Annotated in this window: 73 protein-coding genes, 4 tRNA genes and 1 riboswitch; of the genes, 37 read left to right on the plus strand and 40 right to left on the minus strand. The window is 72.2% G+C overall.

The genetic code is table 11. The features are described 5' to 3' along the window. Both HII36_RS07615 and HII36_RS07620 read left to right on the plus strand, forming a co-directional pair. Positions 1-552 (plus strand): DsbA family protein (locus HII36_RS07615; protein WP_173522362.1); only part of this gene is annotated, 552 nt, incomplete at its 5' end. Then, a complete protein-coding gene (locus HII36_RS07620; RefSeq protein WP_173522363.1) occupies positions 549-1361 on the plus strand; it encodes a cytochrome c biogenesis CcdA family protein in 813 nt (270 codons plus the stop codon). The genes HII36_RS07615 and HII36_RS07620, both read left to right, overlap by 4 nt. On the opposite strand, the gene HII36_RS58575 is transcribed toward HII36_RS07620, so the two are convergent. After that, positions 1348-1908: a CGNR zinc finger domain-containing protein gene (locus tag HII36_RS58575; RefSeq protein ID WP_173522364.1), complete on the minus strand. Its 561-nt coding sequence runs from the start codon at positions 1906-1908 to the stop codon at positions 1348-1350. The genes HII36_RS07620 and HII36_RS58575 overlap by 14 nt on opposite strands. A gap of 87 nt (positions 1909-1995) precedes the next feature. On the opposite strand from HII36_RS58575, the gene HII36_RS07630 reads away from it, so the two are divergent. Next, a complete protein-coding gene (locus HII36_RS07630; RefSeq protein ID WP_217369282.1) occupies positions 1996-2763 on the plus strand; it encodes a DMT family transporter in 768 nt (255 codons plus the stop codon). A gap of 178 nt (positions 2764-2941) precedes the next feature. On the opposite strand, the gene HII36_RS07635 is transcribed toward HII36_RS07630, so the two are convergent. The 7 genes from HII36_RS07635 to HII36_RS56380 all read right to left on the minus strand — a co-directional run bounded on the left by HII36_RS07635 (position 2942) and on the right by HII36_RS56380 (position 11897). Continuing rightward, positions 2942-4090 carry a mechanosensitive ion channel family protein gene (locus HII36_RS07635; RefSeq protein ID WP_173522365.1) on the minus strand — a complete coding sequence of 383 codons (1149 nt, stop codon included), beginning with the start codon at positions 4088-4090 and terminating at the stop codon, positions 2942-2944. Positions 4091-4110: 20 nt separating this feature from the next. Continuing rightward, a complete protein-coding gene (locus tag HII36_RS07640; RefSeq protein WP_173522366.1) occupies positions 4111-5106 on the minus strand; it encodes a ribonucleotide-diphosphate reductase subunit beta in 996 nt (331 codons plus the stop codon). A gap of 29 nt (positions 5107-5135) precedes the next feature. Beyond that, positions 5136-7328 carry a ribonucleoside-diphosphate reductase subunit alpha gene (locus HII36_RS07645; protein ID WP_407940759.1) on the minus strand — a complete coding sequence of 731 codons (2193 nt, stop codon included), beginning with the start codon at positions 7326-7328 and terminating at the stop codon, positions 5136-5138. A 109-nt stretch (positions 7329-7437) separates the two neighbouring features. Continuing rightward, positions 7438-7633, minus strand: a riboswitch (cobalamin riboswitch). A gap of 45 nt (positions 7634-7678) precedes the next feature. After that, complete coding sequence (locus tag HII36_RS07650; protein WP_173522368.1) at positions 7679-8773, minus strand: Bug family tripartite tricarboxylate transporter substrate binding protein; 1095 nt, start codon at positions 8771-8773, stop codon at positions 7679-7681. Between the two features lie 117 nt (positions 8774-8890). After that, complete coding sequence (locus HII36_RS07655; RefSeq protein WP_328807628.1) at positions 8891-9658, minus strand: SAM-dependent methyltransferase; 768 nt, start codon at positions 9656-9658, stop codon at positions 8891-8893. A gap of 131 nt (positions 9659-9789) precedes the next feature. Next, a complete protein-coding gene (gene glmS, locus HII36_RS07660) occupies positions 9790-11610 on the minus strand; it encodes a glutamine--fructose-6-phosphate transaminase (isomerizing) (RefSeq protein ID WP_173522370.1) in 1821 nt (606 codons plus the stop codon). An 11-nt stretch (positions 11611-11621) separates the two neighbouring features. Continuing rightward, positions 11622-11897, minus strand: coding sequence for a hypothetical protein (locus tag HII36_RS56380; RefSeq protein ID WP_173522371.1), 276 nt, complete (start codon positions 11895-11897; stop codon positions 11622-11624). A 305-nt stretch (positions 11898-12202) separates the two neighbouring features. On the opposite strand from HII36_RS56380, the gene HII36_RS07670 reads away from it, so the two are divergent. From HII36_RS07670 to HII36_RS07690, 5 genes are all read left to right on the plus strand, one after another. After that, positions 12203-14224, plus strand: a complete 2022-nt coding sequence (locus HII36_RS07670) for an N-acetylmuramoyl-L-alanine amidase (RefSeq protein WP_173522372.1) — start codon at positions 12203-12205, stop codon at positions 14222-14224. 88 nt (positions 14225-14312) lie between these two features. Continuing rightward, a tRNA-Gly gene (locus HII36_RS07675) sits at positions 14313-14384 on the plus strand. A 16-nt stretch (positions 14385-14400) separates the two neighbouring features. Further along, a tRNA-Cys gene (locus tag HII36_RS07680) sits at positions 14401-14471 on the plus strand. A gap of 51 nt (positions 14472-14522) precedes the next feature. Beyond that, a tRNA-Gly gene (locus HII36_RS07685) sits at positions 14523-14594 on the plus strand. 31 nt (positions 14595-14625) lie between these two features. Continuing rightward, positions 14626-14697, plus strand: a tRNA-Val gene (locus HII36_RS07690). A gap of 711 nt (positions 14698-15408) precedes the next feature. Here the strand turns inward: HII36_RS07690 and HII36_RS07695 are convergent. Then, a complete protein-coding gene (locus HII36_RS07695) occupies positions 15409-16743 on the minus strand; it encodes an FAD-dependent oxidoreductase (protein ID WP_173522373.1) in 1335 nt (444 codons plus the stop codon). A 62-nt stretch (positions 16744-16805) separates the two neighbouring features. On the opposite strand from HII36_RS07695, the gene HII36_RS07700 reads away from it, so the two are divergent. Together HII36_RS07700 and HII36_RS07705 are read left to right on the plus strand one after the other, a co-directional pair. Next, positions 16806-17594: an SAM-dependent methyltransferase gene (locus HII36_RS07700; protein WP_173522374.1), complete on the plus strand. Its 789-nt coding sequence runs from the start codon at positions 16806-16808 to the stop codon at positions 17592-17594. Then, positions 17591-17941: a hypothetical protein gene (locus HII36_RS07705; protein ID WP_236003273.1), complete on the plus strand. Its 351-nt coding sequence runs from the start codon at positions 17591-17593 to the stop codon at positions 17939-17941. The genes HII36_RS07700 and HII36_RS07705 overlap by 4 nt, the downstream gene beginning before the upstream one ends. Before the next feature lie 185 nt (positions 17942-18126). Here the strand turns inward: HII36_RS07705 and HII36_RS07710 are convergent, their stop codons facing one another. The 3 genes from HII36_RS07710 to HII36_RS07720 all read right to left on the minus strand — a co-directional run bounded on the left by HII36_RS07710 (position 18127) and on the right by HII36_RS07720 (position 22361). Beyond that, complete coding sequence (locus HII36_RS07710; protein WP_173522375.1) at positions 18127-19125, minus strand: FAD binding domain-containing protein; 999 nt, start codon at positions 19123-19125, stop codon at positions 18127-18129. Next, positions 19122-21698, minus strand: a complete 2577-nt coding sequence (locus tag HII36_RS07715; protein ID WP_173522376.1) for a molybdopterin-dependent oxidoreductase — start codon at positions 21696-21698, stop codon at positions 19122-19124. Before HII36_RS07715 ends, HII36_RS07710 begins: the two co-directional genes overlap by 4 nt. A gap of 75 nt (positions 21699-21773) precedes the next feature. Further along, a complete protein-coding gene (locus HII36_RS07720; protein WP_173522377.1) occupies positions 21774-22361 on the minus strand; it encodes a TetR/AcrR family transcriptional regulator in 588 nt (195 codons plus the stop codon). Positions 22362-22523: 162 nt separating this feature from the next. Between HII36_RS07720 and HII36_RS07725 the strand changes: the two genes are divergently transcribed. Then, positions 22524-23321, plus strand: coding sequence for a mechanosensitive ion channel family protein (locus HII36_RS07725; protein ID WP_328807629.1), 798 nt, complete (start codon positions 22524-22526; stop codon positions 23319-23321). A gap of 99 nt (positions 23322-23420) precedes the next feature. On the opposite strand, the gene HII36_RS07730 is transcribed toward HII36_RS07725, so the two are convergent. Then, positions 23421-23714 (minus strand): DUF6401 family natural product biosynthesis protein, encoded by a 294-nt coding sequence (locus tag HII36_RS07730; RefSeq protein ID WP_217369283.1) that lies wholly within the window; start codon positions 23712-23714, stop codon positions 23421-23423. Between the two features lie 57 nt (positions 23715-23771). Beyond that, the gene (pobA, locus tag HII36_RS07735) at positions 23772-24932 is read right to left on the minus strand and encodes a 4-hydroxybenzoate 3-monooxygenase (RefSeq protein WP_173522378.1); all 1161 of its coding nucleotides are present in this window, start codon (positions 24930-24932) and stop codon (positions 23772-23774) included. Between the two features lie 80 nt (positions 24933-25012). Between pobA and HII36_RS07740 the strand changes: the two genes are divergently transcribed. Then, positions 25013-25789 (plus strand): IclR family transcriptional regulator, encoded by a 777-nt coding sequence (locus tag HII36_RS07740; protein ID WP_173522379.1) that lies wholly within the window; start codon positions 25013-25015, stop codon positions 25787-25789. A 2-nt stretch (positions 25790-25791) separates the two neighbouring features. On the opposite strand, the gene HII36_RS07745 is transcribed toward HII36_RS07740, so the two are convergent. Next, complete coding sequence (locus HII36_RS07745) at positions 25792-27549, minus strand: thiamine pyrophosphate-dependent enzyme (protein WP_173522380.1); 1758 nt, start codon at positions 27547-27549, stop codon at positions 25792-25794. Positions 27550-27637: 88 nt separating this feature from the next. Between HII36_RS07745 and HII36_RS07750 the strand changes: the two genes are divergently transcribed. Then, entirely contained in the window at positions 27638-28537 is a 900-nt protein-coding gene (locus tag HII36_RS07750; protein WP_173522381.1) for an SDR family oxidoreductase, read from the plus strand. On the opposite strand, the gene ligD is transcribed toward HII36_RS07750, so the two are convergent. Next, a complete protein-coding gene (gene ligD, locus HII36_RS07755) occupies positions 28534-29778 on the minus strand; it encodes a non-homologous end-joining DNA ligase (RefSeq protein ID WP_173522382.1) in 1245 nt (414 codons plus the stop codon). The two genes, HII36_RS07750 and ligD, sit on opposite strands and share 4 nt — an antisense overlap. A 91-nt stretch (positions 29779-29869) precedes the next feature. Here ligD and HII36_RS07760 point away from each other — a divergent pair, with 91 nt between their 5' ends. Together HII36_RS07760 and HII36_RS07765 are read left to right on the plus strand one after the other, a co-directional pair. Beyond that, the gene (locus HII36_RS07760) at positions 29870-31306 is read left to right on the plus strand and encodes a hypothetical protein (RefSeq protein ID WP_173522383.1); all 1437 of its coding nucleotides are present in this window, start codon (positions 29870-29872) and stop codon (positions 31304-31306) included. A 42-nt stretch (positions 31307-31348) separates the two neighbouring features. Further along, entirely contained in the window at positions 31349-32626 is a 1278-nt protein-coding gene (locus tag HII36_RS07765) for an FAD-binding oxidoreductase (protein ID WP_328807630.1), read from the plus strand. 38 nt (positions 32627-32664) lie between these two features. Here HII36_RS07765 and HII36_RS07770 read toward each other — a convergent pair whose 3' ends face one another. Together HII36_RS07770 and HII36_RS07775 are read right to left on the minus strand one after the other, a co-directional pair. Beyond that, positions 32665-33414, minus strand: a complete 750-nt coding sequence (locus HII36_RS07770) for a crotonase/enoyl-CoA hydratase family protein (RefSeq protein ID WP_173522384.1) — start codon at positions 33412-33414, stop codon at positions 32665-32667. A gap of 66 nt (positions 33415-33480) precedes the next feature. Beyond that, the gene (locus HII36_RS07775; protein ID WP_173522385.1) at positions 33481-35193 is read right to left on the minus strand and encodes an acyl-CoA dehydrogenase family protein; all 1713 of its coding nucleotides are present in this window, start codon (positions 35191-35193) and stop codon (positions 33481-33483) included. A gap of 26 nt (positions 35194-35219) precedes the next feature. Here HII36_RS07775 and HII36_RS58580 point away from each other — a divergent pair, with 26 nt between their 5' ends. Then, positions 35220-35939 carry a PaaX family transcriptional regulator C-terminal domain-containing protein gene (locus HII36_RS58580; protein ID WP_328807631.1) on the plus strand — a complete coding sequence of 240 codons (720 nt, stop codon included), beginning with the start codon at positions 35220-35222 and terminating at the stop codon, positions 35937-35939. A gap of 28 nt (positions 35940-35967) precedes the next feature. Here the strand turns inward: HII36_RS58580 and HII36_RS07785 are convergent, their stop codons facing one another. The 3 genes from HII36_RS07785 to HII36_RS07795 form a co-directional block, all read right to left on the minus strand. Beyond that, complete coding sequence (locus tag HII36_RS07785; protein ID WP_173522386.1) at positions 35968-36999, minus strand: hypothetical protein; 1032 nt, start codon at positions 36997-36999, stop codon at positions 35968-35970. A gap of 65 nt (positions 37000-37064) precedes the next feature. Further along, positions 37065-38462: a glutamate--cysteine ligase gene (locus HII36_RS07790; RefSeq protein ID WP_173522387.1), complete on the minus strand. Its 1398-nt coding sequence runs from the start codon at positions 38460-38462 to the stop codon at positions 37065-37067. Positions 38463-38497: 35 nt separating this feature from the next. Next, positions 38498-39208, minus strand: coding sequence for an SDR family oxidoreductase (locus HII36_RS07795; RefSeq protein ID WP_328807632.1), 711 nt, complete (start codon positions 39206-39208; stop codon positions 38498-38500). 181 nt (positions 39209-39389) lie between these two features. Between HII36_RS07795 and HII36_RS07800 the strand changes: the two genes are divergently transcribed. After that, complete coding sequence (locus HII36_RS07800) at positions 39390-40427, plus strand: zinc-dependent alcohol dehydrogenase family protein (RefSeq protein ID WP_173522388.1); 1038 nt, start codon at positions 39390-39392, stop codon at positions 40425-40427. Here the strand turns inward: HII36_RS07800 and HII36_RS07805 are convergent. After that, a complete protein-coding gene (locus tag HII36_RS07805) occupies positions 40405-40893 on the minus strand; it encodes a carboxymuconolactone decarboxylase family protein (protein WP_173522389.1) in 489 nt (162 codons plus the stop codon). The two genes, HII36_RS07800 and HII36_RS07805, sit on opposite strands and share 23 nt — an antisense overlap. A 155-nt stretch (positions 40894-41048) precedes the next feature. Here HII36_RS07805 and HII36_RS07810 point away from each other — a divergent pair, with 155 nt between their 5' ends. Beyond that, positions 41049-41654 (plus strand): response regulator transcription factor, encoded by a 606-nt coding sequence (locus HII36_RS07810; protein ID WP_173522390.1) that lies wholly within the window; start codon positions 41049-41051, stop codon positions 41652-41654. Positions 41655-41685: 31 nt separating this feature from the next. Here HII36_RS07810 and HII36_RS07815 read toward each other — a convergent pair whose 3' ends face one another. The 6 genes from HII36_RS07815 to HII36_RS07840 form a co-directional block, all read right to left on the minus strand. Next, positions 41686-43698: a prolyl oligopeptidase family serine peptidase gene (locus tag HII36_RS07815; protein ID WP_173522391.1), complete on the minus strand. Its 2013-nt coding sequence runs from the start codon at positions 43696-43698 to the stop codon at positions 41686-41688. After that, a complete protein-coding gene (locus HII36_RS07820) occupies positions 43695-45470 on the minus strand; it encodes an ABC transporter ATP-binding protein (RefSeq protein ID WP_328807633.1) in 1776 nt (591 codons plus the stop codon). The genes HII36_RS07815 and HII36_RS07820 overlap by 4 nt, the downstream gene beginning before the upstream one ends. Next, on the minus strand, positions 45467-47164 hold the full coding sequence (locus HII36_RS07825) for an ABC transporter ATP-binding protein (protein ID WP_173522392.1): 1698 nt from the start codon (positions 47162-47164) through the stop codon (positions 45467-45469). Before HII36_RS07825 ends, HII36_RS07820 begins: the two co-directional genes overlap by 4 nt. A gap of 109 nt (positions 47165-47273) precedes the next feature. Continuing rightward, a complete protein-coding gene (locus HII36_RS07830) occupies positions 47274-47405 on the minus strand; it encodes a SapB/AmfS family lanthipeptide (protein WP_173522393.1) in 132 nt (43 codons plus the stop codon). 5 nt (positions 47406-47410) lie between these two features. Continuing rightward, entirely contained in the window at positions 47411-49969 is a 2559-nt protein-coding gene (gene lanKC / locus HII36_RS07835) for a class III lanthionine synthetase LanKC (protein ID WP_173522394.1), read from the minus strand. A gap of 87 nt (positions 49970-50056) precedes the next feature. Next, on the minus strand, positions 50057-51241 hold the full coding sequence (locus HII36_RS07840; protein ID WP_173522395.1) for a sensor histidine kinase: 1185 nt from the start codon (positions 51239-51241) through the stop codon (positions 50057-50059). 185 nt (positions 51242-51426) lie between these two features. Here HII36_RS07840 and HII36_RS07845 point away from each other — a divergent pair, with 185 nt between their 5' ends. Then, positions 51427-52398: an aldo/keto reductase gene (locus HII36_RS07845; protein ID WP_173522396.1), complete on the plus strand. Its 972-nt coding sequence runs from the start codon at positions 51427-51429 to the stop codon at positions 52396-52398. Between the two features lie 308 nt (positions 52399-52706). Here the strand turns inward: HII36_RS07845 and HII36_RS07850 are convergent, their stop codons facing one another. The 4 genes from HII36_RS07850 to HII36_RS07865 form a co-directional block, all read right to left on the minus strand. Next, the gene (locus tag HII36_RS07850) at positions 52707-53393 is read right to left on the minus strand and encodes a cytidylate kinase family protein (protein WP_173522397.1); all 687 of its coding nucleotides are present in this window, start codon (positions 53391-53393) and stop codon (positions 52707-52709) included. 177 nt (positions 53394-53570) lie between these two features. Continuing rightward, complete coding sequence (locus tag HII36_RS07855; RefSeq protein WP_173522398.1) at positions 53571-54197, minus strand: hypothetical protein; 627 nt, start codon at positions 54195-54197, stop codon at positions 53571-53573. A 123-nt stretch (positions 54198-54320) separates the two neighbouring features. Then, entirely contained in the window at positions 54321-54803 is a 483-nt protein-coding gene (locus HII36_RS07860) for a GNAT family N-acetyltransferase (RefSeq protein WP_173522399.1), read from the minus strand. A 68-nt stretch (positions 54804-54871) separates the two neighbouring features. After that, entirely contained in the window at positions 54872-55243 is a 372-nt protein-coding gene (locus tag HII36_RS07865) for a helix-turn-helix domain-containing protein (RefSeq protein ID WP_173522400.1), read from the minus strand. 349 nt (positions 55244-55592) lie between these two features. Between HII36_RS07865 and HII36_RS07870 the strand changes: the two genes are divergently transcribed. Then, a complete protein-coding gene (locus HII36_RS07870) occupies positions 55593-56498 on the plus strand; it encodes a serine hydrolase (protein ID WP_173522401.1) in 906 nt (301 codons plus the stop codon). Between the two features lie 13 nt (positions 56499-56511). Here the strand turns inward: HII36_RS07870 and HII36_RS07875 are convergent, their stop codons facing one another. Continuing rightward, the gene (locus tag HII36_RS07875; RefSeq protein WP_173522402.1) at positions 56512-56910 is read right to left on the minus strand and encodes a RidA family protein; all 399 of its coding nucleotides are present in this window, start codon (positions 56908-56910) and stop codon (positions 56512-56514) included. A 209-nt stretch (positions 56911-57119) separates the two neighbouring features. Here HII36_RS07875 and polX point away from each other — a divergent pair, with 209 nt between their 5' ends. Next, positions 57120-58799 carry a DNA polymerase/3'-5' exonuclease PolX gene (gene polX, locus HII36_RS07880; protein WP_173522403.1) on the plus strand — a complete coding sequence of 560 codons (1680 nt, stop codon included), beginning with the start codon at positions 57120-57122 and terminating at the stop codon, positions 58797-58799. Between the two features lie 196 nt (positions 58800-58995). Here the strand turns inward: polX and HII36_RS07885 are convergent, their stop codons facing one another. The 3 genes from HII36_RS07885 to HII36_RS07895 form a co-directional block, all read right to left on the minus strand. Next, positions 58996-61797, minus strand: a complete 2802-nt coding sequence (locus HII36_RS07885) for a non-ribosomal peptide synthetase (protein WP_173522404.1) — start codon at positions 61795-61797, stop codon at positions 58996-58998. A gap of 69 nt (positions 61798-61866) precedes the next feature. Beyond that, positions 61867-63228, minus strand: a complete 1362-nt coding sequence (locus tag HII36_RS57780; RefSeq protein WP_217369284.1) for an SMI1/KNR4 family protein — start codon at positions 63226-63228, stop codon at positions 61867-61869. A gap of 70 nt (positions 63229-63298) precedes the next feature. Next, positions 63299-63703 (minus strand): YkvA family protein, encoded by a 405-nt coding sequence (locus HII36_RS07895; protein WP_217369295.1) that lies wholly within the window; start codon positions 63701-63703, stop codon positions 63299-63301. A gap of 228 nt (positions 63704-63931) precedes the next feature. Here HII36_RS07895 and HII36_RS07900 point away from each other — a divergent pair, with 228 nt between their 5' ends. After that, positions 63932-64978 carry a sulfite oxidase gene (locus tag HII36_RS07900; protein WP_236003275.1) on the plus strand — a complete coding sequence of 349 codons (1047 nt, stop codon included), beginning with the start codon at positions 63932-63934 and terminating at the stop codon, positions 64976-64978. A gap of 162 nt (positions 64979-65140) precedes the next feature. Continuing rightward, positions 65141-66673 carry a WS/DGAT/MGAT family O-acyltransferase gene (locus tag HII36_RS07905; RefSeq protein WP_173522407.1) on the plus strand — a complete coding sequence of 511 codons (1533 nt, stop codon included), beginning with the start codon at positions 65141-65143 and terminating at the stop codon, positions 66671-66673. Here the strand turns inward: HII36_RS07905 and HII36_RS07910 are convergent. Further along, complete coding sequence (locus HII36_RS07910) at positions 66611-67156, minus strand: TetR/AcrR family transcriptional regulator (RefSeq protein ID WP_328807634.1); 546 nt, start codon at positions 67154-67156, stop codon at positions 66611-66613. The genes HII36_RS07905 and HII36_RS07910 overlap by 63 nt on opposite strands. Before the next feature lie 130 nt (positions 67157-67286). Between HII36_RS07910 and HII36_RS07915 the strand changes: the two genes are divergently transcribed. After that, positions 67287-67859 carry a TetR/AcrR family transcriptional regulator gene (locus HII36_RS07915; protein WP_173522409.1) on the plus strand — a complete coding sequence of 191 codons (573 nt, stop codon included), beginning with the start codon at positions 67287-67289 and terminating at the stop codon, positions 67857-67859. Beyond that, positions 67856-69367, plus strand: a complete 1512-nt coding sequence (locus HII36_RS07920; protein WP_173522410.1) for an MFS transporter — start codon at positions 67856-67858, stop codon at positions 69365-69367. The genes HII36_RS07915 and HII36_RS07920 overlap by 4 nt, the downstream gene beginning before the upstream one ends. On the opposite strand, the gene HII36_RS07925 is transcribed toward HII36_RS07920, so the two are convergent. Further along, on the minus strand, positions 69361-70323 hold the full coding sequence (locus HII36_RS07925; protein ID WP_173522411.1) for an alpha/beta hydrolase: 963 nt from the start codon (positions 70321-70323) through the stop codon (positions 69361-69363). The two genes, HII36_RS07920 and HII36_RS07925, sit on opposite strands and share 7 nt — an antisense overlap. Before the next feature lie 36 nt (positions 70324-70359). Here HII36_RS07925 and HII36_RS07930 point away from each other — a divergent pair, with 36 nt between their 5' ends. After that, positions 70360-71307 carry an aldo/keto reductase gene (locus HII36_RS07930; protein WP_173522412.1) on the plus strand — a complete coding sequence of 316 codons (948 nt, stop codon included), beginning with the start codon at positions 70360-70362 and terminating at the stop codon, positions 71305-71307. 49 nt (positions 71308-71356) lie between these two features. Here the strand turns inward: HII36_RS07930 and HII36_RS07935 are convergent, their stop codons facing one another. Next, positions 71357-72391, minus strand: a complete 1035-nt coding sequence (locus HII36_RS07935; RefSeq protein ID WP_173522413.1) for a polyprenyl synthetase family protein — start codon at positions 72389-72391, stop codon at positions 71357-71359. A 118-nt stretch (positions 72392-72509) separates the two neighbouring features. On the opposite strand from HII36_RS07935, the gene HII36_RS07940 reads away from it, so the two are divergent. The 7 genes from HII36_RS07940 (at position 72510) to HII36_RS07970 (ending at position 80170) form a co-directional block, all read left to right on the plus strand. Then, positions 72510-73859, plus strand: a complete 1350-nt coding sequence (locus tag HII36_RS07940; protein ID WP_173522414.1) for a cytochrome P450 — start codon at positions 72510-72512, stop codon at positions 73857-73859. Continuing rightward, positions 73856-74782 (plus strand): terpene synthase family protein, encoded by a 927-nt coding sequence (locus HII36_RS07945; protein WP_173522415.1) that lies wholly within the window; start codon positions 73856-73858, stop codon positions 74780-74782. The genes HII36_RS07940 and HII36_RS07945 overlap by 4 nt, the downstream gene beginning before the upstream one ends. Further along, complete coding sequence (locus HII36_RS07950; protein ID WP_328807635.1) at positions 74779-76302, plus strand: prenyltransferase/squalene oxidase repeat-containing protein; 1524 nt, start codon at positions 74779-74781, stop codon at positions 76300-76302. The genes HII36_RS07945 and HII36_RS07950 overlap by 4 nt, the downstream gene beginning before the upstream one ends. Before the next feature lie 167 nt (positions 76303-76469). Further along, positions 76470-78803: a sensor histidine kinase gene (locus tag HII36_RS07955; RefSeq protein ID WP_328807636.1), complete on the plus strand. Its 2334-nt coding sequence runs from the start codon at positions 76470-76472 to the stop codon at positions 78801-78803. Next, a complete protein-coding gene (locus HII36_RS07960) occupies positions 78800-79216 on the plus strand; it encodes a roadblock/LC7 domain-containing protein (protein WP_173522417.1) in 417 nt (138 codons plus the stop codon). Before HII36_RS07955 ends, HII36_RS07960 begins: the two co-directional genes overlap by 4 nt. Next, positions 79213-79602 (plus strand): DUF742 domain-containing protein, encoded by a 390-nt coding sequence (locus tag HII36_RS07965; RefSeq protein ID WP_173522418.1) that lies wholly within the window; start codon positions 79213-79215, stop codon positions 79600-79602. Before HII36_RS07960 ends, HII36_RS07965 begins: the two co-directional genes overlap by 4 nt. Continuing rightward, the gene (locus tag HII36_RS07970) at positions 79583-80170 is read left to right on the plus strand and encodes a GTP-binding protein (RefSeq protein WP_173522419.1); all 588 of its coding nucleotides are present in this window, start codon (positions 79583-79585) and stop codon (positions 80168-80170) included. Before HII36_RS07965 ends, HII36_RS07970 begins: the two co-directional genes overlap by 20 nt. Here the strand turns inward: HII36_RS07970 and HII36_RS07975 are convergent. After that, positions 80167-81513 carry an MFS transporter gene (locus HII36_RS07975; protein WP_173522420.1) on the minus strand — a complete coding sequence of 449 codons (1347 nt, stop codon included), beginning with the start codon at positions 81511-81513 and terminating at the stop codon, positions 80167-80169. The two genes, HII36_RS07970 and HII36_RS07975, sit on opposite strands and share 4 nt — an antisense overlap. A 293-nt stretch (positions 81514-81806) precedes the next feature. Here HII36_RS07975 and HII36_RS07980 point away from each other — a divergent pair, with 293 nt between their 5' ends. The 4 genes from HII36_RS07980 (at position 81807) to HII36_RS07995 (ending at position 85391) form a co-directional block, all read left to right on the plus strand. Next, complete coding sequence (locus tag HII36_RS07980; RefSeq protein WP_173522421.1) at positions 81807-82136, plus strand: DUF485 domain-containing protein; 330 nt, start codon at positions 81807-81809, stop codon at positions 82134-82136. 17 nt (positions 82137-82153) lie between these two features. Beyond that, a complete protein-coding gene (locus tag HII36_RS07985) occupies positions 82154-83752 on the plus strand; it encodes a solute symporter family protein (protein ID WP_173522431.1) in 1599 nt (532 codons plus the stop codon). Between the two features lie 117 nt (positions 83753-83869). After that, positions 83870-84910: a helix-turn-helix transcriptional regulator gene (locus tag HII36_RS58585; protein WP_217369286.1), complete on the plus strand. Its 1041-nt coding sequence runs from the start codon at positions 83870-83872 to the stop codon at positions 84908-84910. 94 nt (positions 84911-85004) lie between these two features. Next, positions 85005-85391 carry a hypothetical protein gene (locus tag HII36_RS07995; protein WP_173522422.1) on the plus strand — a complete coding sequence of 129 codons (387 nt, stop codon included), beginning with the start codon at positions 85005-85007 and terminating at the stop codon, positions 85389-85391. Positions 85392-85493: the final 102 nt, after the last annotated feature.

Below are 85493 nucleotides of genomic sequence, written 5' to 3' on the forward strand. Positions count from 1 at the left end.
TCCTCCGGCCCGCCGGTGTGGACCGGGCCCACCCCGCCCCCGATCGACATGAAGCTGTCGATGGGGTCGCCGCAGGCGCAGGTGACGATCGTCGAGTTCGGCGACTTCAACTGCCCCAACTGCCGCCATTTCGCCCGTGACATCTGGCCGGAGCTGAAGCGCAAATACCTCGACACCGGCGTCATCCGGATGTTCTGGCGCGACTACCCGATCCGTGGCCGCTCCTCCGACCTGGCCGCCGTCGCCGCCAGGGCCGCCTCGCGGCAGGGCAAGTTCTGGGAGTTCCACGACGCCCTCTACACCGGCCGGGCGCGGCTCACCGACGACGGCCTGCGTGCCGCCGCCGGGCAGGCGGGCCTGGACCTGGCCAGGTTCGAGGCCGACCGGCGCGACAAGTCGGTGCGCCAGGCCGTCGAGGACGACAGGAACTTCGCGCTGCAACTCGGCCTGCCCGGTACGCCGGCGTTCCTGATCAACGGCGAGCTGCTGTTCGGCGCTCAGCCGCTGGCGACGTTCGAGCGGGCCATCGAGAAGGCCCGCCGCGAGCGATGACGGACGTCGGCTACGCGGCAGCGTTCCTCGGCGGCCTGTTCTCGCTGGTCAGCCCGTGTGGCGCGTTGTTGCTTCCGGCGTTCTTCGGCTACGCCTTCCCCGGCCGGCGTGAGCTGGTCGGCCGCACGCTGCTGTTCTACGCGGGCCTGTGCGCGGTGCTGGTGCCGCTGGGCCTGGGGTCGGCGCAGGTGAGCCGGTTGTTCTACGGCAGACAAGACCTGCTGGTGACCGTCGCGGGCTGGGCGCTGATCGGGCTCGGGCTGGTGCAGGCGCTCGGGCACGGATGGAGTCTCGGGCCGCTGGAGCGGCTGAAGGCGCACGTCCACGGCGATTCCGCGGGGGCGGTGCTGGCGCTGGGCGCGGTGTCGGGGCTGGCCGGGTTCTGCGCGGGGCCGGTGCTCGGCGCGGTGCTGACGGTCGCCGCGGCCTCCGGCGACGGCCTGCGCGGCGGGCTGCTGCTCGCGGTCTACGCGGCCGGCATGTCGGCGCCGCTGCTGCTGCTGGCCGGCCTGTGGGAGCGCTACGACCTGGGCCGCAGGCGGTGGCTGCGCGGGCGCGGGCTGCGGCTGGGCCCGCTGCGGCTGCACACCACGTCGTTGCTGTCCGGGCTGGTGTTCGCCGGGCTCGGGGTGCTCTTCCTGCTGTCCGACGGCACCCGCGCGCTGGCCCTGCCCATCCCGGACGACTGGGAGACGCGCCTGCAGGAACTGGCCGCAGGGGCGCAGCAGGCGCTGCCCGACCTGGCGCTGATCGGCGTGGCGGCGGTGGCGCTGGCCGCGTTCACGTTCTGGCGGCTCAACCGCCGCTGAGCCCGCCGCCATCGGCCGGGGCCCGGTGACGGGCGCGGAAGCCGGCCGCCTTGGCCCGGTTGCCGCATTCGAGCATGTCGCACCAGCGCCGCGACGAGGCCCGCGAGGTGTCCACGTACAGCCGGGTGCACGCTTCGGCGCCGCATTCCTTGACCCGCGCCGCCCCCGGCCCGCCCAGCAGCTCGATCGCCTGCCTGGCCACGGTGGACAGCGCGGCGCGCACGTCCCCGTGGCGTTCGACGCCGCCGTTCGCGGCCAGCCCGACCAGGACGGGAGGCACGGCGGCGGCCCGGTTGACGGTCTCGCGGTCGGCGCCGGACGGCCGCTCCCCGATGGCGAGCCGGTAGACGGCCTCGCGCAGTTCCTTGGCCGCGGCCAGGTCGTCGGCATCGGCGGCCGGCGGGGCGCCGAGCAGCCCGGCGGCGACCGTCCATGCGGCCAGGTCGCCGGGGGTGGCCAGCAGGTCGCGCCGGTCGGACCTGCGGTGCTGGACGGTGCCCGCCAGGTCGAGCCCGAGATCGCCGCTGACGAAGGTGAAGCGCGTCACACCCCCATGCTAACCGCCTTGACAGGTTAGACAAATCGGCGACACAGTTGAATAACCGGCTCAGGTGGTTATTCAAGGGAGATCGGCATGGCGGTCGAGACGGCCGAGGTACGGAGCGCGGCGTCGGCCCTCGTGCCCGCGGTGTTCGTGGTGACGTGGAGCAGCGCCTTCGTGGCCGGGGTGATCGGCGTGGCCGCCGCGCCGCCGCTGCTGCTCACGTTCGTCAGGTTCGCGCTGGCCGGCCTGCTGCTGGCCGGGTTCGCGCTGGCGGTGCGCGCGCCGTGGCCGCGCGGCCGGCGGCTGCTGCACGTGGTGGTGTCGGGCGCGCTGGTGATGGCGGTGCAGTTCGGCGCGCTGTACTCGGCCATGGCGCTGCGGATGCCCGCCGCCGTGGTGGCGCTGGTGCAGGGGCTCAACCCGGTGGTGATCGCGTTGCTGGCCGGGCGGTTCCTGGGCGAGCGGGTGAGCCGCGCCCAGTGGCTCGGGTTCGGCCTCGGCGCGGCCGGGGTGGGGCTGGCGGTGGCAGACCGGGTGAGCCTCACCCTGTCCGGGCTGGCGTTATGCGTGCTGGGGCTGCTCGGGATGAGCCTGGGCACGCTCTACCAGAAGCGCTTCGCCGGCGACCTGGACGTCCGCACCGTGACCGCGACGCAGACGCTGACCGCCGCGCCGCTGGTGGGAGTGGTCTCGCTGGCCACGGAGCCGATGCGCGTGGACGACTGGGGCTCGTTCTCCGCCGCGCTGGCCTGGCTCGTGCTGGTGAACTCGATCGGCGCGTACCTGCTGCTCAACACGATGCTGAAGCGGGGTTCCGCGAGCCGGGTGAGCACGGTGTTCTTCCTCACCCCGCGGTGACGGCGCTGCTGGCCTGGCTGCTGATCGGGCAGAGCCCGCACCCGCTCTCGCTGGCCGGGCTCGCGGTGGGCGGCGCCGGCGTGCTGCTGGCCAACCGGCCCTGACCCGCCACGGCTGATACCGGAAAGCCCGGCCCTGACCCGCCACGGCTGACGCCGAAGAGCCCGGCCCTGGCCCGCTACGGCTGGTGGCCGGAGAAGCCCGGCTTGCGCGGCGGCTGGCCGGCGGGCGGCGGCTCGGCGGGGCCCTCGACCTCGCCGCCCTGCGGCCAGGTCACCCCGGCGCGGGTCTCCGGGCTCTCGACCCGGAAGCGGGGCAGCGCCTCGGGGTAGTTCTCGCGGACGTAGTTGACCAGGTGCTCGCGGACGTCGCACTTGAGGTCCCAGGAGGACGGCGAGTCCGCGGCGCTCATCAGCGCCCGCAGCTCGATCAGCCCGTTCGGGCACACGTCGGTGACCTGCAACGTCCAGTCCTTCTGGTCCCACAGCGGGTTCTCCTGCAAGAACGCGTACAGCTCGTCGCGCAGCTTGTCCACCGGGACCGACCAGTCCACCCGCAGGAACACCACGGCGAGCACCCGGCTGCCGTGCCTGGTCCAGTTCTCGAACGGGGTCTGCGTGAAGTACGACACGGGCAGCACCAGCCGCCGCTCGTCCCACAGCCGCAGCACCACGTAGGTGAGCGTCAGCTCCTCGATCCTGCCCCACTCGTTCTCGACCACGACGACGTCGTCGAGCCGCAACGCGTCGCTGAAGGCGAGCTGCAGCCCGGCCAGCACGTTGCCGATCGTGGGCTGGGCGGCGATGCCGACGACGGCGCCGGCGATGCCCGCCGAGGCGAGCAGACCGGCGCCGAGCGCGCGCACCTGCGGGAAGGAGAAGAGCATCGCGCCGATGGCGATCACGATGATGACCGCGGCGGCGATGCGGCGCACCAGCGCGATCTGCGTCATGATCCGCCGCGCCCGCCGGTTGCGCTCGCCCTCGACCATCACCAGCCGGTCCAGGACGACGTCCGTCAGCGCGTACGTGGACTCCACGATCAGCCAGGTCACCGACCCGATGGTGAGCAGGCCGAGAATCCGCTCGATCGTCCCGGCGACGCTCTTCTCCGCCTCGGAATCACCCAGGATGCCCGGCCCGAACACCACGTTGAACGCGACGATGGCCGCCACCGAGAACGCCGGCCACGTGCAGTGCTCCACCAGATGCCGGGCCAGCGCCCATTTGCGTCCGATCCTGGACAGGACCCGGCGGGTCACCTCCACCACGATGACCGCGCTGATCACCGCGATCACCAGGATGGGCCAGTTCGCCGGTGACTGCACGCGCTCATACCCCCCGATAACTAGAACGTCTCGTCAAAAGTCACATTGCCCTCAACCGCCACCTGGTAAGCAGAGACACGCCGCTCGAAGAAGTTGGCCAGCTCCTGCACGTCCTGCAACTCCATGAACGCGAACGGGTTGGCGGTGCCGTACCGGCCGGGCAGGCCGAGCCTGGCCAGGCGCTGGTCGGCGACGTACTCCAGGTACTGGCGCATCTGCTCGACGCTCATGCCCGGCATGCCGTCGCCGCACAGGTCGCGGGCGAAGGCCAGCTCGGCCGCGACGGCCTCCTCGATCATGCGGGTGACCTGCTCGCCCAGCGCGGCGTCGAACAGCTCGGGCTCCTCGGCCCGGACCGTGTCGACCACGCTGAACGCGAACTCCATATGCATGGACTCGTCGCGGAACACCCAGTTCGTCCCGGTGGCCAGGCCGCTGAGCAGGCCGCGGGAGCGGAACCAGTACACGTAGGCGAACGCGCCGTAGAAGAACAGGCCCTCGATGCAGGCGGCGAAGCAGATGAGGTTGAGCAGGAACTGACGGCGTTCGTCGGCGTTCTCCAGGCGGCGCAGCCCGTTGATCGAGTCGATCCACTTGAAGCAGAACTCCGCCTTGTCGCGGATCGACGGGATGTGCTCGATCGCGGCGAACGCCTTGACCCGCTCGTCCGGGTCGGGCAGGTACGTGTCGAGCAGCGTCAGGTAGAACTGCACGTGCACCGCCTCCTCGAACAGCTGCCTGCTCAGGTACAGGCGCGCCTCGGGGGCGTTGACGTGCTGGTAGAGGTTGAGCACCAGGTTGTTGGCGACGATCGAGTCGCCGGTGGCGAAGAAGGCCACCAGCCGGTTGATCAGGTGGCGCTCCTGCGGCGTCATCCTGGCCAGGTCGGCCAGGTCGGTGTGCAGGTCCACCTCCTCGACCGTCCAGGTGTTGCGGATGGCGGCCCGGTAGCGCTCGTAGAAGTCCGGGTAGCGCATCGGGCGCAGCGTGAGGTCCATGCCGGGGTCGAGCAGCATCGCGTTCTCCAAGGGGAAGAAGAGGGGTCTTACTGGCAGGCTTCGCAGATCTCGGGGTTCTCCAGCGAGCAGGCGATCACCTCGGCGAGCGGCTGGGGCGCCGGTTCCGCGAGAGTGGGAGCCAGGGCGGCGACCGTGGTCTGCGCGATCCTGGTGGCCGGGCGCGAGCGCAGGTAGTAGGTGGTCTTCAGGCCCTGCTTCCAGGCGTAGGCGTACATCGACGATAGCTTGCCGATCGTCGGGCTGGCCATGAACAGGTTGAGCGACTGCGACTGGTCGATGTACGGCTGCCTGGCCGCCGCCAGGTCGATCAGCGCCTTCTGCGGCAGCTCCCAGGCGGTGCGGTAGAGCAGTTTGAGGTCGTCGGGGATGCCGGGGACGTCCTGCACCGAGCCGTCGGCGCGCTTGACGGCGTCGCGCAGCTCCTGGGTCCACAGCCCACGAGCCTGCAGATCGGCCACCAGGTACCGGTTGACCTGCAGGAACTCGCCCGACAGCGTTTCGCGCTTGAACACGTTGGACACCTGCGGCTCGATGCACTCGTAGCAGCCGGCGATCGAGGCGATGGTCGCGGTGGGCGCGATGGCGATCATGAGCGAGTTCCGCAGCCCGGTGTCCGCGACCTTCTCGCGCAGCGCGGCCCAGCGGGCGGAGGTCCCGGCCGCGTAGTGGTCGGGGTGCAGCACGCCGCCGGCCGCCCGCGTGTCGTCGTACGACGGGTGCCTGCCCCGCTCGACGGCCAGGTCGGCGGAGGTGTCGTAGGCGGCCAGCGCGATCTCCTCGGCGATGCGCGTCGACAGCTCCAGCGCCCGCGGCGAGTCGAACGGCAGCCGCAGCGTGAAGAACACGTCGGCCAGGCCCATGACGCCCAGCCCGATCGGCCGCCAGCGCCGGTTGGCCGCCTCGGCCTCGGGCGTCGGGTAGAAGCCCAGGTCGATGGTCCGGTCCAGGAACCGCACCGCGGTGCGCACGGTGGCGCGCAGCTTGTCCCAGTCGACCCCGCCGTCAATCAGGTGGGCGGCCAGGTTGACCGAGCCGAGGTTGCACACGGCCGTCTCGCCGTCGCTGGTGACCTCCAGGATCTCGGTGCACAGGTTCGACAGGTGGATGACGTTCTCGGGCCTGGCGGTCTGGTTGGAGGTGCGGTTGGCGGCGTCCTTGAACGTCATCCAGCCGTTGCCGGTCTGGGCCAGGGTGCGCATCATCCGGCCGTAGAGCGTCCTGGCCGGGAGCTGACGGGTGAAGCGGCCGGCCGCCTCGTAGGCCCGGTAGGCGGCGGTGAACGCCTCGCCGTACAGGTCGGTGAGGTCGGGCACCTCCTTCGGGTCGAACAGCGACCACGTCTCGTCCGCCTCGACCCGGCGCATGAACTCGTCGGGCACCCAGTTGGCCAGGTTGAGGTTGTGCGTGCGGCGGGCGTCCTCGCCGGTGTTGTCGCGCAGCTCCAGGAACTCCTCGATGTCGGCGTGCCAGGTCTCCAGGTAGACGCAGGCCGCGCCCTTGCGCCTGCCGCCCTGGTTGACCGCGGCCACCGACGAGTCGAGCGTGCGCAGCCACGGCACGATGCCGTTGGAGTGCCCGTTGGTGCCCCTGATCAGCGAGCCGCGCGAACGGATCCTGGTCCAGGAGATGCCGATGCCGCCGGCGTACTTCGACAGCCGCGCCACCTGGCCGTACCGCTGGTAGATGGCCTCCAGCTCGTCGCGCGGCGAGTCGAGCAGGAAGCACGAGGACAGCTGCGGCCGGCGCGCGCCCGAGTTGAACAGCGTGGGCGAGCTGGGCAGGTACGACAGCGTGGACATCAGCGCGTACAGCTCGGCGGCCTCGGCGACCGACTCCGACAGCCCGCAGGCCACGCGCAGCAGGAAGTGCTGCGGTCGTTCGAGCACCCGGCGGTTCTCGGGGTGACGCAGCAGGTAGCGGTCGTAGACGGTACGCAGGCCGAAGTACTCGAACCGGTCGTCGGCGGCGTCGTCGGCCAGCGCGTCCAGCTCGGCGGCGTGCGCCGCGACGAACTCGGCCAGGCCGTCCTGGATCAGCCCGGCGGCGTGGGTGGCGGCGATGGACTGCGAGAACGTCCGCACCCCCTGCCCGGCCGCCTCGTCGGCGATCTCCTCGGCCAGCAGGCCGGCCGCGACCCGGGAGTTGGCCGGGTCGGCGATCACCCGGGCGGCCGCCTCCTCGATGGCCAGGCGCCGGTCAACCTCAACGATCTGCGTCACTGCGTCTCCTCGCGAGCTCATCCCCCGTGAGGGCACGCGGAAGCACGCCGAAGGCACAGCACGGCGCTTCCGAGAGCCCTCCCTCGAGGCCCTGGACAGATGGCCGGGCACGGCCCGGCCGTCACCGGCAGGTCTTCGGGCTCGCGGGCACGCCGAAGAAGGCTCCTACTGGCCGTCGCTTCCCGGATCTCTCCAGTGCTCGTGACGGCGGTCGTTCCCGCTCACCGCTGCGGGGCAGCCCCGGATTCGCACCGGGTTCCCTTTTGCTCCGCCCCGAGGGGCGAACCAGCGACAGTGCAGGATCCTACATCTAGTGGCAGCGGCCGCAACCACTACAGGATGTTGTGCCTTCAGCCGTGTCGGAGCAGTCCGAGGTCGCGCAGCACCTCGCGGGTGCGCTCGACCTCGCCGGTCAGCCACAGCGTGAAATCCTCGCCGCTGAGCGGCATCGAGGCCCACCCGTTGGCCCGGCAGGCCGCCTGCCAGGTGTCCGAGCCCGTCACCTCGTCACACAGCCGGACGGCGGTGTCGCGGCGGTCGTCCGGCAGGTGGTCGGGGCCGACGGCGGCGCACCAGTTGGCGAAGTCGACGCGGACCCCGGACTCCAGCAGGGTCGGCACGTCGAGCCCGGGGACCCGGTTGGCCGACGACACCGCCAGCGCCCGCACCCGTCCGCTGCGGATGTGGGCGAGCCAGTCCGACAGGCTGCCCACCCCGGCGGCGGCCTTGCCGGCCAGCAGCGCGGGCACGGCCTCGTGGCTGCTGGGGTAGCCGGTGTAGTCGACCTGCCGGGTGTCGGCGCCCAGCCCCTTGGCGATCAGACCGAACAGCAGGTGGTCGGGGTCGCCGTGCGGGCCGCCGGCCAGCAGCGTGCGCTCGGGCTGGGCGATGAGGTGCGCGCCGAAGTCGTCGAAACCCCTGAAGCGGGACGTCGCGGGCACCACCACGACGGCGATCTCGCCGACGAGCCTGGCCAGCGGCGTGGCGAGGTCGAGCAGGGTGCGGCCGTTGTTCAGTTCGGCGGCGGCCAGCGCGGGCAGGCCGGTGATCGAGATCCTGGTGCCCGCGCTCCTGTCCCCCGCCTGCGGGTCCTCCTCCAGGCGGTCCTCGCCGCCGTCGGCCGCCCGGCCGTCCCCTGATGCCCCGCCGGGTGGACGGCCGCCGGGTCCTCCCGCGATGGAGCCGCCGCCCGGGGCGCTGCCCGGAGTGCCGCCTGGGGTGCCGCGGTCGGCGGCGGTGACGTCGAAGCCGTTCTCGCGGGCCGCCGCGACGAAGGCCTGGCCGACCCGGGCCCAGCGGCGTCCGGGCGGGCGCAGGGTGAAGGCGGCGCCCAGCCCGGCGGGGCTTCCCGGCGCGCGTTCGGTGCCGCAGCCGGCCACGCCGCCGGCCCCGGCCGCGCAGACGGCCAGGCCGAACCCCAGCGTCAGGAACCGCCGACGGCGCATGCGCCCCTCCCCCGAGTTACGCGAGTCCCCCATTACCTGAAGTTATTGACACTTCACTCGCAGTTACACATCGGGGTTGCGACCACCCTTGGCCTGGAAAATCGCGAAATTTGGGCTTTAGTCCTTTATGCCGACGCCGCCCATGAGATAGCCGGGCAACGGCCGCGTGCTCACCAGCTTCGGCCGATCGGGACGCCAGTCCACGGCCTGCACCAGGCCCGGCGGCACCAGCGAGAAATCACCGAAGAATGTCCGGATCTCCGCCGGAGATCGGGTTCCGCCGCGGCGCGACGAGCCCCGGTGAATGACCTTGCCGCCGCCCCCGGAACGGCTCTGCGCGACCGACGCGGCGTGCGTGAGAACCAGGTGACTGCCCGGCGCGAGCGCCTCGCGCCAGCGCGCCACCATCGCCTGCGGATTCGCGTCGTCGGGCAGAAAATGCAGGATCGACACCAGCAGGACGGCGACCGGCTCGTCCAGGTCCAGGAATCTGGCCGCCCGGGCCAGCACCTCGTCGGCGTCGAGCAGGTCGGCCTGCACGAACACGGCCTCGCCCGCGTCGTCGAGCAGCCGCCTGGCGTGCGCGGCGACCACCGGATCGCGGTCGACGTAGACGACCCTGGCCTGCGGCGCCACCTCGTGCACGTTGCCCTGGGTCGGTAGCCCGCTGCCCAGATCGACGAACTGGCGCACCCCGGCGGCGGCCGCGTAACGCACGGCACGCTGCAGGAAGGCCCGGTTCACCCGGGCCTGCGGGACCGCCTCGGGAACCAGCTCCGACAGCCGATCAATGGCCTGGCGATCGACCGCGAAGTTGTCCGTGCCTCCCAGCATGTAGTCATACATGCGTGCGAGGTTGGGCGTTTCGGGGTCAAGCTGCCGCACAATTGCGATCTTATGACTATTCGCCCGGAAATAACACTAGGCGCGTTTCAATCGTTGCCGAATTGGATACATACCACTTTCCACCCGGGAACCCGGGCGCGCGGAACGCACGCCCGGGCCTTTGTGGTGACTTATTCGACCGTCACGCTCTTGGCCAGGTTACGCGGCTTGTCGACGTCGCGGCCCAGCGCCACGGCCGCGTGGTAGGCCAGGAGCTGCAGCGGGATCGTCAGCAGGATCGGGTCGAGCTCGATCTCGTTCTTCGGGATGACGATCACGTCGTCGGCCAGCTTGGCGTCGGGCTCGCGATGGCCGACCATGAGCACCCGGCCGCCGCGGGCGCGGATCTCGCCGAGCGTGGTGAGGTTCTTGTCGAGCAGTTCGTCGTCGGGCACGATCGCCACCGTCGGCATGTCCGGCCCGATCAGCGCCAGCGGCCCGTGCTTCAGCTCGCTGGCCGGGTAGGCCTCGGCGTGCACGTAGGAGATCTCCTTGAGCTTCTGCGCGCCCTCGCGGGCCACCGGGTAGCCGCGCACCCGGCCGACGAACATCATGCTCGGGTGGTCGGCGTACTTCTGCGCCAGCTCGGCGATCTTGTCGCCCTGGGCCAGGATCTCCTCGATCTGGCCGGGCAGCCGGCGCAGCCCCTCCACGATGCGGCGGCCGTCTGCGGGCGACAGGTCGCGCACCCGGCCCAGGTGCAGCGCGAGCAGCGCGAACGCCATCGACGTCGAGGTGAACGCCTTGGTCGAGGCCACCGAGACCTCGGGCCCCGCGTGCAGGTAGATGCCGCCGTCGACCTCGCGGGCGATGGCGCTGCCGACCGCGTTGACGATGCCGATGACGCGCCCGCCCTTGCGCTTGAGCTCCTGCACGGCGGCGAGCGTGTCGTACGTCTCGCCCGACTGGCTGATCGCGACGTAGAGCGTGTCGGGGTCGACGACCGGGTTGCGGTAGCGGAACTCGCTGGCCGGCTCGGCGTCGGACGGGATGCGCGCCAGTTCCTCGATGAGCTGGGCGCCGATCTGCCCCGAGTAGTAGGCCGAGCCACAGCCGATGATCTTGACGCGGCGGAAGGAGCGGGTCTCGCGCGCGTCCATGTTCAGCCCGCCCAGGTGGGCGACGGCGAAGCGCTCGTCGAGCCGGCCGCTCATGGTGCGGGTGATCGTCTCGGGCTGCTCGGAGATCTCCTTGAGCAGGTAGTGCTCGTAGCCGCCGGTGTCGTAGTGTCCGGCGTCCCAGTCGACGGTCAGCGGCTCCTTGGCGGTCTCGCGGCCCTCGCCGGCGAAGGTGTGGAAGCCGTCGGGCGTGAGCACGGCCAGCTCGCCGTCCTCCAGGTGCACGACCTGACGGGTGTAGCGCACCAGCGCGGCCACGTCGGAGGCGGCGAACATCTCGCGCTCGCCGATGCCCAGCACGATCGGGCTGCCCATGCGCGCCACGACCACCTCGCCCGGCCTGTCGCGGTCGATGACGGCGATGCCGTAGGTGCCGACCAGGCTCTTCAGCGTCTTCCTGACCGCCTCCTCCAGCGAGTCGTTCTCGTCGACCGCGCGGGCGATCAGGTGCGCGATCACCTCGGTGTCGGTCTCCGAGGCGAACTCCACCCCGTCGGCCACCAGCTTGGCGCGCAACTCGTCGGCGTTCTCGATGATGCCGTTGTGCACCACCGCCACCCGCTCGTCGTGCGACAGGTGCGGATGGGCGTTGAGGTCGCTCGGCACGCCGTGGGTGGCCCAGCGGGTGTGGCCGATGCCCAGACCGCCCTTGAACCTGGCCGGCACGATCTTGGCCAGGTCGGCGACCCTGCCCTTGCACTTGCGGACCTTCAGCCCCTTGTTGGACACCACGACCCCGGCCGAGTCATAGCCCCGGTACTCCAGCCGCTGCAGGCCCTCCAGCAGGATGGGCGCGGCGTCCTTGGGGCCGACGTAGGCCACGATTCCGCACATCGAGGTCTCCTCTATCCGTAAACAATCCTGCGCAGCTGCCGCAGGGACAGCTCCGGTGCCGCCACCCGGCGGCCGCGTAGTTCGGCGGCGACCCGGGGGAAGATCTCGTCGTTGGTCAGGCCGCGCAGTTTGAGCTCGCCGTGGCGCCGCCGTACGAACTCCTCGACGGTCTCGGAGAAGTACGACAACACGTCGGCCACCACGCGGGCCGCCTCTCCTGGGCCCAGCGGGCTGGTCCTGGTGAGGTGGGCGATGAGGTCTTCGTAGGGATGCCGTGCCGTGGACACAGACGAGGACACTACGCATGTGGAATGAGACACGCCAACATCCTGCCCGATATCGGGCAGGAAATGACCCAACGGCTTCACGTGCTCGCCCCACCCCCCGTGTCGAGCCGTCCGCGGCGCTTCGAATTCCCCCTGGCCGCGATCACTTCCGCCACTGCCGTACCCACTGAGAGCGGGGCGAAAGCACCAGGTCAGCGGGCGAGATGCGGCTCACTCACCTGTATCACCAGACCCGGGTGACTCATCCCTTTCAAGGGCATGGTTACGTTATGTAGTCACATCGTGCCGATCCGTGGGGAGTTGTCATGCTGCTCTGGCTCGCCGCCGCCGCCCTGACCGCCGGCTCTGTCGTGGTCTCGTCCGCCGCCGCCGTGCAGCCCGCGCCGGGGCAGGCCGCGCTGGGGTCGCCCGCGCCTGTGCAGTTCGCGCCTGTGCATTCCGCGCCTGGGCGGGGGCGGCAGGCCGACTTCGCGGCCGCGGCGCGCGAGTTCGGGGTGCCGGAGAACGTGCTGCTGGCCGTGTCGTACCTGGAGTCGCGCTGGGACGCCAACGGCGGCCGGCCGAGCACGTCCGGCGGGTTCGGGCCGATGCACCTGGTGGACGTGGCGGCCGCCGAGGCCGCGGCCGAGCGGGCGCCCGGACTGGGCGGCGCGCACGGGCCGCACCCGCACGGGATCGGCGACGCGGCCGGCGACGCCAGGGGCGACGATTCGCGTCCGCTGCCGCCGGCGCCCGAGGAGCCCCCGCCCGCCGGTCCGCCCGCGGCGGCGCTGCGGTCCGGCGCCCCCACCGGCCTCGGGACCCTGGTCAGGGCGGCCGAGCTGACCGGCGAGCGGCCCGGCCTGGTCAGGCGCGACCCGGCGGCGAACATCCGCGCGGGCGCCGCGCTGCTCGCCTCCTACCAGCGGCGGCCGAGCACCGACCCGGCCGACTGGTACGACGCCGTCGCCGACTACTCCGGCTCCGGCGACCCGCTGGCCGGGCGCACGTTCGCCGACGAGGTGTACTCGGTCATGCGCACTGGCGCGGTGCGGCGCACCGACGACGGTCACCTCGTCCGCCTCAGCCCGACGCCAACGCTGACCGAACCGAAGCTCGCGCCCGCTCCCGCCGCCGCACCCGCCCCTGGGCAGACCGCCGCGGAGTGCCCCCGCACGCTGGCCTGCGAGTGGATGCCCGCCGCGCACAAGCGCCACGGCAAGAAGAAGAGCGGCGAGTACGGCAACCACGACCGCGTGAACGGCGCCAGAACCGTGAACTACATCGTGATCCACGACACCGAGGGCACCTACCAGGGCATCCCCTCCATGATCAACGATCCCAAGTACGTGAGCTGGCACTACACGATCCGCTCCCGCGACGGACATGTCGCCCAGCACGTGGCGACCAAGGACATCGGCTGGCACGCGGGCAACTGGGACGTCAACGTACGTTCGATCGGCATCGAGCACGAGGGCTACCTGGCCAAGGGCGGCACCTGGTACACCGAGGCGATGTACCGCTCGTCGGCCAAGCTGGTGCGTTACCTGGCCGGCAAGTACCGCGTCCCGATCGACCGCGCCCACATCCTCGGCCACGACAACGTCCCGGGCACCACGCCGCAGACGCTGGCCAGCATGCACGAGGACCCGGGGCCGTACTGGGACTGGGCGCACTATTTCGAGCTCATGGGCCACCTGATCAAGGGCGCGAAGAACGGCACGTCCTCGGTGCTCATCCGCCCCGACTACGACGCGCACCGGCCGCGCTTCACCGGCTGCACCAGCACCAAGCCCGGCCGGGCGTGCCCCACGCACGGCGCCGCCTCCGTCTGGCTGCACACCCAGCCGAGCCCCACCGCGCCGCTGGTCAATGACGAGGGCAAGCACCCCGGCAAGCCGGCCACCTACAGCGTCTACGACCACAGCGCCCGCGCCTCCACCGGCCAGCGCTACGCGGTGGCCGGCCGCCAGGGCGACTGGACCGCCATCTGGTACCTGGGGCAGAAGGCGTGGTTCCACAACCCGGACAGCCGGCCCACCGCCGTCTCCGCCAAGGGCCCCCTGGTCACCCCGCTCAAACCGGGCACCAAAGTGTACGGCCGGGCTTACCCGGAGAAGGGCGCCTATCAGGGCGTCACCTTCCAGCGGCACGTCCCGCTGAAGTACACGATCGGGCCGGGGCAGTCGTACACGCTGGGCGGCACGTACACCGGCGCCTACTACGCGGCCGGGTCGCTCAACCCGGCCAAGCACGTCATGGTCAGGGGCGGGCTGCGCTACCACCAGATCCAGCTCGGCCACCGCGTCATGTTCGTCAAGGCGAACGACGTGCGGGTGATCCGCTGAATTTCGCCCCGGCGGCCGCTCAGTGCGCACAGGCACTCTCCGGAGACGATATGGTTTTCCCGTGGCCCGGTGAACCGCCGGGAAACACGCGGAAGTGGCTCAGTGGTAGAGCATCACCTTGCCAAGGTGAGGGTCGCGGGTTCGAATCCCGTCTTCCGCTCGGAGTTCCAACTCCTGGTGGAGTGGCCGAGAGGCGAGGCAGCGGCCTGCAAAGCCGTCTACACGGGTTCAAATCCCGTCTCCACCTCGGTGATTACGGCTGGTCTCGCGAGATCGGCTAAAGTAAGTGCAGCACCATGCGGAAGTGGCTCAGTGGTAGAGCATCACCTTGCCAAGGTGAGGGTCGCGGGTTCGAATCCCGTCTTCCGCTCTGGGTTTCGGGGGTAACTCCGGGACAATATGGACGATTAGCTCAGCGGGAGAGCGCTTCCCTGACACGGAAGAGGTCACTGGTTCAATCCCAGTATCGTCCACACATACAGAAACCCCAGGTCGTCGGCCTGGGGTTCACTGTTTTCCGGGGCCATGGGTTCCTCCTGGCCGCCGCTTTCCAGAGCACCCGCTCCCGGAACCGTCCGTCCTCGGAGGGACTGGCACTCGGGGTGCCCACACATCGACCGCACGACCACCGGCGGCACGCACACCGGTCGCACGCGCGCCGGGACCGCTCACACACCAGGGGGCGGCTCCACGCCGAGGGCCGGCGCGCAACAGCGCTCGCGTTCCGGGCCTTGCAGCATGTTCCCGGGACATGACCCACCCCGGCGAGGGACCGCCCTCCGCCGAGGGCGCGCATTCCGGGAGCCCGCCGCCACCTGGGGAACCTGCGGTTGCACTCCACGGCCGCCTGCACATCGGGGCGTCCATGCTCCTGGGCCCGCGCATCCGGCCCCCACGGAGGGCGCGGTTGCCCGGAAGACGCCCCCTTGTAAGGCGGGCACCCCGAAAGACGCGGCGCTCCCAGAAGACCGGCACCCCTGGAAGGTGGCACCCCTGGAAGGTGGCACCCCTGGAAGGTGGCACCCCGGAACACGGCATCTCGGAAGGCAGGCATCCCCCGAAGGGCGGGCGTCCCTCGAAGGCGGTACCCCTGAAAGACCGGCGCCCCGAAAGACCGGCACCCCCGGCGTGTGGCTTGTCAGGGTGAGCGTTTCACTCCGAGCACCGAGGTGACATCGGGTGGGTCAGCCGTGGCGGAGGGTTTGGCGGAGTATGGCGGGGCGCATCAGGGTCTCGGGTGGGTCGAGGAGGCCGAGGACTCGGGCGAAGGCGATCGCGCACGACGGGTCCTTGGTGGCCGCGCGCTGGACGCGGTCCACGTACCGGGAGATCATCCGTGACGTCAGCGGCAGCCGCCCCGGCACCCCGGGGAAGGCCAGGTCGGCGGTGAGTGCGAACCGCCAGACCGTTTCCGCGGCCCGCCCGGCGGCGCGGTAGAAGCGGCGTTCCAGGTCGTGGCCGCCGTCCGCGAGCGTGTCGCGCAGGGCCAGCGCCTGGAGCGCGGCGGCGCTCATGCCCTGCCCGTACAGCGGGTCCACGCTGCACACGGCGTCGCCGGTGGCGATCAGGCCGCGCGGCACGCGGCGCAGGCGCTCGAAGCGGCGGCGTACGGCGTCCGGGAAGCGGGCCGGGACGATCTCCGCGGGCAGCGGCGCGGCACGTAACGCGGGCATCACGTCGGGCATGGAGCCGGGGATGACACTGGCCACGTAGTCCAGGAACCCGCACAGGTCGGTGGGCGGGTGGTCGCCGCACATGCCGCCCGTGCTCAGGATCCACCGTCCGCCCTCGACCTTGAACAGCGCCAGGCCGCGCGGACGTTCGGGCGTGGAGCCGACCAGGATCAGCAGGTCCTCGCCGAAGACGCCGTCGGGCAGGGTGAAGGTGCAGGTGGCGTAGCCGACGTCGACGGCGACCCGGTCGGTGTGCGGCCGTTCGAAGCCCGCCTCGCCCAGCCAGAGCGACGAGCGTCCGGCCCGGCCCATCGCGTCCACGACCAGGTCAGCGGGGAGCACCCGCTCCTCAGCGCCCCCGCCGCCGGCGGCACGCGTGCCCGGCGCGGTGTCGGTGCGTGCGATGCGCAGGGCCGTGACGGCGTCGCCGGTCAGGGTGGGCGCGACGGCGTCCCAGCCGTCGAGCAGGTCCACGTTCGGCAGCGCGAGCAGCCGCGCGCGCAGGTGGTCCTCCAGGAAGGGCCTGGTCAGGGCGAGTCCGTGGTTGTCCATCGCGGCGCGGCACATCCGGTTGCCGCCGAGCACCATGCGTGCCTGCTCCAGCGGCCGGTACGGCACCGCGCCCGCGACGACCAGTTCTGCCACCGCGCCGGGGAACAACTCGTCGATGATCTGCTGGCCGCGTGGCAGCAGCGCGTGCGCGTGCCGGCCCTGGGGCACGCCGCGGCGCGGCCCCCGCGTGAGCCTGTCCCGCTCGACGACGGTGACACGGGCGAACCGGTCGGCGAGCACCCGTGCGGACAGCAGTCCCGCCAGCCCGGCCCCGCACACGACCGCATGATCCATTAGGCCAAGATGGCGTAAGAAGCGCCCGTCTGCCAAGACCTGAATGATCTAACCTGAGCCCTATGTCGGAGAACGAGGCGGGAACGCTGAAGGTCGACCCGCATCTCCCGAACCCTGCCAGGATCTACAACTATTTCCTCGGCGGCAAGGACAACTTCGCCGCCGACCGGGCGGCGGCCGAGCAGGTGCTGGCGATGGCGCCGGAGGTGCGCGCGGCCGTCAGGGAGAACCGGGAGTTCCTGGTCAGGGCGGTGCGGTATCTCGTCGGCGAGGCGGGCATCAAGCAGTTCGTGGACATCGGCGCCGGGATCCCGGCCGAGCGTCCGGTGCACGAGGTCGCGCAGGGCGTCGACCCGGCCGCCAGGGTCGCCTACGTGGACAACGACACGGTGGTGCTGGTGCACGCCCGGGCGCTGCTCGACCGGGGCCGGGGCACGGCGGTCGTCGACGGCGACCTGCGCCGGCCCGAGGACATCCTCGACTCCCCCGACCTGCGACGGGTCATCGACCTGGGCGAGCCGGTCGCCGTGATCCTCATCGCGGTCCTGCACTTCGTCCCGGACGGCGACGACCCGACGGGGATCGTCCGGCGGCTGATGGACCGGCTCCCCTCGGGCAGCCATCTGGTGATCAGCCACATCTCGGACGGCGGCATGCCCGACGACCCGCGCATCGTCCGCACCAGGGAGTTGTACCAGGGTGCGCTGATCTTCCGCCCGCGCGAGCGGATCGAGTCGTTCTTCGCCGGTCTCGAACGGGTCGGCCCCGGCCTGGTCGGCGTGGCGTCCTGGGGCGGCGACGGCGCGGACGAGACCTCGTGGTGGCTCGGCGGAATCGCCCGCAAGCCATGAACGCGCGGCAGAACCTGCTGGTCGTCTACACCGGCCGGCTGGCGGAGTGCCGCGCGTTCTACACCGGGCTCGGCCTGGACCTGCGGCCCGAGCAGCACGGCGCCGGCCCGCGACACTACGCCGCCGTGCTGGCGGACGGCACGGTCTTCGAGCTGTACCCGGCCCGCCCGGGCCGCGAGACCGGCGCGCTGCGGCTCGGCTTCACGCTGCCGGGACCGGCGAACGAGCGGCGGCTGCTGGAGGACCCGGACGGCCGCACGGTGGAGCTGCACGTCGTCGTCCAGGAGCCCGAGGCCGAAGGCGATGCGGGTGCGACGAGCCCGGAGGCGCCGCCGCCCGCCGGCTGACTGACGGAGGGGGCGCGGGCCATGGCCGGCCGATCGAGCCGGGATCACCGGCCGGGCGGCGACCTGCTGTTCGCGCGACGGGTGGCGGTCCGGTGGACCAAGGGTGAGCGGCCTGCGGTTCGTCCCGGCGCGGCCGTCGCCGGTGTGGGCGGCCCACGAACGCCGCTCCCTGTACGACGGCGGCGTCAGCTCGCGGCGGCCGCCAGCACGTCCATGAGCAGGGTGCGCAGGATGGCCGGCTTGTGCCTGGTCTCGGCGAAGGGTGAGACCCACTCGGCGACGGGCCGCGTGGCCTGCTCGAACGTGCCGGGTTCCGGCGGCCGGCCGATCAGGGCGCGTTCGACGTCGGGCAGCCGCAGCGGGATCGCCGCCACCCCGCCCGCGCCCACCCCGGCGGACGTGATCACGCCGTCCTCGACGGTGAGCCTGGCGACGGCCTCGGCCAGCGGCCATTCCGCCGCGGCCCGGCTGGTGGCGCGCCGGTAGGCGGCGCGCTCACCGGCGGACGGCGGCCCGAGCCGTATCGCGGTGAGCAGTTCGCCGGGCGCGAGCAGGTGATCGCGCGACGGGTCGGAGCCGTCGCCGTACAGCTCGGCCACGCCGCGACTCCGGCCGTCCGCGTCCCCTGCTCCGTCCGTGGTCTCGGCTTCCGTCTCGTACGTCAGCAGCGCCATCCCCACCGACGACGGGTGCGGGGCCACGCACGGCCCGAGGTCCACGCAGACGGACAGTTCGTACGGCCGTTCGCGGGCCGGGCAGCCGGTGCCGCCGGACTTGAAGCAGGAGAAGTGCTCGTTGCGGTAGAAGCGGCAGCGGGTGCGTTGCAGCAGCGCGCCGCCGAGCGTGGCCACGCGGCGGATCTGCGGCGTGGCCAGGGCGGCGGCGGTGGCCGACAGCGCCGGGTAGGCGGCGGCCAGCGCGGGGTCGGTGGCCAGGGTGTCCACGGTGACCAGGGCGCCAAGGCGGACGCCGCCGTCGGGCAGCCAGGTGATCTCCCGCAGGCCGGGCAGGTGCGGGACGTCGGTCAGCGGCCCGGCGGACCGGCCGGAACGACGACGCTCCATCAGGTCGGTGCCGCCGGCACGAAACTCGCCGCCAGCCCCCTCGGTGCCGCCCGCGCGGTACCCGCCCGTCGTGTCGCCGGTGCTCGCGCGGTACTCGCCCGCCGCGTCATCGATGGTCATCGGGACATCACCTCGAGCAGTCTGTCGGGACGGATCGGCAGGTCGAGCAGGCGCCGGCCGATCGCGTCGCGTACGGCGTTGCCCACCGAGGCGGCCACCCCGATGGTGCACACCTCGCCCAGGCCGACGCCTCCGCCGGGCACGTGGTCCCAGCCGTCCTCGTGGAAGTGGAGCGTGATCTCCGGGGTGTCCTTGATGCCGGGGATGCGGTAGTCCTCCAGGTTCTGCGTGACGACGACGCCGGTCACCGGGTCGGTGACGCGTTCCTCGTACAGGGCGTAGCCGATGCCCTGGACGATGCCGCCCTCGCACTGGTTGCGCGCCGCGTCGGGCGACCAGATGCGCCCGGCCGCGATGCCGCCCCACACGCGCAGCACGCGCGTGGCCCCGAGCAGCGTGTCGACCTCCACCTCGGTGACGTGCACGGCCCCGGCCAGGCCGCGTCCGACCCGCATGTGCTCCACCGTGAGCGGCACCGCGTAACCGCGCCGGTCGCGCGGGCGTTCGCCGACGACGCTCTCGCCGTCGGCGGCGGCGAACACCTCCGGCCACGGACGTGTCCCGGAGTCGAGCACGACGCCCGCCTTCGAGGCCAGCCCGCCGAGCCGCGCGGCGAGCCTGGCGCCCAGCCTGCGGGCGGCCGCGCGCGCCGCGGGGGCGACGGAGGCGGTGCTGCGGCTGCCGCCCGCGGCCGGGCCGTGCGGCGCGTCCGAGTGGCCGAGCGAGACCTCGACCTCGGCGTCCATGACGTCGCGGACGGCCGCGGCGATCACCGTGCGCACGCCGGTGCCGATGTCCTGGGTGGCGGTGCGGGCCAGCAGGCGTCCGTCGCGGACGGACAGCTCCACCCGGGTGTCGGTGTCGGCCAGGTACACCCAGTTGGCCGCGGCGACGCCGACGCCCCTGCGGTAGCGGCCGCGCTGCGACCCGGTGGGCGGCCGGTCACGCCACAGGTCCAGCCTGGACGCCTCGGTGTAGAGCGCGCGGCGCCTGGCGTTGCCGTCCCACCTGCGGCGCAGCTCGATCGGGTCGGCGCCGAGCCGGTGCGCGATCTCGTCCACGCCCTGCTCGACGGCCCAGGCGAACGGCGCGCCGCCCGGGCCGCGGAAGGCGGCTCCCGGCGGCGCGTTGCTGACGACGTCGTGGTCGCGCAGGTGGCGTGGGGCGCGGCCGTACATGAGCAGGCCGAAGAGCGCCACGGTGGAGCCGACGGACACGCCGCCGTAGCCGCGGGCGTCGATGGACAGCGCGGCGAGCTCGCCCCTGCCGTCGGCCAGCAGGCGCAGGTCGACGCGGGTTCCCGGCCGGTAGCCGGTGTCGGTGAGCTCTTCGGCCCTGCTCAGCTCGACCCGGACCGGGCGTCCTGTGGCGCGTGACAGCTCGGCGGCGGCGATCGCGTCCATGCCGAGGAGCTGCTTGGCGCCGAATCCGCCGCCGACGTGCTCGGCGATCACGGTGACCTGCTCGGGGCGCAGGCCCCAGCGCTTGGCCGCCTGGTCGCGTACGTGGCCGATCGCCTGGGTGGAGGTGTACAGGACGAGCGTGCCGTCGGGCCGCCAGTCCGCGACCGTCGCGTGCGGTTCGAGCGCGGTGTGCGACTGGGCGGCGGTGGTGAAGGTGGCCGCGTAGTAGCCGGGGTCGTGCGCGCGGGCGGCGTCGGCCAGCCGGCGCAGCGCGGTGCGCCCGCGCCACGACGACGCCGGTCCGGTGCGCCGGTTGCCGGTCCACCTGGCCATCAGCGCGGGGCCTTCGCCGTTGGACGGGGCACGGCGGCGCTCGTCCTTGCCGGGGTAGACGATCGCGGGGTCGGACTCGGTCAGCGCGGCGGGCAGGTCCTCGTAGACCACGGTGATCTCGGCGGCGGCGCGCCTGGCCGCGGCCTCGGTCCCGGCGGCCACCGCGGCGATGGGCTGCCCGGTGTAGCGGACCGTCCGGTCCGGGCCGAGCAGGTCCACGGCCCCGGCCACCTGTCCGACGCGGGCGTGCGGACGGTCGCTGCGGATCAGGACGCCGTGCAGCATGCCGTCGAGCCGCACGTCCACGGTGTAGCGGGCCTCGCCGGTGACCTTGGCCAGGGCCTCCACGCGGGCCGGGCGCGCCTGGCGGTCGTCGAACTCGCCCGTGCAGGCCCGCTGGAGCGCGCGGTAGATGTTCTCGTACGCGCCGCACCGGCACAGGTGCCCGGCCAGCGCTTCGGCCACCTCGGCCCTGGACGGCGCCACGTCGCCGCGTTCCTTGCGCCAGCGGTCGTGGAAGGCGGCGGACTCGACCACGAACCCCGGCGTGCAGAAGCCGCACTGCAGGGCGTCGGCCTCCATGAAGGCCCGCTGCACCGGGTGCTCGCCGCCGAGCCCTTCGACGGTGGTCACCGCGGCGCCGTCCAGCCGGGCGGCGGGCAGCAGGCAGGAGACCACGGGGTCGCCGTCGAGCAGGATCGTGCACGATCCGCAGACCCCGGCGCCGCACGACACCTTGGTGCCGCACAGGCCCATCTGTTCCCTGATGACGTCGGCGGCGCTCTCGTCGTCGCCGGCGGCAAGGTCGTGTGGACGGCCGTTGAACGTCGCGCGCATGGGTCAGCCCTTCTCTGCGCCTAGGAGTGAATGTTCACTCCGCAACGGGGCCCTGTCAATGGCCCGCGGCGAGGTTCACCCCTTGGCGAGCAGCCCCCAGGTGGCCTCCTCGGCGGCTTCGAACTGCTCGGCATCGAGCCGCAGGCCGCCGGACACGGCCTTGAACAGGCCCACGAACGCGCCGTTGAGCAGGGCGAGCAGCACGGCGGGCTCACCCTTCCTGATCTCGCCGGTGCGCTGGCCCCTGGTGACCAGTTCGAGCCCGAGGGTCTCCAGCCGGGTGGACAACATGCGGCTGTCGGCGTCGAGGTAGATCTCGTGCTGCTGGAACTCCAGGAACGCGAACGCGTCGGGATGCTCGACCGCGAACTCGCGCAGCGCCGCCCACAGCCGGCCGAACGTGACCCGGGCCGGCTCGTCGCCCGCCGAGCTCTCGGCCAGCCGGTCGAGCAGGCGCGACTTCCAGTGCCGGTAGACGGCGTTGCCCAGCGCCTCCTTGCTGGGGAAATGCCGGTAGAGCGTGCCCACGGAGACCCCGGCGAGCTCGGCCACGGCGGCCACCGCGGTGTCACCGTAGGTGCGCTCGGTGAAGACCGCGAGCGCCGCGTCGAGCAGCGCCTGCCTGGTGCGCGTGCCCGCGCGTTCGACCTTGGTCGGGCCCATGCGGGTAAGTATTCGGGCACGTCGAGCCGGTGGTCAACCGGGAACGGAACCACCCCGCCAGAGAAGGAAAAATTACCCTCTGTACATTGATTGTGACGCATCGTGCATGATTTCCCGCTGACCGGGTAACGCGTCTGCATTGGCTCCGCGAAGGAGGAAACGGTGGACATCAACCTAGGGCAAGGCGTGACGGATGCCTGGCGGCAGGTCGCGACGTTCGTTCCGAAGTTCGTCGCCTTCCTGCTGGTCCTCGTCATCGGCTGGATCGTCGCCAAGGCGCTGTCGAAGGTCGTCGACAAGATCCTGGTGCGCGTCGGCTTCGACCGGGCGGTCGAGCGCAGCGGCGTGCGCCGCTGGCTGGAGCGCAGCAAGTACGACGCCAGCAGTCTGATCGCCAAGCTGGTCTACTACGCGATCCTGCTGATCACCTTGCAGATCGCGTTCAGCGTGTTCGGCCCGAACCCGATCTCGGCCATGCTGACCGGGGTGGTGGCGTGGTTGCCGAAGGCGCTGGTCGCCATCGTGATCATCGTGGTGGCCGGGGCGATCGCCACGGCGGTGAAGGACGTGTGCGCCAGCGCGCTCGGCGGGCTGTCGTACGGCCGGTGGATCGCCACGATCGCATCGATCTTCATCTGGGCGCTGGGCATCATCGCCGCGCTCAACCAGATCGGGGTGGCCACGACCGTCACGATGCCGGTGCTGATCACGGTGCTGGCCACGATCGGCGCGGTCGCGGCGATCGGCCTGGGCGGCGGGCTCGTCCGGCCCATGCAGCAGCGCTGGGAGCGCTGGCTGGGCACGCTGGAGGCCGAAGGGCCCAAGGCGCGGGCGCACGCGGAGGCGTACCAGCGCGGCCGCGAGGACGCCGGCCAGATGGCGCCCGGCGAGCGGACCGCGCCCATCCGCGGCACCGGCCAGGGCGGCGGCGCGACCCGCGTCGAAGACCCGGAGCGCTGAACCAGGACCGCGAACCGGACCAGGGCGCCCGGGGCCGCCCTGGTCCGGTCTGGTCCGCTCTGGTCCGGCCTGGTCCGCTCTGGTCCGCCGGTTCAAGGCTCAGGCGTAGCCGTGTTCCCTGGCCAGCCAGGCCACGGCGGTGAGCCGGAGCGCGGGCGGCTCGCTCTCGTCGGAGAAGGTCCAGCCGCGCAGCCGCAGCTCGTCCAGGAAGCCCAGCAGGTAGTCGCCGAGCGTCTCCCGGTCGAGCGCGATCGCGTCACGCAGCACGGCGGCATGCTGGTCGACGGCGGCGACCAGGCCCGGGTCGGTCTCCATGCGGGCGAGCTGGGCGTGGCCCAGAGTGTCCATCAGCCAGCGCAGCGGCGAGGACGCCCATCCTTCCTCGAAAAGCACCAGCCAACCTTAAAGCACTTCTGACCCTGCCTTGACGTGATCACCCAGGTCAGCGGCCTACCAGGGCAGTCCGACGTAGTTCTCGGCGAGCGTGGTGGCCGCCGGCTCCGAGGACGTCACGTAGTCCAGGTACGACAGCTGCAGCCGCCGCCCGTAGGCGTCGTCCTCCTCGAACGTGTGCAGCAGCGTCGTCATCCACCACGAGAAGTGCTGGGCCCGCCACACCCGCTTGAGACAGGCCGCCGAGTACCCGTCGAGCAGGTCGGACGAGCCGTGCTCGAAGAAGCGCGCCAGCGCCTCGGTCAGCACGCGGACGTCGGCCACGGCCAGGTTCAGCCCCTTGGCCCCGGTGGGCGGCACGATGTGGGCGGCGTCCCCGGCCAGGTAGAGCCGGCCGTACTGCATGGGCTCGGCGACGAACGACCGCATCGGGGTGACGCTCTTCTCCACGATCACGCCGGTGGTCAGGGCGAAGCCGGGCACGCTCTCCAGCCGGGCCTTCAGCTCGGCCCAGATCCGCTCGTCCGGCCATTCCTCGATCGTGGCGTCCGGCGGGACCTGCAGGTAGAAGCGGCTGACGGTGGGCGAGCGCATGCTGTGCAGGGCGAAGCCGCGCTCGGTGCGGCAGTAGATCAGCTCCTCCGACGACGGCGGCACCGCGGCCAGGACGCCGAGCCAGGCGAACGGGTAGTCCCGCTCGAACACCGTCAGGACGCCCTCCGGGATGGACGGCCTGGACACGCCGTGGAAGCCGTCGCAGCCGGCGATCACGTCGCAGTCGAGCCGCTGCCCGCCGCCGAAGGTCACGTACGGCCGGGACTCCAGGGAGTGCAGCGCCACGTCCTCGACCTCGAACCGCACGTCGCCGCCTGCCGCCAGCCTCGCCGCGATCAGGTCCTTGACCACCTCCTGCTGCCCGTACACGGTGATGGCCCGGCCGGGCACCAGTTTCTCGAACGGGATGCGGTGCCCGGCGCCCTCGTACCTGAGCTCGATGCCGTGGTGCGGCAGGCCCTCGCGCCGCAGCCGTTCGCCCACCCCCGCCTCGACCAGCGTGTCCACGGTCCCCTGCTCCAGCACGCCGGCGCGGACGCGGCGCTCGACGTAGTCGCGGCTGCGCCGTTCGAGCACCACCGAGGAGATGCCGCGCAGGTGCAGCAGATGGGACAACAGCAGTCCAGCGGGGCCCGCCCCGATGATCCCGACCTGAGTTCGCATGAGGGAAGCATGCGGTGCCGGGCGGCGCGACGCCGAGTACGCCCTTCCACTGAGTGGAAGAATCGGGCAGGATCGCCCCCATGGCGGGAGGGTCTCGGGAGGCCGGGCGCACGGTGACGGCCAAGGTGCTGGCCATACTGGGCGCGTTCGACGCCGCGCATCCGCGGCTCACGCTCACCGACGTGGCCAGGCGCAGCGGCGTGCCGCTGAGCACGGCGCACCGGCTGGTGGCCGAGCTGGAGTCCGGGCAGGCGCTCGGCCGCGCGCCCGACGGGCGGCTGCAGGTGGGCCCGCGGCTGTGGGAGCTGGGCCGGCTCGCCCCGGGCGGGCTGCGCGAGCTGGCGCATCCGTGGCTGCAGGAGCTGTTCCTGTCGACCGGCGAGAACGTGCACCTGGCCGTGCGTGACGGCGTGGAGGTGCGTTACGTGGACAAGGTGTACGGCAGGCGCGCGGTGCCCATCGTGTCCAGGACCGGCGGCCGGCTGCCCCTGCACCCGACCGGGGTGGGCAAGGCGCTGCTGGCCCACGCGCCCGACTGGTTCGTCACGTCCTACCTGGCCCGCGAGCTGGAACGGCCCACCCCGCACACCATCACCGAGCCCGGCCGGCTGGCCAGGGAGCTGGCGCTGGTGCGGGCGCAGGGACACGCGCTGACGTACGAGGAGATGACGCTGGGCTCCTGCTCGGCGGCGGCGCCCGTCCTGGTCGGCGGGCGGGCCGTCGCGGCGGTGGGCATCGTGCTCGCCTCGCGCCGGGCGCGCGAGCTGCCCCGGCTGGTCGAGCCGCTGAAGCAGGCCGCCGCCGAGATCGCCCGCGCGTGCTCGGCGACGGCGCACGGCCCGGACACCTGGGCCTGACGTCACATCTTCTGGATCTTGTCCTTGGCCAGCGTGGTGGCGATCGACGCCTTGTGCGGCTGGCCCTTGAGGAACGCCTGGGCGAAGCTCTTGGCCTGGTCGTAGGAGACCTTGCCGGGCATGGGCGGCTCGTTCGGGTTGACGTCCACGTCCACCAGGGCCGGGCCGTCGTGCGCGAGCGCCTGCTCGACGGCGCTGCCCAGGTCCTTCGACTTGATGATCTTGGCGCCGAAGCCGCCGCAGGACCTGGCCCAGGCGGAGAAGTCGGCCTCCGGCCGGTTGAAGCGCACGCCGTGCTCGGGGTAGCCGAGGACCATCTGCTCCCACAGGATCTGGCCGAGCGAGTTGTTGTTGTTGATGATCACCTTGATCGGCAGCCGGTGCTGCACGGCGGTGAGGAACTCGGCCATCAGCATCGCGAAGCCGCCGTCGCCGACGAACGCGATGACCTGCCTGCGCGGGTAGGCGATCTGCATGGCGATCGCGTACGGCAGCCCGGGCGCCATCGTGGCCAGCGTGCCCGACAGGTAGAACTCGCGCATGCCGCGGATCGTCCAGTGCCTGGCCGCCCAGGTGGCGATCGTGCCGCTGTCGCAGGTGAGTATGGCGTCGTCGGTGGCCAGCTCGTCCACCACGGACATGAGGTACTGGGGCGCGATCGGGTCGCGCTTGCCGTTCTCCAGCGCCTTCATCTCCGCGCGCCACTCGGTCATCAGCTTGTGGTAGCGGGCGACGTGGTTCGGCTTGCGCGGGGTGAGCAGCGGCAGCAGCGCCTTCAGCCCCTCCTTGGCGTCGCAGACGATCGGCACGTCGGTGGGGATCCTGGTCCCGGCGCGCACCGGGTCGGCCTCCAGCTGCACCACCTGGGCCTTGCCCGGCGAGGGCAGGAACTTGGTGTAGGGGAAGTTGGTGCCGACCATGAGCAGCGCGTCGGTGTCCTCCATCAGCTCCTCGCTCGGCTTGGTGCCGAGCAGGCCGATGCCACCGGTGGTGTACGGCGAGTCGTCGGGCACCACGGCCTTGCCGGGCAGCGTCTTGACCACCGGCGCGCTCATCGCCTCGGCCACGGCCAGCACCTCGTGCCTGGCGTGCAGCGCGCCCTGGCCGACCAGGATGGCCGGGCGCTTGGCGGCGTTGAGTATCTCGGCCGCGCGGGCGATGTCCTCCTGGCGCGGGATCCCGGCCGGGCGCAGGTAGGTGGCCGCCGTCTGCGGCGCCCTGACCGGCCCGACCGTCTTGTACGGCTCCTCCCCCGCCTCGGCCACCTGGATGTCGTTGGGCAGCGTCAGGTGCGACACGCCGCGCCGGGCGTACGAGGTCCTGATCGCCAGGTCCACCAGCGAGGGGAGCTGGGTCGGGTTGGTGACCATCATGTTGTACTCGGCGACGTCCTGGAACAGGTGGTCGAGGTGGACCTCCTGCTGGTAGCCGGTGCCGAGCACGGCCGTCTCCTGCATGCCGGTGATGGCCAGCACGGGCACGTGGTCGAGCTTGGCGTCGTAGAGGCCGTTGAGCAGGTGCACGCCGCCGGGCCCGGACGTGGCCAGGCACACCCCGATCTTCCCGGTGGCCTTGGCGTAGCCGGTGGCCATGAAGGCGGCCGCCTCCTCGTGGTGCACGAGGACGAAGCGCACCTTGTCCTGGTGGCGCCGCAGCCCTTCCATGATGCCGTTGATGCCGTCGCCCGGCATGCCGAAGATGGTGTCCACACCCCAGTCGGCGAGCCGTTCTATCAGGGATTCTGATGCGATTCGAGCCATATGACCGGCCCTACCCCGCTCTTTGCCGTGCAGACGCCGCCGCCAGATTCATTGTCAATTCGAGGGAATGCGGGGTAGGGGCCGGTGCATGCGCATTCTGGTCACGGGAGCAACCGGCACGCTGGGCAGGGCCGTGGTGCCCGCCCTGGCGGCGGCGGGGCACACGGTGCGGGCGTTGAGCCGTACCGCGCGCGACAGCCGCAAGGACGTCGAGTGGGTGTGGGGTGATCTCGCGCTCGGCGACGGCGTCGCGGACGCCCTGCGGGAGGTGGACGCGGTGGTCCACCTGGCCACCAGCGGCCGCGGGGCCAGGGGCGCGGGCGGCGTGGACCTGGCGGGCACGCGCCGGCTGATCGAGGCGGCGCGCGCGAACGGGTCGCCGCACCTGCTGTTCACCTCGGTCGTCGGCGTGGACCGGGTGCCCGACCGGTATCTGCGTACCAAGCTGGAGGCCGAGCGGCTGGTGCGGGAGAGCGGCCTGAGCTGGACGATCCTCCGCGCCACCCAGTTCCACCAGTGGCTGGACCGGATGCTGCACCGCTACGCGGCCTTCCCCGTGCTGCCGGTGGACCGGTCGCTGGCCTGGCAGCCGGTGGACGTGGGCGAGGTGGCGGGCCGGATCACCGGGCTGGTGAACTCCGCACCCGGGGAGGGCGTGGTCGAGTACGGCGGCCCGCAGCTCATCGACACCGACGCGCTGGTGCGTACCTGGCTCAAGGCCAGGCGGCTGCGGCGGCCCTGCCTGCACCTGCGCTATCCGGGCAAGGTGGCGGCCGCGGTGCGGGAGCGGCGGCTCACCACCGACGCCACGCCGGCGGGCACGATCGCCTGGCACGAGTATCTGTTCCCGCCGCCGCCGGTGCCCTCGGACGACTTCGCCGCCGAGCACACCGCCTCGCCGACCAGCCCGGCCACCCAGCCGGAACGCGACCCGGACGTGCGGGTCTACGGCGGCGACGAAGGCTACGAACGCCCCACCAGGGGTTAACCGCCCTCCGCCGGCCTGCGCCCGGGACGGCGGGCCGTGCGCGGATCGGCCCAGTCGACGCCTTCCCACGGGTCGTAGTCGACCTCCAGCGGCTCCTGCGGCGGCCGCTCGGACTCCGGCACGTGCTGCAGGTTGACCCTGATCCGGTACCACACGCTGCTGCGCCCGCGCATGCCGTCGACCAGCACGTCGGCGGGCTCCAGCCGGGCGGCCACCTCGGGGTGGCGGGCCTTCCAGCGCTCGAACCCGGCCATGGCCTCGTCCTTGTGCTGGGCCTTGGCGATCTCGATCAGCGGCATGGTCTGCTGCCTGCGCCCGCTGCCCTTGGGCGGCTTGGGCGCGGGCCCCAGCTCCTCGGCCAGCTCCAGCAGGCCGTCGAGCGAGCCGGCGTGCAGGTCCATGTCCTCCCACGGGTCGCCGCGCTCGGCCAGCCGCTTCGGCACGGTGTCGACGGTGAACGCCTCGGGCCGGCAGCCGGGCACCTCGTCCCAGGTCAGCGGGGTGGACACGCGGGCATCGGGCACCGCGCGGACCGAGTAGGCGGAGGCCACCGTGCGGTCGTAGGCGTTCTGGTTGAAGTCGACGAACACGCCGTGCCGCTCTTCCTTCCACCACCGGCTGGTGGCCAGGCCGGGGGCGCGCCGCTCGACCTCACGGGCCACGGTCTCGGCGGCCTTGCGCACCTTGGCGAACGGCCATCTCCGCTCGATGCGGGCGTAGACGTGGAAGCCGCGCGAGCCCGACGTCTTGGGCCAGGCGGTCAGCCCGTGGTCTGCCAGCACCTCGCGGGCCACCTGCGCGGTGGCGAGCACGTCGGCCCACTCCACGCCGGGCACCGGGTCGAGGTCGATGCGCAGCTCGTCGGGGTGCGCGAGGTCGTCGGCGCGGACGGGATGCGGATTGAGGTCGACGCACCCCAGGTTGACCACCCACAGCAGCTGCGCCAGGTCGGTGCAGACCACCTCTTCCGCGCTCAGACCGGACCGGTAGCGCAGCTCGGCCACCTCGATCCAGTCGGGCCGCTTGGCGGGGGCCCGCTTCTGGAAGAACGCCTCCTCCTCGATGCCGTGCACGAACCGCTTGAGCACCATGGGCCGCCCGTGCACCCCGCGCAGCGCCGCCTCGCCGACCGCCTGGTAGAACCGGATCAGGTCGAGCTTGGTGTGCCCCGACTGCGGGAAGACCACCTTGTCGGGGCTGGTGACGCGGACTTCCCGCCCGGCGACCTCGATGTCAGGCATAAGGTCACGATACGCGGACGGTCCGACAATCCTCCCGAGGTGCACGCTACGGTTCGTGCAATCGATCATCTTTGACCTACGGGGGTCTTCGATGCGCCGTATTGTGCCGGCCTGTCTCCTCGTGCTCGCGCTCGCGTCCTGCTCGGACGCGGGTTCCCAGGCGGGGCCCACGTCCGCGCCCGTCACCTCGTCCAGTGCCGCCAGGGAGCAGCCGCCGCCGGCCCCGCGCATCGAGCCGGAGGCGATGGCGGAGTACGACGCCTCGGCCGAGCACAGCCCCAACCTCGTCCCGGTGGCCGCGCTGACCAGGACGTCGCCGTTCGACACGCACGCGGCGGTCGGCTCCGACCTGGCCTTCACCGGCGACTACGCGATCGCGGGCAACTACGAGGGCTTCACGATCTACGACATCTCCCAGCCCGAGCGGCCCGCCGTGGTCAGCCAGGTGCGCTGCCCGGGGCCGCAGAACGACGTGACGGTCAGCGGGAACCTGCTGTTCCTGTCGGTGGACCTGCCCATGGACGGCCCCGGCTGCGACAGCACCACGAACCTGCGCGGCGGCGAGGACTGGGAGGGCCTGCGCATCTTCGACATCGCCGACAAGCGCAACCCGCGCTACGTCGGCGCGGTCGACACCCCGTGCGGCTCGCACACGGCCACGCTCGCCCCCGGCACCTCCCCCGACGTGCTCCACCTGTACGCCACCTCCTCACCCGGCCGCGTCGGCGGCACGGAGTGCGTGGACATCGCGGGCCGGATCAGCGTGGTCAGGGTGCCGGTCGCCGACCCGGCCAAGGCGTCACTGGTCGCCAACGCGCTGATCATGCCCGACGGCGGCACCAAGCCGGCCGCGGACATGATCGTCGGCGGCTGCCACGACATCACCGTGTACGCCCCCAAGCGGCTCGCCGCGGCCTCCTGCCTGGGCGACGGCCTCATCCTGGACGTCTCCGACCCGGTGCACCCGAAGGTCCTCGACCGGGTCCAGGACAAGGAGAACTTCGCCTACTGGCACTCGGCCGTCTTCTCCGCCGACGGCTCGAAGGTGGTCTTCTCCGACGAGTTCGGCGCGGGCCGGTCCACCGAGTGCGACCCGAAGACCGGCGGCAAGTGGGGCGCCAACGGCGTGTACGACCTGGCCGCCGACGGCAAGCTGACGCTGCGCGGCCACTTCAAGATCCCGCGCAAGGCGCTGGCGCCGAAGACGTGCAGCGCGCACAACGGCTCGCTGGTGCCCGTCACCGGCCGCGACGTCATGGTCCAGGGCTGGTACGAAGGCGGCGTCTCGGTCATCGACTTCACCGACCCCGAACGCGCCGAGGAGGTGGCCTGGTTCCAGCGGGGCAGGCCCCCGGTGCCGGACGCCGACGTGCCCGGCGGCGTGACGGGCGGCTCCTGGGCGGCCTACTACTACAACGGCTACATCTACTCCAGCGACATGTTCAAGGGCCTGGACGTGCTCAAGCTCACCGGGCTGCCGCTGCGGGAGCAGCGGCTGACCGAGTTCAACCCGCAGACCCAGTTCTGACCTCCCGCCGAAATGTCGGTTCCATCCACCATGATGAAGGTCATGGACGAGCTGAAGAGCATGATCAGCGGACGGGTGCTGGTCGAGGGGGACGACGGGTTCGACGAGGCGCGCACGCCCTGGCACCTGGGTGTCGACCAGCGGGTGCGGGCGGTCGTCGAGGTGGCGGGCGCGGCCGACGTGGTGGCCGCGGTGCGCTACGCGCGCGAGCACGGCCTGACCGTGACCGCGCAGGCCGGCGGGCACGGCGCGAGCGGCACCGCCGACGGCGCGATCCTGCTGCGCACGGGGGCGCTGGGCGGTGTCGAGATCGACGGGCGGGTGGCCCGCGTGGGCGCGGGCGTGCGCTGGGGCGAGCTGCTGGCGGCCGCCGAGCCGCTGGGCCTGGCCGGTCTCGCGGGCAGCTCACCGGTGGTGAGCGTGGTCGGCTACACGCTGGGCGGCGGCGTGAGCTGGTTCGGCAGGAAGTACGGGCCGGCCTCCGACCACGTGCGGGCCTTCGACGTGGTGACCGCCGAGGGCGAGCAGGTGCGGGTCGACGCCGCGTCCGACCCCGACCTGTTCTGGGCGCTGCGCGGCGGCGGTGGTGACTTCGCGGTGGTCACCGCGATGGAGTTCGACCTGTTCCCGCTGCCCGCGCTGTACGGCGGGCGCATCACGTGGCCGTTCGAGCAGGCGCGCCGGGTGCTGGAGACCTACCGCGAGGTCACCGCCGAGGCGCCCGACGAGCTGGCGGTCTGGTTCACCGCGCTGCGCATCCCCGGCGGGCCGAGCTTCGTCACCGTCGACACCACCTACCTGGGTGAAGACCCCGGCGACCTGCTGGCGCCCTTCGACAAGATCGGCGGCGCGATCGGCGACACGCGGGCGGTCCTGCCGGTGTCCGAGCTGGGCACGATCGCCGACGAGCCGACCGAGCCGAGCGCCGGCGTGACCAGGTTCAGCACGCTGTCCGACCTGTCAGGCCCGGTGATCGACGTGCTGCTGAACGCGCTCGACGCGCCGGTGGTCGGTGCGGCGCTGCGGCACCTGGGCGGGGCGCTGGCCAGGCAGGCCACAGGCGGCGGCGCGGCAGCGCCGCTGGCCGAGCCGTACTACCTGCAGTTCGTGGGCATGCCCGCGCCGGACACCGACGAGCGGATCGACGCGCTGCTGGCGTCGCTGGCCGACCACCGGGGGCGGCTCAAGCCGTTCAACGGGTTGTCGGAGGGCGAGCGGGTCTCGGAGGCGTTCCCCGAGGCGGTGCTCGATCGGCTGCGGCGGATCAAGCGCGAACGCGACCCGCGGGGTGTGATCACCGCCAACCACCCGGTGTCCTGACGCGTTGTCGCGCGCGTCCCGGCCGGGGCGCGCGCGGTTCAGATCTGGTCGAAGGCGCCGTGCCGGCCCGCGCCCGCCGCGAACCTGGCGGCGCCGCCGACCGCGTCGGGCAGGGAGACCAGGCCGTGGCGCAGCTCGTTGCGCATCGCGTCCGCCTCGGGCAGGCCCTCCTGCTCCAGGGCCGACAGCCGGTCGCCGCGCAGGCACGCCTGCGGGAACCCGGCGATGCGCCGGGCCAGCTCCTCGGCGTGCCGCCGCGCGGTCCCGTTCGGGACGAGCCGGTTGGCCAGCCCCATCGCGTGCGCCTCCGCGCCGCTCACCGGCCGCCCGGTGAGGATCATGTCCATCGCCCTGGACGTGCCGATGAGCCGCGGCAGGCGTACCGTGCCGCCGTCGATGAGCGGCACGCCCCAGCGGCGGCAGAACACCCCGAACACCGCGTCCTCCTCGGCCACCCGCAGGTCGCACCAGAGCGCCAGCTCCAGCCCGCCGGCGACGGCGTGCCCGGCCACGGCGGCGATGACCGGCTTGGACAGCCGCATCCTGGTCGGCCCCATCGGGCCGTCGCCCTCCTCGCCGACGTGGTTGTCGAGCGCCTTCAGGTCGGCCCCGGCGCAGAAGGTCCCGCCCTCGCCCCACAACACGGCCACGGCCGCGTCGGAGTCCTCGAAGTCGCGGAAGGCGTCGGTCAACGCGTCGGCGGTCTTGCGGTCGACCGCGTTACGCGTCTCGGGACGGCTGATGACGACGGTGGTGACGGGTCCTTCGCGCTCTACCCGGACGGTCATGAGAACTCCTCACGAAGACCTGCCGAGCGTACGTCCATCCGGCCGCCCGGCCAACAGGCGCGGCCGTCAGCCCGCGAACGCCCCGGACACGAGGTCGTCGAAGCGGTCCAGTTCCTCGGCCGGGCGGTCGATGCCGCGCAGCGGGCCGGGATCGGCCAGGTGGGCGGCGGCGTAGAGCCGGGCGACGAGCGTCTTGCGGTCGCCGTGGCCGGCGCGTTCCTCCCAGCCCGCCTGCTCCAGCAGGACGGCCGCGGCGTAGACGTCCGCCATGAGCTGGGCCAGCGGGAACAGGCGTGCCTCCGCCACCGCCGGGTCCAGCCCGGACCAGGCGGCGATCGCCTTGCCCAGGTCGGCCAGGCGCTCGCGCACCAGCGCCACCGTGCCCGGGTCTCCGGCGGGCGCCTGGCCGAGCGCGCTCTCCAGGCGGTCGATGAACGGCTCGTGGGCGTTCTCCTTCAGCATGGCGCGGCGCACGTCCAGGCAGAGGATGTTGTCGCCGCCCTCCCAGATCGGGTTGACCTGGGCGTCGCGCAGCAGCCTGGCCACCGGCCACTGCTCGATGTAGCCGTTGCCGCCGTGCACCTCGATCGCGTCGCCGGCGGCGGTGACGCCGAGCCTGGCCGCGCGCAGCTTGATCAGGGCGGGGGCCAGGCGCAGCCGGGGGCCGACCAGGCCGTCGAAGACGAGCGCCTGGGCGGCCTCGACCTCGACGATCAGCTCGGCCAGCTTGCGGCGCATGAGCGGCTGGTCGATGAGCGGGCGGCCGAACGCCTCGCGGACGCGGGCGTAACACAGCGACTCCACCAGCGCCCGCCTGGCCACGCCGGCGCCCATCATGGCGACGCCGAGCCTGGAGGCGTTGGTGAGCTTCATCATCGTGCCCAGCCCGGAACCTGAACCTGTACCCGTGCCGGTCAGATCCATCAGCGGGAAGGCCTCGGCGCCGGTGAACTCGACCTCGGCCGAGGCGACCGACCGGGTGCCGAGCTTGTCCTTCAGCCGCCTGATGCGCACGCCGTTGCGGGTGCCGTCCCTGCGCTCCCACAGGACCAGGAACGGCGCGACGGCGCCGGCGTCGGTGCGGGCCAGCACGACGAACGCCGAGCCGTTGGCGTTGGAGGCGAACCACTTCAAGCCCGACAGCAGCCAGGAGTCGCCGTCGGGCACGGCGGTGGCCTCCAGGGCGGCCAGGTCGGAGCCGCCGGTGCGCTCGGTGAACATCTGCGCGGCCTCGCCCGAGTAGTACCCGTCGGCGAAGATCTCCCGGACCCGGTCCCTGACGTCCGGGGGCGCGTGCTTCTCGGCGAGCGAGACCACCATGTCGCCGCCCGTGCCGAGCGCGCAGCCCATCCCGATGTCGGCCTGATCGAGCAGGTACGTCCAGGCCGCACCGAGGGCGAGCGGGTTCGCCCCGTTCGCGCGGGCCTGCTCGGCGAACGCCGGGGAGGTGAAGTTGTTGGCCATGAGCGCCTGCCTGGCCGTGTGGAACGACGGCGGCATGACGACCTGGCTGACGTCCCTGCCCCAGCGGTCGTACTTCTCCAGGCGCGGCGGGTTGCGGTCGGTCTCCTCGGCGCACTCGGCCACCAGCCCGCCCATCAGGGCGCCCAGCTTGTCGAGGTACGGCTCGGCCCAGGCGTACCCGTCGCCGAGATGCCGGCGCATGAGCAGGCGCAGCGCGGGATCGCAGCTCCACCAGTTGCGGCCGGCGGCGCCCTGGTAGCGCTCGGTGGCGTAGCGGTCACTGCGGTCGAACGGCTCGATGAGATAGTGGCCCATAACCGGAGATTACATATCCTGTACGCGTGACGGAAGAGCGTAATACCCTCAGTGCCCGATCGGCCGTGCTGAGCGCGCTGCTCGGCAGCCACCCGCCGCGCCTGTCGGCCCGCCATCTCGTCCGCATCGGCGCGTTGTTCGGCATCGCGGAGGGCACGGTGCGGGTGGCGCTGTCGCGCATGGTCGCGGCGGGCGACCTGATCCAGTCGACCGGCCGTTACACCCTCTCCCAGCGGCTGATCGAACGCCAGGCCCGGCAGGACGAGAGCCGCGACCCCCACACCAGACCCTGGGACGGGACCTGGGAGGTGGCCATCGTCACCGCCGAGCGGCGCGCCCCGGCCGACCGGGCCGCCTTCCGCCACACGATGGCCACACTACGCCTGGCCGAGCTGCGCGAAGGCACCTGGATGCGGCCGGCCAACCTGGTGCGCGACTGGCCGGAGCTCGTCAGCGGCCAGTGCACGCTGATCGACGGCCGGCCGCACGGCGACCCGACCCCGCTGCTGTGGGACCTGGCCGGCTGGGCGGCAGAGGCGCGGCGGCTTGAGGGGGCGCTGGATCGGGCCGACGGGCTGGCGGAGGGTTTCCTCGTCTCGGCCGCGGTGCTGCGCCACCTGCTGGCCGACCCGCTGCTGCCGGCGGCGCTGCTGCCCGCCGACTGGCCGGGCGGCGAGCTGCGCGCCCGCTACGACGACTTCGACCGGGCCTACCGCGAGGTGCTGATGAAGCACCTGCGCGACTGACATCCATAGGAGCATCCCGCCGAGCCGGTCAGAGCGGGACGCCGAAGACGATGCGGCGGTTCCTGAACTCGGTGACGCTCCACAGCCTGCCGCCCTGCACCGTCAGGTCCTCCGGGCCGATGCAGTACGGCCGCGTGACGGCCTTGCCGTCGCGCTGCTGCACCAGCAGCTTGCCGTTGGTGCCGGCGTCGGCCGCCTGGCTGAGGTACCAGGCGCCGTCCCAGGAGATCGCGCCCTGGATCTTCGGCGCGCCGGTGACGAACGCGTCGCGCGGCGCGCCGTCGCCCAGCCCCAGCTCCCAGCGCGCGACCCGGCCGCCGGGCTCGCTCTGGTCGTACTCGCCGGAGATCAGCGAGCCGCTCGTCCTGTCGATCGACACGAACGAGAACACCGCGCCGGGGGCCGTCACGCGCCAGAAGTCGGTCTGGGGGATCACGTACCGGTAGCCGAAGGCGTGGAACCTGCCGCCGTGCCGGCCGATCAGCTTGCCGTCGCCCAGGTCGTTCTGCGCGGTACGCAGGTCGAGCAGGTGGTTGACGTCGAAGACGCGCAGCCCCCTGGTGGTGTCGGCCACGTACAGCAGGTCGCCGTGCCAGGCGATGCCGCCGGCGTGGATGTTGATCGGCCCGTACGAGCCGTCCGGCTTGGCCTCCACCAGCAGCGCGTGCTGATACTTGAGCGTCTTCGGGCTCAGGAAGGTGACCCTGATCCCCCGCTCGGGCACCGGCGGCCTGGGCTTGAAGTACCAGCTCACCGCGAACACCGGCACGCCCACGTTCCCCGAGTCCTCGCCGCAGGTCAGGCCCTGCGGGTACCAGTCGGGGGTGTCCTGGTCCCCGGCGTCGAAGGCGTACCACTCGACCGGCCTGGGCCGCATCCTGCCCAGCGCGCCTGCCGCCCCGCGGCGCGCCGCCGTCCTGTTGGCCTGGGCGAGCAGCGCCTCGACGCCGGTCGCGCCGATGTCCCCGGCGAGTTTCTCCGCCCCTTCGGCCAGCGTCCCCGTCGCCCGCCTTAAGGTGAAGGCCGCCTTCTCCGTGGACACCATCCCCGTGAACGCCATCTCTCCCCCACTCTTCCGTCCTGTTGCCAAGTGTGACGGACCGGGCGGCCACAAGGTTGTCGTTTCTAGGGCCACAGATGCACCGGCAGCCCCGTCAGCGCCAGCTCCCGGTAGCGCCGCACCAGCCGTTCGGTGTCGCCGCCGAGCCGCTCCAGCGTCTCGCGCTGCCAGGCCGCGCCGGTGCGGCGCAGCCGGGTGCGCTGGGCGATCACGTCCAGCGCCCGGTCCACGTCGTACGGCGTCACCCCGGCCGCCAGCAGCGCCGCCCGCGCCTCGGGCAGCAGCCGCAGCACCAGGTCGGCGGCCTCGTGCTCGCCGTCGAGCCCCGGCCAGGACAGCTTGGCGTCCAGCCCGTGCATGGCGGCCCGGTAGAAGTTCTGGTACGCCTCGGCGAAGCGGTAGCCGGTCAGGTCGCGCTCGGCCTGCGACAGCGTCAGCCCGAGCAGGAACGCGGTGTTGGCCGCCATGTCCGCGCACGAGGGCCCGGCCGGCAGGGCGCGCAGCTCGATGCGCAGGTGGCCGCCGTCGGCCGGGTCGTAGACGGGCCGGTTCCACTGCCAGATCGTGCCCTGGTGCAGGCGCAGCTCGGGCACCTCGCGCGGGTCGGCGTCCGCGCTCAGGTCGGGCACCACCGGCTCGTAGTCGCGCACGTACCGCTCGAACAGCTCGTAGGCGCCCTCGCGCACCCAGTCGGAGCCGAACGTGACGCGGCCGTCCCTGCGCTCGGGCCGCTGCACGTCCCGGTCGTCGGCGGCCTCCTCCATCAGCGCGATCCTGGTCTCCTCCCACAGCCGCCTGCCCAGGAAGAACGGCGAGTTCCCACACGCCGCGAGCACCGGCCCGATGGCGAGCTGGGCGGCGTTGAACAGCCGGGCGAACCGCTCGGGCGGCGTGCGGACGTGCACCTGCCAGGAGGTGTTGGCGGCCTCGAGTATCACGTCCTCGACCGACAGCTCCAGCTCGTCGATCTTGACCAGGAACGGTTCGAGCCGCAGCCGGCGCAGGCCCCGGCTCATCGCCCGGTACCGCTTCTGGTCGCTCATCGCGCCGGGGGTGAAGTCCTCGGTGCTCAGCGTGGGCAGGATGCCGATGGGCAGCGCGCCGCCGCCCTCGACCGTCTCGTCCACCTTGGCCAGGGTCTCCTGGATCTCCGCGCCGAGCCGTTCGAAGGGTTCTCCGGCCAGTGACATCGGGGTGAGGTTGACCTCCAGGTTGAACCGGCCCAGTTCGAGCACCACGCGGGGGTCGTCGAGCCGGTCTCGGGTCTCGCTGTTGCGCGGCAGCGGCCTGCCGTGCTCGTCGATGAGGAACAGCTCCAGCTCGGCGCCGATCGTGGTCGGGCCCTGGCCGAAGCCGGGGGTGTCGAGCAGCTCGCGCAGGACGCCGAGCTGCTCGTCGAGCCGTTCGCCGAAGCGCACGAACTCCGCCTCGGTAAAGCGCTCTTTATCCAGGTCTCGTCCCATCACCCCCTTCTGTCCGATTGGTGTGGATTGACACCTCACCAGCGGATCGGACCGGCATCCTCCAGGTAGGCGCCGGTAGGCCCGTCCGCGCCGAGCGTCGCGAGCTCGACCGCGATGGCCGCGCCCTGCTCGGCCGTGCGGAGGCCGCTGTGCCCGTTCAGGTCGGTGGCGCAGTGGCCCGGGTTGGCCGCGTTCACCTTGATCGGGGTGTCCCACAGCTCCTTGGCGTAGCTGACCGTGATCATGTTGAGCGCGGACTTGGAGGAGTTGTACGACAAATAGTTGTGCACCCAGAACGGCCCGTCCACGTCCATGGCCAGGCCCAGCGACCCGAGCTCGCTCGACATGTTCACGATCCGCGCCGCCGGCGCCCTGCGCAGCAGCGGCAGCATCGCGTTGGTGACCGTGACCACGCCGAACACGTTGGTCTCGTAGACCCGCCTGAGGTCGTCGACCGGGGTCGCGCTCGGACCGGCGTCCTCGTTCCAGATGACGATGCCGGCGTTGTTGACCAGGATGTCCAGCACCCCGTACTCGTGCTCGATCCACTTGGCGGCGGCGGTGACGCTGCCGGCGTCCGTCACGTCGAGCCGGACGAACGGCTGGCCGAGCCGTTCCGCGGCGGCCCGCCCGCGCTCCTCGTCGCGCGCTCCCACGATCGCGGTGATGCCGCGCTCGCCGAGCAGGCGGGCGATCTCGTAGCCGATTCCCTTGTTGGCGCCCGTGATGAGGGCGGTCTTCGTCATGCCCATCACGTTCGCGCAGGCAGGAGCCCCGCGGGAGAGACCCGGCGAGGCTGGGATCGGCGATACCACCCACGCGGGCCACGGCCTGCGCGGCGCCGGGTTCGCCGCGGTCCGGACGGAACCCGAGGCCGAGCAGCGCAGGGCTTGCGCGCGTCGCGGCGGTTGACCCTAAGCTCGTGAGATGCGCGCGGTTGCCTTCGACGTCTTCGCCGGTGAGCTGGACCTACGTGAGCTCCCCGACCCTTCGCCCGCTCCGCACGGGGCGGTGATCAGGGTCGAGGCGACCGGGCTTTGCCGCAGCGACTGGCACGGCTGGCAAGGACACGATCCCGACATCACCGTGCTGCCGCACGTGCCGGGACACGAGCTGGCCGGCGTGGTGGAGGCGGTCGGCTCCGGCGTGCGCCACTGGCGGCCGGGCGCCCGCGTGACCGTCCCGTTCGTGTGCGCCTGCGGGAGCTGCCCGTCCTGCGCGGCCGGGCAGCAGCAGGTGTGCGAACGCCAGACCCAGCCCGGCTTCACCCACTGGGGGTCGTTCGCCGAGTACGTGGCGATCGACCACGCCGACGTCAACCTGATCGCCGTCCCCGACGACATGACCGACGTGACCGCCGCCGGGCTCGGCTGCCGGTTCGCCACCGCGTTCCGTGCCGTCGTCCAGGTGGGCGAGGTGCGGCCGGGCGAATGGGTGGCCGTGCACGGCTGCGGCGGGGTCGGGCTGTCCGCCGTCATGATCGCGACGGCCGCCGGGGCGCGTGTGGTGGCCGTGGACGTCAGCGCCGACGCGCTCCACCTGGCCGAGCTGGCCGGGGCCACCCACTTCGTCAACGCCGCGGCCGGCGACGCGGCCGCCCAGGTGCGCGAGCTGACCAGGGGCGGCGCGCACGTCTCCATCGACGCGCTGGGCAGCGCCCAGACCTGCGCCGCGGCCGTCGAGAGCCTGCGCCGCCGGGGCCGGCACGTGCAGGTCGGGCTGCTGCCCGGCGGGCCGACGCCGGTGCCGATGGACCGGGTCATCGGCCACGAGCTGCGGCTGCTCGGCAGCCACGGCATGGCCGCGCACGCCTACCCGCCCATGCTGGAGATGATCAGGGCCGGCGTGCTGCAGCCCGACCAGCTCGTCACCCGCACCATCGGCCTGGCCGACGCGGGCAAGGCGCTGGCCTCCATCGGCTCGGTGCCGGGCGTCACGATGATCACTCCTCGATTTCCACTCTGAGCGTCCTGAGCACCAGGGCGAGCATGCCGTAGTGGGCCACCAGCATGACCAGCTCGATCCTGCTCGCCTCGTCGTAGCGGTCGCACAGGGCGGCCCAGGTGGCGTCGGTCAGGTCGCCGGCGTAGTGCAGGTCGTCGGCGACCTGCAGCACCAGGCGGTCCTCGACCGGCCAGAGCGCGTCGGGCTGGCGCACCCACTCGATCTCCTCCGCGCTCAGTCCCGCCTCGCGGCCCAGCCGCGCGTGCTGGTGCCATTCGTAGGCGCTGCCGCTGTGGTAGGCGGTGCGCAGAATGGCCAGCTCGCGGTCGCGGGGCGGGAGCGTGCCGTCCAGCAGCGCGCCGCCGAACCGCAGCCAGGCGCGGTAGAGCGAGGGATGCCGGCCGAGCGTGGTGAAGATGTTGTACGGATTGGCCTTCTGGAAGTCGTCCCATTCTTCCGGTGGTAAGGGCCGTACGCGGGGAGTCATGATGTGTACCATTCCCCCGCATTTCAGAATATGAGCAGGCGTCGGACAGGAGATCGGGTCTGACCGCGATGCGGCCGACACTTTTCACATCAGGGTCAATACGGCAGGATGAAGTCACCTGACGGGTGTTGTCCAGTGAACGGCAAGGACCGCAAGTGATCCGAACGTTGCTCGCTGAGGACATGAATCTGGTACGTGGCGCGATCGTGGCGTTACTGGCCTACGAGGAGGACATCGAGGTCGTCGCGGAAGTCGAACGAGGCGACCACATCCTGGCCGCCGCCACCGCCAGCCGCCCCCACGTGGCGGTCATCGACATCTCACTGCCCGGCCAGGACGGCCTGTCCGCCGCCGCCGAACTGCACGACAAGCTGCCCGAGTGCGGCGTGCTGATCCTCACCGGGGTCGGGACACCCGGGCTGCTCAAGCGGGCGCTGGACGTGCACGTACGCGGCTTCATGGCCAAGGACGCCCCGCCGTCGCAGCTCGCCGACGCCATCCGCAGGGTGGCCGGCGGCGAGCGCGTGATCGACTCCGAGCTGGCGATCGCCGCGATGAAGCCGACGGAGGCCCCGCTGACGCAGCGCGAGCTGGACGTCATCGAGGCCGCCGCCGACGGCGCGTCGATCGCGGAGATCGCCGCCACGCTGTTCCTGGCCGAGGGCACGGTCCGGAACTACCTGTGCCGGACCACCGCCAAGCTGGGCGCGCGCAGCAGGATCGACGCCATCAGGATCGTGCGCGAGTCGGGCTGGATCTGAGCCGCGCGTCGGGTCCGGTGTGCGCGGCCGGTCAGGCGTCGAGTCCGGTGTGCGCGGCCAGGAAGGCCAGGACGTCGGCGGCCAGCCCGATCGAGCGGCTGACCGCCCGCGCGCCGTGGCCGACCCCGGTCTCGTTCCTGAGCAGGACCGGCCGGCTCCCGCCGGTCGCCCACTGCAGGGCCGCGCACATCTTGCGCGCGTGCATCGGATCCACCCGGGTGTCGGACGCCGAGCAGGTGAACAGCGTCGCCGGATAGTCCACGCCGCGGCTCACCCGGTGGTAGGGCGAGTAGGCCAGCAGCCAGCCGAGCTGCGCCGGGTCGTCGGGGTCGCCGTACTCGCCGGTCCAGGACGCGCCGAGGCCGCTGCGGTGGTAGCGGACCATGTCGAGCAGCCCGGCCGAGCACACGGCCGCCGCGAACAGGTCAGGCCGCTGGGTGATCGCCGCGCCCACGAGCAGGCCGCCGCCCGATTCGCCGCAGATGCCGAGCCGCCCGGGCGTCGTCCAGCCGTCGGCGATCAGCTTCTCGGCGGCGGCGGTGAAGTCGTCGAAGGTGTTCTGCTTGCGCTCCAGCATGCCGTCGCGGTGCCACGACTCGCCTTCCTCGCCGCCGCCGCGCAGCCCGGCGATGGCCAGCACGCCGCCCGCCTCCACCCAGGCCAGCGAGTCGGCGGCGTAGCCGGGCGTCAGGGGGATGCCGAAGCCGCCGTAGCCGGTCAGGATGGCCGGGCGCGGCCCCTCGCGGCCCGCCAGGGCGACCACGACCATGCGGACCCGGGTGCCGTCGGCGGAGGCGTACTCGACATGGTGGCTCTCCATCGCGGGCATCGCCATGCCGGCCGGCGCCGGCGTTCCGCCCGGCCCAGGGGACCAGGGGGTGGTGTCGCCGGTCTCGGCGTCGTAGCGCCACACCCGGCCGGGGGTGACGGCGTCGGTGTAGACGAACCACGCCTCCAGGCCGCCCTCGGGACGGCAGGTGAGCGAGGCGATCGAGCCGCTGCCCGGCAATGGCACCTCCCCCGTCCGCCGGCCGGAACCGTCGTAGCGGACGATCTCGCCGACCGCGTGCCTGGTCCTGGACACCAGCAGGGTGCCGTCCTGGAGCACGGTGAACGCGCCCAGCACGGCCTCCGGGTCCTCCGGGACGAGGTCCCGCCAGCGCGCGGGCTCGGCGGGATCGGCGACGCAGAGCCGGCGGCGCGGCGCGTCCCTGTCGGTGAGCAGGTAGAGCCGGCCGTCGCAGGCGACGCCGCCCGCCGTCCTGGCCGCCACCCCCACCTGCGCCGGGCGCGGGCCGAGCTTGTCCGGCGGCCCGGCCGACAGGTCGGCGAGCCACAGGTCGTTGCCCGTCGGGGTGGCCGCGGAGATCGCCAGCCAGCGGCCGTCCGGGCTGATCTGCACGCCGTACGAGACCGGGCCCCTGGTGAAGACCGGCACGTCGGCGCCGCCGAGCGTGCGCAGCCGAACGCCCTCGCGGAAGCGCACGTAGTAGAACGCCTGCCCGCCGGGCAGCCAGGCGACCGGCGAGTACCGGCAGCCGCCGACGGGGCCGTCCACCGGCTCGCCCGAGTCGACGTCGATGACGTGCAGGTCGGCCCGCTCGTCGCCGCTGCGCGAGATCTGGTAGGCCAGGCGGCGTCCTTCCAGGTCGGGCTGCCAGTCGTCGAGCGTGGTGAGCCCGGACGGGTCCAGCGCCATCGGGTCGAGCACCGGCCGGTCGTCGCAGTACAGCACCGGGTGCTCCTGGCAGGCCGTCTGGCTCTGGTGGAAGCGCCGGCCGCCGCGCCAGACCGGCGGGCTCACCATGCCGGTGACGCTCAGCTCGGTCAGCCGGGCGGCGAACCGCTCGCGCCCGGGCAGCCGGGCCGCGCCCTCGCGCCACAGCTCCTCCTGCTCCACGAGCCAGGCGGCGGTCCTGGGGTCGTGCGGGTCCTCCAGCCATCGGTACGGGTCGGCGATCCGATGGCCGTGACGGTCGTCGACGACGTCGTGCCGCTCGGCGGCCGGGTGGGTGGCGGGCCGGGCTTCATCGGGCAAGGTCATGAGACGGGCTCCGGGTTCCAGTGGCCGGTGAGGTCGGCGTACAGCGGGGAGACGGGCACCAGTTCGTCGTGGGTGCCGAGCAGGGCCCGCTCGCCGTCCATGAGCAGGATGCGGTGCGCGCGGCGGGCCGAGGTGAGCCGGTGCGCGATCACGACGAGCGTGCCGCCGCGGCGCGCGAACGCGGTCTCGACGCGGGCCTCGGCCGCGTGGTCCAGATGGCAGGTCGCCTCGTCCAGGATGACCAGCGGCGCGTCGGCGAGGTAGGCGCGCACCAGGGCGACGAGCTGGCGGCGGCCCGGCGACAGCGCGGCCGGGTCGAGCACCGCGTCGTGGCCGCCCGCGCGGTCCGCCAGGTCGGCGGCGCCGAGCGCGGCGAGCGCGGCGGCCAGCCGCTCGTCGGGCACGTCGGCGGCGCACAGGTAGGTGAGGTTCTCGCGGAGCGTGCCGCGGAACACGTACGCCTCCTGCGGGATCAGCACCCGCGAGGCGGGGCCGACCTCGGGCGCGGGGACGCCGCCGATCAGGATCTCGCCCCGGTCGGGGCGCAGCAGGCCGGTGATCAGGCTCGCCAGCGTGGACTTGCCCGCGCCGCTCGGCCCGACGACGGCCAGGTGCTCGCCCGGTTCGAGGGTGAGGTCGAGGCCGTCGACGACCGGGGCGGCGTGCGGACCGTAGGAGAAGGTGACGCCGCGCAACCGCACGACGGCGTCCGGCCTCGAAGGCGCGGGTGCAGGCGCGGGTGCAGGTGCGGGCCCGGCGGCGGGCACGGCGGCCTCCGCGGGTGGCGGGGTTTCTCCCGTGATGCGGTTCAGCGCCGCGAACAGCCGGATCGCGCTCACCCCGAGCCCCTGGACCAGGCCGTTCAGCGCGGGCGCGAGCGACTGGGTGACGTAGGCGAGCGCGCCCACCACGACGCCCGGCCCCGCGCCGCCGTCCAGCAGCCACGGGGTGCCGGCGAGCACGAGGAGCACGGGCAGCCAGCCGCCGACCGCGAGCGCCGCGGTGCGCGCGGCCGTCACAGCGGCCAGGGAGCGGGCCGCCGCCGCCTGGCACTCCACCCGGCCGCGCAGCCGGTCGCTCACGCCGTCCTCCAGCCCGCAGGCCTCGATGTCGCGCAGCGCGCCGGCGGCGGCGGTCATGCTCTCGTTCAGTTCCTCGTCGGCCAGCAGGAACGCGCGCTGGCTGCGGGCCAGGCGCGGCAGCGACGCCAGGAACAGGCCGAGCCCGGCGGCGAACGGCGGCAGCACCAGCACGAGCGCCTGCGGAGCCAGCGTCAGCAGCCCCAGCACCACGCTGACCAGCGTGAACGCGAACCCGCGCACGGTGGTGACGACGGCCGCGAAGGCGTCTCTGGCCAGCTCCACCTGCAGCCCGGCCCGGGCCACGGCCGAGCTGTCCCCCCTGGCCGCGCCTGAGCCGCCGGGCCGCGCCGCCTCGCCCAGCGTCCGGTGTACGACGTGGGTCAGCAGGTCGTCGCGGAACGGCTCGGCCATCGCGGCCACCGCCAGCACCACCTGGCGGGCCGCCACGGCGGCCAGCAGCCACACGCCGCCGAGCGCCGCCAGCCAGGCCACGCCGGTCAGCGGGCGGGCGGCGGCGAAGCCGTCCTCGATGGCGCGGGCGACGGCGTGCCCGATCAGGAACGCGGGCCCGGCCTCGACCAGCGACCACAGCCCCAGCCTGAGCAGCAGGGACGGCTCCCGGCGCAGCGCCGCCCACACCATCGCCCGCCCGGCACGGCTGCCGGACGGCGGTCGCTCCCGCCGGTTCACGACGGGTCTCCGTCGGCGGCCGGCTGGAAGACGGCGCGGTAGTCCGGGTCGTGCCAGAGCAGGTCGTGCGGGCCGCAGGCGCGTACCTCGCCGCGCTCCAGCCAGACGATCCGGTCGGCGCGGGCGGCGGTGGCCAGGCGGTGCGCGACGATGAGGCTGGTCCTGCCGTGGGCGGTGAGCGCCCGGGTGACCTGGCGTTCGGTCACCGTGTCGAGGCTGGAGGTGGCGTCGTCGAGCACCAGCAGGCGCGGCGTGCGGGCCAGGGCCCTGGCCAGGCCGAGCCGCTGGCGTTCGCCGCCCGACATGGGGGCCGCCGACAGCCGGGTGGCGTAGCCGTCGGGGAGCTGCCGGACGAAGGCGTCCGCGCAGGCGGTCCGCGCCGCCTCGACCACCCGCTGGTCCGGCACGCCGGCCGCGCGCCGCCCGGAGTGCGCCGGGTGGCCGTCGATGGCGGCCGCGATCGTCTCGCCGATCAGCGCCGGACGTTCGAAGGCGCAGCCCACCGCCTGACGCAGCGCCGGGCGGGCCAGCTCGCGCAGCGGGACGCCGTCCAGCAGGACCGCGCCCTCGGCCGGGTCGGACAGGCGGGCGGCCAGCGCCGCCAGCAGCGACTTGCCCGAGCCGGAGAGACCGACCACGGCCGTCACCGAGCCGCCGGGCAGCACCAGGTCGCCGACGCGCAGCCCGTCGGCACGCACGCCGCGGAACTCCAGCCGCCCCGGGCCGCAGGGCAGCGACCGGGTTCCGTAGGGCGTGGCGGGCACGTCGAGCACCTGGGTGACGCGTTCGGCCGCGGCCCGCGCCCTGGCCAGGCCGCCGAGGTAGCCGAGCGAGGTGCTCAGCGCCGCGCCCAGCACGGCGTAGCGGGCGGCGGCGTACAGCTCGCCCACGCTGAGCTCGCCCGCGGCCAGCCGGAGCCCGCCGACGGCCAGGACGGCCACCTCGACCAGCGGCACGACCAGCCCGGCCTGGACCCCCGCCGAGGCGTTGGCCCGCCACAGCCGCAGGCCGTGCTCGCGCAGGCGCGGCAGCGGCGTCAGCACCCGGCGCGCCTCGCGCCCGGCGGCGCCGGCTGCGGCGATGGTCCTGGCCCCGGTCAGCGCGTCGACCAGGCGGGACGCGATCTCCCCCTGGACCTCCTGGTAGCCGCCCGCGATCGTGGTCGTGGTGCGCAGGAAGGCGCGCAGCACGTACAGGATGAGGACGATGCCGGCCGCGAGCGTGAGCGTCAGCAGCGGGTCGATGAGGGTGAGCGCGACCAGCGCGCCGACGGTGGGCACCAGCGTGCCGAGCGCGCTGGTGACGGTGTCGGGGGCGCGGCCCACCTCCTCGGCGTTCAGCCCGGCCCTGGTGACCAGCTCGCCTTCGGGGAAGCGGCGGGTCATGGCGTGACCGGCGCCGAGCACGTGGCGCAGCACGCCGAGCCTGAGCCTGGCCGCCGCGTACGCGCCGCTCGCGCCCCGGGCCCAGACGCCCAGCGCCTCGCAGACCATGACGAGCGCGACCACCGACGCGCACAGCGCCAGCCAGGACAGCGCGGGCCGGCCCGCGACGAGGAGGTCCACGGTGCGGCCGACCAGGTAGGGGACGGCCAGTTCCGCGGCGGCGCCCAGGACGGCGGTGGCGGCCAGCACGGCCGGCCACGGTCCGCCGCGCCGCACCGTGCGCATGACCAGCCGGTCGGCTGCTCGCACCCCTCGCCTCCCTTGCGGTGGCCGGCTCACGCCTTTACGAAGTATGTCTGTTTTATCCGGGGGAGCCCCCGCGCCGTCGGTGACGGCGCGGGGACCCGGCACCACGTGATCAGTGGCACAGAGCGACACTCAGGTTGCTCGGCTTGCCGGAGTGACACGTGAGAGCAGTCAGCGTGCTGCCGCCGCTGGCCACGTCGCTGGCCGCGGGAGCCTCCAGACCCTGCAGGTCGAGAAGAACCATTTTCGTTACACCTCCTTCCGGGGGGCTCCGAGGTCAGGCCGCTCGGGTGCGGCCTGGAGGAACGGCAGGTGGCCCGGTCGGCCGCCCAGGGCGGTGCCGAGGGCGAACAGGACACCCGCCGTGCCGGTCGCGAAATCCATGGACAGGCGCAGCAGTTGGTCGCCGGGGAACGCCAGCCCGCCGCCGTACGGCAGCGCGTGCCAGCGCAGTCCCGCGATCTGCGCCTCGAGGTGCGGGTCGAGCCGGTCCGGTGCGAGCGGGTCGCGGGCGAAGGCGGCGATGATGCCGGCCCGCCCGGTGAACAGCCCGGACTGGACGAAGAAGCCGGAGCGGGCGACCAGTCTGAGGTCGCCGAGCGCGCGGCGGAAAGTCTCGTCGTCGCGGTGCACCAGGTAGCGCTGGAGCACCAGGGCGATGCCGGCCGAGCCCTCGTCGAGGTACGGCAGCAGCCGCCAGCCCTGGTTGACCTGGAGTGATCCGTCGTCGGCTGCCCGGCAGCGCCTCAGGTCCTGGCGGAGCGCGGTGGCGGCCAGGTCGAGCAGCGCCGGGTCGCCGGTGTGCTCGTAGGCGTGCAGGAACAGCAGGGCGGGGCCGCACGAGCCGTGCAGGAGCCCGGCCCTGGGGTTCGTGCCGCCGCTGGTCTCCGGGACGTCGTCGGCGCCGCCCAGCCGCTCGGCGCAGATGTCGGCCGCGCGCAGGGCCAGGTCGCGTTCGCCGAAGTGGAGCAGGTTCAGCCCGATGCCGGACAGCCCGGACGACAGCGCCGACTCCAGCTTGTCCCACTTCTCGCGCAGGCAGACGGTGAGCAGGTCGCGCGCGTCCTGGTGGTGTCCGAGCAGGTCCAGCACGTACGCGATGCCGTGCAGCCCGTCGTACAGGCCGAGTCCCGAGCCCTGGACCGGGCGGCGGGCGCGATCGCGCAGCCACTTCTCGTGGTCGGGGAACGGGCCGAGCCCGGCGTGGTGGAGCGCGTAGAGCACGCCGGCCGCGCCGTGCGCGAGGTTGAGCCCGCCGCCGGGCTGGAACTGGGCGATGTCGCCGGGGAAGAGCCGGTCGTCGCGGTCCGGGGTGGCCGCCGCGGTGATCGCGCGGCCCATCGCGTCGCGTAACTCGGGCCAGGCGCCGGGCAGGTCTCGGGCCGGTGGCTCGCCGTCGTCCGTCCCGCGGATGAGGTGGACGGCGGGTGCGAGGTCGGCGTCGGCGAGGGGGAACGTGTCGGCGACGATCTCGCCGAGCTGGACGACCTTCGCCCGGTGCAGCGGCAGCATGATGGTGCACTGCGGGGCGAACAGGCCCAGGCGCAGGCAGGCCATCGCGTACTTGTCGGCGTCCACGCCGAGCCGGTCGGCCGGGGCGGCGAAGGCCGGGTGCGCGAGCGCGGCACGGGCCCGGTCGGCGGCCAGGGTGGCGACCTCGTAGTCGATCAGCACCACCCGGCCGCTCTCGGTGAGCAGGATGTTGTCCGGGTGCAGGTCGCCGAAGACCACCCCGCGCTCGTGCAGCGACTCGACGGCGTCCGCCACCTGCCGCAGCGTGTCGAGCGCCCAGGTGGTGTACTCGGCCAGGTCGTCGGGGGTGCAGGTGGCGCTGGTGAGCGGGTAGCGGCGGACGAGCCTGCGTTGCAGCGGCGTGCCGTCCACGAACTCCTGCACCAGGAAATGGTGCTCGCCGAGGGTGAAGTAGTCGCGGAAGGCGGGCGCGGCGGGCAGGCCGCTCAGGCGCTGGAGTATGTCGCGCTCGTGCTCCAGCCTGGCGACCGCGTCGCGGCCGGCCGCGTCGAGCCCGGCGTGCGGCCTGGCCTCCTTCAGCACCAGCCGCTCCCCCGTGCGGGTGTCGGTGGCGAGGTAGACGCCGCCGCCGTTGGAGAAGTGCAGCACGCTCTCGATCCGGTACGGCAGCTCGCCGGTGGTCACCGCGTTGCGCGCGGCCAGGTGGGATTCGAGGAAGGCCGGCAGGGTCGTCCACGGCGGGACGGAGAAGGTCGAGCCGCGCACGTCGGGCACCAGCGTGCCGTCGCCGTCGGCCACGGCCAGGACGCGTTCGCCCGCCCCTGACAGGCAGTGCCGCTCGGCGAATCCGCCGTAACGGACGAACAGCGGGCCCTGGCCGTAGCGCAGGTCACTGAGGATGTACGGGCCCTGGACGCCGCGCAGGAGCTCGTCGAGTTCCTTGAGCACGAGTTCGAGCTGGACCTCGTCCCTGGGGTAGATCGTGATCAGCTTGCCGCTGGAGGCCCGGGAGGCGGCCTTGGAATTGACCATGATGAGCACCGGGGCGCCGCGCAGGAATTTGAACGCGATCGCGTGGGATACGCAGTAATCCCAGACGGTCTCGATGGCCTTCTCGGCGTCGTCCAGCCGGGCGGACACGTGGATCTTCCAGCCCTGGGCGGGCAGCGGCGCCTCGCCCAGCGGGGCGTAGTAGCACCAGGTGTCCGTGGCCTGGTGTGCCCATCCTTCGGGGAGGGGTCTGCGCAGAATGGGGAAATCAGCCTCTGCCGCGCTGTGATCGAAGGTGTCGTAGAAATTGGGATCTGCGAGGCAGTACAGCTCGTACTGCTCCATTCCGACCTCCCGGGGTGAAGTTCCATGGAAATCCTGCCCCGGGAGCGCGGTGGCGGGCTAGTAACACCCGTTACCATCGATATGTGGCTATTTAAATGGCATTTGTGTGTTTTTCACAATGGATTGGGTGGACATTGTTTTCTTCCACGGGACGTAAACGCTGAAGGTGAATTGGCCCGTCCGCGAAGACCTGGCCTCCAGCCAGCCGCCCAGCACGGACACGCGGTGGGCGAGGTTCGGCAGCCCCAGGCCGGGGTCGCCGGGCCGGCTGCACGGGCGGACGCCGTCGTTCCTGATCGACAGGCGCACCATCTGCTCGCGCTGGAGCAGCTGGATGTAGCACTGCCGGGCGTCGGCGTGCCGCAGCACGTTGGTCACGCCTTCACGCAGGGCGTGCGTCAGCGCCTCCTCGACGTCCTCGGGCAGGTCCTGGCAGGACGCCTGGATGTAGCAGCGCACCTGCACCGACTCCAGCAGCCCACGCGCCGAGCCCAGCTCGGCCACCAGGGACGAGCCGCGCAGCCCGTGCGCCACCGCCCGGACGTCGGCCGACACGCGGCGCAGCAGTTTCAGGGTCTCCTCCACCTCGTCCATGGCCTTGGCGTCCTTGGCCTTCATCAGGCGTTCGATGAGCTGGACCTTCAGCACCAGCGCGGTGAGCCGGTGCCCGACCAGGTCGTGCAGGTCGCGGGTGAAGCGGCGGCGCTCGCGGCGCACGGCCTCGTGCAGGTCGTCCGCGCGGGCCTCGCCCAGGGCGTGCGCGCGCGTCGCCAGCGACACCAGCGCGTACTCGGTCAGGCCGATCAGCGGGACCAGGAACGCCCAGAGCACGTCGGCGTCGGTGCGCCCGGAGTCGGCGAGCCCGACGAATCCGCTCGACAGCGCCGCCACCGCCGCCGCCAGCCCCGCCACCAGCGACCGGCTCTGCGTCGCGGCCAGCAGCAGCGCGCCCGCCAGCAGCCCGCACACCGGCATCCAGCCCGCGCCAACGAACGGCAGCGGCGGATACGTCACGGCCGCGAGCACGGCCACGATCCACCACTCGACGTCGTGCCCGAGCAGCGCGTTGACCACGAACTTGGCGTGCAGGACGAGCACCACGATCAGCAGCGCCGCCCCCTGCAGCGCGAAGCCGGCCTCGGCCAGGCGCAGCTGGACCGGCGCGGCCAGCGCGGTCGCGCCGGCCAGCAGCCCGAGTCCGCCGAGCCACAGCGGAGACGACGATGTGATGACCCGTAATCTGCGAAGGAGTAGGCGCTGCGTGCTTTCCACCTCACCCCCTGTACATGTTTGGTCAGAATGAATACGGAGTGTGGCGAGAACACTCACCCGTGTCACGTCCCTCTAATCGACCCTGATGCGGGCCATTGTGTAAAGGCCCTATGTCCTGCGTGAACACGCTGGCCTTCCCTGACACGGACGACTTAGGCAGACCATCGGGTCATAAGCTGGGCGCTATGGAATACGCACGACTCGGATCCACCGGGCTGAAAGTTTCTCGCATTTGCCTGGGCATGATGAGCTACGGAGATCCGTCCAGGCAGGAGTGGGCGCTGCCGGAGGATCAGGCCGAACCGATCATCCGCAGGGCCGCCGACGCCGGGGTGACGTTCTTCGACACCGCCGACATCTACAGCAGCGGTCAGAGCGAGGTCGTGACCGGCAACGTGCTGCGCAAGATCTTCCCGCGCCGCGACGACTACGTGCTGGCGACCAAGGTGTACTTCCCGATGGGCCGCGCGCGCAACGACCGCGGCCTGTCGCGCAAGCACATCCTCTCCGCGATCGACGCCTCACTGAGCCGCCTCGGCACCGACCACGTCGACCTGTACCAGATCCACCGCTGGGACGACGAGACGCCGATCGAGGAGACCATGGAGGCGCTGCACGACGTGGTCAGATCGGGCAAGGCCCGCTACATCGGCGCCTCCACCATGTGGGCCTGGCAGTTCGCCAAGGCCCAGCAGGTGGCCGAGTCCCACGGCTGGACCAGGTTCGTCTCCATGCAGAACCACTACAACCTGCTATACCGGGAGGAAGAACGGGAGATGCTGCCGCTCTGCGCCGACCAGGGCATCGGCGTGATCCCGTGGAGCCCGCTGGCGCGCGGCGTCCTGGCCCGCGCGGGCACCTCCGCCACCAGCACGGCCCGCACGGGCGCGGACGCGCGGATCGACTTCCTGTACGACCCGGACAACGACGCGGCGATCCTGGAGCGGGTGGCGCAGGTGGCCAGGGAGCGGGAGCTGCCGGCGGCGCAGGTCGCCCTGGCCTGGCTGCTGCACCAGCCGACGGTCACGGCGCCGATCGTGGGGGCGACGAAGGACCGGCATGTGGATGATGCGGTGGCGGCCGTTGGGGTGGGCTTGACCGAGAAGGAGATCGCCTTCCTGGGGGAGCCTTATCGGGCGCGTGAGGTGCGGTTCTAGGCTCGCTCGGGCTTGACGGGCATGGGCCTGCGCCGAACGGCGCGCTCCGCGCGATCGGGGCTCCGGGCCGCGTCCCGTGGGGGGCTCCGCGCCCCCCACACCCCCACAAGGGCATCGCCTTCGCTCCGCTCAGACCCCCTGCTGGGGGCTTTCGCCCCCGGGCGAGGGGCTTCCGCCCCTCGCGCTCCCCGGCCCTCTGGCCAGTCGGGTGAAACGAGGAGACCCTTGCGCGGCTGGAGGGAAACGTACGTCTCAGATGGCGGAATCCGGATTCGGATGGGCGGTCGCCACGGCAGGCCGACTGTTGATCAGCGTGGCCGGATCTCCCAGCTGGGCCGCTGGAGCCGATCGTTGTGCACGATGATGTCGGCGCGCTCGGCCGGGCGGACCGTGGCGAAGTAGAGCCGCTGGGAGGGGATGTAGCGGTCGCGCCAGGACCGTTCGATCTCGGCGGTGCCGGCGGCGGAACCGGCCGGCGCCGTCCCGCGCTCCCTGGCGCGATCCACCGTCCGCTCGAACGGGACCGACACGAAGATGCTCAGGTCCCACCGGTCGATGAGTTCCGGGCGCAGGAGGAAGACGCCGTCGAAGAGCAGCACGGCGTTCGCGGGAGCGGTCGCGGCCGGCGGGGACGCCGGGGCGTCGGTGTCCCGGTCGTAGACCGCGTGCTGGAACCTCCGGTCTCCGCCCGGGCCCAGCGGATCGAGCAGGACTCGGCGCAGCGCCGCGTGGTCGTGGGCGTCGAAGTAGCAGCTTTCCGCCGAGTACCGGCCGCGCCGGTAACGCTGTGCGCGGGGGAAGAGGAAGTCGTCGATGCCGGCGCGGATCACGTCGCGGGCCTGCGCGCGCAGGACGACGGCGAGTTCGTCGGCCAGCGTGGTCTTGCCCGCGGCGGGCGGCCCGTCGATGGCGACCCGCAGCGGGTGCGCGGCCGTGACGGATCCGATCGCTTCGGTCAGCGCGCTGATGAGCTCACCGCGGGTGCCATGATCCATTGCCGCCCCTCTCCGTTTAGTACTGCGCGCGTGAGCCCACGACTCGCCGCCGCTTGTTCCGCTTGTTCCGCGCAACGGCGAGATGGCGATCACCGTACGCGGCCTGATCCGGGACGACTCGCCTCTGGGACGGACACCCGAACCGCCGGCCATGACCATGCCGGCCCGTACGGCCTCCTACGACTCCGGGTAGAAGCCCGGGCAGCCCAGTTGCTCGAACCAGCTCGGCGGTTCGGGTGCGGTGAACGCGGTGGTCATCGCGTCCAGCCAGGCGGTGAACGTGGGGAAGTCCGGGGTGGTGTTGGCCGGGTCCTCCCAGTTCCCGTCCTCGACGTAGCGGGCGCGCCCGTCCTGATCGTCGTAGTGGTGGTAGTAGACCGGGTACTCGCCGTCCGCGTCCGGCTGGGTGACGTCGAAGCACCAGACCGCGTCGTGATCCGCGTCCGCGAGGGCGAAGCCGACCAGGTGGTTGGTGGACAGCCACCGGCCGTCGCCGCGGTCCACGCGCTCGGGCATGTGCACGAGATCGGAGTTCAGCTCGACGATGGCGTCGTCACCTACGACGACGAACTCGATGGACGCGTCGGACGAATCGTCCCGGCGCATACAGGCGAAGGTGTTGTGCTCGGCGAGGAATGCCCGGTAGCTGGGCGGAGCCGTCCAGTCGACGGTTCCGAAATGGGGCTTCAGCCCTGTCTCGCGGTCGCGGACGGCTGCGGCGGAGGCGGGCTCCGACGCCGTGATGACGACCGTTCCGGATTCGGCGGCGCGGCGGAGGATCGCCAGACTCTCGTGTATCGACATCACGGTCCTTGATCGGGGGATCGTACGGCTATGCGGGCGTGGGCCCGACGACTACAGGTGCTTGATTGTGGCCGATTTCGAAGACGATGAGCGGTCCGCAGACCGAAGATCACCGGACGATCCTCAGCGATCGTTCGCGGGTTCGCGCTGCTCCGGGTGCCACACGTATCGGATGTCCGGCTCACTCTCCTCGTTGCCGTGGCCGTCGGTGCGTTCCACGGCGACGAAGCCGTGCCGCTCGTAGAAGCGTTGCGCCGGGACGTTGACCTGGAACGTCCACAACGCCAGCCCGTCCGGACGGCGCTGCTTGGCCAGGTCCACGAGGCGATCGCCGATGCCCCGGCCCCGCCAGGACGGGTCGAGGTAGAGCTGGTCCAGGTCCTCCTCGCCCAGCACCATCATGCCGACGACCGGGCCGTCGACCGTCGCCACCCAGGTCTCACGGCCGGGCACGACTACGTCCCGGAACCAGGACCGCACCTCATCGTCGGTGTGGGCTCGGCGTACGGTCGGAAGTGCGGCGGTGTAGGAGCGCAGCCACACCTCGGCCACCGCGGCGGCGTCGGCGTCGGTCGCGCGGCGGACGACAAGGTTCTCATTCTTCACAGCGACGCATGCTCGCAGAATCACCCCGGGGACCGCATCCGAGTTCTCCGTTCCTGGCGAGGGGGCGGTCAGTGGAGTTCGGATCGGGCGATCTCCAGCGCCGTCCAGTCCTCGAAGGAGAGCCCGTAGGCCGAGGAGAGCCTTTTCAGGGTTTCCGCGCTCGGGACGGCGGCGGCGCGCTCGAAGTCGTCGATGGTCGATGCCGCGATCCCGGCGCGTTCGCCCACCGTCCGCACGGTCAGACTGGCACGTTCCCGTGCGGCGCGCAGGTTCCTGGCCAGTTCCCCGGCGGGGCCGGACGGGAAGGTGGCCGGGGCGGTCGGTTGCGGGCGTGACCGGTTGCCGGACTCCGAGGCGACCGGCGCGGAATCCGGTAGCGTCGCCCATCCAGCGGCCAGGACCACGACCGCGAGCACCGCGACCGCCAGGATCCAGGGCACGCCGCCGCCACTGCCGCCTGTATCGGATGAACCGGAGGTGGGGGTTCGGCGCGCGTGCGCACGTACTCGCGTTACCTTGCCGCTTTTGAGGCGTCGCCAGTGAGACCGGACGGGAACCATGCGGCGAGATTAAGCTCCGCCTCCGACAGGATTTCCGGCAGCGGCGGCGAAAGTAAGTGAATTACATCGGTGTCGCGAGGTTTAGCTTACTGAGGCGTTAGCCTGACGCCATTCTCCCTCAGGTCGGGGCTTGTGCCGCGAAAACCATTTCCGGGGTTCGGATTTCCTCGGTTCAATCGAGGGATGCGAACCATTCCCGCCGTGATCCCGTCCCTTCCCGATGGCCGCGATGAGCGACACCGTCGCTGAGCCCGCCGAGCTCAAGGACGCCGACGCCGTACTCGCCTACGTCCGCGCGCACCCGGACGACGTCGCGCTGGTGACGCAGGGCCTCAGCCACAATGCCGAGCGTCCCACCACGGTGGCGTCGGTCGTCAAGATCGTCCATCTCGCCGCTTACGCCGACGCGGTCCGCGCGGGAAGAGCCGCGCCGGACGAGCCCGTTCCCGTGCGGCTGTGGAACGCCTACCACCTGCCCGAGACCGATGGCGGCGCCCACGACGCGGCGCTCAACCGGCTCCGGCCCGGCGCGCACGTCACGCTGGACCAGCTCGTCTCCGCCATGATCGAGGAGAGTGACAACGCGGCCGCCGACCTGCTGCGCGACCGGCTCGGCGCCGACGCGCTCGACGAGATCGCGCGAACTCGCGTCGGCACCGTCAACGGCGAGGCATTGCGTATTTACGGCGGCTGCACGCTGCCTCCCGACGTCTGCCTGCGGAACTACGTCGAGGCTGGAGAACGGGTGCGGCTCACGTCTGTTGACTATGAGCAGGAGGTGGAACTGGTCAGCACCGTTTCCCGCGTCGCGCCGGGCGTGTTGCACGGAGTTCTCGGCGAATTGAGGAAGGACGAACTGGCGAGCCGGCACCTGGAATGGCCGATGCGCCTGCCCGGCGCCGATCCCGGTGACCGGCTGATCGGCGCGAAGACGGGCGCCATGCCAGGCGTGCTCAGCGAGGCCGCCTACCTGGTGCGGCCGGGTGCGGAGCCGCGTGAGATGGTCCTCGTCCTGCGGCGGCTGGCCGAGACGACCGTGCGCTCCGGGATGCGCGGTTACGCACCCCATTCCTTCCTCATGCGCATGGCGGCCGACCCGCGCTTCTTCGCGAGCGTTCGCGCCGCACTGGAATGAGGACGGCTGATCCTCAGCCGTCGACGACCGCGATCGCGTCGACCTCGATCAGATATTCGGGCCTGGCCAGTGTCTCCACTCCCACGAGGGTGTCGACCGGCTTGTGGTCCCCGAACAACGCCACCCGGGCCGCCTCGATCACCGGCAGGTATTCGGGGCGGTGATGAACGACGAAAATCGTCATCTTGGCGACCTGTTCGGGCCGGGCTCCCGCGGCGGCCAGTGCCCGGCCGAGGTTGGCGAACACCTGACGCGCCTGGGCGGCCAGGTCGCCGGGGCCGACGAGGGCCCCTTGGGCGTCCTCGGGTTCCTGACCGGCGATGAAGACCATCCTGCTTCCCGTCGCCACGATGACGTGGGTGTAGGTGGGCGGAGTGGGCAGGCTGTCCGGGTTGATGAGTTCGAGTGCCATCGAAGCGGTTCCGTCCTGTTCGTGATGCCGTGGACTGCGGGCGCCACGGCCGTCGCTGATGCGGGACGGGGCTCGCCGCCGGTCGCGGAGCCGGGGGCAGCCCCGGAGCGCGCGGCGCGGACGCTCCGCGAAGGCCCGCGCCCATGAGGCATTAAATCTCCTGATGAGCCCGTGCTTTTTTCGTCGGAGCCAGATCCTAAGGTGGTTGCATGCGGGCTAATGAGGAGGCGGCGGCAGCGCTGCAGGAGTATGCGGAGCTGTTCGCCCTGAGCGGGGGCGACGCGTTCCGGGTGCGGAGCTACCAGAAGGCGGCCAAGGCGATCGCCGGGTTCCCCGAGGACATCTCGGTCGTCGACGTGCGCAGCGTGCCCGGGGTGGGCGAGGCGATCGCCAAGAAGATGGAGGAGTTCCTGCAGCGCGGGAGCTTCCGGCAGCTCGACGACCTGCGCGGGCGGGTGCCCGACGGGGTGCGGCGGCTGACGCGGGTGCCGACGCTGGGGCCGAAGACGGCGATCATGCTGTACGAGGACTTCGGCATCGACTCCACCGAGGCGCTGGGCGAGGCGATCTCGTCCGGGCGGCTCGACGGGGTCAAGGGCCTCGGCCCCAAGACCCTGGCGAACCTGCTCAACGGCATCGAGCACCTCGAACAGGCCGGCCGCCGGGTGCACGTCGGCGTCGCGATGGCGCTGGCCGAGCAGGTGCTGGCGTCGTTGAAGGCCGAGCGGCTGGCGTACGCGGGGTCGCTGCGGCGGATGAAGGACACGGTCGGCGACATCGACATCCTGGCCGTGGCGCCGGAGTCCATCATGGCGGAGTTCCGGGCGCAGCCGTACGTGGCCGAGGTGATCGCGGCCGGCGACAAGAAGACGTCCATCCGCACCACGACCGGCATCCAGGTCGACCTGCGGCGCATTCCCGCCGAGTCGTGGGGCGCGGCGATGCAGTACTTCACCGGCTCCATGGAGCACAACATCGCCACCCGCGAGCTGGCGGTGAAGAAGGGCTGGAAGCTGTCGGAGTACGGGCTGTTCGAGGGCGAGAAGGTGATCGCCTCCGAGACCGAGGAGGAGATCTACCAGGCGCTCGGCATGCAGTACGTCCCGCCGCCGCTGCGCGAGGACGGCGGCGAGGTCCAGGCGGCGCTGCGCGGCGAGCTGCCGCGGGTGGTGGAGCTGTCCGACCTCAAGGGCGACCTGCACACCCACACCAACCTGACGGACGGCGTGGCCTCCCTGGAGGACATGGTGGCCGCCGGTCACGCCCGCGGATACTCCTACTACGCGGTCACCGATCACGCCCCTGACCTGGCGATGCAGCGCATGACGCTGGACAAGGCGCTGGAGCAGCGGGAGCAGGTCGCCAAGCTGCAGCGCGAATATCCCGGCATGCGGATCCTGCACGGCACCGAGCTCAACATCGCGCCCGACGGGTCGGTCGACTGGCCCGAGGAGGTGCTGCGCGAGTTCGACGTGTGCGTGGCGTCGGTGCACTCGCACTTCACGCTGTCGCGGGAGGAGATGACGCGCCGGTTCATCGCGGCCTGCGAGAACCCGTACGTGGACATCATCGGCCATCCGACGACCCGCAAGATCGGCAAGCGCGCTCCGGTGGACGCCGACTGGGACGCGATCTTCCGCTGCGCGGCCCGCACCGGGACGGCCATGGAGATCGACTCGTTCCCCGACCGCTCCGACCTGCCGTCCGACCTCGTGCGGCTGGCCAAGCACCATGGGGTGAAGTTCTCGATCGACAGCGACTCGCATGCGATTCCGCATCTGTTGAACCAGCGGTTCGGGGTGGGGATCGCCCAGCGGGCCTGGCTGACGACGGACGACGTGATCAACATGTGGCCGCTGGATCGGCTGCTGGAGTTCCTGGGGCGGTGACCGGCCCCGGCGCGACGGCGGCGGTCGCACGGCGGCGGGGGTAGAGCGGGCGGCGATGGCAGGGCTCGGAGCACAGTGACATGTGGCTCTGCTCCGAGCCCCCACGTCTCACCACCTGCTCCGAGAATCGGATTTAACACCATAAATCGGGATATTTTGCTGCCCGCTCCCCGATCCGCGGGCGCGGGCTTCACCCTCACGGCTCACCCAGCGCCTGCGCGAGTTCGCACCGCAGGATCTCCTGGAAGGCCGCCACGTGACGCGGGCCCAGCATCGTGTAGTGATCCCCGGGCACCTCGGCGTACCGGTTGGGGTGGTGGCTGAAGTCGTCCCACTCGTGGATCGCCTGGAGCCAGTGTTCGGCGCTGACGCCCGGAGGGCGCCGGGTGTGCAGGACGGTCATGGACGAGACCGCGCCGCCGAGCCGATGGGACGGGACGAATCCGCTCATCGCATGCGCGACCGCCACCCAGGCCCCCAGCCGCTCGGCGTCGAGGTCGAGTTCGGCCAGGCGGCGCGGCGCGGACGAACGCACCAGCAGCTCCAGCCGCGCGTCCCGAGTCAGCGGACGGAGCCGGGCGGGCAGGTCCTCGGCCTGGGCGGGGGTGAGGAGGTCCAGCACGGTGAGGACGAACACGGCGGTCTCGGCCCAGTCCCGGTCCGGCAGGAACCGGCCGGGGAACGGCGGCATGTCGATGATGCCGAGGAAGGCGACCCGCTCGCCGGCCGCTTCCAGGCGTTTGGCGAGCTCGAACGCCACGAGGCCGCCCAGCGACAGCCCGGCGATCGCGTACGGCCCGCGCGGCTGCCGCCGGACGATCGCCTCGGCGTATGCCCCGGTCATCTCCTCCAGCGACGAGAACGGCTGTTCGCCGGGGTTCAGGCCGCGGGCCCGCAAGGCGTGCACCGGCCGCTCGTCCGCGAAGTGCCTGGCCAGGTTCACGAAGGCGAGCACGTCGCCGCCCAGCGGGTGCACGCACAACAGCGGCGTCCCGCTGCCGCCGGCCTGCAGGGTCACCAGCGGCTGGTAGCCGCGTCCGTCGACATGCGCGCGGGCTCCCGTACAGCCGTCCAGGTGGGTGGCCAGGTCGCGGACGGTCGGGCCGGCCAGCACCGCCGACAGCGGCACGTCGACGCCGGCGTGGGCGCCGAGGTGGCGTTGGAGTCTCAGCAGCTCCAGCGAGGTGCCGCCCAGGTCGAAGAAGCTCGTGGTCGCGCCGACCGCCTCGGGGGCGAGGTTCAGGGTCCGCGCGAAGATCTCGGCCAGCGCCTGCTCCTGCCGCCCGCGCACGGGTTCACGTCCGTGACCGAGCAGGCGTTCGGTGGCTGCCTGCTCGGCGGCGTACGCGCCGGCCTCGAAGCGCTGCCGCAGCAGCGAACGCTGGATCTTGCCCAGGCCGGTGCGCGGAAAGGCGTCCTTGTCCAGGAGCAGCACGGACGAAGGAGCGAACCCCCAGTGCGTGACGGCGGCGTGGCGGACGGCAATGAGCAGCCGCCGTCGTGCCCGCGAGTCCCGGCAGGTGCCGGACAGGGCGATGACCAGGTGCTCGGTGTCCGCGCCTGGCGGCCGGGTGGGGAAGGCGGCGACGTGGCCGGCTTCGACGTCGTCCAGTTCGTTCAGCCGGTTCTCCAGGTCCTGGCTGAAGTAGTTGACGCCGTTGACGATGATGCTGTCCTTGCCGCGTCCCGCCAGGGTGACCCAGCCGCGATCCTGTTCGGCCAGGTCGCCGGTGCGCAGCCAGCCGTCGCCGGTGAACGCGGCCCTGGTGGCGTCCGGGTCGCGGTGATAGCCGGAGAAGACCACCGGGCCGCGTATCTGCAGCTCACCGGTCTCCCCGTCGGGCAGCGGACGGCCGGAGCCGTCGGCGACGCGTACCTGGACGCCGGGGCCGGGAGCGCCGACGGCGGCGAACTCGGCGCCCGCGTCCGCGCCGGGGAAGGCGTGGTTGAACAGGCATCCGCCGGACGTCTCCGTCATGCCGAACGTGGGCCACACCGTCCCGCGGTCCAGGCCGTGCGGGGCGAACAGGTCGAGGAAGGCGGTGCCGGTGCCGACCGCGGTGGCCTCGCCGCCGGAGGCGACGCATCGGACGCAGGACAGATCCGCCTCCAGCGGCGCCTGCCGGAGGGCTTCGTTGATGAGGCCGAGCAGGAAGTTCGGCGCGAACGTGACGCTGGCGCGGTGGTGGTCCATCGCGCGCAGCAGGGCCACCGGGTCGGTCATGACGGCCTGCGGGGTCAGCTGCACCTGGCAGGCCGACACCGAGACCGCCAGCAGGTGCATGACCAGGGCCGCGACGTGGTCGAAGGCGATCCAGTTGAGGAAGACGTCGTCGCCGGTGCAGCGCATCACCCGCGTCTGGCCGCGCACGGCGGACAGGACGTTGGCGTGGGAGAGTTCGACGGCTTTTGGGGTGCCGGTGGAACCTGAGGTGAGGATCAGCAGCGCGAGGTCGGACGGGTCGAGACCGCCCGCCCCCTCCCGGTCGCTCACGTCGGGGGCGGCGCGCAGGTCCTCGATGGAGACGGTGGTGAAGTCGCGCAGTTCCGGGTCGGCCGCCAGGCCAGGCGTGGTGATCAGCAGCGGGTCGTCCAGGAGCCGCCGGACGTGACGCAGTTGCCCGCTCCAGCGCTGCTGGTCGGCGCCCGGCAGGGGCAGCGGGCACACCGGGATCCCGCCGATCAGGCCGGCCCACAGCAGTGGCAGCAGGTCGTCGGGACGCTCCAGCAGCATGGCGGCCACCCGTCCGCCCCCGCTGCTGGCAGCGGCGCACCCCTCGTGCGCGCGCAGGGCGGCGAGCAGGAGTCTCGCTTCCCGCAGCAGTTCGCCGTACGCCTGCACGCGGCTGCCCGCGAGGTCGGTGTTCAGGCAGTAGCGGACGTGGCGGGTCTCGTCGCGGGCCGCGCGCACCAGCAGGTCGCCGAGCAGCGCGGGCTCGTGGAGCTGCGGGCGGTCGGCCGGGCGGTCGGGCGGGCGCGGATCGTGGAGTACGGACACAGGGCGTGCACTGCCCGGTGTGCTCGCCCGGCGAACGAAGCGGCGGCTCCGCACCTCGTCAAGAAACGGTCAGTCCCAGTCCAGCTCGCCGTCGCCGGTGACCGACGGGGTGAGACCTCTCAGGGGGCGGCCGCGCTCGACCGCGTCCGCGATGCCCTCCAGCAGGTCCACGTACGACGGCCAGCCGGCGCCGCCCCGGAACGTGATCACGTCGTCGTTGTAGGACGTGCCAACCCGGCCCTTACCGTCGACGATCAGGCGCACCTCCCCGCTGTCGGCGGCGAACGGGATGGCCGAGCCGTGCCACCACCAGCCCTCCGGGTTCACGTAGCCCTTCCGCGGCCCGGGTGCCTGTCCCTCGCCGAATCTCCGCTGGACCTCGCACAACATCTGCCAGGTGGCGACGATCTCGGCGACCGACAGCGGGTCGTACACCCACCACAGGTAGGTGCCCCTGCCGGATTTCTGGCCGTCGTGGCGGAGCAGCGAGGCCTTGAGGTCGTCAGGGAATCTGACGCCCATGGCGGCCTCCGCCGCGGCGATGGCGCGCGGCCGCGCGGGCGGGGCGAGTCCGCGGCGGGTGCCGGGGGCGTGCGCGGCCGTCCAGCGTTCGAGACGCCGCCAGACGGCCTCGACCCGGCGGACGGTGCGCGGCGCGGGCGGGCGCACGACGGGTTCGCGCGCCTTTCCCGGCGGCGGCGGAGCGCATCGGGACGGATCACCCGAAGAGCCCCCTCGGTCCACCTTCGAGGGATCCGCTTCCGGTGAATCCGCCACCCGGTGGGTCGGCTCCACACCGGGCGACGGAACGGCGGGACGCCCGGACGCGTCGGTGGGGAGCCCGGGTGCGTCGGCGGTGGCCGACAGTGCGGCGAGTGCCACGATCGCCGGCACCCGCACCACGCGCAGCCACCGCCGAATCCGCCGCCGTCGGCCTCGATGGATGGGCAACGTGGGGATCCCGGCCGACGCCACGAGACCCGCCCGCACCCCCGTCATGATCAGCACCGGCGGCCCGTACACCCAGATGATCGAGATCGCGTCGTGCGACGGCAGCCCCTCCAGGAACCGGGTGCAGACCGGGCCCATGGTGGCGAAGTAGATCCGCGAGGCGATGCCCGCGAGCACGTTCTCGGCCACGATCGCGCCGAGCCCGGCCGCACCGGCCAGCAGGTGCACGCGTGCCGTCGGACGTCGCGCGATCAGCCACGTGAGCAGCGCCGCGACGACCACCTGCCCCGGCAGGAACCAGTCACGGACGTGCTCGAGCACGAGGTGGATCGGCGGCAGCCGCTCGCCGTCCGTGAAGCAGGCCTGCCAGCCCGCCTGGTCGGCCGCCCTGACGGGCACGGACAGGAGCGGCAGGGTCACCCAGGCGGCGAGATGTAACCCCGTGGCCAGAGACCACCAGAAGATCGGACGCGGAGGCACCGCTGGACCTTATCGCCAACCCCAAGGACAGCCGCCACCGCTGGACCCCGCCGCCAGCCCCCCGGAACGCCTACCGCCGCAGGCCGGTGATCCGGGTCAGGGTCTCGAAGCCGTCGTCCGTGCCCGGCCAGTGCCGTCGTACCGCCTCCAGCCCGGCCCGCCGCACCACCGACCGCAGCACGGCCGTGACGATGATGGCGTCGTCGGCGTACCCGAGCACGGGGATGAAGTCCGGGATCAGGTCGAACGGCAGCGCCAGGTACACCAGCAGCGCCCCGAGCAGCACCCGCACCCCGCGCGGCAGGCCGGGGTCGGCGGCCAGCCGCCGGACGAGCCGCAGCACGTCCGGGAGCAACCGCAGGGACTCGCGCAGCAGCCCGCCGCGCGGACGGACCGCGACCAGCACCGCGACCAGCGCCACCCAGCACACCGCGAGGGCGACGGCCAGCCCGATGGCCAGGTCCGCCCACCACATCCCGGTCACGAGGCTCCTTGAACGTCCGGATCGAAGGACACGCGAGTGCTCATTGTTCACGAAGCCGCGCGCCGGCGCCGCATCCACCCCCTGGAGCTGGGGATGAACCAGGTATGGAACGTTCCCGGCAATCACGACAGGTTCGGCGAAGGGGTGGAGCGAACGAGCCTCGGCCGATAGATTAGATGTATTCCTAGTAGGAAATAGAGACTAGGAGGAGGTGCCGGCTTGAAGCAGGATCTGAGAACGATCGTCAAGGCATTGCCCGACCACCTGTTCACCGTCCACGACGGCAACGCCGAGATGCGCTGGGAGGCGATGGCCGGGCAGGGCTACCACACGCCGACCGACCGCTTCTTCGTCCGCAACCACACCGCGACCCCGGTGATCGACCTCGACACCTGGCGGCTGCGCGTGCACGGCCCCGGCGTGCGGCACCCGGCGAGCTACGACTACGGCGACCTGCTCGCCATGCCCGCCCGCACGCTGGACGCCGCCATCGAGTGCGCGGGCAACGGCCGCCGCTTCTACGACGTCCAGCAGCACGACCCGGCCCCGGGCACGCAGTGGGGACTGGGCGCGATCGGCGTGGCGCGCTGGCGCGGGGTGCCGCTCAGGTATCTGCTCGCCCGTTCCGGCGTGACGGGCGACGCCGTGGACGTGCTGCCCACCGGCCTGGACGCCGAGTTCGAGCACCACGGCCACGTCCGCCGCCCGCTCCCGGTCGCGAAGGCCATGGACGACGTCCTCGTCGCCTACGAGATGAACGGCCGCGCGCTGCCCGCCGACCACGGATTTCCGGTGCGCCTGGTGGTGCCGGGATGGGTGGGAGTGGCGTCCATCAAGTGGCTCGGCGATATTCAGGTTTCGCGGGAGAAATTGTTCACCCCGTGGAACACGGTGTTCTATCCCGACGTCACCACGCAACCGGTGAAAAGCGCGTTCGAGCTGGAATGGAATGCCGTCCTGCCGATGGGCGCGCCGCTCATGCTGCGCGGCAGATCGTGGTCGGGGCGGGGCAGGATCGTCCGGGTCGAGGTCAGCTTCGACCGGGGCCGGAGCTGGCGCCGGGCGGAGCACCACGGGCAGCACCTGGTCAGCGCATGGTTGCCGTGGCACGTCGAGTGGGCGCCGACCTATCCGGGCCCTCGGGTGCTCATGGCCAGGGCCACCGACGAGACCGGCGCGACCCAGCACCTGGTCATTCCCAAGCACCCGTTCGGCTACCACTTCGACGCGGTCGTGCAACACCCGATTCAGGTTGTCCATGGATAGACAATTGTCACCGATCCCGGCTGAGCTGGCCATTCCCTGAACCGGTGTGCGGAGCCGGCGAATTCATCTGAAAGACTCTCGCGGAAACGTGGCGGAAATCCCCCCGTGCGACGCTGATCCCCCGTGCGACGCTGACTTCCCGCCACGAGAAAGGGAGCCCGGATGCGCCAGCTGACCCCCCTCGACGCGCAGTTCCTCAATGTCGAGTCGGAGACCACCGCCGCCCACGTGGCGGGGCTGGCCGTGCTCGATCCGGCGGAGGGAGCGCTCACCAGGGAGTCGCTGGCGCAGCTGCTGCTGGCGCGCATGCATCTGGCGCCCGCGCTCGGCCTGCGGCTGGTGGAGGTGCCGCTGGGGCTGGACCATCCGTACTGGGCCGCCGATCCTGGCTTCGACCTCGCCCATCATCTGTTCGAGACGACGCTGCCCGCGCCTGGCGACGAGGGCGCGCTGGCCGACGTCGTGGCCGAGCTGCACGCCCGCAGGCTCGACCGGGCGCACCCGCTGTGGGAGATGCACCTGATCCACGGGCTGCGCGGCGGCCGGGTCGCGCTCTACACGAAGGTGCACCACGCGGCCATCGACGGCGTTTCCGGCGCGGAGACCCTGGCCGCGCTGCTCGACCTCTCCCCCTGCCCGCCGCCACCACAGAACCCGCCGCAGAACCCGCAGAACCCGCCGCAGAACCCACCGCACTCCGCCGAAGCGGCGCGGCCGACGCAGAACGCGGCGCCCAGCCTGGCGAGCATGCTGGCGGGGGCGGCGGTCCGGACGTTCACGCATCCGGCCCGGGCCCTGCGCTCGGTCGTCCGGGCGGCCGGTGACCTGGACGCCATCCCGCTCGCCTCCGGCCTGCCCGGGGCGAGGCTGATCGCCAAGGCGGCGCGCGCGGTGGCGGGTGACGCGCATCCACGTCCCGAGCTGCCCAGTCTGTCCGTGCCGCGGACGCCGCTGAACGGCCCGATCAGCGGCCGCCGCCGGTTGTCGTTCGGCTCGGTGTCGTTCAAGGACGTCAGGAACCTGGCCAGGGCGCACGGCATGAGCGTCAACGACGTGGTGATGGCGCTGTGCACGTCGGCGCTGCGCTCGTGGTTGCGCGAGCGCGACGCGCTGCCCGCCGGGCCGCTGATCGCGGCGGTGCCCGTCGCGGTGCGCACGGGCGGCGCGCGAGAGGTGGTGGGCAACCAGATCTCGGCCATGGTCGCGCCGATGCCGACGCACCTGCGCGATCCGCGGGAGCGGCTGCACGCGGTGGGCGCCGTGATGAGCCGGGCCAAGCGGCGTTTCGCGACGACGCGGGCGAGCTGGCTGCACGAGTTGTGCTCGCTGCTGCCGGCCCCGGTCGCCGGTCAGGTCACGCCGGCGATCTTCCGGCTGGCGGCGCTGGCGTTCCCGCCGATCAACCTGATCATCAGCAACGTGCCCGGCCCGCAGTTCCCGCTCTACCTGTGTGGCGGCCGGGTGTTGTCGTACTACCCGCTGTCGGTGCTGACCGACGTCAGCGGCGCGCTGAGCATCACCTGCTTCTCCTACGACGGCATGCTCGATTTCGGCATCGTGGCCTGCCCGGAGCGCGTGGACGACGTCTGGGGCCTGCTCGGCCACCTGCGCGCGGCGCTGGACGAGCTGCTGCTAGACGAGGGAGTGGGCGATGAGTTCCGCCACGGCGTCGGGGTCGATCTGGTGGCCGGTTAACTGGCAGAGGTTCTCCTGGTAGAGCAGGACGGCGGCGAACGTGGCCGCCGCCACCTCCAGCCTGGCGGCGTCGCCGCGGGCGCCGGGCAGCGCCAGTTCGAGCGCGAACCTGGCGCGCCTGATCAGCTCGCCGTTGAGCCGGCCCAGCCGGTCCTTGACCGAGCCGTGGGTGTCGGCCTCGCGGAACAGGATGCGCCGCATCGCCGGTGAGGCGCGCAGCGGAAGCCGGCGCGCCAGCTTCGACAGCGTGCGTGCCGGGTCGCCGGGCACCGCGTCGACGTCGCGGTCCTCCTCGACGAGGGTGCGTTCGTCCACGAGCGCCACCAGGACGTCGATCTTGCGCGGGAAGTAGTGGAACACCAGCCCCTTGGGCACGTGGGCGAGCCTGGCGATGACCGCGGTCGGCGTGGCCTCGTAGCCACCGCCGGCGAACAACTCCTCGGCCGCGTCCAGGATGCGCGTGCGCGCGTCACCGATCACCACAGCTCGAACCCTAACGCGACCTGCGCATACATCGCCATGCCGGGAAGGCGAGAGGCCCGTGCCCGCACTCGTTGACACTCTCTTGTATCGTTTGAGACGAAAATGTCGCAACTGATACGAGGATGTATCGATGATGACAAGCCGTGACCAGATCATGACCGCGGCGATCCAGCACTTGAACGAGGACCCGACCGCGTCGATGGCGCGGCTCGCGGAGGCGGTCGGAGTCAGCCGGGCCACCCTGCACCGGCACTTCAGCAGCCGCGAGGAGCTGATGATCGCCCTCGGCCACCGCGCGCTGGAGCAGTGGAGCCAGGTCCAGCGGGCCGCGGGCATCATCGACGCGGCGGCCTCGGCCGATCCCGCGGCCATCGAGCGTGCCCTCGGCGACCTACTGACCGGCCTGATCGAGGTCGCCGACGCCTACGGCTTCGGGCTCACCGACCACGCCATGGCGGTCAATCCAGACCTGCTGCGCCGCTCCGACGAGCTGGAGGAGCACGAGATCGCGCTGTTCGCCGCCGCCCAGCGGGCCGGGCTGCTGCACGCGAGCCTGCCCCCGCGCTGGGTAAGCAACGTGGTGTACGGCCTGCTCGTGGCCGTGCGCGAGAGCCTGCGGCGCGGCGACGTGGCCCGCAGGGACGTCCCCCGGCTGCTCATCGACACCTTCCTGCACGGCACCGCACCTCGGGGGAACTCATGACGACCACCGCCTCGCCGGTCTCCACCCGCCGCCGCTGGGCGGGCTTGGCCGTGTTGTCGGCGAGCCTGCTGCTCGTCGTCATGGACATGACGGTGCTGAACGTGGCGCTGCCCGCGATCACCGAGGCGCTCAAGCCGGGCAGCATCGAGCTGCTGTGGATGGTGGACGTCTACGCGCTGGTCCTGTCCGGTCTGCTGGTCACGGTGAGCGCGCTGGGCGACCGGTGGGGGCGCAAGCGCATGCTGCTGACCGGGTTCGCCGTCTTCGGCGTGGCCTCGCTGGCGATCCTGGTGGCCGAGTCGCCGGCCGCGGTGATCGCGGTGCGCGCGCTGCTCGGCGTCGGCGGTGCGATGATCATGCCGTCCACGCTGTCCATGATCAGGAACCTGTTCACCGACCCGCGCGAGCGGGCCACCGCGCTCGGCGTGTGGGCGGCGATGGCCGCGGTCGGCGGCGCGCTCGGCCCGATCCTGGGCGGCTTCCTGCTGGAGCACTTCAGCTGGCACGCCGCGTTCCTGGTGAACGTGCCGGTCATGATCGTGGCGATCGTGGCCGGCCTGATCCTGCTGCCCGAGTCGCGCAACCCGAACCCCGGCCGCTGGGACGCCCTGGGCACGCTGCTGTCGATCGTCGGCATGGTGTCGCTGGTCTACGCGATCAAGTACTTCGGCAAGGACGGCATCACCGACCCCGGCGCGCTGGCCGGGACCGCGATCGCCGCGCTCACGCTGGGCTGGTTCATCGTGCGCTGCCTGCGCAGGCCGGACCCGCTGCTGGAGATCAGGCTGCTGCGCAACGGCGCGTTCTCCTCGGGGGTGGTGGCGGCGCTGGCCACGTCGATCGCGATGGCCGCGGTGATGTTGCTGATGGCGCAGTGGATGCAGCTCGTGCAGGGCTACTCGCCGCTGGAGACCGGGGTGCGGCTGCTGCCCGCCGCGATCGCCGCGCTGATCGCCTCGCCGCTGGCCCCGGCGCTGGCCCACCGCATCGGCGCGCGCGTGGTGCTGGCCGGCGGGCTGGCCATCGCCGGGCTCGGCTTCCTGGTGCTCTTCCTGGCGCCGCACCCGCTGAGCTACGGGCCGGTGGCGGCCATGCTGGTGCTGATCGGCGTCGGTGAGGGCGCGCTGGCGATCGCCTCGGCGGTCATCATGTCCGGCACGCCGGCCGCCAAGTCGGGCAGCGCCGCGGCGATCGAGGAGACCAGCTACGAGCTGGGCGGCGCGCTCGGCGTGGCCGTGCTGGGCAGCGTCGCGGCCGCCGTCTACCGTGACGAGCTGGGCTATCGCGGCCCGTCCGCCGGGATCGCCAGTGAGTCGCTGGGCGCGGCGCTCGACGTGGCCAGCGACCTGGGATCGGCAGGGACCCGGCTGGCCGCGCAGGCCAAGACGGCCTTCACCGACTCACTCGTGCTCACCAGCGGCGCGGGCGCGGCGCTGATGCTGGTCGCCGCGCTGGCGATCTGGCTGCTCACCCCGCGCGGGCTCAGCCTGGCCGCCACCCATCACTGAACGCCGATCGCCTTCTTCAGCATCGGGTACGCCCGGTGCAGCTCCTTCTGCCAGAACGCGTGGTTGTGCCCGCCGCGGTAGAAGTGGGTGCGCACCGGGATGCCCAGCTCGCCGAGCCGTCCCACGAACGCCCTGGCCGCCCGGCCGGCCAGGTCCTCCACCAGGTCGCCAGAGCCGGCGGCGACGTAGAGCGCGACGCCCTTGAGCTCGGCGGCCCGGTGGTACGGGTTGTGTGCCCGCCAGATGTCGCGTTGTTCGTCCGGGTCGCCCCAGATGCGCTTCCAGTCGGTGCCGAAGCAGCCGATCGTGGTGCCGGCCATGACGGCCTGCGGCACGCCGGGTTCGAGTATGTGCACCGCCCCGCTGAACGAGGCCGCCGCGCGGAAGTGGCCCTCGGCGGCGTACAGCATGGCGCCCTGGCCGCCCATCGAGTAGCCCGCCACCGCCCGCCGGTCGCCGGCCCGGTACCGGGATTCGAGCAGCGGCAGCAGTTCACGCAGGTGGTAGGTCTCCCAGGCCGGGGCGCCGCCGTCGCCGCCGTTCCACCAGTCTGAGTAGCTGCCGCACTTGCCGCCGTCGGGCATCACCACCATGACGCCGTCGTCGCGGGTGAGCGCGTCCACGTCGGTCCTGGCGGTCCAGGAGGTGTGGTCGTCCAGGCCGCCGTGCAGCAGCCACAACACCGGCCAGTCGGGGCGGGTCTCCCAGCCGTCCGGCAGCAGCAGCCGTACGCGGGTGGTGGCGCCGAGCGCGGCCGACCTGATCGTCAGCTCCATCCTGCGCGCGTCGAGCCGCCGCTCACCGACGACCGGGTCGGGCGTTTCCACCGCGGAGGGTTTCGGTCGCGGCGTGTCGCCGGCGTTGAATCGGACCGCCAGGATCGCCGCCAGGACCACCAGGAACAAGCCGCCGGCGACAAGCGCACCGATCAGGCATCCGCGTAATCGGGGCGCCATCGCAGCCTCCTTGTTGGATGCGCGGATAATAGCCGCATGAGATCGATAGGCACCACGGACCTGTCCGTTTTCCCGATTTCGCTCGGTACCAATGTCTTCGGGTGGACGGCGGACCGCGACACGTCCTTCGCCGTGCTCGACGCGTACGTCGACGGCGGCGGCAACTTCATCGACACGGCCGACGTGTATCCGGCGTGGGAGACGGGAGAGTCCACGGCGGAGATGATCATCGGCGAGTGGCTGGCCAAGCGGCACAACCGCGACTCGCTCGTCCTGGCCACCAAGGTCGGCATGCTGGAGGGCCTGCGGGGGCTGGCCCCGGCGACCATCCGCACGGCGGTGGAGAACTCGCTGCGCCGCCTCGGCACCGACTACCTCGACCTGTACTGGGCGCACTTCGACGACGCCGACACGCCCATGGCCGAGTCGCTGGGCGCCTTCGACGCGCTGGTGCGCGAGGGCAAGGTGCGCCACGTCGGCGCGTCCAACCACACCGCCGAGCGGCTCACCGAGGCGCTGCGGATCTCCGAGGAGGAGGGACTGGTCAGATACGCGGCGCTGCAGCAGCCGTACAACCTGGTCGAGCGCGGGTACGAGGGGCCGCTGCGCGACGTGGTCACCGAGGCCGGGCTGGGCAGCACCCCGTACTACGGGCTCGCCCGCGGCTTCCTGACCGGCAAGTACCGGCCCGGCGTCACCATCGACAGCCCGCGCGCGGCCAAGGCGGCCGAATACCTGCACACCGAGCACGGGCCGCGCACGCTGGAGGCGCTGGCCAAGGTGGCCGCCGAGCAGGAGGTGGAGCCGGCCACGGTGGCGCTGGCCTGGCTGGCCGCGCAGCCGACGATCACCGCGCCGATCGCCAGCGCGCGCAACGTGGAGCAGTTGCGGCCGCTGCTGGCCGCCGCCGAGCTGGAGCTGACGGCCGAGGAGCTGGCACTCCTCGACGCGGCCTCCCGCCAGGAGCCCCGGCCGGAGTCCTGACGCGAGCCGGGTCCTGACGCCGCCCACCGGGCTCCGGCCCGGGTGCGGCTCAGGAGATGCGGTCGACCAGGGAGGCGAACAGGTCTCGCAGGTCGGCGGCGTCCGGCAGGCACTCGTCCATGGTCTGCTCGGCCGACGACAGGTAGCGCTCGGCCAGGGCCAGTGACGCCGTCCGCCCGCCTGCCTCGTCCACGAGGCAGGCGGCGCGGCGCAGGCTCGCGTCGTCGGCCGCGCCCGAGGCCAGGAGCGCGCCCAGCTCGTGGGCGGCCTGGCCGCCCGAGGCCAGCGCGGCCAGGACGGGCAGCGTCTTCTTGTCGCGCCGCAGGTCGCTGTGCACGGGTTTGCCGGTGACGAGCGGATCGCCCCAGATGCCGAGCACGTCGTCGGCGATCTGGAAGGCCACGCCGAGGTCCCTGCCCAGGCCCCACATGCGTTCGGCCAGCTCGGGAGCGCCGCCCAGGGCCACGCCGATCGCCGCGGCGGCGCCCAGCAGCCCGCCCGTCTTGCCCGCGGCCATCCGGGTGTACTCCTCGACGGTGACGGCGTTCGGGCCGCTCCACGGGCGGTTCTCGAACGCCATGTCCGCCGTCTGCCCCTGCACCAGCTCGACCAGGGCCCGCGACAGGTACGTCATCGCCGCGGGCGCGCTCGCCAGCTGCTTGACGGCCAGCGCCAGCAGCGCGTCGCCGGCCAGCAGCGCCGGTCCGACGCCGTAGGCCTTCCACAGCGCCTCGCGGTGCCTGCGCTGCTCGTCGCGGTCGATGATGTCGTCGTGCACCAGCGAGAACGCGTGCACCAGCTCCACCGCCACCGCCCCGGGCAACGCGGACTCGGCGCTGCCGCCGACCGCCTCGGCGCCGAGCAGCACGACGGCCGGGCGCAGGCCCTTGCCGCCCGCTCCCCCGGCGGCTACCCCGTGCGGCCGCCCGTCGGCGTCCGACCAGCCGAGCGTGAACGCGGCCATCCTGGCGCTCCACGGATGCAGGACGGAGACCGCCTCGCGGAGCGCGGGTTCGACCAGCCTCCGGCAACGGGCGACGGCGTCACCACCGGACCTGGCGGCGGCCGGCCGGCCGAGATTCATGGGCGCTCCAACCTTCGATCGATCTTGAATCTAATAGGTGATCATGTGATACTCCACCCCGAAGATTAACTTTTGTCAGGAAATGTCCGTCCCTTGGGATGGACGCGATGGAGGTCGCGTGCCCAGGGGTTCCGAGCGGGTGCTCGCCGCCAGGACACTGTCGTTCCTGAACGCCTTCATGCGTGATCCACGCACGCCGGTCCGCGCGTTCGAGCGGGTCAGCGCCGAGGCGAACGGCGAGGTCGTCCGGCTGAACATGGGGCCGTTCCGGCCGTACCTGATCACCCACCCCGATCACGTGCAGCACGTGCTGAAGACCAACCAGCCCAACTACCTGCGGGCCGGGATGTTCTGGGACCCGCTCTACCCGCTGCTCGGCCAGAGCATTCTGACCGACGGCGAGACCTGGTCGGCGGCCAGGAAGATCATGCAGCCGATGTTCACCGCCAAGTACATCAACACGCTCACCGAGCAGATGTCGGCCGTGCTCAACGAGCTCATCGACACCAGGATGGTCGCCGGCACGCCGTTCAACGTGGCCGAGGGCATGTCCGTCCTGATCCATCCCACGATGGTGCGGCTGTTCCTGGGCGCGACGATCTCCGACGGCGACATCGCGCGGCTCGTGCCCGCCTACGACACCGGCGCCACGTCCCGGTCGATCCGGCTGCTGCTGCCGTTCGTGCCCGAGCGCTTCCCGCTGCCCGGCGACCGCGCGTTCAGGCGGGCGACCAGGATCATCGACGAGGTCGTCTACCCGCGCATCACCCACGCCAAGGAACGCGACGAGAGCGACGGCCGCGACCTGGTCTCACTGCTGTGGCAGGCCAGGAAGGGCGAGGCGGACGCGGACCGGCAGGTCCGCGACGACATGGTCAGCGTGCACGCCGCCGCGACCGAGACCACCGCCATCGCCATGGCCTGGGTCTGGCCGGTGCTGGACGAGCATCCCGAGATCGCCGCCCGCGTGTACGAGGAGATCGACCGGGTCATCGGCGACGGGCCGGTCACCATCGCGCACCTGGACGAGCTGACCTACCTGCGGGCCTTCATCGACGAGCTGGTCCGCATGTATCCGCCGGGCTGGATCATCCCGCGCCGGGCGATGACCGACGACGTGGTCGGCGGGGTGCGGATCCCGGCCGGCTCGACCGTGGTGATCAGCCCGTACCTGTCGCATCGGCTGCCGGAGTTCTGGGAGCGGCCGCTGGAGTTCGACCCCGAGCGTTTCGCGCCGGGCCGCGAACGCGGGCGGCACCCGTACGCCTACTTCCCCTTCGGCGGCGGGCCGCACGTCTGCCTGGGCAAGTACCTGTTCCTCATGGAGGCGAAGGTGATCATCGCCGGGATCCTCAGCAAGTACCGACCGGTGCTGCACGCGAACGGTCCCGTCACGCCGCGCCTGGCGTCGTCGCTGCGGCCCAACCACGACCTGGCCATGACGCTCGTCCCGGCGGGCAGGCGATGACCGGCGCCGCTCAGGAGCCGGCCATCGGGCCGGTCCTGGGCGCGGCGTCAGGGCTGGGACGGACGGCGGCGCTGGGCGCGGCGTCAGGGCTGGGGCGGACGGCGGCGCTGGCCGTCGCGTGCGCGCGCGACCTGACCAGGCACGCCGCCGAACATCGTGACCTGTTCCCCGAGCGTCCCTTCGACCCGGGTTTCTTCCACTCGCTCGGGCTGGTCAGCGCGTTCGGCTCGCCGGGCGCGACGGTGGACGGGCTGCGCCCGGTCGGCCGGGCCTCGCTCTGGGTGTTCGCCGCCGACCTGCTGATCGACCACGTCGCGAAGACGCGCGAGGAGGTGACCGCGCTGGTCGCGGAATGCCTGGCCGTGGCCGCCGGCGCCGAGCCCGCGACGCCCGTCACCCGGTTCCTGGCCGGACTGCGCGACCACGCCGCCGCCGGGACGGGGACGCTCGGCGCCGACCCGCGCTGGCGCGACCAGCTCGCCCGGATGCTCACCGCCATGGCCGCCGAGTGGGACTGGCGCGCCGGCGACGTCCGGATCGGCCTGGACGACTACCTGGCCAACGCCGGCAGCTGCGGCTCCTCGTTCGTCAACCTCACGCACTGGCTGGCCACCGGCGACGACTGGACGCGCGCCCACCTGGACGAGGTGCGCGCGGCCGGCGACGAGGCCCAGCGTTACCTGCGCCTGCTGAACGACCTGACCACGTACGACAGAGAGGCCCGCTGGGGCGACGCCAACGCCCTGACGCTGGGCGCGGACCGCGACGAGGTGACCAGGCGGATGGCCGGGCACGCGGGCACGGCCGCCGAGCTGATCGGCGGCCTGCGCGGCCCGAGCCCGGCGACCGCTCTCTACCTGGAGCGGCAGCTCGGCTTCAACACCGGTTTCTACGGCGTCTCGGACTACTGGGGAGAGCTGTGAACATCAAGCGCGAGGCCGACGCCTTGGTCGCGACGCTCATGGCCACGCCGTGGGGCCAGGTGTCGGCCTCGATCTACGAGACGGGGCGGCTGATCACGCTGGCGCCCTGGCTCACCGGGCACCGGGAACGCATCGCGTACCTGCTGAACAGCCAGCGTCCGGACGGTTCGTGGGGCGCGCCGGGCGGCTACGGCCTGGTGCCCACGCTGAGCGCCACCGAGGCGTTGCTGTCCGCCGCGTCCGGCGGCGGTCCCGAGGACGAGCCGCTGTGCGAGCCGGCGCTCAGGGGGCTGGCCGCGCTGCGTGAGCGGCTGCCCACGGCGGAGCTGCCGGACATGCCGGCTCTGGACCTGATCGTCCCGTCGCTGGTGACGCTCATCAACGCGCACGGCGTGGGCGAGCCGCTCGCCCTGCCCGCCGGCCTGGACTTCTCCCGTTACGAACGCGTCCAGCACGTGGTGGCCTCGGGCGCGGAACTGCCGGAGAAGCTGCTGCACGCGCTGGAGGTGGCCGGGCCCGCGGCCGGCGGGGCGAGCGTGCGGCCGACCGCCATCGGCACCATCGGCGCCTCGCCCGCCGCCACCGCCGCCTGGCTGGTGCGCGACGTCTGGCCGGGCGGCCCGGCATTCCTGGACGCCGACCTGGTCAGGAGCCACCTGGAGGCGGTCGCGCTGCGATACGGCGGCCCGGTGCCGGTCGGGTTGCCGATCACCGTGTTCGAACGCGGCTGGGTGCTGAGCTGGCTGACCAGGGCGGGCATCCCGGTCGACGTGCCGCCGGAGATGGTGGCCGACCTGCGCGCGGCGATCGGTCCGCGCGGCGCCTCGGCCGGGCCAGGGCTGCCCGCCGACGCCGACACCACGTCGGTGGCGCTGTACGCGCTGGCCCTGCTCGGCCTGCCCCGCGACCCGGAGAGCCTGCTGAACTTCGACGCCGGCACCCACTTCTGCACCTGGCAGGGCGAGGACGGCTTCTCGATCAGCGTCCAGGCGCACGTGCTCGACGCGTTCGGCGCGTACGCGGCGGCCAGGCCGGAGCGGGCGGCGGCGTACCTGCCGGTGATCGACCGGCTGGCGCGGCTGCTGGCCGAACGGCAGCAGCCCGACGGGAGCTGGGACGACCGCTGGCACGCCTCCCCCTACTACGCGACGCTGAGCTGCGTGCTGGCGCTCGGCGAGTACGGCGGCCCGCACGCGGGCGACGCGGTGGCCAGGGCCAGGGCGTGGGTGCTCGACACCCAGCGGCCGGACGGCTCGTGGGGGCGGTGGGACGGCACGGTCGAGGAGACGGCGTACGCGGTGCAGGCGTTGCTGCTACCGACCCAGTCCGGGAGCGGGGCCGAGGCCAGGGCTGCTGCCCGTGGTTATGAGTATTTACGCTCCTCGGGCGAAATGTCGGATTATCCGCCCCTCTGGCATGACAAGGACCTTTACACCCCGATAGCCATAGTCAAGGCGGCGACCCTGGCGGCGCTTTATCTGACCGCACAACATCCGACCACTCAAGAAATTCGGACTTAGCGTATCTTACTATGAATTACCCGGCTTGAGTGGGGTTTGCCCCGTTGCTATGGTGTTCCGGGCATCGGATCAAGGGCGCTCCTAACTGCCTTGACTCCGCGCTTTGACGCAACCCCCTAATCTGGACGGCTGATATGCGTTTGCGCAACTCGCGCGTGCGGACAAAAGTGACAGCTCTCCTGGTGTCGCTCGTCGCGCTGTGGGCTTTCGCCGCCTGGGTGACGCTGCGTGAAGGCGTGAACCTGATCGGCGCCAACACGGTCTACAGCGGCGCGGTCGAACCCAGCGAACGCCTGCGCTCAGAACTGCAGCGCGAGCGCCGCCTCACCCTGGTCGCCCTGGGCAACGGCGCCACGACCCCGGACAAGGCCCTGCGCGACCAGCGGGCCAGGACCGACGTCGCGCACCAGGAACTGGTGAAGTCGGCCACCACCACCACGGTCGAACTGGCCTCCGACGACACGCTGAGAAAGCGGCTGCGCGAGGCGTTCACCCGCGTGGAGAGCCTGCGGGCGACCAGGAAGGCGGTCGACGCGCGCGCGACCGACCGCACCAGGACCGCCGACGCCTACAGCGACGTCATCGACGCGCTCTTCCGCGTGTTCGACTCGGTCGCCGCGCTCGACGACAAGGAGATCGCCAAGGACGCCCGCACCATGCTCGCCGTCAGCCGCGCGGCCGAATACCTGGCCCGTGAAGACGCGCTGGTCGCCGGCGCCCTGGCCAAGGGCGAGCTGACGCCCGCCGAGCGCACCGAGTTCGTGCGCATCTCCGGCGTGTCCGTCTTCACGCTGGAGCAGGCCGCCGCCCAGCTCCCGGAAGCACAGGCGGCCGCCTACGAGGCGTGGCGGACCAGCCGTCCGGTGACGCAGTTGCGCGCGCTGGAGGCCAAGCTCACCGAGCAGGCGGAGACCGGGTTCGGGCCGGTGGTGACCGCCGCCGAGTGGCGGGGCGCGATCGAGCCGGCCCGGGCCGGCCTGGAGAAGGTCATCCTGGACGGCGGCGCGAGCCTGCTCGACCGGGCGGTCCCCGGCGCGGTCGGCGTCATCGTCCGGCTGGTGCTGGCCGGCGGGCTCGGCCTGATCGCGGTCATCGCCTCGATCATCCTGTCGATCACCACCACCAAGTCGCTGCTGGCCCAGCTGAAGAAGCTGCGCGACGCCGCGCACGAGCTGTCGGACGAGCGGCTGCCCGGCGTGGTCGAGCGCATCGGCCACGGCGAGGAGGTGGACCTGGCCAAGGAGGCCCCCGACCTGGACTTCGGCGACGACGAGATCGGGCAGGTGGGCCAGGCGTTCAACACCGTCCAGCGCACCGCCGTGGCGGTCGCGGCCGAGCAGGCCGAGCTGCGCCGCAGCATTCGCGACATCCTGCTGAGCCTGGCCCGCAGGACTCAGAGCCTGGTGCATCGCCAGCTCACCGTGCTCGACGTGATGGAGCGCCGCGAGACCGACCCGCAGGAGCTGAAGGAGCTCTTCAGGCTCGACCACCTGGCCATCCGCATGCGGCGCAACGCCGAGAACCTCATCGTCTTGTCCGGCTCGTCCCCGGCGCGAACCTGGCGCCGCTCGGTGCCCATGGTGGACGTCGTGCGCGGCGCGCTGGCCGAGGTCGAGGACTACACCCGGGTCTCGCTGCTGCCGATGGGCGAGGTCGTGCTGATCGGCCGGGCCGTGGGTGACGTCATCCACCTGCTCGCCGAGGTGATCGAGAACGCCGTCTCGTTCTCGCCGCCCTACACGAACGTGCAGGTGAGCGGGCAGCTGGTGGCCAACGGCTACGTGGTCGAGATCGAGGACCGCGGCCTGGGCATGAAGCCCGAGGACCTGGCCGAGGCCAACGAGCGCATCTCCGACCCGCCCGAGTTCCGCATCACCGGCACCGCCAGGCTGGGCCTGTACGTGGTCAGCCAGCTGGCCAGGCGGCACGACATCCAGGTCGTGCTGAAGGCCTCGCCGTACGGCGGGACCACGGTCGTGGTGCTGCTGCCGCAGGAGCTCGTCGAGGTGGACCCGAACCCGGCCTACCCCGACGGCGACCCGGGTCTGGGCCTGCCGCGCAGGACCAGCGCGGTGGCCACGGCGGTGCGCCCCGCGCCGGCCGCAGAACGGGTGCGCGCGCTCCGGGTCGCCCCCGCTCCGGAGCCGGAACGGCCCGGGGAACGTCCGGGAGCGGAGGAGCAGGAGCCCATAACGCGGCACGTGGGCGCCGAACCGGCGCCGAGCGGGACCGCGCCGGAGGCCGAACCCGCGCCCGATGCCGGACCCGCGCCGGCCGCGGCCGCGTTCACGCCGTCCGGCCTGCCGTTCCGCGTCCCTCAGACCAATCTCGCGCCGGCCCTGCGCGCCGAGACGCCCCCGCAGCCCGAACCCGAGGAGGACGATGACGAGCGCTCGCCGGAGGAGATCCGGGCGATGATGGGATCCCTGCAGTCGGGCACCCGGCTGGGCCGCACCGAGGCGGCCAGGCTGATGGAGGAGCAGTCGGGGGGCGAATCATGACCCCCGGCGCGGGCACCGACCTGAACTGGCTGCTCGACGACCTCATCGGGCGCATCGACGAGGCCGAGCACGCCATCGTGCTCTCCTCCGACGGACTGCTCATGGCCTCGTCGGCCGGGCTGGAGCGCACCGACGGCGAACATCTGTCCGCCGTGGCCTCCGGGCTGCAGAGCCTGGCCAAGGGCGTCTCCGACTACGTCAGCGGCGGGCAGGTCAAGCAGACGGTGGTGGAGTGGCGTTCGCGCTTCCTCATCGTCACCACCGCCGGTCAGCGGGCCTGCCTGGCCGTCCTGTGCTCGCAGAGCGCCGACATCGGCCTGATCGCCTACGAGATGGCCATGCTCGTGGCCCGCGTCGGCCAGTACCTGACCTCGGGTGCCCGCGTGGACGCGGTGGCCAGGAGCGAACGGTGAGCCCGACCGGCGGCGCCGGCGAGGAGCCGGCCGACGAGCATTGGATAGACCCGGAGATCATCCGCCCGTACGTGGTGACGCGGGGCCGCACGCAGCCCGCCCACGGCAGGTTCGACCTGATCTCCATGGCACTCGCGGTGGGGCCGATGCCCGGGCCGGACTCCGGGCTCGACCCCGAGCACCTGTCGATACTGCGGCTGTGCCGTGAGCCGAAGTCCGTCGCCGAGATCGCGGCGCACCTGGACCTGCCCGCGGGCACGATCCGGGTGCTGCTCGGCGATCTGTTCGACCGCGAACTCGTCTCTGCCCAGGAACCCCGATCCGAGGTGGACATGCACGACATGAACATGTACAAGGCGGTGCTCGATGGTCTTCGCTCGCTCTGACCGTCCTCGTCTGCCCACGGCCATCAAGATCCTGGTCGCCGGCGGGTTCGGCGCGGGCAAGACCACGCTGGTCGGCGCGGTCTCGGAGACCAGGCCGCTGCGTACCGAGGAGATACTCACCGACCGCGGCGTGGGCATCGACGACCTCACCTCGGTCGAGGCCAAGCGCACCACCACGGTCGCCATGGACTTCGGCCGGATCACGCTGAACAACGACTACGTGCTGTACCTGTTCGGCACGCCGGGGCAGGAGCGGTTCTGGTTCGTCTGGGACGAGCTGGCCGAGGGCTCGCTGGGCGCGGTCATCCTGGCCGACACGCGGCGGCTGGCCGACTGCTTCCCCTCGGTCGACTACTTCGAGCGGCGCGGCACTCCGTTCGTGGTGGCGGTCAACTGCTTCGAGGACGCGCCCACGTTCGAGCTGGACGAGGTGCGGCTCGCGCTGCAGCTCGACCCGTCGATCCCGATCGTGTTGTGCGACGCCAGGAAGCGGAACTCCAGCAGGGAGGTCCTGATCACGCTGGTACAGCACTCGGCCAGGCTCCGCGCGGAGCCGGTGAGCACCTAGCGCACTTCGCCGGCCGCGGGCGAGGGGACGTCTCCGTCCCCTCGCCCACCTGGCTCCTGCGCGGGTGACCCGGACGGGCCTGGCACGTCCGGTACGTCTGGCACGGCGGGCGCGTCCGGCCTCTGGCTGGCAGACAGAGGGCGGGAGGACAGGCGGCGGGCGGCGGGCACGAAAGCGACCGCCGCCACCAGCAGCACCGCGCCGGAGGCGACCAGCGAGCCCGCGACCCCCAGCCCGCCCGCCGCCGGGCCGCCGGCCGCGACCCCGACGATGGTGACGTTGACCATCACCGCGTTGAGCAGCCCCACCCCGCGCCCGCGCGTCTCCTCCGGCAGGTCGCGCAGCACCATGTTGGCCACCGGGACCTGGAACAGGCTCGCGAACGCCCCCATCAGCAGACACCAGCCGGCGATCACGCCGAGCGCCGGCCGGTCGCCCAGCCACGCGGGTGTCAGCAGTGCCGCGCCGAACAGGCCGCCGCAGGTCAGCAGCAGCCCGGGGGCGGCGCCGAAGCGCCTGATCAGCGCCGGCCCCAGCAGCGCGCCCAGGATCGCCCCGCCGGCCAGCAGCCCCTGCGCCGTGCCGTACTCCAGGGCCTGCAGGTCGAAGACGGTCAGCAACTGCGCGTTGACGTTGGTGGTGAACACCCCGCTGACCAGCATGACGGGCACCAGGAAGGCGAACAGGAACCGCAGGGTGGGCACCGCGAGCACGCCGCGCACCCCGGTGCGCAGCGCCGTCCAGTACGGCTCGGCCGCCCGCCCCGCCTGAGCCGGCCCGTCGCGCAGCACGCCCAGGCTGCCGAGCAGCAGCGCGGAGACGACGAACGTGGCCGCGTTCAGCGTCAGCACGACCGGCGTGCTGCCCAGCGCCACCAGCACGCCGCCCAGCGCCGGGCCGAGCAGGTTGACCGTCTGGTTGGTGGTCTGGAACAACGCCACCGCGGACGGGATGTGATGCGAGCCGACGATCTTCGGGATGGCGGTGACCCGCGCGGTCTCGAACACCGCCTTGCCCGCACCCTCCAGCAGGATCAGCGCGAGCAGCCAGCCGATCGAGTCGAGCGCCGGGATCATGGCGAGCACCACGGGCACCCGCACCAGGTCGGAGCCGATCAGCAGCAGCCTGGCGGGCAGCCGGTCGGCCAGCGGCCCGACGAACGCGCCGAGCAACCCGGACGGCAGCAACTGCGACAACACGACCAGCGAGATGACGACCGGGCTGTCGGTGAGCCTGGCCGCCACGTAGACGAGGGTCACCCTGGTCATCGCGTCGCCGAGGAAGGAGACGACGACGGCCAGCCAGTAGCGCAGGTAGGTGCCGTCCTTGAGGAGTTCGATCACGGCACGACGGTAAGCGCCGCGACCACCGGGGACGTGCCGCTTACGCCCGCGGCGGATCCGCCCAGAGCGCACCCGGCCCAGAGCATGACGCCGTGAACGTCCCGCCTGGCCCGTTCGCCTGGCTCTGGCCCCGCGCCGCGACCGTTCGTCTTGCGAATGGGACCTTTCATCGCAAGCCCCCACCAACTGAACGCCGTTCGGCGTCACCTCGGCGAAGAACCCCGCTACGGATCTCCACGCCGGGTAGGTTGCGCTCTTACGTTGAGCGTGATCCGCATCACAGTGGAGGTCTCGTGACGACTAGAGAACATGACGCATCGGTCTATGAACAAGTTCAGGAGAGCAGTGAATTCCAGGATCTGAAACGGCGCTTCCGCCGCTGGACCTTCCCCATGACCGTGGCGTTCCTGGCGTGGTACCTCCTCTACGTGGTGCTGTCCGGCTGGGCGCGTGACTTCATGGGCATCAAGCTGCTCGGTGAGATCAACGTCGGTCTGGTGCTCGGGTTGCTGCAGTTCGTGTCGACGTTCCTGATCGCCTGGGCCTACGCCAGGCACGCGGAGAAGAAGCTCGACCCCATCGCCGACAAGCTCCGTCACGAGGTGGAGGAGAAGACTCAGTGAGCTCCACGACCCTGGGGATGATCCTCTTCCTCACCTTCGTCGCGGCCACGCTCGGCATCACGTTCTGGGCCAGCCGTCAGACCAAGACGGCCGCCGACTACTACGCGGGCGGCCGGTCGTTCAGCGGCGTGCAGAACGGCCTGGCGATCGGCGGCGACTACATGTCGGCCGCCTCGTTCCTGGGCATCGCCGGCATCATCGCGCTGTCCGGCTACGACGGGTTCCTGTACTCCATCGGCTTCCTGGTGGCGTGGCTGGTCGCGCTGCTGCTGGTGGCCGAGCTGATGCGGAACTCCGGCAAGTTCACCATGGCGGACGTGCTGGCCTTCCGGATGAGCCCGCGCCCGGTGCGCACCGCGGCGGGCGTGTCCACGATCGTGGTCAGCATCTTCTACCTGCTGGCGCAGATGGTCGGCGCGGGCGCGCTGGTCGGCCTGCTGCTGGGCATCGACGACCCGGCGGGCAAGCAGTGGACGATCGTCGCCGTCGGCGCCCTGATGATCGTCTACGTGGTGTTCGGCGGCATGAAGGGCACCACCTGGGTCCAGATCGTCAAGGCCGTGCTGCTCATGGGCGGCGCCGCGCTGGTGACCGTCCTGGTGCTGGGCAAGTACGGCTTCAACCTCTCCTCCCTGCTCGGGCAGGCCGCCGCCACCAGCGGCCCGAAGGCGAACCCGGACGCCTTCCTCAGCCCCGGCGGCAAGTACGCCACCGAGGCGCAGGGCCTGGCCGGCAAGATCGACCTGATCAGCCTGGGCCTGGCGCTGGTGCTGGGCACGGCGGGCCTGCCGCACATCCTCATCAGGTTCTACACCGTCCCCACCGCGAAGGACGCCAGGAAGTCGGTTCTGTGGGGCATCGGCATCATCGGCGTCTTCTACCTGCTCACCCTGGTCCTCGGCTTCGGCGCCGCGGCCCTGGTCGGCAAGACGGCGATCGCCGCCGGCGACCCGGCGGGCAACACCGCCGCGCCCATGCTGGCACAGCGGATCGGTGAGGAGATCTTCGGCCCGGTCGGCGGCACGATCCTGCTGGCGCTCATCGGGGCGGTGGCGTTCGCGACCATCCTGGCCGTGGTCGCCGGTCTCACGCTGGCCTCCTCCTCCAGCTTCGCCCACGACCTGTACGCGCACGTCTTCAGGCGCGGCCAGGCCACCGAGCGGCAGGAAGTGGTCGTGGCCAGGCTCTCCGCCCTGGTGATCGGCGCCGCGGCGATCGGCCTTGGCATCCTCGCCCAGGGCCAGAACGTGGCCTTCCTGGTCGCGCTGGCGTTCGCGGTGGCGGCCTCAGGCAACCTGCCGGCGATCCTGTACAGCCTGTTCTGGAAGCGGTTCAACACCGCTGGCGCGGTGTCGGCGATCTACGGCGGCCTGGTCTCGGCCCTGCTGCTGGTGATCTTCTCGCCGGTGGTCTCCGGCGGCCCGACCGCGCTGTTCAAGACGGCCGACTTCGCCTGGTTCCCGCTGAGCAACCCGGGCATCATCTCGATCCCGCTCGGCTTCCTGTGCGGCTGGCTCGGCACCGTGCTGAGCAAGGAGTACAACGCGGCCAAGTACGCCGAGATCGAGGTTCGCTCCCTGACCGGCGTGGGCGCCGAGCAGGCCACCCCGCACTGACCCGCATCACCCCGCGCGGGCCCGGCCTCACCCCTGAGGCCAGGCTCTTCTCACGTGTCGTGATCGAACGACTACTGTCCGCTTGCCGGTGAACGGCCGCTGTGCTGAGGTGAGCGGGTGACCTCTTGCCAGGACCGGGTGGCCCGCGAGCTGGCGGCCGTGATGCGGCCGGGCGTGCCCGCGGGCGAGGTGGGCGCGGCCGTCTCCGCGGCCATCGCGCCCTGGGTGGAGCACGACGCGTTGCGCCTGGTGGGCACCAGCCCGGCGACCGGGCTCGGGCAGGGCTCGTTCAGCTTCTGGCACGGCTACGAGCGGGAGCTCGTCCGGGCGCTGCTGTTCCACCGGTACGCCGAAGGCGATCCCGTCCGGCCGGCCGCGCTGGCCGGGCGGCCGGTGCCGATGGGCGTGGCCGGCGCGGACGAGCGGGCCCGCGCGGTGTTCGCGGCGCACGGCGCGGCCTGCGAGCTGCGGCTGGTGCTGCGCGACTCGCGCGGCGTGTGGGGGCTGCTCGGCCTGGTCCGCGCGGCCGGCCGCCGCCCGTTCGACGACGCGGACGCCGCCAGGGCCGCGCTGCTCGTGCCCGCGCTGGTGGCCGCGTTACGCCGGCACGTCACCACCGCCCCGCTGGCGCCGACCGTGCCCGCGCTGCCCGCCGGGGTGGTGATCGTCGGCCCGGACGACGCCATCCGCGCGATCACCCCGCAGGCGCGGGCCTGGCTGGAGCGGCTGCGCGGCCAGGACCGGCCGGGGGCGCCCGGCTGGCTGGCCGAGGCGGTCGTGACGGCGCTCGCGCTGGACGCCCGCGAGCACTCGCGCGACCCCGGCTCCTGCCGCCCGCTGGTGTGCGCGCCGCCGGCCGCGTTCGGCCGCTGGCTGGCGCTCGAAGGCCAGTCGCTCGACGAGGACGGACGCGGCGACGTGGCCGTGGTGATCCAAGCGGCGGCGGGCGCGACGATGCTCGACTCGTTCTGCGACTGGTACGCGATCACCCCGCGCGAGCGCCGCGTGCTCGGCCTGCTGTGCCAGGGCGTCGCGCCGAAGCGGATCGCCCGGGTGCTCGACCTGTCGGTGCACACGGTCAACGACCACCTCAAGGCGATCTTCCGCAAGACCGGCGCCGGCGGCAGGGACGAGCTCATGGCGGCGTTCACCGGCTGAGCGCCACCCCCCAAACCTGGGGATGTCCCCGCCTCGGGGCCCGGATCTAGCTTTGGAGCGTTCCAGAGAGCCCCGGACCCCGAGGGGGAAGACGATGCGTTCACGATTCCAGGCCCGTGTCGCGGTGGCGGCCCTGTCCCTGCTGGCCGTCACGGCCCCGCCGCCCGCCGCCCACGCTGCCGCCGACCAGAACTACACCGTCGAGCTGCAGAACTACTCCAGCCAGGGATTCGACGAGGCGGTCCTGGCCGTCACCAGGTTCAGCAACCCGGTGCCCGAGATCATGAGCCGGGCGAACGTGCCCCCGTTCACCGTGGTCTCCTTCGACCTCGGGCCGTGCGCGGACGTCCACAAGTACGCGCTCAGCGGCATCGTCGGGGGCGAGCGCGTGTTCACCACCGGCGACGTGGACGCCGACCACGCCGGCTGCAACGACGTCGTGACCGTCGGCGACGCGGGCGCCGTCAGGAGGGCGGGGTGAGGCGGGCCGCGTGCGGGCTGCTCGCCGCCGCGTCCTGCCTGGCCGCCGCGCCCGCGCCGGCCACCGCCACCGCCGCCGCCACCACCGCCGCACCCCCCGCCG

Source organism: Nonomuraea antri (assembly GCF_013283785.1).
GTDB lineage: Bacteria > Actinomycetota > Actinomycetes > Streptosporangiales > Streptosporangiaceae > Nonomuraea > Nonomuraea antri.

What these genes read in the sequence shown, in the direction of transcription:
- HII36_RS07745 (WP_173522380.1), bottom strand. Translation starts at nt 27,549, where the DNA reads ATGGCTCGAATCGCATCAGAATCCCTGATAGAACGGCTCGCCGACTGG.
- HII36_RS07915 (WP_173522409.1), top strand. Translation starts at nt 67,287, where the DNA reads ATGATGACAAGCCGTGACCAGATCATGACCGCGGCGATCCAGCACTTG.
- pobA (WP_173522378.1), bottom strand. Translation starts at nt 24,932, where the DNA reads ATGCGAACTCAGGTCGGGATCATCGGGGCGGGCCCCGCTGGACTGCTG.
- HII36_RS07790 (WP_173522387.1), bottom strand. Translation starts at nt 38,462, where the DNA reads ATGGGACGAGACCTGGATAAAGAGCGCTTTACCGAGGCGGAGTTCGTG.
- HII36_RS07705 (WP_236003273.1), top strand. Translation starts at nt 17,591, where the DNA reads ATGAACGCGCGGCAGAACCTGCTGGTCGTCTACACCGGCCGGCTGGCG.
- HII36_RS07855 (WP_173522398.1), bottom strand. Translation starts at nt 54,197, where the DNA reads ATGTCGATACACGAGAGTCTGGCGATCCTCCGCCGCGCCGCCGAATCC.
- HII36_RS07805 (WP_173522389.1), bottom strand. Translation starts at nt 40,893, where the DNA reads ATGACTCCCCGCGTACGGCCCTTACCACCGGAAGAATGGGACGACTTC.
- HII36_RS07630 (WP_217369282.1), top strand. Translation starts at nt 1,996, where the DNA reads ATGGCGGTCGAGACGGCCGAGGTACGGAGCGCGGCGTCGGCCCTCGTG.
- HII36_RS07710 (WP_173522375.1), bottom strand. Translation starts at nt 19,125, where the DNA reads ATGACCATCGATGACGCGGCGGGCGAGTACCGCGCGAGCACCGGCGAC.
- HII36_RS07830 (WP_173522393.1), bottom strand. Translation starts at nt 47,405, where the DNA reads ATGGTTCTTCTCGACCTGCAGGGTCTGGAGGCTCCCGCGGCCAGCGAC.
- HII36_RS07945 (WP_173522415.1), top strand. Translation starts at nt 73,856, where the DNA reads ATGACCGGCGCCGCTCAGGAGCCGGCCATCGGGCCGGTCCTGGGCGCG.
- HII36_RS07875 (WP_173522402.1), bottom strand. Translation starts at nt 56,910, where the DNA reads ATGGCACTCGAACTCATCAACCCGGACAGCCTGCCCACTCCGCCCACC.
- HII36_RS07815 (WP_173522391.1), bottom strand. Translation starts at nt 43,698, where the DNA reads ATGACCTTGCCCGATGAAGCCCGGCCCGCCACCCACCCGGCCGCCGAG.
- HII36_RS07695 (WP_173522373.1), bottom strand. Translation starts at nt 16,743, where the DNA reads ATGGATCATGCGGTCGTGTGCGGGGCCGGGCTGGCGGGACTGCTGTCC.
- HII36_RS07800 (WP_173522388.1), top strand. Translation starts at nt 39,390, where the DNA reads ATGCGCGCGGTTGCCTTCGACGTCTTCGCCGGTGAGCTGGACCTACGT.
- HII36_RS07750 (WP_173522381.1), top strand. Translation starts at nt 27,638, where the DNA reads ATGCGCATTCTGGTCACGGGAGCAACCGGCACGCTGGGCAGGGCCGTG.
- HII36_RS07995 (WP_173522422.1), top strand. Translation starts at nt 85,005, where the DNA reads ATGCGTTCACGATTCCAGGCCCGTGTCGCGGTGGCGGCCCTGTCCCTG.
- HII36_RS07925 (WP_173522411.1), bottom strand. Translation starts at nt 70,323, where the DNA reads ATGGCGCCCCGATTACGCGGATGCCTGATCGGTGCGCTTGTCGCCGGC.
- lanKC (WP_173522394.1), bottom strand. Translation starts at nt 49,969, where the DNA reads ATGGAGCAGTACGAGCTGTACTGCCTCGCAGATCCCAATTTCTACGAC.
- HII36_RS07775 (WP_173522385.1), bottom strand. Translation starts at nt 35,193, where the DNA reads ATGGGCCACTATCTCATCGAGCCGTTCGACCGCAGTGACCGCTACGCC.
- HII36_RS07700 (WP_173522374.1), top strand. Translation starts at nt 16,806, where the DNA reads ATGTCGGAGAACGAGGCGGGAACGCTGAAGGTCGACCCGCATCTCCCG.
- HII36_RS07845 (WP_173522396.1), top strand. Translation starts at nt 51,427, where the DNA reads ATGGAATACGCACGACTCGGATCCACCGGGCTGAAAGTTTCTCGCATT.
- ligD (WP_173522382.1), bottom strand. Translation starts at nt 29,778, where the DNA reads ATGCCTGACATCGAGGTCGCCGGGCGGGAAGTCCGCGTCACCAGCCCC.
- HII36_RS07770 (WP_173522384.1), bottom strand. Translation starts at nt 33,414, where the DNA reads ATGACCGTCCGGGTAGAGCGCGAAGGACCCGTCACCACCGTCGTCATC.
- HII36_RS07895 (WP_217369295.1), bottom strand. Translation starts at nt 63,703, where the DNA reads ATGTGGTGGGCGGACCTGGCCATCGGGCTGGCCGTCGCCCTCGCGGTG.
- HII36_RS07935 (WP_173522413.1), bottom strand. Translation starts at nt 72,391, where the DNA reads ATGAATCTCGGCCGGCCGGCCGCCGCCAGGTCCGGTGGTGACGCCGTC.
- HII36_RS07920 (WP_173522410.1), top strand. Translation starts at nt 67,856, where the DNA reads ATGACGACCACCGCCTCGCCGGTCTCCACCCGCCGCCGCTGGGCGGGC.
- HII36_RS07985 (WP_173522431.1), top strand. Translation starts at nt 82,154, where the DNA reads ATGATCCTCTTCCTCACCTTCGTCGCGGCCACGCTCGGCATCACGTTC.
- HII36_RS07930 (WP_173522412.1), top strand. Translation starts at nt 70,360, where the DNA reads ATGAGATCGATAGGCACCACGGACCTGTCCGTTTTCCCGATTTCGCTC.
- HII36_RS07715 (WP_173522376.1), bottom strand. Translation starts at nt 21,698, where the DNA reads ATGCGCGCGACGTTCAACGGCCGTCCACACGACCTTGCCGCCGGCGAC.
- HII36_RS07905 (WP_173522407.1), top strand. Translation starts at nt 65,141, where the DNA reads ATGCGCCAGCTGACCCCCCTCGACGCGCAGTTCCTCAATGTCGAGTCG.
- HII36_RS07740 (WP_173522379.1), top strand. Translation starts at nt 25,013, where the DNA reads ATGGCGGGAGGGTCTCGGGAGGCCGGGCGCACGGTGACGGCCAAGGTG.
- glmS (WP_173522370.1), bottom strand. Translation starts at nt 11,610, where the DNA reads ATGTGCGGAATCGTGGCCTACGTCGGCCCCAAGGACGCCGCGCCCATC.
- HII36_RS07650 (WP_173522368.1), bottom strand. Translation starts at nt 8,773, where the DNA reads ATGCGCCGTCGGCGGTTCCTGACGCTGGGGTTCGGCCTGGCCGTCTGC.
- HII36_RS07970 (WP_173522419.1), top strand. Translation starts at nt 79,583, where the DNA reads ATGGTCTTCGCTCGCTCTGACCGTCCTCGTCTGCCCACGGCCATCAAG.
- HII36_RS07720 (WP_173522377.1), bottom strand. Translation starts at nt 22,361, where the DNA reads ATGGGCCCGACCAAGGTCGAACGCGCGGGCACGCGCACCAGGCAGGCG.
- HII36_RS07850 (WP_173522397.1), bottom strand. Translation starts at nt 53,393, where the DNA reads ATGGATCATGGCACCCGCGGTGAGCTCATCAGCGCGCTGACCGAAGCG.
- HII36_RS07960 (WP_173522417.1), top strand. Translation starts at nt 78,800, where the DNA reads ATGACCCCCGGCGCGGGCACCGACCTGAACTGGCTGCTCGACGACCTC.
- HII36_RS07670 (WP_173522372.1), top strand. Translation starts at nt 12,203, where the DNA reads ATGCTGCTCTGGCTCGCCGCCGCCGCCCTGACCGCCGGCTCTGTCGTG.
- HII36_RS07640 (WP_173522366.1), bottom strand. Translation starts at nt 5,106, where the DNA reads ATGCTGCTCGACCCCGGCATGGACCTCACGCTGCGCCCGATGCGCTAC.
- HII36_RS07620 (WP_173522363.1), top strand. Translation starts at nt 549, where the DNA reads ATGACGGACGTCGGCTACGCGGCAGCGTTCCTCGGCGGCCTGTTCTCG.
- HII36_RS07795 (WP_328807632.1), bottom strand. Translation starts at nt 39,208, where the DNA reads ATGACGAAGACCGCCCTCATCACGGGCGCCAACAAGGGAATCGGCTAC.
- HII36_RS07760 (WP_173522383.1), top strand. Translation starts at nt 29,870, where the DNA reads ATGCGCCGTATTGTGCCGGCCTGTCTCCTCGTGCTCGCGCTCGCGTCC.
- polX (WP_173522403.1), top strand. Translation starts at nt 57,120, where the DNA reads ATGCGGGCTAATGAGGAGGCGGCGGCAGCGCTGCAGGAGTATGCGGAG.
- HII36_RS07765 (WP_328807630.1), top strand. Translation starts at nt 31,349, where the DNA reads ATGGACGAGCTGAAGAGCATGATCAGCGGACGGGTGCTGGTCGAGGGG.
- HII36_RS07870 (WP_173522401.1), top strand. Translation starts at nt 55,593, where the DNA reads ATGAGCGACACCGTCGCTGAGCCCGCCGAGCTCAAGGACGCCGACGCC.
- HII36_RS07785 (WP_173522386.1), bottom strand. Translation starts at nt 36,999, where the DNA reads ATGGCGTTCACGGGGATGGTGTCCACGGAGAAGGCGGCCTTCACCTTA.